The sequence below is a fragment of the Microbacterium sp. genome, assembly GCF_017305435.1.
Classification (GTDB): domain Bacteria; phylum Actinomycetota; class Actinomycetes; order Actinomycetales; family Microbacteriaceae; genus Microbacterium.
In genome coordinates, this window is the sequence record NZ_JAFKIP010000004.1 from 55,619 (window position 1) to 170,961 (window position 115,343).

103 protein-coding genes and 1 pseudogene (2 of these 104 running past the window's edge) are annotated in these 115,343 nt (G+C 69.1%); 74 read left to right on the plus strand and 30 right to left on the minus strand.

All coding sequences use genetic code 11. The features are described from left to right. Positions 1 to 374 carry the 3' portion of a peptide deformylase gene (locus J0I43_RS06415; protein WP_292860801.1) on the plus strand. 202 nt of this gene lie to the left of the window's left edge, so 374 of the gene's 576 nt are visible here — the last part of the coding sequence; its start codon lies off the left edge, out of view; its stop codon occupies positions 372 to 374. A gap of 276 nt (positions 375 to 650) precedes the next feature. On the opposite strand, the gene J0I43_RS06420 is transcribed toward J0I43_RS06415, so the two are convergent. Both J0I43_RS06420 and J0I43_RS06425 read right to left on the minus strand, forming a co-directional pair. After that, the gene (locus J0I43_RS06420; RefSeq protein WP_292861992.1) at positions 651 to 1,151 is read right to left on the minus strand and encodes a hypothetical protein; all 501 of its coding nucleotides are present in this window, start codon (positions 1,149 to 1,151) and stop codon (positions 651 to 653) included. A gap of 40 nt (positions 1,152 to 1,191) precedes the next feature. After that, positions 1,192 to 1,578, minus strand: a pseudogene (locus J0I43_RS06425) (DNA cytosine methyltransferase); the annotation flags it as partial. 222 nt (positions 1,579 to 1,800) lie between these two features. Here J0I43_RS06425 and J0I43_RS06430 point away from each other — a divergent pair. After that, positions 1,801 to 2,649 carry a hypothetical protein gene (locus J0I43_RS06430; protein ID WP_292860804.1) on the plus strand — a complete coding sequence of 283 codons (849 nt, stop codon included), beginning with the start codon at positions 1,801 to 1,803 and terminating at the stop codon, positions 2,647 to 2,649. 184 nt (positions 2,650 to 2,833) lie between these two features. On the opposite strand, the gene J0I43_RS06435 is transcribed toward J0I43_RS06430, so the two are convergent. Further along, positions 2,834 to 3,715: a hypothetical protein gene (locus J0I43_RS06435; RefSeq protein ID WP_292860807.1), complete on the minus strand. Its 882-nt coding sequence runs from the start codon at positions 3,713 to 3,715 to the stop codon at positions 2,834 to 2,836. Between the two features lie 74 nt (positions 3,716 to 3,789). Here J0I43_RS06435 and mobF point away from each other — a divergent pair, with 74 nt between their 5' ends. The 7 genes from mobF (at position 3,790) to J0I43_RS06470 (ending at position 14,414) form a co-directional block, all read left to right on the plus strand. Further along, on the plus strand, positions 3,790 to 7,338 hold the full coding sequence (gene mobF, locus J0I43_RS06440; protein ID WP_292860810.1) for a MobF family relaxase: 3,549 nt from the start codon (positions 3,790 to 3,792) through the stop codon (positions 7,336 to 7,338). Between the two features lie 155 nt (positions 7,339 to 7,493). Then, positions 7,494 to 7,844, plus strand: a complete 351-nt coding sequence (locus J0I43_RS06445) for a sulfate permease (RefSeq protein ID WP_292860812.1) — start codon at positions 7,494 to 7,496, stop codon at positions 7,842 to 7,844. Between the two features lie 32 nt (positions 7,845 to 7,876). Next, positions 7,877 to 8,299, plus strand: coding sequence for a very short patch repair endonuclease (locus J0I43_RS06450; protein ID WP_292860815.1), 423 nt, complete (start codon positions 7,877 to 7,879; stop codon positions 8,297 to 8,299). A gap of 187 nt (positions 8,300 to 8,486) precedes the next feature. After that, a complete protein-coding gene (locus J0I43_RS06455; RefSeq protein WP_292860818.1) occupies positions 8,487 to 10,316 on the plus strand; it encodes a DNA cytosine methyltransferase in 1,830 nt (609 codons plus the stop codon). Then, a complete protein-coding gene (locus J0I43_RS06460) occupies positions 10,313 to 12,559 on the plus strand; it encodes an ATP-binding protein (RefSeq protein WP_292860821.1) in 2,247 nt (748 codons plus the stop codon). Before J0I43_RS06455 ends, J0I43_RS06460 begins: the two co-directional genes overlap by 4 nt. After that, positions 12,556 to 13,653, plus strand: coding sequence for a hypothetical protein (locus J0I43_RS06465; protein WP_292860825.1), 1,098 nt, complete (start codon positions 12,556 to 12,558; stop codon positions 13,651 to 13,653). Before J0I43_RS06460 ends, J0I43_RS06465 begins: the two co-directional genes overlap by 4 nt. Positions 13,654 to 14,000: 347 nt before the next feature. Continuing rightward, positions 14,001 to 14,414, plus strand: coding sequence for a hypothetical protein (locus J0I43_RS06470; protein WP_292860828.1), 414 nt, complete (start codon positions 14,001 to 14,003; stop codon positions 14,412 to 14,414). 412 nt (positions 14,415 to 14,826) lie between these two features. Here the strand turns inward: J0I43_RS06470 and J0I43_RS06475 are convergent, their stop codons facing one another. After that, a complete protein-coding gene (locus J0I43_RS06475; RefSeq protein WP_292860831.1) occupies positions 14,827 to 15,975 on the minus strand; it encodes an ROK family transcriptional regulator in 1,149 nt (382 codons plus the stop codon). Positions 15,976 to 16,049: 74 nt separating this feature from the next. On the opposite strand from J0I43_RS06475, the gene J0I43_RS06480 reads away from it, so the two are divergent. The 5 genes from J0I43_RS06480 (at position 16,050) to J0I43_RS06500 (ending at position 22,781) form a co-directional block, all read left to right on the plus strand. Further along, the gene (locus J0I43_RS06480; RefSeq protein WP_292860834.1) at positions 16,050 to 17,327 is read left to right on the plus strand and encodes an MFS transporter; all 1,278 of its coding nucleotides are present in this window, start codon (positions 16,050 to 16,052) and stop codon (positions 17,325 to 17,327) included. Continuing rightward, entirely contained in the window at positions 17,327 to 18,793 is a 1,467-nt protein-coding gene (locus J0I43_RS06485; RefSeq protein WP_292860836.1) for a carboxylesterase family protein, read from the plus strand. The genes J0I43_RS06480 and J0I43_RS06485 overlap by 1 nt, the downstream gene beginning before the upstream one ends. Positions 18,794 to 18,915: 122 nt before the next feature. Next, entirely contained in the window at positions 18,916 to 19,614 is a 699-nt protein-coding gene (locus J0I43_RS06490) for a TetR/AcrR family transcriptional regulator C-terminal domain-containing protein (protein WP_292860840.1), read from the plus strand. Between the two features lie 101 nt (positions 19,615 to 19,715). Further along, a complete protein-coding gene (glgB, locus tag J0I43_RS06495; protein ID WP_292860843.1) occupies positions 19,716 to 21,509 on the plus strand; it encodes a 1,4-alpha-glucan branching protein GlgB in 1,794 nt (597 codons plus the stop codon). Between the two features lie 273 nt (positions 21,510 to 21,782). After that, positions 21,783 to 22,781, plus strand: coding sequence for an oxygenase MpaB family protein (locus J0I43_RS06500; RefSeq protein ID WP_292860846.1), 999 nt, complete (start codon positions 21,783 to 21,785; stop codon positions 22,779 to 22,781). A gap of 313 nt (positions 22,782 to 23,094) precedes the next feature. Here the strand turns inward: J0I43_RS06500 and J0I43_RS06505 are convergent, their stop codons facing one another. Together J0I43_RS06505 and J0I43_RS06510 are read right to left on the minus strand one after the other, a co-directional pair. Continuing rightward, complete coding sequence (locus tag J0I43_RS06505; RefSeq protein WP_292861932.1) at positions 23,095 to 23,589, minus strand: CarD family transcriptional regulator; 495 nt, start codon at positions 23,587 to 23,589, stop codon at positions 23,095 to 23,097. After that, a complete protein-coding gene (locus J0I43_RS06510) occupies positions 23,589 to 24,236 on the minus strand; it encodes a TetR/AcrR family transcriptional regulator (protein WP_292860849.1) in 648 nt (215 codons plus the stop codon). The genes J0I43_RS06505 and J0I43_RS06510 overlap by 1 nt, the downstream gene beginning before the upstream one ends. Positions 24,237 to 24,904: 668 nt before the next feature. On the opposite strand from J0I43_RS06510, the gene J0I43_RS06515 reads away from it, so the two are divergent. Next, a complete protein-coding gene (locus tag J0I43_RS06515; protein WP_292860852.1) occupies positions 24,905 to 26,281 on the plus strand; it encodes a HEAT repeat domain-containing protein in 1,377 nt (458 codons plus the stop codon). Positions 26,282 to 26,337: 56 nt separating this feature from the next. Here the strand turns inward: J0I43_RS06515 and J0I43_RS06520 are convergent, their stop codons facing one another. After that, entirely contained in the window at positions 26,338 to 26,814 is a 477-nt protein-coding gene (locus J0I43_RS06520; protein ID WP_292860855.1) for an SRPBCC domain-containing protein, read from the minus strand. A 16-nt stretch (positions 26,815 to 26,830) separates the two neighbouring features. On the opposite strand from J0I43_RS06520, the gene J0I43_RS06525 reads away from it, so the two are divergent. Then, positions 26,831 to 27,157, plus strand: coding sequence for a helix-turn-helix domain-containing protein (locus tag J0I43_RS06525; protein ID WP_292860858.1), 327 nt, complete (start codon positions 26,831 to 26,833; stop codon positions 27,155 to 27,157). A gap of 7 nt (positions 27,158 to 27,164) precedes the next feature. Here the strand turns inward: J0I43_RS06525 and J0I43_RS06530 are convergent, their stop codons facing one another. Continuing rightward, on the minus strand, positions 27,165 to 27,761 hold the full coding sequence (locus J0I43_RS06530; RefSeq protein WP_292860861.1) for a TetR/AcrR family transcriptional regulator: 597 nt from the start codon (positions 27,759 to 27,761) through the stop codon (positions 27,165 to 27,167). 86 nt (positions 27,762 to 27,847) lie between these two features. Between J0I43_RS06530 and J0I43_RS06535 the strand changes: the two genes are divergently transcribed. Both J0I43_RS06535 and J0I43_RS06540 read left to right on the plus strand, forming a co-directional pair. Further along, positions 27,848 to 28,234, plus strand: coding sequence for a DUF1304 domain-containing protein (locus tag J0I43_RS06535; RefSeq protein WP_292861935.1), 387 nt, complete (start codon positions 27,848 to 27,850; stop codon positions 28,232 to 28,234). A gap of 47 nt (positions 28,235 to 28,281) precedes the next feature. After that, positions 28,282 to 29,259 (plus strand): zinc-binding dehydrogenase, encoded by a 978-nt coding sequence (locus tag J0I43_RS06540; RefSeq protein WP_292860864.1) that lies wholly within the window; start codon positions 28,282 to 28,284, stop codon positions 29,257 to 29,259. A gap of 10 nt (positions 29,260 to 29,269) precedes the next feature. Here J0I43_RS06540 and nrdI read toward each other — a convergent pair whose 3' ends face one another. Together nrdI and J0I43_RS06550 are read right to left on the minus strand one after the other, a co-directional pair. Then, positions 29,270 to 29,713: a class Ib ribonucleoside-diphosphate reductase assembly flavoprotein NrdI gene (nrdI, locus tag J0I43_RS06545; RefSeq protein WP_292860867.1), complete on the minus strand. Its 444-nt coding sequence runs from the start codon at positions 29,711 to 29,713 to the stop codon at positions 29,270 to 29,272. A gap of 69 nt (positions 29,714 to 29,782) precedes the next feature. Then, positions 29,783 to 30,406, minus strand: coding sequence for a TetR/AcrR family transcriptional regulator (locus J0I43_RS06550; protein ID WP_292860870.1), 624 nt, complete (start codon positions 30,404 to 30,406; stop codon positions 29,783 to 29,785). A 100-nt stretch (positions 30,407 to 30,506) separates the two neighbouring features. Between J0I43_RS06550 and J0I43_RS06555 the strand changes: the two genes are divergently transcribed. Next, entirely contained in the window at positions 30,507 to 32,000 is a 1,494-nt protein-coding gene (locus J0I43_RS06555) for a cytosine permease (protein WP_292860873.1), read from the plus strand. Further along, complete coding sequence (locus J0I43_RS06560; RefSeq protein WP_292860876.1) at positions 31,997 to 33,604, plus strand: amidohydrolase; 1,608 nt, start codon at positions 31,997 to 31,999, stop codon at positions 33,602 to 33,604. Before J0I43_RS06555 ends, J0I43_RS06560 begins: the two co-directional genes overlap by 4 nt. A gap of 22 nt (positions 33,605 to 33,626) precedes the next feature. On the opposite strand, the gene J0I43_RS06565 is transcribed toward J0I43_RS06560, so the two are convergent. The 3 genes from J0I43_RS06565 to J0I43_RS06575 are packed head-to-tail and all read right to left on the minus strand — an operon-like array spanning position 33,627 to position 37,785. Beyond that, positions 33,627 to 35,009: an aminotransferase class V-fold PLP-dependent enzyme gene (locus tag J0I43_RS06565; protein ID WP_292860879.1), complete on the minus strand. Its 1,383-nt coding sequence runs from the start codon at positions 35,007 to 35,009 to the stop codon at positions 33,627 to 33,629. Then, positions 35,006 to 36,742 carry an amidase gene (locus J0I43_RS06570; RefSeq protein WP_292860881.1) on the minus strand — a complete coding sequence of 579 codons (1,737 nt, stop codon included), beginning with the start codon at positions 36,740 to 36,742 and terminating at the stop codon, positions 35,006 to 35,008. Before J0I43_RS06570 ends, J0I43_RS06565 begins: the two co-directional genes overlap by 4 nt. Next, positions 36,739 to 37,785, minus strand: coding sequence for an agmatine/peptidylarginine deiminase (locus tag J0I43_RS06575; RefSeq protein ID WP_292860884.1), 1,047 nt, complete (start codon positions 37,783 to 37,785; stop codon positions 36,739 to 36,741). Before J0I43_RS06575 ends, J0I43_RS06570 begins: the two co-directional genes overlap by 4 nt. Positions 37,786 to 37,873: 88 nt before the next feature. Between J0I43_RS06575 and J0I43_RS06580 the strand changes: the two genes are divergently transcribed. Next, the gene (locus J0I43_RS06580) at positions 37,874 to 38,500 is read left to right on the plus strand and encodes a TetR family transcriptional regulator C-terminal domain-containing protein (protein ID WP_292860887.1); all 627 of its coding nucleotides are present in this window, start codon (positions 37,874 to 37,876) and stop codon (positions 38,498 to 38,500) included. A gap of 9 nt (positions 38,501 to 38,509) precedes the next feature. On the opposite strand, the gene J0I43_RS06585 is transcribed toward J0I43_RS06580, so the two are convergent. Both J0I43_RS06585 and J0I43_RS06590 read right to left on the minus strand, forming a co-directional pair. Then, positions 38,510 to 39,859, minus strand: a complete 1,350-nt coding sequence (locus tag J0I43_RS06585; RefSeq protein ID WP_292860890.1) for an NAD(P)/FAD-dependent oxidoreductase — start codon at positions 39,857 to 39,859, stop codon at positions 38,510 to 38,512. Positions 39,860 to 39,900: 41 nt separating this feature from the next. Then, positions 39,901 to 41,139 carry an alpha/beta fold hydrolase gene (locus tag J0I43_RS06590; protein ID WP_292860893.1) on the minus strand — a complete coding sequence of 413 codons (1,239 nt, stop codon included), beginning with the start codon at positions 41,137 to 41,139 and terminating at the stop codon, positions 39,901 to 39,903. A gap of 157 nt (positions 41,140 to 41,296) precedes the next feature. On the opposite strand from J0I43_RS06590, the gene adhE reads away from it, so the two are divergent. The 6 genes from adhE (at position 41,297) to J0I43_RS06620 (ending at position 49,961) form a co-directional block, all read left to right on the plus strand. Beyond that, positions 41,297 to 44,008, plus strand: coding sequence for a bifunctional acetaldehyde-CoA/alcohol dehydrogenase (adhE, locus tag J0I43_RS06595; protein WP_292860896.1), 2,712 nt, complete (start codon positions 41,297 to 41,299; stop codon positions 44,006 to 44,008). A 128-nt stretch (positions 44,009 to 44,136) separates the two neighbouring features. After that, positions 44,137 to 45,054: a hypothetical protein gene (locus J0I43_RS06600; RefSeq protein WP_292860899.1), complete on the plus strand. Its 918-nt coding sequence runs from the start codon at positions 44,137 to 44,139 to the stop codon at positions 45,052 to 45,054. Positions 45,055 to 45,092: 38 nt separating this feature from the next. Then, entirely contained in the window at positions 45,093 to 45,389 is a 297-nt protein-coding gene (locus J0I43_RS06605; protein WP_292860902.1) for a DUF1905 domain-containing protein, read from the plus strand. Between the two features lie 180 nt (positions 45,390 to 45,569). Further along, the gene (locus J0I43_RS06610) at positions 45,570 to 46,274 is read left to right on the plus strand and encodes an A24 family peptidase (RefSeq protein WP_292860905.1); all 705 of its coding nucleotides are present in this window, start codon (positions 45,570 to 45,572) and stop codon (positions 46,272 to 46,274) included. Between the two features lie 81 nt (positions 46,275 to 46,355). Further along, complete coding sequence (locus J0I43_RS06615; protein ID WP_292860908.1) at positions 46,356 to 47,375, plus strand: YihY/virulence factor BrkB family protein; 1,020 nt, start codon at positions 46,356 to 46,358, stop codon at positions 47,373 to 47,375. Positions 47,376 to 47,450: 75 nt separating this feature from the next. Next, positions 47,451 to 49,961: a glycogen/starch/alpha-glucan phosphorylase gene (locus tag J0I43_RS06620; protein WP_292860911.1), complete on the plus strand. Its 2,511-nt coding sequence runs from the start codon at positions 47,451 to 47,453 to the stop codon at positions 49,959 to 49,961. A gap of 20 nt (positions 49,962 to 49,981) precedes the next feature. On the opposite strand, the gene J0I43_RS06625 is transcribed toward J0I43_RS06620, so the two are convergent. Both J0I43_RS06625 and J0I43_RS06630 read right to left on the minus strand, forming a co-directional pair. Then, positions 49,982 to 50,713, minus strand: coding sequence for a glutamine amidotransferase (locus J0I43_RS06625; RefSeq protein ID WP_292860914.1), 732 nt, complete (start codon positions 50,711 to 50,713; stop codon positions 49,982 to 49,984). Then, entirely contained in the window at positions 50,710 to 51,570 is an 861-nt protein-coding gene (locus J0I43_RS06630; protein WP_292861938.1) for a LysR family transcriptional regulator, read from the minus strand. Before J0I43_RS06630 ends, J0I43_RS06625 begins: the two co-directional genes overlap by 4 nt. Positions 51,571 to 51,736: 166 nt before the next feature. Between J0I43_RS06630 and J0I43_RS06635 the strand changes: the two genes are divergently transcribed. The 4 genes from J0I43_RS06635 to J0I43_RS06650 all read left to right on the plus strand — a co-directional run bounded on the left by J0I43_RS06635 (position 51,737) and on the right by J0I43_RS06650 (position 55,139). Beyond that, positions 51,737 to 52,681 (plus strand): NAD(P)-binding domain-containing protein, encoded by a 945-nt coding sequence (locus J0I43_RS06635; RefSeq protein WP_292860917.1) that lies wholly within the window; start codon positions 51,737 to 51,739, stop codon positions 52,679 to 52,681. Beyond that, on the plus strand, positions 52,678 to 54,192 hold the full coding sequence (locus J0I43_RS06640) for a CoA-acylating methylmalonate-semialdehyde dehydrogenase (protein ID WP_292860920.1): 1,515 nt from the start codon (positions 52,678 to 52,680) through the stop codon (positions 54,190 to 54,192). The genes J0I43_RS06635 and J0I43_RS06640 overlap by 4 nt, the downstream gene beginning before the upstream one ends. Positions 54,193 to 54,261: 69 nt before the next feature. Then, on the plus strand, positions 54,262 to 54,489 hold the full coding sequence (locus J0I43_RS06645; protein ID WP_292860923.1) for a response regulator: 228 nt from the start codon (positions 54,262 to 54,264) through the stop codon (positions 54,487 to 54,489). Then, complete coding sequence (locus J0I43_RS06650; RefSeq protein ID WP_292860926.1) at positions 54,486 to 55,139, plus strand: CYTH domain-containing protein; 654 nt, start codon at positions 54,486 to 54,488, stop codon at positions 55,137 to 55,139. Before J0I43_RS06645 ends, J0I43_RS06650 begins: the two co-directional genes overlap by 4 nt. An 84-nt stretch (positions 55,140 to 55,223) precedes the next feature. Here J0I43_RS06650 and lpdA read toward each other — a convergent pair whose 3' ends face one another. Further along, positions 55,224 to 56,624, minus strand: a complete 1,401-nt coding sequence (gene lpdA, locus J0I43_RS06655; protein ID WP_292860929.1) for a dihydrolipoyl dehydrogenase — start codon at positions 56,622 to 56,624, stop codon at positions 55,224 to 55,226. Between the two features lie 9 nt (positions 56,625 to 56,633). Further along, positions 56,634 to 57,200: a copper resistance CopC family protein gene (locus J0I43_RS06660; RefSeq protein ID WP_292860932.1), complete on the minus strand. Its 567-nt coding sequence runs from the start codon at positions 57,198 to 57,200 to the stop codon at positions 56,634 to 56,636. Between the two features lie 130 nt (positions 57,201 to 57,330). On the opposite strand from J0I43_RS06660, the gene J0I43_RS06665 reads away from it, so the two are divergent. Continuing rightward, positions 57,331 to 57,741, plus strand: coding sequence for a hypothetical protein (locus J0I43_RS06665; protein ID WP_292860935.1), 411 nt, complete (start codon positions 57,331 to 57,333; stop codon positions 57,739 to 57,741). Between the two features lie 31 nt (positions 57,742 to 57,772). Here the strand turns inward: J0I43_RS06665 and J0I43_RS06670 are convergent, their stop codons facing one another. Continuing rightward, positions 57,773 to 58,120: a hypothetical protein gene (locus J0I43_RS06670; RefSeq protein ID WP_292860938.1), complete on the minus strand. Its 348-nt coding sequence runs from the start codon at positions 58,118 to 58,120 to the stop codon at positions 57,773 to 57,775. 113 nt (positions 58,121 to 58,233) lie between these two features. Between J0I43_RS06670 and J0I43_RS06675 the strand changes: the two genes are divergently transcribed. The 3 genes from J0I43_RS06675 (at position 58,234) to J0I43_RS06685 (ending at position 60,068) form a co-directional block, all read left to right on the plus strand. Beyond that, positions 58,234 to 58,734, plus strand: coding sequence for an FHA domain-containing protein (locus J0I43_RS06675; RefSeq protein WP_292860941.1), 501 nt, complete (start codon positions 58,234 to 58,236; stop codon positions 58,732 to 58,734). Continuing rightward, positions 58,731 to 59,411, plus strand: a complete 681-nt coding sequence (locus J0I43_RS06680; protein WP_292860944.1) for a MerR family transcriptional regulator — start codon at positions 58,731 to 58,733, stop codon at positions 59,409 to 59,411. The genes J0I43_RS06675 and J0I43_RS06680 overlap by 4 nt, the downstream gene beginning before the upstream one ends. Positions 59,412 to 59,510: 99 nt before the next feature. Beyond that, positions 59,511 to 60,068 (plus strand): MerR family transcriptional regulator, encoded by a 558-nt coding sequence (locus J0I43_RS06685; protein WP_292860947.1) that lies wholly within the window; start codon positions 59,511 to 59,513, stop codon positions 60,066 to 60,068. Positions 60,069 to 60,265: 197 nt separating this feature from the next. Here the strand turns inward: J0I43_RS06685 and J0I43_RS06690 are convergent, their stop codons facing one another. Then, complete coding sequence (locus tag J0I43_RS06690; RefSeq protein ID WP_292860950.1) at positions 60,266 to 61,072, minus strand: ParA family protein; 807 nt, start codon at positions 61,070 to 61,072, stop codon at positions 60,266 to 60,268. Positions 61,073 to 61,165: 93 nt separating this feature from the next. Between J0I43_RS06690 and J0I43_RS06695 the strand changes: the two genes are divergently transcribed. The 3 genes from J0I43_RS06695 to J0I43_RS06705 are packed head-to-tail and all read left to right on the plus strand — an operon-like array spanning position 61,166 to position 66,456. After that, on the plus strand, positions 61,166 to 64,573 hold the full coding sequence (locus J0I43_RS06695) for a pyruvate carboxylase (RefSeq protein WP_292860953.1): 3,408 nt from the start codon (positions 61,166 to 61,168) through the stop codon (positions 64,571 to 64,573). 48 nt (positions 64,574 to 64,621) lie between these two features. Beyond that, entirely contained in the window at positions 64,622 to 65,965 is a 1,344-nt protein-coding gene (locus tag J0I43_RS06700) for a MinD/ParA family protein (protein WP_292860955.1), read from the plus strand. After that, the gene (locus tag J0I43_RS06705) at positions 65,965 to 66,456 is read left to right on the plus strand and encodes a peptide deformylase (RefSeq protein ID WP_292860957.1); all 492 of its coding nucleotides are present in this window, start codon (positions 65,965 to 65,967) and stop codon (positions 66,454 to 66,456) included. Before J0I43_RS06700 ends, J0I43_RS06705 begins: the two co-directional genes overlap by 1 nt. A gap of 18 nt (positions 66,457 to 66,474) precedes the next feature. Here J0I43_RS06705 and J0I43_RS06710 read toward each other — a convergent pair whose 3' ends face one another. Further along, positions 66,475 to 68,322 carry a long-chain fatty acid--CoA ligase gene (locus tag J0I43_RS06710; protein WP_292860960.1) on the minus strand — a complete coding sequence of 616 codons (1,848 nt, stop codon included), beginning with the start codon at positions 68,320 to 68,322 and terminating at the stop codon, positions 66,475 to 66,477. Between the two features lie 201 nt (positions 68,323 to 68,523). Here J0I43_RS06710 and J0I43_RS06715 point away from each other — a divergent pair, with 201 nt between their 5' ends. The 4 genes from J0I43_RS06715 to J0I43_RS06730 all read left to right on the plus strand — a co-directional run bounded on the left by J0I43_RS06715 (position 68,524) and on the right by J0I43_RS06730 (position 72,592). Continuing rightward, the gene (locus J0I43_RS06715; protein WP_292860963.1) at positions 68,524 to 69,474 is read left to right on the plus strand and encodes an ROK family glucokinase; all 951 of its coding nucleotides are present in this window, start codon (positions 68,524 to 68,526) and stop codon (positions 69,472 to 69,474) included. Between the two features lie 10 nt (positions 69,475 to 69,484). Further along, a complete protein-coding gene (locus J0I43_RS06720; protein WP_292860965.1) occupies positions 69,485 to 70,195 on the plus strand; it encodes a 1-acyl-sn-glycerol-3-phosphate acyltransferase in 711 nt (236 codons plus the stop codon). Between the two features lie 62 nt (positions 70,196 to 70,257). Beyond that, on the plus strand, positions 70,258 to 71,595 hold the full coding sequence (locus tag J0I43_RS06725) for a class II 3-deoxy-7-phosphoheptulonate synthase (protein WP_292860967.1): 1,338 nt from the start codon (positions 70,258 to 70,260) through the stop codon (positions 71,593 to 71,595). 79 nt (positions 71,596 to 71,674) lie between these two features. Then, positions 71,675 to 72,592: a hypothetical protein gene (locus J0I43_RS06730; protein WP_292860969.1), complete on the plus strand. Its 918-nt coding sequence runs from the start codon at positions 71,675 to 71,677 to the stop codon at positions 72,590 to 72,592. Between the two features lie 66 nt (positions 72,593 to 72,658). Here the strand turns inward: J0I43_RS06730 and pknB are convergent, their stop codons facing one another. Beyond that, complete coding sequence (gene pknB / locus J0I43_RS06735; protein WP_292860971.1) at positions 72,659 to 74,605, minus strand: Stk1 family PASTA domain-containing Ser/Thr kinase; 1,947 nt, start codon at positions 74,603 to 74,605, stop codon at positions 72,659 to 72,661. A 91-nt stretch (positions 74,606 to 74,696) separates the two neighbouring features. Further along, positions 74,697 to 75,719 carry a LysM peptidoglycan-binding domain-containing protein gene (locus tag J0I43_RS06740; protein ID WP_292860973.1) on the minus strand — a complete coding sequence of 341 codons (1,023 nt, stop codon included), beginning with the start codon at positions 75,717 to 75,719 and terminating at the stop codon, positions 74,697 to 74,699. Positions 75,720 to 75,888: 169 nt separating this feature from the next. Here J0I43_RS06740 and J0I43_RS06745 point away from each other — a divergent pair, with 169 nt between their 5' ends. Continuing rightward, positions 75,889 to 76,239: an Rv2175c family DNA-binding protein gene (locus J0I43_RS06745; protein WP_367267546.1), complete on the plus strand. Its 351-nt coding sequence runs from the start codon at positions 75,889 to 75,891 to the stop codon at positions 76,237 to 76,239. A 35-nt stretch (positions 76,240 to 76,274) separates the two neighbouring features. On the opposite strand, the gene J0I43_RS06750 is transcribed toward J0I43_RS06745, so the two are convergent. Then, entirely contained in the window at positions 76,275 to 77,360 is a 1,086-nt protein-coding gene (locus J0I43_RS06750) for a polyprenyl synthetase family protein (RefSeq protein ID WP_292861944.1), read from the minus strand. An 84-nt stretch (positions 77,361 to 77,444) separates the two neighbouring features. On the opposite strand from J0I43_RS06750, the gene J0I43_RS06755 reads away from it, so the two are divergent. From J0I43_RS06755 to J0I43_RS06800, 10 genes are all read left to right on the plus strand, one after another. Then, the gene (locus tag J0I43_RS06755) at positions 77,445 to 77,831 is read left to right on the plus strand and encodes a DUF3040 domain-containing protein (RefSeq protein ID WP_292860975.1); all 387 of its coding nucleotides are present in this window, start codon (positions 77,445 to 77,447) and stop codon (positions 77,829 to 77,831) included. Between the two features lie 170 nt (positions 77,832 to 78,001). Further along, on the plus strand, positions 78,002 to 78,433 hold the full coding sequence (gene mraZ / locus J0I43_RS06760) for a division/cell wall cluster transcriptional repressor MraZ (RefSeq protein WP_292860977.1): 432 nt from the start codon (positions 78,002 to 78,004) through the stop codon (positions 78,431 to 78,433). A gap of 97 nt (positions 78,434 to 78,530) precedes the next feature. After that, positions 78,531 to 79,490, plus strand: a complete 960-nt coding sequence (gene rsmH / locus J0I43_RS06765) for a 16S rRNA (cytosine(1402)-N(4))-methyltransferase RsmH (protein ID WP_292860979.1) — start codon at positions 78,531 to 78,533, stop codon at positions 79,488 to 79,490. After that, entirely contained in the window at positions 79,487 to 80,089 is a 603-nt protein-coding gene (locus J0I43_RS06770) for a hypothetical protein (protein ID WP_292860981.1), read from the plus strand. Before rsmH ends, J0I43_RS06770 begins: the two co-directional genes overlap by 4 nt. Positions 80,090 to 80,093: 4 nt before the next feature. Next, positions 80,094 to 81,908, plus strand: coding sequence for a penicillin-binding protein 2 (locus tag J0I43_RS06775; protein WP_292860983.1), 1,815 nt, complete (start codon positions 80,094 to 80,096; stop codon positions 81,906 to 81,908). A gap of 30 nt (positions 81,909 to 81,938) precedes the next feature. Next, positions 81,939 to 83,363 (plus strand): UDP-N-acetylmuramoyl-tripeptide--D-alanyl-D-alanine ligase, encoded by a 1,425-nt coding sequence (murF, locus tag J0I43_RS06780; RefSeq protein ID WP_292860986.1) that lies wholly within the window; start codon positions 81,939 to 81,941, stop codon positions 83,361 to 83,363. Next, complete coding sequence (mraY, locus tag J0I43_RS06785) at positions 83,360 to 84,469, plus strand: phospho-N-acetylmuramoyl-pentapeptide-transferase (RefSeq protein ID WP_292860989.1); 1,110 nt, start codon at positions 83,360 to 83,362, stop codon at positions 84,467 to 84,469. The genes murF and mraY overlap by 4 nt, the downstream gene beginning before the upstream one ends. Beyond that, complete coding sequence (murD, locus tag J0I43_RS06790) at positions 84,466 to 85,995, plus strand: UDP-N-acetylmuramoyl-L-alanine--D-glutamate ligase (protein WP_292860992.1); 1,530 nt, start codon at positions 84,466 to 84,468, stop codon at positions 85,993 to 85,995. The genes mraY and murD overlap by 4 nt, the downstream gene beginning before the upstream one ends. A gap of 62 nt (positions 85,996 to 86,057) precedes the next feature. Next, positions 86,058 to 87,317 carry a putative lipid II flippase FtsW gene (gene ftsW / locus J0I43_RS06795; RefSeq protein ID WP_292861947.1) on the plus strand — a complete coding sequence of 420 codons (1,260 nt, stop codon included), beginning with the start codon at positions 86,058 to 86,060 and terminating at the stop codon, positions 87,315 to 87,317. Between the two features lie 10 nt (positions 87,318 to 87,327). Further along, on the plus strand, positions 87,328 to 88,440 hold the full coding sequence (locus J0I43_RS06800) for a glycosyltransferase (RefSeq protein ID WP_292860995.1): 1,113 nt from the start codon (positions 87,328 to 87,330) through the stop codon (positions 88,438 to 88,440). Positions 88,441 to 88,538: 98 nt separating this feature from the next. Here J0I43_RS06800 and J0I43_RS06805 read toward each other — a convergent pair whose 3' ends face one another. Next, positions 88,539 to 88,907, minus strand: coding sequence for a GntR family transcriptional regulator (locus J0I43_RS06805; RefSeq protein ID WP_292860998.1), 369 nt, complete (start codon positions 88,905 to 88,907; stop codon positions 88,539 to 88,541). After that, positions 88,904 to 89,803, minus strand: a complete 900-nt coding sequence (locus J0I43_RS06810; protein WP_292861001.1) for a hypothetical protein — start codon at positions 89,801 to 89,803, stop codon at positions 88,904 to 88,906. Before J0I43_RS06810 ends, J0I43_RS06805 begins: the two co-directional genes overlap by 4 nt. Before the next feature lie 239 nt (positions 89,804 to 90,042). Here J0I43_RS06810 and murC point away from each other — a divergent pair, with 239 nt between their 5' ends. The 15 genes from murC to J0I43_RS06885 all read left to right on the plus strand — a co-directional run bounded on the left by murC (position 90,043) and on the right by J0I43_RS06885 (position 107,009). Next, complete coding sequence (murC, locus tag J0I43_RS06815) at positions 90,043 to 91,497, plus strand: UDP-N-acetylmuramate--L-alanine ligase (protein WP_292861003.1); 1,455 nt, start codon at positions 90,043 to 90,045, stop codon at positions 91,495 to 91,497. Between the two features lie 3 nt (positions 91,498 to 91,500). Then, positions 91,501 to 92,490 (plus strand): FtsQ-type POTRA domain-containing protein, encoded by a 990-nt coding sequence (locus tag J0I43_RS06820; protein ID WP_292861006.1) that lies wholly within the window; start codon positions 91,501 to 91,503, stop codon positions 92,488 to 92,490. 174 nt (positions 92,491 to 92,664) lie between these two features. Continuing rightward, positions 92,665 to 93,813: a cell division protein FtsZ gene (gene ftsZ, locus J0I43_RS06825; protein WP_292861009.1), complete on the plus strand. Its 1,149-nt coding sequence runs from the start codon at positions 92,665 to 92,667 to the stop codon at positions 93,811 to 93,813. Next, complete coding sequence (locus J0I43_RS06830; protein ID WP_292861012.1) at positions 93,810 to 94,544, plus strand: YggS family pyridoxal phosphate-dependent enzyme; 735 nt, start codon at positions 93,810 to 93,812, stop codon at positions 94,542 to 94,544. Before ftsZ ends, J0I43_RS06830 begins: the two co-directional genes overlap by 4 nt. A gap of 32 nt (positions 94,545 to 94,576) precedes the next feature. Continuing rightward, positions 94,577 to 95,047: a cell division protein SepF gene (locus J0I43_RS06835; RefSeq protein WP_292861015.1), complete on the plus strand. Its 471-nt coding sequence runs from the start codon at positions 94,577 to 94,579 to the stop codon at positions 95,045 to 95,047. Positions 95,048 to 95,049: 2 nt separating this feature from the next. After that, the gene (locus tag J0I43_RS06840) at positions 95,050 to 95,352 is read left to right on the plus strand and encodes a YggT family protein (RefSeq protein WP_292861018.1); all 303 of its coding nucleotides are present in this window, start codon (positions 95,050 to 95,052) and stop codon (positions 95,350 to 95,352) included. Positions 95,353 to 95,466: 114 nt separating this feature from the next. After that, complete coding sequence (locus tag J0I43_RS06845; protein WP_292861021.1) at positions 95,467 to 96,087, plus strand: DivIVA domain-containing protein; 621 nt, start codon at positions 95,467 to 95,469, stop codon at positions 96,085 to 96,087. Between the two features lie 8 nt (positions 96,088 to 96,095). Continuing rightward, positions 96,096 to 96,647: a signal peptidase II gene (gene lspA / locus J0I43_RS06850; protein ID WP_292861024.1), complete on the plus strand. Its 552-nt coding sequence runs from the start codon at positions 96,096 to 96,098 to the stop codon at positions 96,645 to 96,647. 2 nt (positions 96,648 to 96,649) lie between these two features. Further along, complete coding sequence (locus J0I43_RS06855; protein WP_292861027.1) at positions 96,650 to 97,567, plus strand: RluA family pseudouridine synthase; 918 nt, start codon at positions 96,650 to 96,652, stop codon at positions 97,565 to 97,567. A 47-nt stretch (positions 97,568 to 97,614) separates the two neighbouring features. Next, a complete protein-coding gene (locus J0I43_RS06860; RefSeq protein WP_292861030.1) occupies positions 97,615 to 99,315 on the plus strand; it encodes a long-chain-fatty-acid--CoA ligase in 1,701 nt (566 codons plus the stop codon). Positions 99,316 to 99,447: 132 nt separating this feature from the next. Further along, entirely contained in the window at positions 99,448 to 102,966 is a 3,519-nt protein-coding gene (dnaE, locus tag J0I43_RS06865) for a DNA polymerase III subunit alpha (protein ID WP_292861033.1), read from the plus strand. Between the two features lie 56 nt (positions 102,967 to 103,022). Further along, positions 103,023 to 104,132 (plus strand): hypothetical protein, encoded by a 1,110-nt coding sequence (locus tag J0I43_RS06870; RefSeq protein WP_292861036.1) that lies wholly within the window; start codon positions 103,023 to 103,025, stop codon positions 104,130 to 104,132. A 29-nt stretch (positions 104,133 to 104,161) separates the two neighbouring features. After that, positions 104,162 to 105,472, plus strand: a complete 1,311-nt coding sequence (hisD, locus tag J0I43_RS06875) for a histidinol dehydrogenase (protein ID WP_292861039.1) — start codon at positions 104,162 to 104,164, stop codon at positions 105,470 to 105,472. Then, positions 105,472 to 105,933: a transcriptional regulator NrdR gene (gene nrdR, locus J0I43_RS06880; RefSeq protein WP_292861041.1), complete on the plus strand. Its 462-nt coding sequence runs from the start codon at positions 105,472 to 105,474 to the stop codon at positions 105,931 to 105,933. The genes hisD and nrdR overlap by 1 nt, the downstream gene beginning before the upstream one ends. A gap of 50 nt (positions 105,934 to 105,983) precedes the next feature. Continuing rightward, positions 105,984 to 107,009: a quinone-dependent dihydroorotate dehydrogenase gene (locus tag J0I43_RS06885; RefSeq protein WP_292861045.1), complete on the plus strand. Its 1,026-nt coding sequence runs from the start codon at positions 105,984 to 105,986 to the stop codon at positions 107,007 to 107,009. Positions 107,010 to 107,051: 42 nt separating this feature from the next. On the opposite strand, the gene J0I43_RS06890 is transcribed toward J0I43_RS06885, so the two are convergent. Next, the gene (locus J0I43_RS06890) at positions 107,052 to 107,612 is read right to left on the minus strand and encodes a DUF3043 domain-containing protein (RefSeq protein WP_292861048.1); all 561 of its coding nucleotides are present in this window, start codon (positions 107,610 to 107,612) and stop codon (positions 107,052 to 107,054) included. Positions 107,613 to 107,673: 61 nt separating this feature from the next. Between J0I43_RS06890 and J0I43_RS06895 the strand changes: the two genes are divergently transcribed. From J0I43_RS06895 to J0I43_RS06920, 6 genes are all read left to right on the plus strand, one after another. After that, positions 107,674 to 109,080: a dipeptidase gene (locus J0I43_RS06895; RefSeq protein ID WP_292861051.1), complete on the plus strand. Its 1,407-nt coding sequence runs from the start codon at positions 107,674 to 107,676 to the stop codon at positions 109,078 to 109,080. Positions 109,081 to 109,236: 156 nt separating this feature from the next. Further along, on the plus strand, positions 109,237 to 109,605 hold the full coding sequence (gene erpA / locus J0I43_RS06900) for an iron-sulfur cluster insertion protein ErpA (RefSeq protein WP_292861054.1): 369 nt from the start codon (positions 109,237 to 109,239) through the stop codon (positions 109,603 to 109,605). A gap of 138 nt (positions 109,606 to 109,743) precedes the next feature. Beyond that, positions 109,744 to 110,643 (plus strand): cytochrome c oxidase subunit II, encoded by a 900-nt coding sequence (gene coxB, locus J0I43_RS06905; protein WP_292861057.1) that lies wholly within the window; start codon positions 109,744 to 109,746, stop codon positions 110,641 to 110,643. Then, positions 110,643 to 112,406, plus strand: coding sequence for a cytochrome c oxidase subunit I (gene ctaD, locus J0I43_RS06910; RefSeq protein ID WP_292861060.1), 1,764 nt, complete (start codon positions 110,643 to 110,645; stop codon positions 112,404 to 112,406). The genes coxB and ctaD overlap by 1 nt, the downstream gene beginning before the upstream one ends. Then, complete coding sequence (locus tag J0I43_RS06915) at positions 112,407 to 112,841, plus strand: cytochrome c oxidase subunit 4 (protein ID WP_292861063.1); 435 nt, start codon at positions 112,407 to 112,409, stop codon at positions 112,839 to 112,841. 26 nt (positions 112,842 to 112,867) lie between these two features. Further along, a complete protein-coding gene (locus J0I43_RS06920; RefSeq protein ID WP_292861066.1) occupies positions 112,868 to 113,659 on the plus strand; it encodes a serine/threonine-protein phosphatase in 792 nt (263 codons plus the stop codon). A 45-nt stretch (positions 113,660 to 113,704) separates the two neighbouring features. On the opposite strand, the gene J0I43_RS06925 is transcribed toward J0I43_RS06920, so the two are convergent. Further along, positions 113,705 to 114,118 (minus strand): rhodanese-like domain-containing protein, encoded by a 414-nt coding sequence (locus J0I43_RS06925; protein WP_292861069.1) that lies wholly within the window; start codon positions 114,116 to 114,118, stop codon positions 113,705 to 113,707. 80 nt (positions 114,119 to 114,198) lie between these two features. Beyond that, a protein-coding gene (locus J0I43_RS06930; RefSeq protein ID WP_292861072.1) for a cytochrome bc complex cytochrome b subunit crosses the window boundary here: on the minus strand, positions 114,199 to 115,343 show its 3' portion. Its footprint extends 553 nt past the window's final position; the window shows 1,145 of its 1,698 coding nt (coding positions 554–1,698); the start codon falls outside the window, past its right edge; the stop codon is at positions 114,199 to 114,201.

The window sequence follows — 115,343 nt, forward strand, 5'->3', positions numbered from 1 at the left end:
GCGTCGACCTCGCGGTCTTCGTATTCGATTGTGAGGATGCCTTCGGTCGGCGCCGTCAAGGGCTCGTCTGCAACCCCGCGATCACGCTTGCGGCAGATCCATTCGAGGAAACCGATCTGGAAGGCTGCCTCTCCTACCCCGGAGCGGCCGTTCCGCTGGCTCGGCCAGACTTTGCCATCTGCCGAGGTCAGGATCAGTTCGGCGAACCTATCACCGTGGCCGGCACCGGCACGCTGGCCCGATGTCTGCAACACGAGACGGATCATCTTGGAGGTGTCGTCATGGCCGATCACCTCACGACCGAACAACAACGCGCACTCCAGCGCGAACACAAACTCAACGCGCCCCGCTACCCGATGAGCTGGCCCGCGTAGGGGGCATCGGCGTCCGATTACCAGAACCATCGCCGTCGAGCGAGCCATACTGCCGCGCACCTCGGGCCCCATCTACTTTGCGACCCCCGCGCACTTGGCATGTTCCCCGTAGTGACGCCAACGCGGCGGCGGCATGGAGCGGTAGGACGCCATTGCCTAGAGCGGTGACCTGCTGGTTCGCGGTGAGGCCGTACTCAAGATCAGTGACCCAACAAGCAGGTAGCCCCATCAACCACTCCACGAATCTCGGAGACGGCCGCAGCCCGGTCTTGTCGCTCAGAAGCGCCGGGGCTGGTGCCGCTCGGCCAGTGATGTGCTCCCATTGGGCGATGGCGTCACCATAGCGTCCCCAGCGTTGAAGATGTCCTCGACTAGTGGCCACAGCATCTCTGAACCGTCGTTCCTGCTCAGCGAGCCATCCGGCCCGTTGAGGGCTAGGTCGATGATCTGGTGCGACAGGGCGATGGTTCCCCGGCGCGCACGCACTTGCTCCAGGGTTTCGCCTCCCCGAGTCGAGTCGGTCGCCAGCGGCGTCCGGAACAGCCTCTTGTTGTTTGGCGAGGATGAAGATGCGAAACCTGGAGTGAGGAGCGCCGACAAAGGACGCTGGTAGGCCGATCCATTGCGCGTCATACCGCAGGTCGGCCAGATCGCCGAGCACGGCGCCGGCTGCCCTGAGAGGTCGAGCTGCGGCGTCTCCCAGACCCCACGGGTCGAGTTCCACGTTGCGAAGGGTTGCAGCCTCGGCGGTTGCAGGGTCGGGGTTGCGTTGTTCATGGTCGTCTCCTTCTGTCGGTGCGCGGACGGCCGGGGATGAGAGCAACCCGCGCACGTTCTCGATGACCACGAACCGTGGTTGCAGCGCATCAATCGCGACGGCCATATGGGACCAGAGCCCAGAACGAGTGCCAGGGGCAAGGCCGGCCCGCTTGCCCACCGTCGACACGTCTTGGCAGGGGAAGCCCCCGCACAGGATGTCGATCGGCGGCGCTTGGCTCCAGTCGATCGTGGTGATGTCACCCAGGTTGGGAGCGTCGGGCCAGTGGTGGGAGAAGACGCGGGCGACGTGTTCGTTGAGTTCGGAGAACCAGACGGTCTCGGCGTCGAAGGTGTGCTCGACGGCGAGGTCGAGCCCGCCGTAACCGCTGAACAGAGACCCGGCCCGTAGGCGGTGATCGTTGTTCTCGTCGTTCGATTCGCGCATGAGGACTCCGCCAGATCGGTGATCCCCGGTCCCGTCTCTGTGACTTCTGACCGGGCTGGTCACCTGCCAGGTGCTCGCACCGCCTCCCGTAGCCGTCCCGAGGCAACTGAGGCACGGTTTGGAGCCGTCCTCCCGACCGCCCCTCAGAGGCACCACGCGTCTTGCAGGTCGAGGTGGAGCGGGTCGCGAAGGTGGGCGTGTAAACGGAGATATGGTGCGGCTATGACGAAGCGGCGACCCGGGCGGCAGCCTCCACCGCCCGAGAACAATGAGTGGCTTAGGCGTCTGGACCGTATCTCGGAAGCGGTCGATGCCTGGCGCAAGCGTGCAGAGAATCCGATGTCGCCCGAGCCTGGAAGCTCGCTCGCAGCCGACTCAGTCGACGGATTGAGTGTCGAGAACCCTGTCTGGTACTCGATGTGCATCTCCTCCGAGCACTTGGATTTCGCGATCGATGCCATGCGAGCAACAAGCACGATGTACCCGACGGCCTACATGACCGTTGCGCGGACCGCGTTCGTCGCGGCGGTGAACGCGGTGTGGGTCCTCGCACCGCCAACGCGGCAAGAACGTCGCGAGCGGGCGCTCAGGCTCCGCGCCGACGACCTTCGTGTTCAGGTCACATCCTTCCGCGATATGCAGATCCCGGAAGGCAAACCCGAGGAGGCTCGTACGGGCCTCCTGGAGCAACTGCGCGAGCGGCAAGCCAGCTTGCAGAGGGTCGCGACTGCGCTCGGCCTGCGAGAGGACGTCACGAAGATTCGGTTCCATCAGACCGGGGCGATCGACTGGGTCGCACAGCACATGCACGGCGTCGATGACGACCTCCTCATCGGTGCGACGCAGGCAATCTGGCGATCAGGCAGTGCGGCTGCCCACGCGCAATATCATTTCGGCGTCATGCGACTCGACCGAAATCAGGTCATACGCGAGGAGTCGGGCGGTTCGATCGTGCGGCTACGTGGAGACCTCGACAACGATGTCGGCCCTGCTATCGCAGCGGCGACCATGACCCTGAGCGAAGCATTCCGGCTGTATGACCTCCGGCGCGTAACGCATACCCGTAGCTGAGCGGCTCGGCCACCGAAGGCGTGGAGGGTGATCGTGTTGACCAGCAACTTGGAGCCGGCCGCGGCCGCGGGCGCAATACCTCGCGGATTGCCGCCGCAACTGGAGGCTCATTTGGCGCAACCCTCAGCCTGTGTCTGCAACCCGAACAGGTCACTGAGGAGCTACGCGAGCAACCACCTCGATGTCAACGGGGCCTTCGCAGCCAAGATGGCGCTCGCCGTGCACCGACCGCCGAAGATCGTATCCCGCGGCTGCGCCTCCCAAGTGCCTCGAAGGAATTGTCGCTGAGCGTGAGCTTCTTCGGAACAACGCCCTTGATTGCTTCGAGCTTGCTTCCGACGGCCTCGATGTCCTTGCCAATACGCACGAGCGGATCGACAGGCAACTCGATGCGCTTCTCGACATCGAGGTCGAGTACAAACGTTTCGTGGAACGGTTCTGGAGATGCCGTTCCGGTGTACTCGGCTTCGACTTCCCAGCGGCGCGGGATTCCCGACGCGTCGTCAAACAACTCAGGCACTTGACCCAGGAACCAGATGTATGTGTTGCCCGGATTGAGCGTACGAAAGCTCACGTTGCCGCTGAACGTCTCGTTGACCTCAGCGAAATGTGCGTTCATCATTCCAGGTTTGAAGAATTTCTCCAGGGAAGTGAACGGCGGGCTCACGCGCAACCGCACCTCGTGGGCCGGACTCACCCCGATGTTTCGTACGGCGATATGAAGCGTGCCCTCTGCCGGTGCACCGCGGTTCTTTCGAACGAAACGAGTGGGTTCCAGGGCGACCTGGACCCTCGGTCGGACGGCTTCGACGTTGACCTGGCGCGCCAGTTCGTTCGATGCGATCAGCGCCTTGTTCGACTGATCCACCTGACGAATCTGATACCAAGCGAACCCCAACGCAACCAGAGCTGACGCTCCGAATATGGCAGACCATTCTTCGGCGGTCGGCATGTTGGGGAACCGCCACCACGAGCCCCATATCGCGACGCTGACAGAGAACAGCCCGAACGCAACCACTACGACAGCAGCAACCGACAAGACAATGCGTGCGGCCGGGTTCTTCACCTCCCCAACTTTATCGGCGGCGACCTGCGGCCACTGTGATGCTTACGTCGGTTGTACCGCGAACACCTACGTGTATGACCGTTTCGATGCGGGTGATGAGCGCTGGCGATGGCTACAAGTACCTGCTCCGCACGGTCGCCGCTGGCGACGGTGACAGGTCACTCTCGACCCCGTTGACGAGGTATTACGCCGAGGCGGGCAGCCCGCCGGGTCGCTGGCTCGGCGCGGGGGTCGCAACGCTGGGCGGGGTGATCGTGGAAGGTGATCGGGTCTCCGAATCCCAGCTCCAGCTTCTTGTGGGGATGGGCCGGCACCCTGTCACCGGCGATCCGCTCGGCCTGGCGTATCCCGCGTACAAGACCGTGGCGGAGCGCGTCGCGGAGCGCACCGCGGCGCTCGATCCCGGCCTCGGGCCGACCTCGCGTGCCGAGGCGGTCGCGCAGATTGAAGCCGAAGAAGCGGGGCGGGGGACGAGGCGCGCCGTCGCCGGGTACGACTTCACCTTCTCAATCCCGAAGTCCGCATCAGTGCTGTGGGCAGTCGCGGACGCGGGCACGCAGGCGCTCATTGCCGAGGCGCATCATGCGGCGGTTGCGGAGGTGGTTGCGTTCATGGAACGGGAGGTTGCAGCCACCCGCACCGGCGCAACCGCACGCGGTGGAGCCGTTGCACAGGTAGATGTCCGTGGCCTGGTCGCCACGGCGTTTGACCACTACGACTCCCGGGCTGGAGATCCGCACCTGCACACTCATGTCGTCATCTCGAACAAGGTGCAGACCGTCCTGGACGGCAAGTGGCGCTCCCTCGACGGCCGGCCCATGCACGCCGCGACGGTCGCGCTCTCCGAGCTGCACGAGGCCGTGCTCGCCGACCACCTCACGAGGTCGTTCGGTGTCTCCTGGGAGTCCCGCGAGATGGGCCGGGACCGCAATCCGGCGTGGGCGGTGGCGGCCGTGCCGGAGGAGCTGGTGGCCGAGTTCTCCTCCCGATCCCGGCACATCGACGCGGAGAAGAACCGGCTCATCGCCGAGTATGTCGACAAGCACGGCCGTCAGCCTTCGACGGCAACGATCATCAAGCTCCGCGCCCAAGCCACCCTCACCACCCGCCCAGAGAAGCAGGTTCGGTCGCTGGCTGACCTGACCGCCGAATGGCGGCACCGCGCCGGCCGCATCCTCGGCATGGACGCGACCTCCTGGACGCGGGACGTGACCGCGAACGACGCACCGCTGCTGCTGCGCGCCGACGACATCCCGCTGGACGTGATCGCATCTCTCGGCCAGTCGGTCGTGGAGGTGGTGGGCGAGAAGCGGTCGACCTGGCGACGGTGGAATCTCACCGCCGAGGCGGCTCGGCAGACGATGGGCTACCGGTTCGCCTCCACCGTGGATCGGGAAGCGGTTGTCGGCCTGGTCGTAGATGCCGCCGAGGCCGCGTCGCTGCGGCTCACGCCGCCGGAGCTCGCGTCGAGCCCGGTGGCGTTCCGCCGTCCGGATGGCACTTCGGTGTTCCGGCCGAAGCACTCGACGGTGTTCTCATCCGAAGTCCTGCTGGCCGCCGAAGACCGTCTCCTCGAGCGCGCCCGCATGAGGACCGGCCCGACCGTGCCGCTGGCGACGGTGGAGCGGATCGCCGCCAGATCCGACCGGGACGGGCGAGTGCTCGGCGACGATCAAGCCGCCGCGCTCGCGTCGGTCGCCGTGTCTGGTCGCGTCGTCGATGTTCTGGTCGGCCCGGCCGGAGCAGGGAAGACCACCGCGATGTCCGCGTTGCGGCGGGCATGGGAGCACGAGCACGGCCAAGGCTCGGTGCTCGGGCTGGCGCCGTCTGCGGTCGCTGCGCAGGTCCTCGCTGACGACCTGGGGATCGCGACGGAGAACACCGCGAAGTGGTGGGAGGTCCATCAACGCACCGGCCAGTCGTTCCGCACGGGTCAGCTCGTGATCGTGGACGAAGCCTCCCTCGCCGGCACGCTGTCCCTGGACCGGATCACCGCGCTGGCGGCCGAGGCGGGAGCGAAGGTGCTGCTCGTCGGCGACTACGCGCAACTCCAGTCCGTCGACGCCGGCGGCGCGTTCTCCCTCCTGGCCCACGACCGGGACGATGCGCCCGAGTTGGTCGACATCCACAGGTTCACGAACCCGTGGGAGAAGACCGCATCACTCGGCCTGCGGTATGGACGCACCGAAGTCCTCGATATCTACCTCGACCACGACCGCATCCAGGGAGGGGAGACCGAGGCGATGATTAACGCCGCGTACGAGGCCTGGCGTGCCGACCGGCTCGCGGGGAGGGCGAGCGTGCTGGTCAGCGACTCGAACGAATCCGTCCTCGCGCTCAACCAGCGTGCCCGCACCGATCTGATCCTTCACGGCACGGTGAACGCGCTGCGCGAGGTCGAGTTGCACGACGGCACCCGCGCCGCGGCCGGGGACACGGTGATCACCCGCCGCAACGACCGCCGCCTACGTGCCGACCGGTCCTGGGTCCGCAACGGCGACAGATGGACCGTCACCGACATCCGAGACGACGGCTCTGTCACACTCCGCCGCGCCGGGCACAGATGGGGCGGGTCGGTCGTAATCCCGGCGGACTACGCGGCCGAACACCTCGACCTCGGGTACGCGGTGACCTCCTACCGGGCACAGGGCATCACCGTGGACACCTCGCACGTCCTTGTCGACCCATCCATGACGCGGGAGAACCTGTACGTCGCGCTCACTCGTGGCCGGGACGCGAACCTCGCCTACGTCGCCATCGACAAGCCTGACGACTCCCACCAGGGGCCGCACCCCGGCGACAACACTGACGCCACCGCCCGCTCCGTGCTGTTCGGGGTGCTCCAGCACGGCGGCGCCGAGCTCTCCGCCCACGAGACCATCACCGCCGAGCAGGACGCCTGGGCGAACATCGGCCAACTCGCCGCGGAGTACGAGACAATCGCCGCCGCAGCCCAACGCGACAGATGGGCGAACCTCGTTCGCGCATCCGGACTCACCGACGACGACGCGGACGTTGCGATCAGCTCGCCGGCATTCGGCGCATTGGCTGCTGAGCTGCGCCGCGCGGAGGCCAACCACCACGACATCGAGACCCTGCTACCGCGACTCGTACGAGTGCGCGGATTCTCGGATGCCGATGACATCGCCGCCGTCCTCCACCATCGCGTCACTCGCGCCACCGCCCGCCCCGCCGGGTCCGGCCGCGCCCGCAAGATGCCCCGGCTGATTGCCGGTCTCATCCCCGAAGCCACCGGCACCATGAGCGGCGAGTTCCGGCAGGCGCTCACCGAACGACGCGACCTCATCGAGACCCGCGCCGCCGCCCTCCTCGACACTGCGCTCACCGAACAGCGGGGATGGACGAAGGCGCTCGGAGCCCCGCCGAAGGACGCCAAGACCGCCGCGACCTGGCGCCGCCTGGCCCGCACGGTCGCCGCGTACCGCGACCGCTACGGCATCGCGGACCCGGCGCCACTCGGGGCGCCGGCCGAGAACGATGCACAGAAGATCGAGGCCGCCCGCGCCCGCGCCGCCCTTGATCGGGCACGCGACCTCGTGCGAGGGCCGGGGGAGGAGCCGCAGCGGCGGCACGGGCGGGAGCCGGTGCGCCGCTCTCTGTGAACGAGTGCGCTTCCCGATGTCAGGGCCGAGCCGTACAGTGGATGACGAGGCGGCCTCTATATTGGCGCTGTCGCTCCCCGCGACGGTATGACCCCCCGCAGCAGTGGGTGGTCCTTTCAGGTTCTTGTCGTCGAACTCCTGAGAGGACTATGCACATGTTCCGACTCATCTGGGCGGCCAGCGTACGCACCCACAGCATCCTCAGCTACGCGCCCACCAACCTCCTGCTCGCCGTCACCCGCACCCGCCGCGGACTGCGCTGGGGCATCCCAGCGATGCTCCTCGCAATCCCATACCTGCTCGCCGCCCACTGGTGCGTCACGACCATCGAGGCCGGTGGGCCTGGGTGGCTCAACCTTCTGGTGCTGTTGTGCGGGTGGAACTCGATCAAGCTGATCCTGAACGGACCGATCACCGCGGTCCTGCTCATCCGCACCAAGATCCGTGAGCGTGCCAGGCTTCGCCGCGCATGCCAGGCTGAACGTGTGACTCGTCTCGCCGCATAGAGAGAACAGCAGAACGGACATAACCTTGAGACATGGGCGACTCCTGGGCGTCTAGCCTCGCGGCACGCAAGACGATGCTGGGAAACCGCGGTCGCGATACCAAGCCTGAGCTCGCTGTGCGGCATCTTGTGCACGCACAAGGGCTGCGTTACCGCGTCAACGCGCGACCAGAGATCGGAATCCGACGGACCGCCGATCTGCTCTTCACTCGTATGCGCGTGGTCGTCTTCATCGACGGCTGCTTCTGGCACAAGTGTCCGACCCACTTCTCGATGCCAGTCACAAACCAGGAGTTCTGGCGCGAGAAGATCGACGGAAACGAGCAACGAGACAGACAAACGACGACCCTGCTGGAGGATCGTGAATGGCTCGTACTGCGTTTTTGGGAGCATGAGGACCCGGTGTCGGTGGCGGATCGTATCGTCAGAGAGATACGAGACCGACCCCACCGGTAGGCCCCAGACTGCCCTCCGCCCAGGCGTGGCTAACCAGTGATCCACCGTGGCGCGGTCAGTCGTGCCTCTGTTCACGCACCGGTAAGGTAGTGGGAGGTGGCGTGTCGGCTCGGCGAGTCGCGCGCCACGACGACGTTGGTCGTGTTCTCCTGGAGGTGGACGTCTAGACGGGAAGGAGCGCTGGAGCTTGGCGACATACGCAGTAAAGCTGGAGCGTTCAGTGCCGCTCGTCCTCCCGAGGCACCCGGACGCACCAGGCGACGACAGCTTCGAGGAGTGGTGTCGGCGAGAGAAGTCCTCCGGGCGTCCCCTCGCCGTTGACCTCTTCTCTGGCGCGGGAGGTCTTGGAGCGGGCGTCGAGGCTGCAGGGTGGACGGTCGTAGCTGCGGTCGATCATGATACTGCGGCACTGGAGACACACCGAGCCAACTTCCGGGGCAAAGCACTCGAAGTCGACATGGCTGAGCCATCCCAGGTGGCCGCGCTCATCGAGAACCTCCGCCCGCTTGGGATTGACCTCGTAGCCGGAGGCCCTCCATGTCAGCCTTTCAGCCGTGCTGGACGGGCGAAGATTCGCAGCCTCATCAACGACGGCGTGCGCGACGAGATCGACGCCCGGAAGGAACTGTGGCGGTCGTTCATCGATGTTGTCTTGGCACTGAAACCGCGCGCAGTTCTCATGGAGAACGTCCCCGACATGGCGATCGGCGATGACCTCGTCGTCATCAGGGCGATCGCCGACATCCTCGAAAGCGCCGGATACGTTGTCGACTATCGGCTCCTTGACGCATGGCGTCACGGAGTCCCGCAGCATCGCAAGCGCTTCATCCTCCAGGCACGCAATGATGGGGCTCTGCCGGCTTGGCCCACACCTATGGAGCACCGCCCGACCGTCCGTGATGCGATCGAGGATCTTCCTTCGCTCGACGAAACCACCGGTGCGCGCGAACTGCCCTACATGGGCCAACCATTCAGCGCGCTGGCCAAGACCCTCCATGACGACGACGCGGACATCATCTACGACCACATGACACGTCCGGTGCGGGACGATGACCGCGAGGCGTTCCAGCTCATGACCTCCTCAACCCTGTACTCGGACCTCCCTGAGCACCTGCGCCGATATCGCTCCGACACCTTCAACGACAAGTACAAGCGCCTCGACTGGGACGACCTGAGTAGGACGATCACGGCTCACATCGCCAAAGACGGCTACTGGTACATCCATCCACAGGAACACCGCACACTCACCGTCCGCGAAGCGGCACGTATCCAGACCTTTCCAGACAGCTTCCGCTTCGCAGGGACCCGCAGTGACGCATTTCGACAGATCGGCAACGCAGTCCCGCCAGCACTGGGCCGGACCGTCGCAGAGGCGATCCTGCCCCTCGCGGAGCCGCACGAGGAGCAGCCCAGACTTCCCGATCTGCGCCGGAGGCTGTCGCTGTGGGCCGTCGAGCAGAGACAGACGGCATGGTGGCTCTACCCTGGGCCGGACATGACGGCCGCTGCTGCCGCGGTCGCCGCTCTGCTTGACATGCACCGACTTCCTGCTGCAACCGCCGCGTCGCTCATGGAACCGCTCCGAGGCGTTCCGGACCTCTCCGTCGAGTCGCTCCAGCACATCGAAGTGCACACGCTCAGCAAGACCCGCAGGGACGCTGTAAGGCAGCTTCGAGGCATCGTCCGCGAGAGCCCGTCTGTGGACTGGACACCGCGCGTTGCAGCCATGCTCGGCGACGCACAGCACCGCGTGTTCTCGCTATTACGCGGTGGCAACGAACTTCTTGTCAACGAGCACGTCAGCAAAGTCGTGACCCTCCTGATGGAGCTGCCCGAAGGGCACACCGGTCTGCGGACTGACATCAAGGTTGCGCTCGCACAACTGGTCTCCGGCGGCGACGAAGCTGCATTGAGGATGTGCGCGATCCGTGCGATCACTGTCTCCGAGGCGCGCGCCCGAATCCTCGACCCCGCCACTCCACACCCAGCAGAGTCCAGGGGAGAGCGAGTCTCATGAGTGCCGATGTCCAGCAGGCCGTGAGCCATGAACCCTCGGGCAGTGGCGCGCTCCGTCCCAAGGCGCGGCTGCTCCGGACACTTGGCAGCGACCTGATCAGCAGCGACAAGGTCGCTCTGATCGAACTGGTCAAGAACTCCTACGACGCCGACGCCAGCGTTGTTCTCATTCGCTTCCACGGCCCGCTGGAGGAAGGGAAGGGTCGCATCGAGGTATGGGATGACGGCCACGGCATGGACGTCGCCACACTCCAACGCTCGTGGCTCGACATCGCGACCGACACCAAGAGACGACGCCCTCGCAGCGACAGAGGTCGACGAGTGCTCGGCGAGAAGGGCATCGGTCGACTCGCCGCGGCCCGGCTCGGGCACGAGATGATGCTCGTCACCAGGATGACCAATGCTGACGAGGTCAAACTCCTGATCGACTGGACGGACTTCGATCGCGAGGACGCGTACCTCGATCAGATCGAGGTCGCCTGGGAAGTCGGAGCACCCGACGTCTTCTCTGACTCCGGCGCAGCCATTGACACCTTCTCCGCAGCCGAAAACGAGACCTGGCACCACGGCCGCGGGACCGTAGTCCAGATTGACCGCCTTTCTCGTGCGTGGGATCGCGAGGACCTTCTTGAACTGCGCACGGCGCTGACGCGGCTAATACGGCCCCGTCCTGGCACAGTGTCAAGCCTCGCGAGTGCAGAAGATGCCGAGCCCGATTTCCAGGTGATCCTGGAACTGGTTGACGTCGAGGAGGGACTAGAAGACCTCGCTGGTCCGATCGAGCCATCGTCTGAACTCCAGACCCCTCACTACAGCCTCACCGGCTTCGTGGATGCCCAGGGGTCCGCCACGCTTCGCTACGCACAACAGGACCCTCCGCTGGAGGAGGATATCGGCGTCAAACAGTTGTGGACCGATGAGAAGCGCTCCCCACATGCAGGACCCTTCGACTTCGAGATCAATGTCTGGGACCGAGACAAGACAGCCATCCAGCGGACCCTCCAGGAGACCGGTGCCGAGAGTGCAGCGCCCAGCGCGAAGGACTTGAAGGGCTTCCGTGACACGCTTAGCGAGGTTGCCGGTGTCAGCATCTATCGAGATGGCTTTCGAGTCCTTCCATTCGGTGAAAGCGGCGATGACTGGCTCGGGCTCGACCTGCGACGCGTCCAGACGCCGACCCGTCGGGTGTCGAACAACCAGATCATCGGTCACGTCTTCATCGGTGCCGACACGAACGAAGGACTCAAGGACCAGTCGAACCGCGAGGGCATACTTGCTGGCACCGCCTACTCGGACCTCCAGACGCTGGTGAAAGCTGCTCTCGTTGAGCTTGAGACGCGACGCTATGCCGCGCGCCACCCCAAGAAGGAGCCCGGGGAGAGCAAGGGTGGCCTATTCGAGCGGTTCGACCTTGGGGAGATTCGCACCGCCTTGGCCCAGAGCTACCCTGGCGACAAGCGTCTCATCGGACTCATCGACGACAAGAACCGCGACATCCAAGAAGGAGTAACCGAGGTTCAGAACGTCTTGTCGCGATACTCCCGACTTGCCACTCTCGGGGCACTTATTGATCGAGTCCTCCACGATGGCCGAACCGTGGTGACACGACTCAAGAACATCGCGCGATTTGGTGCTCGCGACCTCGACAAGAAGAACCTCACCGACAGCGAGAAAGTCACGATCGCTGCGACAGCCATGTCGGACACGACGACCCAAGCCGATCTGCTCTCCTCTCTCTTTAAGCAGATCGAACCCTTCGGCGGCCGCAAGCGCGGACGACCCAAGGAAATCAGCACCAGCGACGTCATCGACAAGGCAATCTCAATCCTCCAGCAGGAAGCCGACGATCGCGGCGTTGACTTGGTTCGAGAGGGTGACCCAGTCGCCGTGAAACTCGATGAAGCTGAAATGTTGACAGTCCTCATCAATCTCATCCAGAACGCCATCTACTGGACCTCAACTCAGCCAAAGGGGACCGAGCGGAAGGTGATCGCAGCCGCCCGACTGAACGATGACTCCTCATTGAGCCTCGTTGTGAGCGACTCTGGACCCGGGGTGGCGGAGGGGGTCCGTGGGCACATTTTCGACCCCTACTTCTCCAGCAAGCCGGAAGGCGTGGGGCTCGGCCTGAGCATCGTAGGAAACCTCGTCGAGGACATCTACGAAGGCCAGCTCATTCTTGTTGACGAAGGTCCTCTCGACGGCGCGACTTTCGAGGCCACCTTCAGGAGGCGGGTCCAATGAAGAAGAAGGTACGCGTCCTCATCATCGAGGACAAGGCTGACCTCGCCGCAGACGCGAGGCGCGAGATTGAAGACGCTTTCGAAGAGAGCGACGAGATCGAAGTTGAAGTCTCGGTAGAGACAGATTTCGACAGGGGATTCGCACGCGTCCGTGCGCGTGAAAGCGACGTGGTCGTGTTGGATGTCCGTCGCGACGCCTCTGAGTCTGTGACAGAGGACGACACTGCTGGGCAAGCTGTCTATCGGGACATCAAGGAAGCCTGTTTCGCGCCGGTTGTGTTCTGGACGGCTCTACCCGAAAAGGTAAATCATGAGCAGATGAGTCCCTTGGTGACGGTGGTTACCAAAGAGGAGACGGTCAAGCTTCCGGCCGCTATTCAAGCAGCCGTTGCAAGCGGAGCGCTGACCACGATCAGCGATATTGAACAGCATGCCGCGGACGTACTCCGAAAGCACATGTGGACGGAACTTGCCCCGAACTGGGCGGAGTACACCGGAGACACTGACTCCGCGGGCATCACTCAAGTGCTACTCAGTAGGCTCGCTCGAATCCTTGACGAGGATCGTGACCAGACGTTCACGACTCACCCGAGCCATCGCTACGTGTATCCACCCGCATCGGACCGCCGATCACCCGGTGACGTACTTCGCGCAACGGACCAGACCTGGTGGGTAGTTCTTACGCCTGCATGTGACTTCGAGCAGGACAAGGTCGATTACGTTCTTCTCGCCAAGGCCAGCCCACTTGCGGAGCACCCGAAGTATCAGAGGTGGGCGAGCGCGAACGCTGGCAGTAATAACGAGAAGGACCGTTGGAAGAGCCTGGATCAGGATGTCCTCAGGGCGACGCACGGGAGGTTCCACTTCCTCCCTGCGTTCCGCGAGATCCCAGATTTGGTGATCGACCTAGAGAACGTGAGGGCGGTCGAGGTTGACGCGCTGGACCACTTCGCCTGGGTTGCATCACTCGTCAGTCCGTTTGCTGAGGCATTGCTGGTGCAGCATAGCCACGTCCGTGGACGCATCGGAGTGCCCGACCTCGATTCTGAACGTGTCAAGCAGCGCCTATTGGGCGGTCAGCCGGCGGCCAGCTGACTCGGCTGAGTGGACCAATCAAGTGACCAACCGCGTGCAAACCCTGCAAAACGTGACGTGCGAAGCGCGATCCTGAAACGCAAAACCCCAGGTCAGGTGGGTTATGAGCCCTACTCCTACCACCTGGGGGTCAAGGGGTCGCAGGTTCAAATCCTGTCATCCCGACCGGAGAAAGCCCTGGTGGATCAGACGATCTGCCGGGGCTTTCGCTTTGTCCGAAAGCGCCGAGGACTCCGAAGAGACTCTGGAGCGTCAGCATTAGAGCGCTCTCATCGCCGCTGTCATATGGCGTGTCGAGGGGAGATATCTGTGCCCGCGCAGGTGGCCAGCCGCTCGACAAGGTAGATATGGCTGCTGCGCTCGGCATCAGCCCTGGCGGTTCTAGTTTGCGGACGCAGGGGTTCGCGTCGAGCGCCTACGGACTGACCGGAGGTGGCTTCCAATCGGCGTTCTCGATGGCGCCACTTGAAGACGCGATGCCCTCGCCGACATCGCAGGAGGAACACGATGAAGCGCTCGTAAAGACTGCGCTCAAGCCTGAGCTTTTCACAAAGCTCTTCGAGGCATACACGGGGAAGAAGTATCCCGAGACGCAGTTCCTCGTGAGCGCACTCAAGCGCAACTTCGACGTGGCGGACGGTCAGGCCGAGGCGTGCGCGGACATCTTCACCAAGAACATGAAGTTCGTAGGTTTGCTGCGCGACACAAGGGGTGGCATTTGGCTTGTCGAGCGCCCGACGCGGGAACTGCCGGGGTGCTGAGCAGTGAGGGCTCTTCGGATCGTGAGGACGAGGCTGACGAGAAAGAGGCGGAAGAGGCAATCGAGATCCCGCGTGACGCTCTCACTCCGCCGTCTGCCGAACCGCAGCGCTCAAAGCGCCCAAATAAGCTGTTCGGTGGGTCTGCATGGTCGGCTCAGACGGCGACCGCGCAGCGGAACTCGCGCCATCCGGGCAGGTTCTGGGGGGCGGGCTGCGCCGGGCTCGAACCCGCGATGCGCACCGAGAGTGCAACGCCGCCGTCCGTCAGGTCCCGTGGTGACGACTGAGGCAGGGCAAGTCGGCACCGGCAATCCGCCGAGGCCGTCACCCTTTCGATGCCGAACTGACAATTCTCTTCGGGCAGAACGGCTCGGGAAAGACCGGGTAATCGCGGAACATACCGCGGGGTGGATCAGTCGGCTGAGGCGGCGCGTGCAATCGCAGCCGACAGTCCCAGGGTGTGGGCGCGGAGAAGCGCGCCCTCGATGACGGCGTCTGCGCCGTACGTCCCTCGCGTGACCGCGGAGGCGCGGCCACTGACGACTTCGGGAGTCAGCCACGGCGTCAGCCGTGCGCCGGTCCCCGTCAGGATGATGCGCTCCGTGCCGATGAGTGCCGCCGCGGTATCCGCCAGCGCTCCGAGTCCGACAGCTGCCCGATCAAGTCCCCGCAGCAGGTCCGGGTCGCCGTCTGCGGCGCGGACGACGATCTTCTCCACGACTCCCGCGGTGCCCTCCGCCGGTGGGCTCCAAGAGGGGGCGCCGGCCCCGGCCGCGATTGCAGCCAGCGAAGCAACCGTCTCGAGGCATCCGCGGTTGCCGCAGGGGCAGCGCACGCCGTCACGAACCACCGGGGCGTGTCCGAGGCCCGGCCACGAAGGAGGCTGCTGGAGAAGGTGTCCTCCCGCAACGATCCCGCCCCCGATCCCCGCCTCGATGAGGACGACCGCTACGTTGTCGACTTTGGGGGCGGTCTGCGCTGTCCACTCTGCGAGCGTCGCGAGCTGGCCGTCGTTCTCGACCTGCACCTCGGTGCGGAGCGCGTGCGCGAGGTCGCCGCGCAGTGTGTCGACCGGCTCGGCCTCCCACCTCATCTCCATCGAGCGCAGGCTGCCGCTGTCCTCGATGCCGGGGAAGGCGACGACGGTGCTCAGCAGTCGCTCGCCGGGGTCGCCGCCGAGAAGGGACGCCAGCCCGTCGCGGATGGTCGCGCTCACTGATGCGATCGCGCGGTCGTCGACGGCGACGGTCGCGCGCGCCACTTCCGCCCCGTTCAAGGAACGGGCGTGAATGACGATCGACGTCCCGTTGATCTGGGCGGCGGCAACGGCAGTGCGGGCATCCGCGAGCCTGAGGAGCCGTTGAGGTCGCCCTCGGCCGCCCGGTCGCAGGCTCTCCGCCTCGACGAGGCCGGTGTCGATCAGGCGTCCGAGCAGCGCGCTCACGGCGCCGGTTGCGAGCCCGGAGGCGTCGACGAGATCCGACTGGGTGATCTCTCCCGCGCCGTCGATCGCGCGGAAGACGCGGAGGAGGTTCCGCTGAGTGGCCGCCCCTGGCGTCATGGTTGCGATCCTGACCGGTCACGCATTATCTTCATAACTTGAAAGTAATCCCATCTGACAACGAGGTCGCTCACATGACTGCTTCACACACCGATCCACAGCCTGCAGCCGCTCCTGCGGGCGCCGGAACGACGCGCGTCCGCATCCGCTTCATCCTGACATTCTTCCTCGCCAACGCCGGCATGTTCGCGGTGTTCCAGGGCATGCAGCAGATCCTTGTTCCGACCAGGGTCGCGGAGATCGATCCGGAGGGGAAGATCGCCAGTCTCGGCCTGCTCGCCTCTCTCGGTGCGCTGGCGGCCGCACTGGGCAGTCCGCTCTTCGGAGCCCTGTCCGACCGCACGCGCAGCCGCTTCGGACGCCGAGCGCCCTGGATACTCCTCGCCGCGGCCCTCGTTCTCGTGCCGATGGCGTTGATGGCGAACATGACCGATCTCTTCTGGGTTGGTGCCGGATACATCGGGGTCATGCTCACGGCCAGCGCGTTCCAAGCCGCGATCACGGCGGTCATCCCCGATCGAGTGCCCGAGAACCGACGTGGCCTGGTGTCGTCGGTCATCGGCGTTGCGACGTTCGTCGGCGTCCTGTTCGGCATCAATGTCGCGACGGCCTTCCTCGGCGTGCCGATCCTTGCGTACACGCTGGTCGCCTCGCTCCTCGTCGTCGGCGCGATCCTCTTCGTGATCCTCGCACCGGACGCCCCGGCAACGCAGGCGCTGCCTCGCCCCGAGGGAAGCCTCGTCCACCGGGTCGGCCGCTTCTTCTCGGGGCTGCGCGATCACGACCTGGCATGGGCCTTCTGGGCACGCGTGACGATCATGCTCGGGTTCTGGACCGTCTCCACCTACCAGCTCTACACACTCTCCGACTACATCGGCGTCGAGAACCTCCCGGAGCAGAACCCGGCGGTGGCGGTGGCGGTCCTCGGATCGATCAATCTCGTGATCTCGCTGATCAGCACCGTGATCGCAGGGCCGCTCTCAGACAGGGCGAATCGCCGGAAGATCTTCGTCGTCATCGCGTCGGTCGGAATGGGCGTCGCGGCCATCGTCCCTCTCGTCTGGCCGACGTTCCTCGGGATGCTCGTGTACGGGGCGCTCCTGGGCTTCTTCTTCGGTATCTTCACCGCGGTCGATCAAGCGATCATGACGCTCGTCTTGCCTCGTCAGGAGGATGCCGCCCGCGATCTCGGAATGCTGAACGTCGCGACCAGCGGTCCCCAGATCGCTGGCCCCTTCGTCGCAGCCCTGCTGCTGGGCATCTTCGGTGGGTTCCCCGCGCTGTTCATCTTCTCGGCCGTCACCGCGCTCCTCTCCGCCTTCTTCATCCTCCCCATCCGAAAGGTGCGTTGATGCCCTATATCGACCTCGACACCCACGCCGGCACCATCCGCGGCTTCGACGACGGCAGGGTCCGTTCCTTCCTCGGCGTCCCGTACGGCGAAGACGCCGGGGGCGTGCACCGCTTCCACCGCCCCCGACCCGTGGAACCCTGGCAAGGCGTCCGGCCGGCCCTGTCCTTCGGCCCCTCGTGCCCGCAGTTCGATGCTCGGCTGCACTGGAGCCCCCGCGCGATCGAGTTCCATTCGCTCCTCTACCCGCGCGGCGGATGGGCGCTGGAGGGCACCGCCGCCTCCGAGGACTGCCTGCGCCTGAATGTGTGGGCGCCGTCGAATGTCGAGGGTGCCGCAGTGCTGGTCTGGCTCCATGGCGGAGGCTACATGAGCGGGAGCGGCAACGAGATGGCCTTCAACGGCGACCTCCTCGCGGCCGCGGAGGGTGTCATCGTCGTGACGGTGACGCATCGGCTCGGCATCCTCGGGTTCTTGGATCTGCGCGACCACGGGCTCGAAGACTCCGCCGACGCCGGAATGCTCGACATCATCGAAGCGCTCCGATGGGTACGTGCCAACATCGCTGCCCTCGGCGGAGATCCCGCCAAGGTCACCATCGCCGGACAGTCCGGCGGGGGAGGGAAGGTCGCAGCGCTCCGCCGGATGCCGGAGGCCCAAGACCTGTTCTCCGCGACCATCATCATGAGCGGCCCCGCCGAGCGTCCGCAGAGCGTCCAACGCGCGCGCGCGATCGCAACACGGACACTCGACGCATTGGCTGTGCCCGTCGCGCAGCTCGCGTTGCTTCCCGTCGACGACCTGATTCAGGCGCAGAGCGTTGCGCTGGCAGACGGGGCGGACCTCGGAGGAGACGTCGACTTCCCGGCGATGTCCGAGTTCGGATACGGGCCTTCCCTCGACGCCCAGCATCTTCCCGAGGGTCCCGACCTGTGCGCGGCGCCGATGATGATCGGGTGGGCCACGCACGACATGTCATCGCTGTTGCTCGATCAACCCTTCTTCTCGACCGAGCTCGACCCGCAGAGCCTCGCCTCTGTCCTCTCCCCGTCAGGCCCTTCGAACCCGGACGCTGTACCCGCGACATCCTCGCCCGCGCCTGTCGAGGAACCTGCCCACCTGGTCCTCGCCCGCGCGCTGAGCGCGCACGCGTTCGCGGCGCCCTCCCTCCGCATCGCGGACCAGGTGTCCTCGACCGCACCCGTCTGGGTGTACGAGTTCACCCAGACCACAGAGGTGATGGATGGTCTTCTCGGGGCATGCCACAGTCTCGATCTTGCCTATGTCTTCGGAACTGTCGACCGCATTCCGCTCACCGGCACGAGCGATGAGACCGGCCGGATGTCGCGGAGGATGATGCAACTGTGGGGGAGCTTCGTGCGTGAGCACACGCCTGCGGAGGCCGGGTGGTCCCCGTGGGATCCGAGCGGACGGCACGTGCATCGCATTCCGGTGGCGACGGCGTGAACGCCGCCGGACGAGGGGGTGCGGGCCGGTGATCGCCAGGGGAGCGAGTAAGCGGCGGGATGCTAAAGTCGCGAGCATCTCGCCATCACTGGTGAGAGCGGGAGTTGGAGGGGGAGAGCAGCGTGCGGATCGCGTCTTCTCCGAAGCGTGGTGCCGGCGAAAAGGCCGGGATCGACGTGCGCACCATTGTGGCCAGCGCGCGGACCCTCTCCCCGGACGCGATGACGATGCAGGCCGTCGCTCAGCTCTTGGGCGTGGACCGGTCGGCGTTGAATCACCACGTGAAGGGCCGTCCCCAGCTCCTTCAGCTCGTGGCGCAGGCAGCGTTCGCAGACGGATTCGCTGACGTGGTGTTTCGGGATGACGAGGACTGGCGTTCGGCCAGCCGGATGTATGCCTGGGCCTACGCGCAGGCGCTCGGAGCTGCCGGCCCGCTGGTTCGTCATCTGACGGATGTCGGACAGGAGACGCGATTCCTTCGCGCCACCGAGGCCCTGCTCGGCCGACTGGTTGCCGGAGGTTTCAACGATGAGGCCGCGGTACGCTTCCTCGTCGCACTCGGATACGCGGCACGAGGGTGGATGCGAGATCGGATCGAGACCACCGAAGGCCTCGAGATGCGCCGTCCCGAGCAGACGCAGACTGCGCTGGGTGCCCGAGGTCACGACGCATTTCCGCACCTCGATCGTGTCAGCCGCAACCCTTTCGATACCTACGGGGTCAGCCAGTTGAACCACGTCCTCGACCTGTTGATCAAGGGCGCCGACGCGGAGCTCGCCTCAGGCGCGGCGAGCGCAGGCGCAGACGACTCGGGCGACTGACCGCCGGCGCATGGTTGGAGGATGAGTGCCCATCGACGCTCTGAAGCAGGCGTCGACCACACCGGCACCGTGCCCGCCGGACTCGGGCAAATTGGTGCACTGTGGTCGTCGAGAGAGTTAGCCGACCGTGGCGGCGCGCAGAGCATGCCGCCGCGCGACTGTGGAACGTCTTCGGCGCGCACCTCGACGACCCTGGCGAAGGAGTTCGGTTTCGCGTCTGGGCACCGAACGCGCGGGCGGTGCGAGTATTGGGCGGCTTCAACGATTGGACGGGCCGTGATGCGTCTCTGACGCAGATGGAGGACACGGGAGTCTGGGAGGGTGTCGTCGCCTCGGCGCGTGCGGGTGATCTGTATCGATTCGACATCCAGTCCGCCGGTGGCAGGTGGCAGCAGAAGTCAGATCCCTTCGCCCGAGAATCGGAGCGGCCGCCTTCGACCTCGTCCATCGTGGCCGGGTCGACCTCATTTCGATGGACGGATGACCATTGGCGCGCTGAGCAACGAGCGAAGGCACATCGGAACAGGCCGATCAGCATCTACGAGATGCATGTGGGCTCATGGCGCCAGGGTCTCGGATATCAAGACCTCATCGAACAGCTCATTCCCTACCTCGCGGCGCACGGGTTCACCCACGTGGAGTTCCTCCCGCTCGCCGAGCACCCCTTTGGCCCATCGTGGGGCTATCAGGTCACGGGCTACTTCGCGCCGACCAGTCGGTACGGAAAGCCCGACGATCTTCGATCTCTCATCGATGCCCTTCATGCCGCGCAGATCGGCGTGATCATGGATTGGGTGCCAGGGCACTTCCCGCGGGACGCGTTCGCGCTCGCGAGCTTCGACGGTTCGCCTGTGTTCGAGCACCCGGACCCGCAGCGCGGCGCGATGCCGGAGTGGGGCACCCTGGTCTTCGACTACGGGAGCCCTTGGGTGCGCGACTTCCTCGTCTCGAACGCGCTCTATTGGGTCGAGGAGTTCCACGTGGACGGCATACGTGTGGACGCGGTCGCTTCCATGCTGTTCCGTGACTTCGGCCGAGAGCCGGGGAAGTGGCAGAACAACGCGCTGGGCGACCGACGTCACCTCGAAGGCATCGCCTTCTTGGCGGAGTTGACGGAGGCCGTGCATCTGGATCACCCCGAGGTCCTCCTGATCGCGGAGGACTCGAGTTCCTACTGGGGGGTCACTCGTCCGCTCGGAGAAGGCGGCCTGGGGTTCGACCTGAAATGGAACATGGGCTGGATGAACGACTCCCTTCGTGCGCTGGCTGCAACGGCGCAGGGGCGAGCATCCGGGAGCGATCTCGACCGAGTGCTGAACTCCCCGAGCGAGGAGAGGGATGTGCTCGCGCTCAGTCACGACGAGGTGACGCACGGCAAGGGCTCTCTGCTCGGGCGCGCCGGTGGGGATACTCCCGACGGGCATCGGTTGCTGCGCGCCTACCTCGCCTATGTGTGGGCGCATCCGGGAAAGAAACTGCTCTTCATGGGACAGGAGTACGGCCAATCCGACGAGTGGAGTGAGGCGAGGTCCTTGGACTGGCCACTCTCGGAAGGCGCCCACGCTGACACGGCGCGATTCGTCCGAGAGCTCAATGCGGCCTACGTCAGCATCCCCGCGATGTGGGCTGACGACCCCGCGACCGTACTGCACGCGCGCAACGCGGACGGCGCGCCGCTCGTTTTCGCCCGTCACGACGGAGAGATCGTCGTGGTCGCCGCGGTCAACCTGACCGGGGACCCGGTCCGGTGGGAGATCCCTGCGCGATGGGGTCGGCTCCGGGTGCGCGTGCGTTCCGATGCGCCAGCGGCCGGGCCCGGCGATGAGGTCGCAGGCCTCCTTCACGTGCCACCCGCAACGACGATCTGGCTCACCGGCACGTCGTTCTCGTTGTGATGCCCGGGCCGACGCCACGCGGACGTCCGGACGTGCGCGGGTGGTCGCCGGTGTGGCTCGGCGACGCGTCGATTCACTTTCTGTGGATGTCGCGGACGTCTGCTACATTTACGATATTCACGCTCGTGAATTAATGACGAGGAGGTCATGATGACATCTAGCGCTCCCGCTCGCGCACGAATCACCCCCGAGCAGAAGATCACTCGCGAGAATCTGATGGGCAGCGAACGCCGTTGGCGGCGATTCGGCGCGCCCGTGCCCGCAGGCGGAAGCTTGCGTGAGGGCACACCCGACTACGGCATCTTCGGGCCGGGCAGCGTGATGTGGGAGCTGATCCTCCACCCGTCGACGATCTTCTTCCATCACGCCGCGCAGCAGCTGTCGCAGGATGTGTACAAGCCGATCAAGGCGGGCATTCGTGATGGTGAGCCGATCGTGCGCAAGGCGGCCAAGGGCGAGTTCACCATTTTCGACGCTTTCGAGCGGCTGCAGCGCGGCGCCGCCATGCACCTCCCGATGTGGCTGGGCGACACGGAGACGGCGGAGCGCATGGCCGGGCATCTGCACAAGATCCACTCGCACGTCACGGGCGAGATCATCGACAGTGGGACGCCGGAGCTTGGCGGATACCTCGCCAGCTCTCCTCGGGAGTCGATGTGGGCGGGGATCACTGAGCTCCATCCCATGCTGCGCGCCTATGAGTCGTTCGCGTTTCAGGGGATGTTCGGCTCGCCGAAGCGTCTGCCAGATGACGTGCGCGACCAGTTCGTGCGGGAGATGGCGGCCTACCTCCGGCTGCACGGTGCGCCGGAGGAGGAGATTCCTTCGACGATGGAGGAGCTCGCAGCGCTGTATGAGACGTACGACGAGTACTTCGGCCACACTCCCACCATCTCGATCCGTCCGGAGGACGGCCAGAACTACGAGACGCTGCTGCGAGAGTCGTCGAAGAAGAACATCAACAGCTCGCACTTCAAGATCCTCGCCATCTTCGGGCTCATCAACGGGCTGCTCGGTAAGCCGGTGCTGGGAGCGCTTCCGAGCAAGACCCGCCGGGGGCATGGACTGAGCGAGAGAGCGGACCGCGGCGCGCTCCGTGCGCGCGTGCTCATCCGCCCGGTCGCATGGATTCTTCAGCGGGGACCCATCGAGCGGTACTTCATGCGCCTGCTGTGGGGTGAAGACGGCGTGATGCTGATCACGTCTGCGCGTGAATTGCACGAGAAGACGCTCGATGAGCGCCGTCGACGGGGCGAGCCCCGGTTCGGATGATCACGCGCTCCCTTGGGGCCAGTCTGCATCAGCACGTGAGACAGAGAAGTCGACGAGCATGCAGGAAATAGAAGGCAGACCGGGCACCGGTCTCGGCCAAGGTGGCTTCGCGAGCGCGCGGAGGACGTCGCCTGCGACGGGCCCGATGGTCGACGTGGACGAGGGAGGAGTGCTGCTCTCATGAGCGAGATGGCGATCGGCCAGCTGCGTATGGAAGAAGCGGTCGCGCGGCGCGGGCTGCGTTCGCCAGCGGGCGCTCTGGGCAGATCTCCGCTTCATCGAGTCACCTTCATCGAGGTGGGGGAGTCGATGACTAAGCAGCGACCTCTTCGCTGAGCGTCGTGTCGACGACAGCGGCTGCGCGTTCCGGCGTGCAGGCGAGAGTGAGCGCAAGCTCCGACTCGAGGATGATCCTCGCCTTCTGGAGCATCCTCTTCTCACCGGCAGACACTCCGCCCGTTGCGTCCCGTCGCCACAGGTCGCGGACGACCTCCGAGATCCGATAGATATCGCCACCGGCCATCTTCTCCTGGTTGGCCTTGAACCGGCGAGACCAGTTGCTGAACTCTTCCACAAGAGGCTCCCGCAGGACCGCGAGGACGCGGTTGAACTCGTCGCCATCGATGACGTTGCGTACGCCGACGTATTCGAACTTGGACAGCGGGAGCTGGATGGTCAGCTCCGTCGTGTGCACCCGCATCGTCGCATACAACTCATCGGTTCCTCGGACGCTGCGCGGGCGGAGATCAGTCACGGTCACAGCGCCATGATGCGGGTAGACGAGCGTGTCGCCGATGGTGACGTTCATCATGGAGTTTCCTTCTGTACTTCATGTGGAGCGGCAGGCGGAGTCGCCAACCAGCGGGGAGTGAGGGCGACGAGTTGATCGACGATCTCATCGTCACTGAGGTCGATCGTCCCAAGGAGCCACGCGACAAGCACCGACGCGACGCCTCCCGCGGTATGGATCGCGGTGACACGAGGATTCACCGATGCGTCGTTCCGGGTGCCTGCCACCGCGCTTTCGAACACCTCGATCGCGTACGACGCAACGAATCTCTCGTATGCGGCTCGCATTGCGTCGATGGCCAAAGCCGATCGATACATCTCGAAGTGTGCGACGAGGTGGCCGACGAGAAGCTCGTATCCACCGCGGGCAATCGCCTCTCGCGACGAGGGTTCGGAACCGGTGGTGATGGTCGTGCGGATCTCGGACAGGTTCTGCGCGAGGAAGGCCGAGGCGAAGTCGTCGAGATCTGTGAAATGCGTGTAGAAGGCGCTTCGGCTCACGCCTGCTGCCTCCACCAGTGTGCGAACGGTGAAGGGCTTCCGGCTCGATGTGGCCAGGTCGGCGGCCGCGCTGAAAAGGCGCGCCATCATTCGCCTCGTTCGTGGATCCATCTCCGTCGCCGCGCGACCCATGCGGGGTTCGAACATCACGCTGGTGGGTCTCATTGCCTCAACACTAACAGAACTTATGGACACATGTCCGCGAAGTGTCGTCGACGCAGTGCCGAGTCGTCGACTCAGGGCCGCGAAGGAGGTGCTCCTTCTGGCGGTGACTCCGATGAATATGTCAGTTCGACGAAGTGAGACACTCGACGTGATCCCGCCAGAGAGACTCCTCTCAGAGGCCGACCACCCCGACGGCAATCGCTACCGACGGGCAGCTCGCCCACCAGGCAACATCGCCGATGTCGAGATAGCTGCAGCCGTCCGGCACGGCATCACCCCCCAGGCAACTCGCGAACGGGCCTGTCGGAAAACGTGACGAGTAGAGTGCATTCCTGAAACGCAAAATCCCTGGTCAAGAGGTCTAACATGGATCATCATGATGCCCGGGGTCAAGCGGTCGCAAGTTAGAATCCTGTCATCCCGACCGGAACGCCCCGGTAGAGCTGAGGATCTGCCGTCGGGCGCGTGGAGCCACCTGGCCGCCTTCGAGGTGAGGTGGAATCGGTGGAACGTCGCCCGCACCCTCACGAGCGTGTGCGCTGTCGCATGCGTCGCGGGTGCGGGTTAGCGACACCGATTCGACGAGAGCGGCGGGCATCGGGGGCTCACTTCGCACTTCGTTTGACCTTCGCACCGTGACAGGGTTTTGCTGAGTGCAGGAGGTGGTCATGATGACCCAGACAGAGAAGAAGTCCGGTGCGGATGCCAAACTCCGGGAGGCGCTCGCAGCCGACGCCTCGTCCGCCCGGCTGCAGGCAGCACTCTCCGCAGGAACCCATCCCGATCCCGCGTTCATTGAGGTGCTCGTTGCGCGCTGCGCGATCGAACCGGACTTCTACGTGCGCGACATGCTTACGTGGGCGCTGATTCGTCATGATCGCGCAGAGGTCACTCGCCGGGTGCTCACGGAACTGGCATCCAACGTCCCGCAGGCGCGGAGCCAGGCGTTGCACACACTGTCGAAGATCGCCGACCCCGACACGTGGCCGGCGATCACCGCAGAACTGCTGCACGACGAGAATGACGACGTCGCCCGCACGGCCTGGCGAGCGGCCGCCGGCCTGGTGCCGGAAGGCCAGGAGGTGCCGCTCGCGGAGATCCTGGCCACGCAGTTCGGGCGCGGTGATCGCGACGTGCAGTTGAGTCTCAGTCGCGCGTTCGCAGACATCGGACCCGCCGCGGCACCGGTCGTCGAGCGTGCGAAGGCCCACGGCGAGGACGCAGCCCGACTGCACGCGATCGCGACCGAGCGGATCATGGCCGACCCCGAGGAAGGCTTCGACGCCGCCATCGCCGAGGCGCGAAAGGCTGTCGCGCTCCTGGCCGCGCCGCGTGTGGACGACCTGGTCCGCGTCCGCTCGAGCGAACCCACCGACTGGCGCGACGTGCTCCGCACGATCGCCCTGATGCGCGGCTTCGACGCGGACGACGCCTCTGAGCGCCAACGTCTCGCCCTCTCGCTCGGAACCAGCGAGCAGCGAGACATCCGCTCGATCGTGGATGCCGCATTGACCGAGACCGACCCCAACGCGGCCGGTGCCCTGGACTGGTCGATCGCACGCATCGGACACTCCGCCCTCCCGCTGATCATCGGCGCACTGGAATCACCCGAAGACCATCTTCGGCACCGCGCGGCAGAGATCCTCAGTCGCATGCGGACGCCCGAGGCATCCCACGCTCTCGCGGAGTGCATCCGCCACCCGGACGTCGTCGTCCGCGGACACGCCGCACTCGCCCGCGGACAACGGGGGGAAGCGGACGCGATCCCGGCCCTGTTCGAACTCGTCGCGGCGGGCCATCGCGATGTCGAAGCGTCGGACATGCTCGCGGCCCTCGCTGCGCAGCCGAGCAACGAAGACGGCATCCTACGGCTCATCGGTGCCGCGTTCTCGGCCAGCGGCGCTGCGGAGCGCCTGCGCCTCACCGCGACACTCGCCGACATCCCTTCGCCCGCGGCCGACGCAGTCCTGGCAGAGCTGACCGCCGATCACGATCATCGGGTCGCGCTCACCGCAACATCGATTCTCCGCTCACGCACGCGCTGACGGCGCGCAGATGATCCCCCTGGCCGCGCTCGGCGGCTCAGGGGGATCGTGAGTCTCTACTTGTAGAAGCCCTCGCGGAGGTTGATGCCGTGCTCGACCCACGCCTTGAGGGCGGCGAGCATGCCGGTCCAGCCTTCGCAGTTGCCGAACGCGTGTGCGGCGCCTTCGTCGGTCACGAGCCAGGAGGACTCGGTGATCGTCACGAGGGTCCGGGTGTCGCCGTCGATCGGGTCGAACGAGAACGTCACCCTCGTCGCGCCCTTCTCGCCGGTGGTGGCGACGCCGTCCCACTCGATGACGATTCTTCGAGGAGGATTCGCCTCCACGACGGTGACGGGAAGGATGCCGGGGAAGTCGTGGAACTCCCACGTCACGTCGGCTCCGGAAACGAGGCGCCCGTGCGCGCCGCCGGTCGTGAAGTAGCTCGAGAGCCGGGCGGGATCCGCCACGGCCTCGTAGACCTCCGCGCGCGGACGTGAGACGCGCCCGGAGACGGTGAAGGACAGCGTGTCGAGCGGCGATGCATCAGTCATGTTGTATTTTTATCACATGTCAATCCGGGCTGACCAGATCACCGACGACGATCGCGTGTTCATGGCGCTGGCGTCGCCCGTGCGTCGCCGTCTGCTCGACGCCCTCAAGCAGTCGACGCACACCACGGGGTCGCTGTGCGCGCTGCTGCCGGAGCTCGACCGGACGACGGTGCTGCAGCATCTGCGCGTACTGGAGAGGGCAGAGCTCCTCACCGGCCGCAAAGTCGGTCGCGAACGGCACTTGTCTCTCGCGCCGCTGCCGATCAAACGCATCCACGATCGCTGGATCAGCGATTACGCGCGTGCCGCGGTCGACCTGCTCGAAGACCTCGGCCGCGCGTAGCCGGTTCTCAGTTCGCGTGGGATGCCGCTTCGGCCGCCAATCCGATCGCGTCGTCGAGGTAGGACAGTGCCGCATCGGGGTCGACGCGCACGACCGTCATCGCGGCGATGACGTACGCCGTGCAGGCGCTGGCGGTGCGCTGAGAGGCCGCCGCGTCGAGATCGGGATGCGCGGCGGCCATACCCTTCGCTATCGCCGACGAGAGCTCGAGACGGTACGCACGCACGACCGCGCGCGCCGTCTCGTCGTCGGCGACCGACGTCGTCGCGGTGTTCAGCAGGAGGCATCCGTTCGAGGCCAGCGGCAGTGCGGGGTCGGCCATCGCTGCGCGCAGGCCGGTCAGGTAATCGACGAGCGCTCCGGGCGCGACATTATCCGTCTGCAGTGGCGCTAAGCGCGGGCGCACCACCTCGGTGAGGTAGGCGTCCACAGCGGCGTCGAACAGCCCGCGCTTGCTGCCGAAGCTGTGGTAAATGCTCGAGCGGCTGAGACCCGTCGCCTCCTCGAGCTCGGGCACGGCGGTCGCCTCGAACCCCCGGTCCCAGAACACGCCGAGGGCGGCGCGCGCGGCATCCGTCTCGTCGAAGCTGCGTGTGCGGCCCATGTCTGCCTCCGGTTTGCGTAATGACCGTTCCAGTATATATTGGAACGGTCGGTTCACTAACCGGCATCCCCGACCGAGGAGCCCTCATGATCATCGCCGGACTCGTCTTCGCCGCGCTCGCCGCGCTGCTGCACGTCTACATCTTCTGGATGGAGTCGCTCGCGTGGGACGGCCCCCAGGCCCGCAAGACCTTCGGCGTCCCCGACACGGAGCGCGAGGCGACGCGCGGCTTCGCGTTCAATCAGGGGTTCTACAACCTCTTCCTCGCGATCGCGGCGATCCTGGGCATCGTCGTAACGATCGCCGGTGCCTCGGCCGTCGGCCTGACGCTCGTGCTCACCGGAACGGGTTCGATGCTCGCCGCCGCGCTGGTGCTCCTCCTCTCGTCGCCCGACAAGCGGCGCGCCGCGGTGACGCAGGGCTTCCTGCCGCTCCTCGCCGTCGTCGCGATCGTCATCGGCCTGCTCGTCTGAGCGGGCCCCGCTCTCCCTCCATCAGAGACACCAGAAAGTAGACACGCATGCGCGCGCTCGTCCACGACACCTTCGGCGACCCCGCCGACGTCCTCCGCGTCGCGGAGGTCGACACCCCCGAGCCCGGACCGGGCCAGGTGCGGGTCCGCACCCTCCTCGCTCCGATCCACAACCACGACCTGTGGACGATTCGCGGCACGTACGGCTACAAGCCCGAGCTGCCGGCACGCTCCGGCACGGAGGCGCTCGGCGTCGTGGATGCCGTCGGCGAAGGCGTCACGACGTTGCAGCCCGGCCAGCGCGTCGTCACGGGCGGAACCTTCGGCGTGTGGGCCGAGTACTTCGTCGCTCCTGCCGCCGCGCTCATCCCCGTGCCGGACGGCATCGCCGACGAGGCCGCCGCTCAGCTCGTGTCGATGCCCTTCAGCGCCCTCAGCCTCCTCGAGTACCTCGATGTCGAGCCGGGGCAGTGGATCGCGCAGAACACCGCGAACGGCGCGGTCGGCCGCCTCGTCGCGCAGCTGGCCGCGGCGCGTGGCATCCATGTCCTCGGTCTCGTTCGGCGCGCCGACGGCGTCGACGAGCTCGCTGCGGCGGGCATCACCGGCGTCGTCGCGACCGATCAGGACGGCTGGCGTGAGCGTGCGCTCGAGATCACCGGTGGTGCGCCGATCGTCGCGGGCGTCGACTCGGTCGGAGGGTCATCGAGCGGCGACGTCCTCTCGCTCCTCGCCGAGAACGGCACGCTCGTCGTCTTCGGCGCGATGGCATCGCCGACGATGGAGCTGCCCTCCGGGGCCGTCATCTTCGGTCAGCTCACCGTCAAGGGCTTCTGGGGCAGTAAGGTCAGCGCCGCGATGGACCCCGCCCGGCGGGCGGCGCTGATCGGCGAGATCATCACGCGCGTCGCCGAGGGGTCACTGTCGCTCCCGGTGGCCGCTGTCCACGCGTTCGACGATGCGGCCGTCGCGGCGCGCGAGAACTTCGCACCGGGCCGCGTCGGCAAGCTGCTGTTGCGCCCCTGAGTCCACGAGTTCACCCTGACGTCGAGCGCCCGCGGGACAGCGCGGCATCCAGCTCGTCGAGGATCCGCGCGCATGTTTCGACGTCCTCGGGCGTGCCCGACAGCTCGAATTCGAAGAGCACCGGACGGCCGGATGCCGCGGCGAGCTCGCGCGCGGCGGCCTGGTAGTACGCGCCGAAGTTGCGGTTGCCCGAGCCGATGATCCCGACGAGCCGGCGCCGGTTCGCGGGGGAGCGCAGGAACGCCTTCACGGGAGCCGGGAGTGTCACTTCGTCGGCGTTGCCGGCCTTGTACGAGGGGGTGAGGAGCACCCAGGGCGTCTCCAGCTCGCGGCGGCGCACCGCGGCATCCGCCAGATTGTGCGTTTCCCGCCCCGTCGCAGCGGAGAGGTGCTCGGCGAAGCGCCCCGTCAGGTTCGACACCGACGAATAGTAGTAGACGGGAACGGATGCCACGGCTCCAGTCTGCGCGGCACGCCGCGGCCGCGCTTCCGCCCGCCCCGGGTCAATTCGCCGTCTCCGCGCTCAGCCGAGCGATCCGCGCTCCAGTCCCAATGTCCACTCCGTGACGTCGGCGACGAAGCGCGCGTGGACCGGGTCGTCGAGTGCGCCCGCGCTGTTGGCATACGAACCGCTGCCGTCGACGGCGAGCAGGATGCGGGTGCACGCGGCCTCCGCGTCGACGTCGGCGAAGACGCCCGCGTCGATGCCCGCCTGCACGATGCCGATGAGGGCCGTCCGGTCGAGACGGTCCTGCTCGTCGAGGGCCGCACCGAGCGTGGGGGAGAAGCGGGAGAGATGCCGCGCATTCAGCCACATGCGCGCCAGGGGCGCCGACGCGCCGCTGCGCAGATGGTCCACGAAATGGCGCAGGCGCGCGAGGGGCGTGCCGTCGGCGGGGAAGAAGTGGTCGCGTTCGCGCACGGCCGCCTGGACGAACGCTTCGATGACCAGGTCCTCTGCGGCGGGGAAGTAGTGGGTGATCAGCCCGGGCCGCACGCCGAGTCGCTCGGCGACCGACCGCAACGTGATGCGCTCGAGCCCCTCGTCGATCGCGATCGCGGCGGCGGCGTCGAGGATCTCGGCGCGGCGCTCTTCGGGGCGTTTGCGCACCCGTGGAACGGCTTCGGAAGAAATGCTTGACGTCACGCCCGCCATGTTATTGAATGTGTGACCAATAGTCCATTGGTCATGCGACCAATACGAATGACCGTCGCCGAGCACCGTGGCTCGGTCCGAGAGGAAGCCCATGTCAGGCACACCCGCGCAGGATGCCGCATTCGTCGACACCGCGTCCCGCCCCGAGACTCGGGGGATCGAGCTCATCTCCGACGCCGAGCGGCATGGTCGCGCCCGCGACCTGTTCCTCATCTGGGCGGCGCCGAGCGTCAGCATCCTGAACTTCACGATCGGCGCGACCATGATCCTGCTGGGCCTCGAGCTGTGGCAGGCGATCGCGGTGATCCTGGTGGCATCCCTCCTCTGGGTCTTCCCCGGTCTGATCGCCGCCAGCGGACCCGCCGCCGGCACGAGCGGCTCGGTCGTGACGCGAGCGATGTACGGCATCATCGGTAACCGGCTGTTCGTCGCGTTCGTCGGCTGGTTCATCGGCGCCGTGTTCCTCTCGCTCACCTGGCTCGCGTCGTCGTTCATGGGCGCGGATCTGCTGGGCCGGTTGGGGCTGACCGACCCCGTGTGGGCGCCGATCGGGGTGACCCTCGTCGTCTCGGCCGTCACGATCCTCGTCGCGATCTTCGGGCACGGCCTGATCCTCCGGGCGTACCCGGCCATGTCGGCGGTGCTGTTCGTCATCTTCGTGCTCGTCGCCGCGTTCGTCCTGCCGACGGCGGACTGGAGCTACCGCGCACCCGAGCCCCTCAGCGGCCTCGCGCTGCTCTCCGCCCTGTCGATCGGCTTCACGATCCTCGCCTCGACGCCGCTGTCGTTCATCAACAGCCCCGACATCGCGCGCTACCTGCCGCGTTCGATCAAGCCGGCGCACATCGCGTGGGCGACGGGTCTCGGCGGTGCCATCCCGTCCATCGTGTTCACGTCGGTGGGTGCGCTGCTCGCGACGGGCGTGAAGAGCGGGTTCGACGCCGGCATCGACGCGATCCTGTTCGACCTCCTCCCGGTGTGGCTCGGCCCCGTTCTCGTGCTGGGCGTCGTCGTCAACACGATCGCGCTCAACGCGATGACGGCGTACACCTCGTCGATGGCTCTGCAGGCGATCGGGCTGCCGCTGCGCCGCATCCCCGCCGCGATCATCGTCGGCGTCGTGGGCACGGCACTGACGATCTACCTCGTGCTCACCTCGAGCCTGCTGGCGGCGGCGAACCTCATGCTGCAGTTCCTCGTCGTGGTGTCGGGGCCGGCGATGGCCATCTACGTCGTCGATGCCCTCTGGCGGCGCTACCGCTACGACGGCGAGGACCTCTTCGATGAGCGCGCGGGCGGCCGGTTCTGGTACACCGGCGGATGGAGCGTCCCCGGCGTCGGCGCGCTGCTGATCGGCGCGTTCGTCACACTCATGTGCCTGTCGACGGACATCTGGGTCGGTCCCGTCGCCGCCGCCCTCGGGGGTGTCGACGTGTCGGTCCCGGCGGGCATGCTGGTCGCCAGCGTCGGCTACGCCGTGCTCCTGCGCACGCCGCTCGGAGCCGGTGGACGCCCCGATGCCCGAGACGCCAGGGACGGCGCCGTCGTCGGCGCCTCCGCCCTCGACGAAAGGAGCCGCGCATGACCCGCGCGTACGTCAACGGCCGCATCTTCACCGCCGAGACCGACCCGGCGCGCGCGTGGGCGACCGCGTTCACCGTGGAGGGGGACGGGTTCGGGTTCGTCGGTGCGGATGCCGATGTCCCCGCCGCCGCGGAGACGATCGAACTCGGTGGCCGGCTCGTGCTGCCGGGCGTGACCGACGCGCACACCCACCTGCTGCACATGGGCGCCGCGCTCGGGCAGGTGCCGTTGACGGACGCGCGTTCGCTCGACGAGATCCAGGCGCGACTGGCCGCGGCCCGCGCCGCCGACCCGGAGGCGCCGACACTCCGCGGCCGCGGCTGGCTGTTCGACTCGATCCCCGGCGGCCGCCCCACCGCGGCGATGATCGACGCCGTCGTCGCGGACGTCCCCGTGTATCTCGACGCGAACGACCTGCACTCGACGTGGGTGAACTCGGCGGCCCTGGCCGAGCTCGGCATCACGCGAGACACGCCCGACCCCATTGGCGGGTCGATCGGCCGCGACGCGCACGGTGAGCCGAACGGCATGCTGTGGGAGACCGCGGCCGTGCAGTACGCATGGGCGCAGCGCGACGCCGCCGCGACCGACGCCGATCGCGACGCCGACGTCGAGCGCGCGATCGAGACATACCTGGCCGCGGGGGTGACGGCCGTCGTCGACATGGCCTTCGACGAGTACGGGCTCGCCGCCCTCGAGCGCGCTGCCGCGCGGCGCGGGGGAGCGCTGCCGCTGCGCGTCGCGGCGCACTGGCTCATCACGAACACGGGCGACGACACGCAGAACCTCGCGCAGGTGCAGCGGGCGGTCGACCTCGCCGCGGCGCCGTCGAGCCCGTGGCTGCGCGTCGTGGGCATCAAGCTGATCCTCGACGGCGTCATCGACGCGTGCACGGCGGCGATGCGGCATCCCTACGCGGACGGTTCGAACGCCGAGCCGATCTGGTCGCCGGCGCAGCTGCAGCCGGTCGTCGATGCGGCGGATGCCGCGGGGCTGCAGATCGCGCAGCACGCGATCGGCGACCTCGCGAGTCAGATCGCGCTCGACGCGCTGGAACAGGCCGTCGCCGCCAACGGCGAGATCCCGCGCCGACACCGGATCGAGCACCTCGAGTACGCCGCCCCCGGCACCGCCGAGCGGATGGCGCGACTCGGGGTGACGGCATCCATGCAGCCCGTCCACGCGGACCCGGCCATCTTCGCCAACTGGGCCGAGATGCTCGGCGACGCACGCGTCGAGCGCGCGTTCCCCTGGCCGGAGTACGAGGATGCCGGCGCGCTGCTCGCGTTCTCGACCGACGCGCCCACGGCGCCGCACGACGCGCTCGCCAATATGTACGTCGCGACCACGCGGGCGTCGGCGCTCGACCCCGTCGTGCCGGCGACGCACCCGCAGTACGCGCTGCCGCTCGAGCGCGCGCTCGGGCACGCGACGCGCGATGCCGCGGCATCCGTCGGCGACGGAGGCTGGCGCGGACGGATCGCGCCCGGCTGCGCGGCCGACTTCGCCGTCGTCGACACCGACGTGTTCGAGGCCGCACCGACGGCGCTGCTGAGCGCCCGTATCGTCGAGACGGTCGTCGCGGGCGTCCGCCGGCACGGGTGAGCGCCGCGACGATCCGCGCGTCTCAGCGCATGGTCCCGAGGATCCCGACGAGATCGTCGTAGGTCGTGCGCGGGTTGAGGATCGCGAAGCGGGCGTTCGTGCGGCCGGCGTGGCTCGAGGGCGTCACGAACGCGTGCTGCTCGTCGAGCAGCCGCGCCGACCACCGGTCGTAGTCGGCCTTGTGCCACCCGACGCGCTCGAACACGACGACGCCGAGCTGCGGGCGCCGCACGAGCGCGAACTCGTCGCGGCGCTCGATCTCGTCCGCGATGCGCTCGGCCAGCTCGACGGCGCCCGCGATGGCGTCGCGGTAGACGGCGGCCCCGTACGTCGCGAGCGAGAACCACAGAGGCAGCCCACGCGGGCGGCGCGTGAGGTGCGCCGCGAAGTCCGACGGGCTCCAGTCGCTCGTCTCGGTGAGCGTGTCGAGGTACTCGGCATGCTGCGTGTGCGCGCGGCGGCCGAGGTCGGGGTCGCGGTAGATCAGGGCGCACGCGTCGAACGGGGCGAACAGCCACTTGTGCGGGTCGACGACGAGCGAGTCGGCGCGTTCGACGCCCGCGAAGCGGTGCCGCGATGCGGGCGACAGCATCGCGGCCAGGCCGTAGGCGCCGTCGACGTGCAGCCATGCACCGGTGCCCGCCACGGCGTCGGCGATGCTCGCGATGTCGTCGACGATGCCGAAGTTGGTCGAGCCGGCGGTCGCGACCACGGCGAACACGCTGTCACCGTGCTCGTCGAGGGCTGCCCGCACCGCATCGCCGCGGAGGGTGCCGTCCTCCCCGACCGGCACGCCGACGACCTCCACGTCCATGACCCGTGCCGCCGACGCGATCGACGAGTGCGCTTCGACGCTGCACACGACCCGCCAGCGGTCGGGCCGGCTCGTGCCCGCGGCATCCAGCCGGTCTCGTGCCGCCTCGCGGGCCGCGACGAGCGCGGAGAGGTTCCCGAGGGTCCCGCCCTGCACGAACACCCCGCCGGCGCCGGCCGGCAGCCCGAACTCGGCAGCGAGCCAGCGCAGCACCTCGTTCTCGGCGTGCACGGCGCCCGCGCCCTCGAGCCAGGATCCGCCGTACAGCGCGCTCGCCGAGACGACGAGGTCGAACGCAGCCGCGGCCTTCGTCGGCGCGCTCGGGATGAACGAGAGGTAGCGGGGGTCGTCGGTCGTGATGCAGGCGGGCGCGAGGACGTGCTCGAAGATGCCGAGCGCCTTGGTGGCGCCGATGCCGTGCTCGTCGATCGTGCGCCCCGCGAGGCGGCTGAGCTCGGCCGGTGGCAGCGGCTTGTCGAGCGGCGTGTCCTCGGACAGCAGCCGCGCGCGCGAATAGCTGAGGACCAGGTCCACGATCGCGCGGGTCTCGTCGGTGACCTCGTGCATACTCGTCTCGTTCGGGCCGGTCATCGTGCACTCTCCTCGGTCGTGGTCTCGGCGTTCGCGTCGATCAGTGCCGGCGTTCGCGGCGGGGCCTCGCGGCGCGGGGAGAGCGCCTCGAACGCGGCGCCGAGGGCGAGGAGCGCCGGGTCGTCGTAGGCGCGCCCCGCGAACGTGAGGCCCACGGGCATCCCGATGTCGGCCATCGTCCCGAGCGGCACCGTCACGGTCGGGATGCCGAGGTGGCGGATCGCGAGGTTGCCGTTCGCGACCCACACCCCGTTGCGCCACCCGCGCTCTGCCGATCCTTCGTCGACATCCATGTCCGCCTCGCCGACGTCGGCGACCGCGGGGAAGACGACGGCGTCGAGCCCCATGTCGTCCATCCACGTCTCGAGGTCGATGCGGCGGGTCTCCTCGAGGCCGCGGAGCCCCTCGGGGAGCTCGGGCATCGACCGCCACGGATCGGCATCGGGGTGCGTGCGCACCCACTCGGGGTAGTCGGCGATGTCGTCCTCGAAGCCGGTGTATCGGTCGGGCAGCGCGCCCTCGGGCTGCGGGAAGATGCGCGCGCCGTCGACGCCGGTGAGCGTGCGGAACGCGGGGTCTCCGTTCGCGGCGAGGAAGTCCTCCCAGGCCCACGCCGACAGGTCGACGATCTCGCGCCGCAGGTACTCCGGTGAGACGAGACCGCGGGTCGCGATCGTGGGTGCGTCCGGCCGGTCGCCCTCATAGCGGGAGACGACCGGGAAGTCGGCCTCGATGACCTCCGCTCCGGCCGCCTCGAGCTCGGCGCGCGCCCGCTCCCACAGCGCGACGATGCTCGCCCGTGTACGGATGCGTCGCCCGGTCGGGCCGCCGATCCCGACGCCGTCCGGGGCATCGTCGGCGTTGACGTACATGCGGGGGATGCCGAGGCGCGTGCCGCGCACGCTCGCGCCGCCCGCCAGCGCCGGGTACGACGCGGGCCGGTCGAGGGCGGCATCCGGAAGCGCGATCCAGGGCTGCGCGCGCCAGAAGTCGCCGCGAGTCTCGGGGTCCGCCGCGACCACGACGTCGAGGACTTCCAGGAGGTCCGCCATGGTCCGCGTGTGCGGTACGACGACGTCCATCGTGGGCACGAGGGGCCAGTTTCCGCGCGTCGAGATCACCCCGCGCGAGGGGGTGTAGGCGCAGAGCGCGTTGTTCGAGGCCGGGCCCCGACCGCTCGACCACGTCTCCTCGCCGAGGCCGAAGGCCGCGAAGCTCGCCGCGGTGGCCGTGCCCGATCCGTTGGACGAGCCCGACCCGAACGGGGCCGTGAGGTGGTCCGCGCTGTACGGGCTCTCGGCGCGGCCGTAGACGCCGCGCTGCATGCCGCCGTTGGCCATCGGCGGCATGTTCGTGAGGCCCAGGCAGATCGCCCCGCCGGCACGCAGGCGCTCGATCGTGAACGCGTCGCGCTGCGCGACGAGGTCGGCGAACGCGGGGGAGCCCGCCGCCGCCGTGAGCCCGCGGACGAGGTAGGAGTCCTTCGCCGTGTACGGGATGCCGTCGAGCGGGCCGAGCACGCGACCGGCGGCGCGGCGCTCGTCGGAGGCGGCAGCCTCGGCGAGCGCGTCGGGATTGCGCACGACGACGGCGTTGAGGGCGGTCGCCGTGCCGGGGCCGTCGTACGCGTCGATGCGCGCGAGATATGCCCGCACGAGGTCGGCGGCGGTCGCGCGGCCGGTCTCCAGTGCGTCGCGGAGGTCGGCGATCGTCGCCTCGACGACGTCGATCACCGTGCACCTCCCGCGGGGGCGAGACGGGGCTGCTGCTGCGTGATGCAGTGGATGCCGCCGCCGCGCGCGAAGATCGGGCGCGCGTCGACTGTCACGACCTCGCGCCCAGGGTATGCGCCGGCGAGGATATCGGCGGCCTCGGCATCCGCCGCCGGCTCGCCGAAGCCGCACGCGATGACGGCGTCGTTCGTGACGAGGTGGTTGACGTAGCTCCAGTCGACGAAGCCGTCGTCGTCGCGGAGCGTCGCCGGAGCGGGCAGGTCGATGACCTCGAGGCGCCGGCCGGCGGCATCCGTCTGCGTGGCGAGCAGTGCGCGGAGCTCCCGCGTGACCGCATGGTCGGGGTGGCCGGGGTCGCGCTGATCGTGCAGCAGCAGGCGCCCGGGCGCAGCGAGGGTCGCGACGATGTCGACGTGTCCGCTCGTGCCGAACTCGTCGTAGTCGCGGGTGAGGCCGCGCGGCAGCCAGATCGCCGTCGTCGCGCCGAGCGTGCGGGCCATCTCGGCTTCGACGCGGGCGCGGTCGGCGAAGGGGTTCCGGCGCGGATCGAGCTGCACGGTCTCGGTGAGGAGCACAGTGCCCTCGCCGTCGACGTGGATGCCACCGCCTTCGTTCACGAGGAGCGACGGCACGATCTCGGCTCCGACGGCATCGGCGATGAGCCGCGCGTGCGCGGCGGAGCGCTGCCACTGCGCCCACTCGGGCGCGCCCCAGCCGTTGAAGATCCAGTCGACGGCGCCGAGGCGACCCGTCTCGTCGTCGATGACGAAGGTGGGGCCGTGGTCGCGCATCCAGTACTCGTCGACCGGCGCCTCGACGATCTCGATCTCACCGGGGAGCATCCGCGTCGCTCGGGCGGTCTCGCTCGGGTCGACGAGCATCGTCACCGGGGTGTGCGCGGCGACGGCGGCGGCGACGGCCGTCCAGGCCGCGTAGCCCTCCTCGCGCAGCGCGTCGGTGTCGCCGAGGGTCGCGCCTTCGACGGGGAACGCCATCCAGATGCGCTCGTGGGGAGTGGTCTCGGCGGGCATGCGCCAGGTCATGGGGATCTCCTGTGCCGCTGTGGCGGGTCGTCCGGAATCTGCGGTACCGTATTGATCAAGCGATCAACAACTGGGAGCGTAGCGAGCCATGAGCGAGACGTCAACTGCCCGCCGTGTGCGGAAGACCCCCGACCAGAGGCGGTCGGAACTCGCCGCGGCGGCGCGCGAGATCGCGCTCGAGCAGGGGTTGGATGCCGTGACCCTCCGCGCTGTCGCGAGCCGCGTGGGCGTCGCGCCCGGGCTCGTCGCGCACTACACCGACGGCATGGAGACGCTCGTCGCCGACGCCTTCGGCGCCCTCGTGAGCGCGGAGCTCGCTGAGGTCGCCGCCCTGATCGCCGCCGTCGACGATGCGGCGGGGCGCATCGACCTCCTGCTGGACACGCTCCTCGACGGCTCGCGCACCGACGTCACGCTCGTCTGGGTGCAGGCGTGGGGCCTCGGCGCCCGCGCCGAGACTCTTGCCGCGCGGGTGCGGGCCGAGATGGACGACTGGCAGCGGATGCTCGCCGCCGAGGTCGAACGCGGGATGGATGCCGGGGTGTTCGCGCGCGGCGACGCCGACGCGATCGCGTGGCACCTGCTCGCGATCATCGACGGGCTCAATGCGCACTCGCTCGTCCGGTGGGACGGCCAGCCCGACCGCCGCGGGCTCGTGCGGCGCGCCGTTGCGGGGCTACTGGGCATCGCGCCCGAACGGCTGCGCGTTCGGTAGCCGCGTGCGCTAACCCTGCCAGGCGCGTTCGATCGGCACCGCGTGGCCGAGGACGTTCTCCGCGGCACGGTGGCCCGAGCACAGGGCGGCGGTGACGGTCGCGGGGTCGTCCGTCCAGGTGGCCTCGCCGGCGAGATGCAGCACACCGCCGATCGGCGTCGCGAGCGCGTCGTGATCGGACGTGTCCGACCCGAGTGTCATGTAGGCGTAGGAACCGTGCCCGGCGAACGGGTCGTTCTGCCAGTCGGTGCGGACGACGGCGACCGGTTCGGGGATGTCGTCGCCGTACAGGCGGCGCAGCTGCACCATGACGGAGGCTGTGACCTCGGCATCCGACCACTCCCGGGTCTCCTGCGCGGCGGGCCCCGCGGCGAAGGTCAGGAGCGTCGGTGTGCCGCCGAGACCGCTGAGGTCGTACCAGGAGTGCCACTGGCGGCCCTCGGCGCCCTGCTGTCGCACCGCGTAGACGCCCTCGTCCCAGAAGCGCTCGTCGAAGCGCAGGAACACCTTCTCGAACGCGTTCATCCGCAGTCGCGACAGCGGCCCGGCGACGTCGGGCGGCAGCGGCGGCGAGATCTCAAACCCGCTCGACTGCAGCACACCGACCGGCACGGTGACGACGGCGGCATCCGCCGTCAGGGTACCGTCGGGAGTCGTCACCGACACGCCGCCTCCCCAGGACACGCGCGAGACGACGGCGCCCAGCCGCACGTCGAGCCCCGCTCCGCTCCCGTCGGCGAGTCCCGTCGCGAGAGCGTCGTAGCCCTCGGGGAACACGACCTCGTCCCCGTCGACCTGGTCGTCATCGAGACCGTGCGCGGCGAGTTCCTCGATCCACGCGCCGTACTGCTCTTCACTCCGGTGCTCGAGGTATTCGCGCACGCGCTGGGCGCGCTCGCCGTCCCAGGCCTGAGCCCGGGCGACCTCGGCGAGTGCGACCTCGGTGACGTCGCGGTAGGACGCGTCGCGGGCGGATGCCGCGATCGCGTGCCGCAGTGCGGCATCCACCGCGTGGATGTCGGCGACGTAGCGCGCCGCCTCCGCGTCGGTCAGGCGGATGCCGGCGGGGGAGAAGTGCGCGATCGGGCGGCTGTCGGGCTGGTAGCCGCCCACCGTGAACTCGACCATCGGCATGCCGAACGCGGTCGCCGCGGCGTGCACCGGACTGTCGGTGATGCCGTGGATCCACGAGGCACCGCGGTCGGTCACGTGCCCGTCCGAGCGGTCGCTCCAGACACGCCCCCCGATGCGGCCCCGCGCTTCGAGCACGACGACCCGCTGTCCAGCGCTCTGCAGGAGCCGGGCGGCGGTGAGCCCCGCGATCCCCGCGCCCACGACGATCGTGTCGACATCGGTCATGTGATCCTCCAGTTGTCGGAAGCTCTCGGAAGTGGTCACCGTCAGACGCGGTGCGCGTCGAGGAAGGCGAGGAGGGCGGGCAGCGCCGCGTAGGCGATCGTGCCGTGGTCGGCCCCGCGGATCTCATGGAACTCGACATCCATCCCGTGGGCGCGCTCCGTCGCGACGAACTGCGCGGTCGCCGAGGGGACGACGAGGGCGTCGTCGAGGCCCTGCGCGACGAACAGTGGTGCCGCGAAGGCCGACGCGCCCGCGGAGTTCTCCGCGAGGAGGCTCCGCCACGGCTCGACGCTCGCCGGGTCGGCGGTCACGAAGTGCCCGAGCAGCGGATCTCCGATCTCGTGCAGACGGGAGATGTTCGAGAGCAGGCACAGCTCGTTCATCTCCGGCAGTAGCTTCTGCGCCTGGGCGGTCAGGATTCCGCTCAGCTCCGCGCCGCGATCGGCGTAGACGCCCGCATACGCCGCGAAGGTGTACGACCCGATCGTGATGCCGGAGATGTCGCTGATGTGGTCGCTCAGGAGCGTCGTCAGGTCGGCGGCGGGCGCCGCGACCGCGACGGCCTCGATCTGCAGCTCGGGTGCGTACTGCGGTGCGCGCTCGGCAGCGAACAGCACGGCCTGGCCGCCTTGCGAGTGCCCCCACAGCACGACGCGATCCGACGCGTGCGCGGCCGCCAGATGCTGCGCGGCGCGCACCGCATCGAGGACGGCGTTCCCGCCCGTCGTGCCGACGAGGTAGGAGTCGGGGCTCGCGGGTCCGTCGGTGCCCATCCCGACGTAGTCGGTCGCGGCGATCGTGTAGCCGCGGGCGAGCAGGAGGCGCATCCCTTCGATGAGCGCGTACGGGTCGAAGCCGCGCGACGGGGCGCAATCGGCCGCCGTGCCGGTCGTCGGATGCCCCCACGACAGCACCGTTCGTCCCCCGGCGGGCGCGGGGCCGAGCGGGCTGACGACGATTCCCGTGGACACGACGGCGTCGCCGTGCACATCGGTCGTGCGGTACATGACGCGCCATGCACGGGCGTCGAAGGGCACGCCGACGAGTTCTTCGCTGCGGATGATCGTGCCGGGCTCCCCGGCGACGGCATCGGCGGGCACGGTGTAGAAGGCGGCGAGGCCGGCCCGTTCGACGGCGTCGCCCACGAGCCGGGCTTCGCCGACCGCGACGAAGCCCGCCGCGACGGTCAGCGCGGCGGCGAGCACGCCCATCCAGACACGCCGTCGATGTGCGCGGCGACGCTGCCGTCGGGCGGTCTCGTCGGGGGCGGCGGTGCGCATGCCGGGAGCCTATCGCGGCGGCATCCTCCCTGCCCTCATTGCGGATGTTGTGTGGTCAGACCACATGTGTCATACTGAGACCAAGACAGGCCCGAGACGGCTCGGACCCGGAAAGCGATGACGCGGACGCCGTGTCCGCGCCGGGTAGGAGAACCCCATGTCCACCTCGATCGATGCTCTGGTCGAAGGCGCACAAGAAGCGCTCGCAGAGTACGCGTCATTCACCCAGGAGCAGGTCGACCACATCGTCCGCAAGGCGTCGGTCGCCGCCCTCCACCACCACGGCGACCTCGCCACGATGGCCGTCGAAGAGACCGGCCGCGGCCTCTTCGAGGACAAGGCCGTGAAGAACATGTTCGCGTGCGAACACGTGACGCACTCGATCATCAAGCAGAAGACGGTCGGGGTCATCTCGTACGACGAGATCACCGGCATCACCGAGATCGCCGATCCCGTGGGCGTCATCTGCGGGCTCACACCGGTGACCAACCCGACCTCGACCGCGATCTTCAAGTCGCTCATCGCACTGAAGACCCGCAACCCCATCGTCTTCGGATTCCACCCGTCCGCGCAGAAGTGCTCCGTCGCCGCGGCGAAGATCGTGCGTGATGCGGCGGTCGCCGCGGGCGCTCCCGCGAACTGCATCCAGTGGATCGAGGAGCCCTCGATGGAGGCATCCGGCGCCCTCATGAACCACCCGGGCGTCGCGCTCATCCTCGCGACCGGCGGCAACGCGATGGTGCGCGCGGCCTACTCCTGCGGCAAGCCCGCTCTCGGGGTCGGCGCGGGTAACGTGCCCGCCTTCATCGAGCGCACCGCCAATGTGGGGCGCGCCGTCAACGACATCGTCCTGTCGAAGTCGTTCGACATGGGCATGGTGTGCGCGAGTGAGCAGGCCGTCATCCTCGACGAGCCGATCGCCGCCGAGGCGCTCAGCGAGTTCGCCCGCCTGCACGCGTACACCGTCACGCCCGACGAGAAGCGCATGCTCGAGGAGTTCATCTTCGGTGTCAGCGCGAACAGCGAGAACTGCGCCGGCGCGAAGCTCAACCCCGCCGTCGTGGGCCAGAGCCCCCAGTGGATCGCCGAGCACGCGGGCTTCACCGTGCCGGAGGACACGTCGATCATCCTCGCCGATGTCACCGGCGTCGGCCCGCACGAGCCGCTGACGCGCGAGAAGCTCGCCCCGGTCCTCGCGGTCCTGCGCGCCGCGACTCCCGCCGAGGGCATCGACCTCGCGCGCCAGATGGTCGACTTCGACGGCCTCGGCCACTCCGGTGCCATCCACTCGAACGATCAGCAGGTCATCGCCGATTTCGCGGAGGCCGTCAAGGCCGTCCGGATCATCGAGAACAGCCCCTCGGCGCTCGGTGGCATCGGCGACATCTACAACGCCTTCATGCCGAGCCTCACACTCGGCTGCGGCTCCTACGGGCACAACTCGGTCTCCAACAACGTCTCGGCGGTGAACCTCTTGAACGTGAAGCGTGTCGGTCGGCGGAACAACAATCTGCAGTGGTTCAAGATCCCGGCGAAGACCTACTTCGAGCCGAACGCGATCAAGTACCTCGTCGACATGAAGGGGATCGAGCGCGTCACGATCGTCACCGACGGCGGCATGACCCGCATGGGCTTCGTCGACAAGGTGATCGACGTGCTGAACCGCCGTCCCGGTCGCGTGCACCTGCAGATCATCGACACCGTCCAGCCCGAGCCGAAGCTCTCGAGCGTCAAGGCCGGCGCCGAGCAGATGCGCCAGTTCCAGCCCGACACGATCATCGCGCTCGGCGGCGGATCGCCGATGGATGCCGCGAAGGTCATGTGGCTGCTGTACGAGCACCCGGAGGTGGAGTTCTCGGACATGCGCGAGAAGTTCTTCGACGTGCGCAAGCGCGCGTTCAAGTTCCCGGAGCTCGGCGCGCTCGCGAAGCTCGTGTGCATCCCGACCACGTCGGGCACCGGCTCCGAGATGACCCCGTTCGCCGTGATCACCGACGACGAGACGGGCATGAAGTACCCGCTGGCCGACTACGCGCTGACCCCGTCGGTCGCGATCATCGACCCCGTCCTGACCGCCGCACTGCCCAAGTTCCTCGTCGCCGACGCCGGCTTCGATGCGCTGACGCACGCCACCGAGGCATTCGTCTCGGTGTACGCCAACGACTACACGGACGGGCTCGCCCTGCACGCGATCAAGCTGGTGTTCGAGAACATCGAGCGGAGCGCTAACGCGCAGCCGAACTCGACGGATGCCGCCGACATCAAGGCCCGCGAGAAGATGCACAACGCGGCATCCATCTCGGGCATGGCGTTCGGCAACGCGTTCCTCGGGATCGTGCACGCGATGGCGCACGTCACCGGCGCGACCTATCACCTGGTGCACGGACGCACGAACGCGATCTACCTGCCGCACGTGATCCGCTACAACGGCCAGGTGCCGACCAAGCTCACGAGCTGGCCGAAGTACGAGCGCTACGTGGCTCCCGAGCGGTTCCAGGAGATCGCGAAGCACCTGGGCCTGCCGGCGTCGACTCCCGAAGAGGGCGTCGAGAGCTACGCCCGCGCGGTCGAGGAGCTGCGTGACAGGGTCGGCATCGAGCGCTCGTTCCGCGAGCAGGGCGTCGACGAGACCGCGTTCATCGCGGGCCTGCACGACCTCGCGATGGCCGCGTACGGCGACCAGTGCGCCCCGGCCAACCCGCGCATGCCGATGATCGCCGACATGGAGACCCTCATGGAGGCGGCGTACTACGGCACATCGTTCGACGAGGTGCGCGCGGCCCGCAGGGGCGCGCATGCCGAGAGCGACGTCGTCACCGGCACGGTGAAGACCGCCAAGGCCGCGCGCCGCGCGAAGACCACCGCCTGAGCCCGACGGTTCGGCGGAGGTACCCGAAGGGGGCCGGGGGAGCATACCCGGCCCCCTTCGCCGCGACCCGGTCGGGTGCGACCCCGCACCGACTTGTCGGCTCGGCCCCGATCGCCGACCATGGAACCGTGCCCGCCCGCACCCGCCATCCCCGAGCGCCGTGGATCATCACGGCGCTCGCCGTCGTGGGCGGGGCGGCCCTTTCCGTCGGCGCAGCGGTGGCACCGGCGCACGAGGCGGAGCCGAGCGGCGGCCGGCGCGGCGTGAGCGATGTCGCGGCATCCGCCCCGTCGACTGCGGCGAACCCCGCCCCGCTCGCCGTGAGCGACACGGGCCCGGCGGCGAACGCGGTGGCGTACGACGTCGCAGCGCTCCCGCAGATCGACGTCTGGACCGTGAACCCGGCGCTCCCCGTCGACGACGATCCGTTCGGACCGCTCACCGGCGAGCTCGCCCGGCCGCTCACGATCGCGCCGGTCTTCGCCGACCCCACGGGCGCGCCGATTGGGTATCTTCCGCGGGACGCCGCGTACGGCGGTACCGTCGTCCCGGTCGTCGTGCACGACACGCACTGGGTGAAGGTCCTGCTCTCGGGCCGTCAGGGACGGCCGCCGGAGGGCAGCGCCGCTCAGGCGGCCGGCTGGCTGCGAGCCGCAGACGTGGAGTTCTCCCTCGCGACGTCGTACGTCGAGGTGCATCTCGCCGCGCACACGATCGACATCGTCAGCGCGAACGGGTACGAGCGTGTCGCGAACGACTTCGCGTGGGGGAAGGACAGCACGCCGACGCCCATCGGACGCACCTTCATCATGCTGACGCGCGTCGTGCCCGAGTTCGCCTACACGCAGGGGCATCCCCTCGTCTACCTCGGTGTGCAGTCGCCGACGCTCGCCGGATTCGACGGGGGAGAGGTGGCGGTGACCGCCTTTCACTATTATCACGAGAGGTCGGGGCCGAACTCCTTCGGCTGCATCTACCTCGACGGCGCGGCGACCGACCGGCTCGCCCAGCTGCCCGCCGGAACCCCCGTGCTGATCAGCCCGTAGCGGCGCGGTCCCGGGCCGAGCGACGCTAGGTTGTCCCTGTGCGCGTCGAGTTCGAGGGGACGGTGTTCCGCTGGGAAGCGCGTGTCGAGGACTGGTTCTTCGTCGCGCTGCCGGGCGACCTGAGCGCGCAGATCGGGGAGATCCCGCGAATGCGGCGTGATTTCGGCGCCGTCAGAGTGCAAGCTCGGATCGGCGGCTCGTCGTGGACGACGTCGATCTTCCCTGACTCCGCCGCCGGCGCGTACATCCTGCCGCTCAAACGCGCCGTGCGGGATGCCGAGGGTCTTGCGCTCGATAGAACCGTCTCGGTGCGGCTCGAGATCGCCGACGGCTGATCTGCGGTCGTCGGGCCTGCGGTCGTCGGGCCTGTGGTCGTCGGGCTGTGTCGTCGCGCCTGTGGGTGCCCGGCCTGCGAACCGCGTGCCTGTGGACAGTTCCGGCGCGGGATGCCGCAGCGCACTACCGTGGGGTCGCCGCGACCCGCCTCGCGGACCACCGTCCGGAAAGGAGCGCTCGTGCCGTCGCCCCTGTTGATGCTGTCGTTCGCCGCTGTGACCGCCGTCGGCGCCGTCCTCGGCTGGCGGCTGGCCGGCGTGCGTGCCCGGTTCGCCGGTGTGGCGACGAACGCTCCCGTCGACGGGCTGCCGTTCGCGGCGGCGACGGCAGCCGCATTCCTCGGCGTCGTCGCCTTCGTCGCGACGCGTCCGCCGGCTCCGGCGAGCGCGGGCGGCGCGATCGTCCCCACGGTGATCGTGGCCGTGGCCTATCTGTACTTCGCGGCGATCAGCCTGCTCCTCGGTGAGATCGACGCCGCGACGCACCGCCTCCCGAACGCCATCGTTCTGCCGGCGTATCCCGTTCTCGGTGCCCTGTTCGCGTCCGCGTGCCTCGCGGGAGGGTCGTGGTCGGCCTTCGGGCGCGCGGCGGCGGGTGGAGGCCTCCTGTTCGGCTTCTTCTGGCTGGTTCGTGCGGTCGGGCGCGGGACCCTGGGCGGCGGAGACGTCAAGCTCGCCGGCGTGATCGGGATGGTGCTGGGGTTCGCCGGTTGGCCGGCGCTCGCCGTCGGAACCCTCGCGGCGTTCGTCTTCGGCGGGGTCGCGGCGGCGGTGCTGCTGCTGCGCGGGAAGGCGACGCGGCACACCGCCGTCGCCTTCGGGCCGTTCCTCCTCGCGGGCGCATGGGCGGGTCTGCTCGCCACCGGCGCCGCAGCGCTCGGCTGACGCCGGGGCGCCCCGTCAGCGTTGCTGCCGCCGCTGTCAAGACCCCGTGCCAGACACGGCGCCGCACATATCCTGGGCGACATGGACGTCACGCGCATCATCGCCCGGGCCCTCTCGCTGACCCCCGTGCGCGCGTTCCTGCGCTACAGCGAGAGACGCGGCGCGATGCTCGCCGACAGCGTCACCTACCGGGCACTGTTCTCGATCTTCGCGGCCGTCCTCCTCGGCTTCTCGATCGCCGCGCTCTGGCTCGCCGGCAACCAGGAGGCCTGGGCCGCGCTCGTCCGCGCGGTCGACGCCGCTGTTCCGGGCCTCGTCGGGTCGGGCGGACTGATCAACCCGGACGACATCCAGGCACCCGCCGGGCTGTCGATCGCGGGGGCGATCGCCGCGATCGGTCTCGTCGGCGCGGCGATCGGAGCGATCGGGTCGCTGCGCTCGGCCATCCGCGTCGTGTGCGATCGGACGACCGACGACGTCCCGTTCTGGCTCGTGATGCTCCGCAATCTCGCGCTCGCCGTCGGCGCCGGGGGAGCGCTGCTGGCCTCGGCCGCCGCGACGATGCTCGGCACCGCCGGACTCGGGATCGTCGCCGGGTGGTTCGGCGCGAACGAGCACGACCCGGCGATCGCGTGGGGCGGGCGCCTGCTCGCGATCGCCGTGACCTTCGCGCTGGATGCCGTCGCGATCGCCGTGCTGTTCCGCGTACTCTCAGGCATCCGGGCGCCGGCGCGGGCGCTGTGGAGCGGCGCGCTGCTCGGCGCCGTCGGTCTCACCGTGCTGCAGCAGTTGTCGGGGCTGTTCGTCGGCGGAGCGAAGTCGAATCCTCTCCTGGCATCCTTCGCCGCCCTCATCGCGCTCCTGCTGTGGATCAATCTGTCCGCGCAGGTGATCCTCATCTCGACCGCGTACGTCTACACCCTCGTGCGCGAGGGGGAGGACCGCGTACGCGAGCGCTTCGGCGCGTCGACGTTCGTGCAGCGCCGCGTCCAGCAGGCCGAGGATGCCGTCGCACGGGCCGCCGCCGACCTCGCCGCCGCGCGCACCGCACTCGCGCAGGAGCGGGCGTCGGCGCGGGAATCCCAGGCGACGCCGTCGTGACACTCGTGTAAATTCTCTCGTTCTCCCGGCTGGGATGGCTCTTCGCGGCCCGGCGCAGTGTGTACGTTCTTCTACGTGACCGCTTCTGACTTCACGCACGAATCCGCGCACCCGCTCGGCGCGACGCATCCGCTCGCCCTCGCTCCCGTCACGGGGCCTGCGAGCTCGGTCGACGGCTTCGTGCGCCAATTCCTGCGCAACCTCAACTACGAGCGCGGGGTCGCGCTGTCGGCATCCACGTCGAACGACCGTTACTTCGCGTTCGCGATGACGGTGCGCGACTACCTCATGGCGCGGTGGCTGGAGGACCAGAAGCGGCAGCGCGAGGCGCAGGCGAAGGGCGTCGCGTATCTCTCGGCGGAGTACCTGCTCGGCCGCCAGCTGGACAACAACCTCCTCGCGACGGGTCTGTCCGACATCGGGGCCGAGGCGATGGCCGCGTGCGGCATCGACATCGACGACCTCCGCGCGCACGAAGTCGAGCCGGGCCTCGGCAACGGGGGCCTCGGCCGCCTCGCCGCGTGCTTCATCGACTCGCTCGCGACCCTCGGCGTCCCGAACACCGGCTACGGCATCCGGTACGAGTACGGCATCTTCCGCCAGACCTTCGAGGGCGGTCAGCAGGTCGAGCAGCCGGACTCGTGGCTCGAGCTCGGCTCGCCGTGGGAGTTCCCGCACCCCGAGGCGGCCCGCACGATCTCCTTCGGCGGCCACACCGAGACCTACGACGACGAGGGCACGGAACGCACGCGCTGGGTGCCGGGCTGGAACGTCCTCGCAGTGCCGTACAACTACATGGTCCCCGGGTATCTGAACGGCCGCGTCAACACGCTGCGGCTGTGGAGCGCGAAGGCGACGAACTCGTTCGACCTGCGCGTCTTCAACTCCGGCGACTACGAGGAGGCGGTGCGCGCGCAGACGTTCGCCGAGAACATCTCCAAGGTGCTCTACCCCGAGGACTCCACCCCCCAGGGCAAGGAGCTGCGCCTGCAGCAGCAGTACTTCTTCGTCGCGGCATCCATCGGCGACTTCCTCGCGTCGCTGCCGGAGGACTTCGATCTGCACAAGCTGCCCGATCGCATCATCTTCCAGCTCAACGACACCCACCCCGTCATCGGCGTGCCGGAGCTCATGCGCGTCCTCGTCGACGAGCAGCGGCTGGAGTGGGCGGATGCCTGGGCCATCACCCAGCAGTGCTTCGCGTACACGTGCCACACCCTCCTGCCCGAGGCGCTCGAAGTGTGGTCGGTCGACCTCCTGGGGCGCCTGCTGCCGCGGCACCTCGAGATCATCTACCGCATCAACGAGGAGTTCCTCGCCGAGGTGCGGGAGCGCTTCGGCGACGACGAGATGCGCATCCGCAACATGTCGATCATCAGCGAGTTCCCCGACCGCTCCGTGCGCATGGCGTACCTCGCGACCGTCGCCGGTGCCAAGGTCAACGGCGTCGCGGAGCTGCACTCCCAGCTCCTGCGCGAGAAGGTCCTGCCCGACTTCAACGCGTTCTACCCGGGCAAGTTCACGAACGTCACGAACGGCGTCACGCCGCGACGGTTCGTGCGCCTTGCCAACCCGGGCCTCTCCGCTCTCATCACCGAGGCGATCGGCACCGGCTGGGTCACCGACCTGGAGCGCCTGCGCGAGCTCGAGACCTACGCCGAGGACCCGCAGTTCCGGAGCGCGTTCGCGGCCGTGAAGGCGGAGAACAAGCGTCGCCTCGGCGACGCGCTGCGCGCGCGCGACGGCGTCGAGATCAGCGACGGCCACATGCTCGACGTCATGGTCAAGCGCCTCCACGAGTACAAGCGGCAGATGTTGAAGCTCCTGCACATCGTCACGGAGTACGAGTCCATCGCCTCGGGTCGCGTCGCGGCATCCGACATCGTGCCGCGTACGTTCGTCTTCGGCGCGAAGGCCGCACCGGGCTACGTCATGGCCAAGCGCATCATCCACCTCATCAACGCGGTCGGAGAGGTCGTCAACGCCGACGCGCGCGTCGAGGGGCGGCTGAAGGTGCTCTTCCCGCCGAACTACAACGTCACGCTCGCGGAGCGCCTGATCCCGGCGGCCGACCTGTCGGAGCAGATCTCGCTCGCCGGGAAGGAAGCCTCCGGAACCGGCAACATGAAGTTCGCGCTCAACGGCGCGCTCACCATCGGCACCGACGACGGCGCCAACGTCGAGATCCGCGAGCTCGTCGGAGACGACAACTTCTTCCTCTTCGGGCAGAGCGAACCCGAGGTGGAGGCCCTGTGGGCCCGCGGCTACAAGCCGGCGGAGTTCTACCAGGCCGACGACAACCTGCGCCGCGCGATGGACCTCATCGCGTCGGGGGCGTTCTCGGGCGGCGACAAGACCGTGTTCGAGCCGATCGTGTCGAACCTGCTCTACGACGACCGGTTCATGGTGCTCGCCGACTACTCCTCGTACATCGAGGCGCAGGCGCGGGTGGACGCGGCGTACGCGGATCAGGACGCCTGGACGCGCTCCGCGATCCTCAACGTCGCCCGCTGCGGATTCTTCTCCTCGGACCGGTCGATGCGCGACTACATCGAACGCATCTGGCACACCCCGCCCGTCATCTGACGCGGGGTCGATGAGGCACCTCAGCGGGCGTAGCGCTCGGCGAACGCCCGGAGGATGCCCCCCGTGTGCGTCACCGGCAGGCGTCGCACGGCGGCGAGGGTGAGGTCGAGTTCGCCGGCGGCGAAGTACCCGTAGTCCGCGTACGCGCGGATCCGGGTGGAGATGCCCTCGACGTCGCACTCCGGGTGGAACTGCGTCGCGTAGACGTTCCTGCCGACGCGGAACATCTGCACGGGGCACGCCGTCCCGCGGACGAGCAGCGTCGCAGACGACGGCAGCACGGTAATGGCCTCCTTGTGGCCGACGAACGCCGCGAACGTGTCGGGGAGCCCGGCGAGGAGGGGATCGGCGGCGCCGGCGGCGGTTCGGGTCACCTCGACGACGCTGATCGGCTCTCGATGCGTGCCGTCGATGAGGGCGCCCTCGTGCGCACCGACCGTGCCGATGCCGTAGCACGCGCCGAAGAAGGGGAAGTCCCGCGCGATGACCTCATCGAGCAGCACCGAGATCTCCTGCTCGACACGGTGCTGCACGGCGGACTTGCGCTCGGGCGGGTCCGAGGCGTTGAACGGCCCGCCGCCGACGAAGATCCCCGACCAGTCGTCCAGGTCGATGTCGCCCAGCGGCTCGGCCTCCAGGCGCCGGCGAACGAGCTGGGCCTCGGACAACCCCGTGTAACGCAGGAAGAGCGCGTACTCCTCGTCGGCGGGCAGGTCCTCGGCTCGCGTGGCGAGCAGCAGGAACGGCTTCATGCGGATGCCTCCTGCACGCTCTGGATGTACGCGGTCATCGCCTCGAGGGTCGCCGCGACCGCGGGGTTGCGCGGCCCCTCGTCGCGCGCGACGGCCCAGTAGGCGAGCGGGTGCGCGTAGGCGCGCTCGAGCACGCGTTCGAGGCGGGCATCGCGGTCGCCGAGGAAGTCCGGAAGCAGACCGATCCCCGCGCCGGCGGCGGTCGCCTCGACGTGCGCGAAGACGCTCGTCGAGCGCAGCGAGGGCGGGGAGTCGGGAAGTTCCTGCAGGGCGCGGTCGAGCTCGTCGACCTGCAGCGAGCTCTCCACGTAGTAGACGAGGGGATGCCCCGACAGCTCGGCCATGCTCGCGGGCGTGCCGTGCGCGGCGAGGTAGGCGGGCGACGCGTAGAGCCGCAGCGCGTACGCGCACACGGGCGTCGCGTAAGCGCGCAGCACCTGGGGCCGGCCCACGACGATCTCGAGGTCGACGCCGGAGCGGTTCTGCCGCACCCGCTGTGTCGCCGACAGCAGTTCGATCGCCAGGGTGGGGTGCGCACGCCGCAGGAGGGTCATCGCGGGAGCGAGGAAGGCGGCGGTGAAGGCATCCGGCGCCGAGACGCGGACCATGCCGTGGACGGCGTCGGCCCCCTCGCCCTCGACGAGCTCGCGCAGCGACCCCTCGATCCGCTCCGCGATACCGACCGCCCGGCGCCCGAGCGTCGTCACCTCCCACCCGCCAGTCGTCCGCACGAGCACGCGCCCGCCCATCGCCGCCTCCAATGCGGCGATGCGGCGAGACACCGTGGAGTGGTTGACGCCCAGCACCTCCGCGGCGGCGGTGTAGCGGCCCAGCCGTGCGACCGCGAGGAACGTCATGAGCGCATCGAGCGGCGGTTCGGGAGAGCTCGGATGCATGCGAAGAGTGTGCACCAGTGCACAGCGTCGGTGCAAGTTTGCCTCCGCCCTGTGCATTGATAGGCATGGATGCCCGTGCGTACAGTGGCCACGAACCGCACCTTCGACGACGCAGGGAGCCTTGAGCATGTCGACCATCGCCTTCATCGGACTCGGCCGGATGGGAGCGCCCATGGCGGCCCATCTCGTCTCCGCCGGACACACCGTCCGCGGTGTCGAGATCAACCCGGTCACGGCGACCGCGGCGGAAGCCCGCGGCATCCACGTCGTCGGGACCGTCGCCGAAGCGCTCAAGGGCGCCGACGCCTGCGTCACCTCGCTGCCCAAGCCCGAGCACGTCCGTGCCGCGTACGGGGGAGCGGACGGCATCCTCGCGCACGCGGAGGTCACGACGCTCCTCATGGACACGTCCACGGTCGACGTCGACACCTCGCGCTGGTGCCACACCCAGGCGGACGAGCGGGGGCTCACCTTCGTCGACGCTCCGATCTCGGGCGGGACGGCGGGGGCCGAGGCGGGGACGCTGACGTTCATGCTCGGCGGCCGCGAGGACGACATCGAGCGGGCGCGTGCGTTCGTCGCCCCGATGGCGCGGAACGTCATCGCGTGCGGTGACGCCGGAGCCGGCATCGCCGCGAAGCTCGTCAACAACATGATGCTCTTCATCGGCGTCATGGCGATGTCCGAGGGGTCGCAGCTCGCCGAGCAGCTCGGCCTCGACGCGAAGACGTTCTGGGAGGTCGCGCGCGTCTCGTCGGGGGACTCCTGGCCCGTCCGCACCTGGTATCCCGTGCCGGGCGTGCTCGAATCCGCCGCGGCGAACGACAACTTCGACGCCACGTTCTCCGTCGACCTCGCGCGCAAGGACTGCGGCCTCGCGGTGCAGGCCGGAGACACCACGGGCGTCCATCTTCCCGCCGCACGCCTCGCCCTCTCTCAGCTCGACGACCTCGTCGCCGAAGGACTCGGCGGCAAGGACTGCACGCTCGTCGCGAAGCTCGCCTCGCCCGATGGCACGCTCCGCGGCTACGACCCGTCTCTCGACCGCACTTTCGAAGGAACCCGCTCATGAGCACCACGATCGACACACCCGCGACCACGCGGATCGCGATCCCGCACGTCATCGGCGGCGCCCGAATCGAGGCCGACGGACGCACCGGGGCCGTCTTCAACCCCGCGACGGGCGCGCAGACCGGCGAGGTCGCCCTGGCGTCCGCTGCGCTCGTCCACGACGCCGCACGCATCGCCCAGGACGCACAGCGCGCGTGGCGCGAAGTGGGGCTCGGCAAGCGCCAGCAGATCATGTTCCGTCTGCGCGAGATCATCTCGAGCCGTGCCGAGGAGCTCGCCCGCATCATCACCGCCGAACACGGCAAGACCGTGCCGGACGCCCTCGGCGAGGTGACGCGCGGGCTCGAGAACGTCGAGTTCTGCACGAGCCTCATGCACCACCTGAAGGGCGAGTACTCCGAGCAGGTCGCCGCGGGCGTCGACGTGCACCAGGTGCGTCAGCCGGTCGGGGTCGTCGCGTGCATCACCCCGTTCAACTTCCCGGCGATGGTCCCGCTGTGGATGGTGACGACGGCGATCGCCGCCGGCAACGCCGTCATCCTGAAGCCGAGCGAACGCGACCCCTCGGCGGCGAACTGGATCGCCGGCGCGTTCGCCGAGGCGGGGCTGCCCGCCGGCATCCTGAACGTCGTGCACGGCGACAAGGAGGCCGTCGACGCGATCCTCGACGACCCCGTCATCCGCGCCGTGTCCTTCGTGGGCTCGACGCCGATCGCGAGGCACATCTACGCGCGCGCCGCCGAGAACGGCAAGCGTGTGCAGGCGCTGGGAGGCGCGAAGAACCACATGATCGTGATGCCCGACGCCGACCTCGACGCGGCGGCGGATGCCGCGATCTCGGCCGGCTATGGATCGGCGGGCGAACGCTGCATGGCGGTCTCCGTCGTCGTCGCCGTCGGCGAGGTCGCCGACGAGCTGATCGCGAAGATCGCCGAGCGGATGCCGCGGGTCACGGTCGGCGACGGCACCGCGCCCGGCGTCGAGATGGGCCCGCTCATCACGCGCGAGGCGCTCGATCGGGTCACCGGCTTCATCGCGGGCGCCGACGCCGAGGGCGCCCGCGTCGTCGTCGACGGTCGCGAGCTCGACGTGCCGACGGGCGGGTTCTTCATCGGACCCTCGCTCGTGGACCACGTGACCCCGGGCATGCGCGTGTACGACGAGGAGATCTTCGGTCCCGTGCTGTCGGTCGTCCGCGCCCCGTCGTACGACGAGGCGGTCGCCCTCATCAACGGCAACCGCTACGCGAACGGCACTGCTGTGTTCACCCGCGACGGGAAGACCGCGCGTCAGTTCGAGTTCGACATCGAAGTCGGCATGGTCGGCGTCAACGTGCCGATCCCGGTGCCGATCGGGGCGTTCTCGTTCGGCGGCTGGAAGGACTCGCTCTTCGGCGACACGCACATGTACGGGCCGGAGGCGTTCACCTTCTACACGCGCCGTAAGGTCGTCACGACGCGCTGGCCCGACGCGAGCGGGAGCCAGATCAGCCTCGGCTTCCCCACGCACTGACGCGGCGATGCACCCGGCCGGATGAACCGGCCGGGCTAGGCTGGAGACGTTCAGCACAGGAGGTTCGACATGGCACTCGCACGACTTCACGGCGGTCCGCTCGACGGACAGGTCCTTCCCCTCGACGACGCGACGCAGGATTCGCTGATCCTGCCGTACAGCGAGACGCAGGTCGTCTACGAGCGCGCCGGCTCGCCGGAGCACACCGGCGAGGGCGACGGTCCCACCTCGAGCGACTTCCACTTCGTCGAGGCCGAGGATGACATCAACCCGGACGTCGACGGCCGCGACGAGTGACTCCGGCATCGGCGCCGGATGAGCCGACCCGGTCGCTCGAGATCGAGCTGACCTTCGACGTCGACGCGGAGACGCACGTGCCCTCGTGGGCGGGTCTGGACGGCGTCGCGTTCGTCGATCCGCCCGAACGACGCGAGCTCGACGCGCAGTACTTCGACGTCGACGGGCTGACGCTCGGCCGCGCGGGCTATGCCGTGCGGCGTCGCACCGGCGGGCCGGACGAAGGCTGGCACATCAAGGGTCCGAAGGATGCCGACGGCGCGCGCCTCGAGCAGCACTGGCCCCTCGGTGACGCAGGCACGCCGCCCGACGAGCTGGTCCGTGCCGTGACGCCCATCGCGCCCACGGCGGGGGAGCCGGGAGCGCTCCGGCGGATCGCCCGGATCCGCAACGACCGCCATGCCGCCCTGCTGCGGGATGCCGCGGGCTCCGTCATCGCAGAATTCGTCGACGACCACGTCACGGCCCTCGATGAGCTCCGTGGAGTCGAGACCCGGTGGCGCGAGTGGGAGTTCGAGCTCGGCCCCGCGGCGCCGTCCGGGCGGGCCGACCGCGCCGCGCTGCTCGCCGCCGCCGCGGAGATCGCGTATCGCGCCGGCGCGCGGCCCGCAGTATCCGACTCGAAGCTCGCGCGCACCCTCGGGGTCTGACCGGCCGCACTCATACCACGAACCACGTACGACGAACGCCGCCCCCGGCTTCGATGGGGCGGCGTTCGTCGTGTGCGTGCCAGATTACAGATTGATCATGTGTCCCGCGAGACCGTGGAAGGCTTCCTGGAGGGCCTCCGACAGCGTCGGGTGGGTGTGGACGTTCCGCGCCAGCTCGAGCGCCGTGAGGTCCCACTTCTGCGCGAGGGTGAGCTCGGGCAGCAGCTCCGACACGTCGGGGCCGATGAGGTGGCCGCCGACGAGCTCGAGGTGCTCGGCATCCGCGATGAGCTTCACGAAGCCGACCGGCTCGCCCAGACCGTGCGCCTTGCCGTTGGCCATGAAGGGGAACGTCGCCACCTTGTACTCGCGGCCGGTCTCCTTGTACTGCGCCTCGGTGTAGCCGAAAGACGCGACCTGCGGCGAGCAGAACGTCGCGCGCGGCATCATGCGGTAGTCGCCGAGCGCCATGGTCTCGGCGCCGCCGATCGTCTCAGCCGCGACGACGCCCTGCGCCTCCGCGACGTGGGCGAGCTGGAGCTTGGCCGTGACGTCACCGATCGCGTAGATGCCGTCGACGTTCGTGCGCATGAAGTCGTCGATCTCGATCGCGCCGCGGTCGGTGAGCTTCACACCCGTGTTCTCGAGGCCGAAGCCCTCGACGCGCGGGGCGAAGCCGATCGACATGAGGACCTTGTCGGCCTCGATCCGGCCGGCCGCGCCCGTCTTGTTGTCGGTGTAGCTGACGGTGACCTTGTCGCCCGAGTCGACGACCGACTCGACCTTGGTCGCGACGAGGATGTCGACACCGAGGTTCTTGTACTGCTTCGCGATCTCCTTGGAGACGTCCGCGTCCTCGTTGGGGAGGGCGCGGTCGAGGAACTCGATGATCGTCACCTTGACGCCGTAGTTCGTGAGGACGTAGGCGAACTCCATGCCGATCGCACCGGCCCCGACGATGACGATCGAGCCCGGCAGGTCGCGGGTGAGGATCTGCTCCTCGTACGTGACGACGTTCTCGCTCAGCGAGACGCCGGGAAGCAGGCGCACGGTGGAGCCGGTCGCGATGATGACGTTGTCGAACGTGACCTCTTCGGTGGTGCCGTCGGTCTTCGTCACCGTGATCGCCTTGGGGCCGGTGAACGACCCGCGGCCCTCGTACTCGGTGACCTTGTTCTTCTTCATCAGGTAGTGGATGCCCTTGACGCGCCCGTCGGCGACGACGCGCGAGCGATCGAAGGCGGCGCCGAAGTCGGCGGTGAACTCACCCGAGATGCCGAAGAAGTCGGCCTTGTGCTTCAGGGTGTGCACGACCTCGGCGTTCTTCAGGAGCGCCTTGGAGGGGATGCAGCCGACGTTGAGGCAGACACCGCCCCAGTACTTCTCTTCGATGATCGCGACGGACTGACCGAGCTGCGCGGCGCGGACCGCTGCGACATAGCCGCCGGGGCCGGCGCCGAGGACGACGACGTTGTAATGAGGCATGTCTTCAGCCTAGTGCTCGCTGCGGCGCCGCTTCGCGGCCGAGAGGGCGACGAAGGTGCCGATCAGTGCGATGAGGACCACGACCCCGACCACGATCCACACCGCCGGTGACGCGTCCTGCGCGTCGGCGTCATCCGCCGAGGCGCTGGGCGAGGGTGCGCTGGCGGTCGGCGCCACGGCGGAGCCGTCGCCGACGGTGAACGTGAACTGGTCGGAGACGGGATGCCCGTCACTCGAGACGACGCGCCAGATGACCGTGATCGTGCCGGTCGCCGAGCCGCTCAGCTCCTGCGTCAGCCGCGTACCGTCGAGCACGGGATCTGCGGAGGTGAGGTCGGTGCCCGCGGCATCCGTCACGACGACGTCGGTCGCGCCGGGCTCATCCATCAGCACGCCGCTGAAGGTCATCGTGATCTTCGTCGGAAGGGCGTCGACGTGCGCGCCCGCGGCCGGGTCGGAGCCGATCAGTTCGTCGTGCGCCCAGGCCGGGGCCCCCGCGAGGACGATCCCGACGGCGGCGAGGAGCCCGATCAGCAGGGCGAAGGGTCGGTGTCTCGTGTGAACTTCATGTGACATCACGTCGTCGAGCCTACGTGAGCCTGTCGCCACGGGGCCGGGCGCAGTACCGTGGCCCTACATACACAGGCGGGACATCGGCGGAGCCGATTCCGCGTGGCCCGCCCCGACGAGGGAGAGGTGCGCCGCGATGGACGCGATGATGATGAACGCGATGTCCGAGGACATGATGTCGATGGAGGGGATGCCCGCCATGGACATGGCTGCCATGACGAGTGCAGCGCAGGCCTGCATGGATACCTGTGCCGCCTGTGAGCAGGCCTGCACCGTCTGCTCGACACAGATGATGGACTGCGCGCCGTCGTGCATGAACTGCGCCGACATGGCGGGCACGATGATGCGCGCCATGCTGCGCATGCAGGGCATGACGCCGGCATCCATGATGTCGATGCTCGACGCCTGCATGGCGATGTGTCAGACGTGCATGGACATGTGCATGATGCACGCCGACTCGAGCCCCGTGTGCAAGATGTGCGCCGACGCATGCCGCGCCTGCATGGACGCGTGCATGGCGGTGAAGGACGCGATGGCCGCGGCCTGAGAGGGCCGCCTCAGAGGACGAGTGCGCCGCCTCAGAGTGCGAGTGCGTTGAAGAGGCGGCGTCCCACCGCGAGCGTGTGATAGCGCTCGTGGTACGCGACGGGTGCACCTGCCGTGACGGTGTCGGCCGCGCCGGAGCCGTTCCACAGGCTGAGCACACGTCCGTCCAGCGTGTGCAGGACGAGGGTGCCGTCCGCGGCATCCACCGTCGTCACGATCGCGTCGAGCCACTCGCCCGGCGTCGTCGAGACCAGCCGCGCCTGGATGAGGTGGACGGCGTGACCGGGGGCGAACGAGGAGCAGGCCTGGCCGCGCGCGCACATGCAGATCGCGTCCTGACGCACCGAGGCGGGCGTGAGGCGGTTCTGCGGCGTGGACACGGAGATCTCCTTCTGATCGAGGTGGGTCCAGGCTAGATCGAGCGTCGCCGGCTCCGCCCGACGGGCGACACACGATGCAACAAACCAGTAGGGTGAAGAGGGAGGAGGACACCGTGGACAACAGCGAACGCGACGCACCCGGCGCCGGAGACATCCGTCGAGACGCCGACGATGCCGGTCGTCACGCCGTCGACTCGACGCAGACATTCGGCCACGACTCCGATCTGTCCTTCATCCCATTCGGCAGCGACTTGACCGAGGCAGAGCTCGAGGCGATCGGCGCGCTGCCGTCCCGAGCTGCCCTGCTGCTCGTGCGCTCGGGCCCGACGGCCGGCGCACGGTATCTCCTCGACAGCGACGTGACGACCGTCGGCCGTCACCCCGAGGCCGACATCTTCTTCGACGACGTCACCGTCTCCCGTCGGCACGCAGAGATCACCCGTACGGGCGGGTTCTTCGAGCTCGTCGATCAGCGTTCCCTCAACGGCACCTACGTCAACGGCGAGCGCGTCGACCGCGCCGTGCTCGATGACGGCGCCGAGGTCCGCATCGGCAAGTTCCGGCTGAACTTCTTCGTCTCGCCGATCGATCGCTCCGCGGTGGCCGGCGCGTGAGCCCCGCTGCGGCACCCCGAGGACGCGCCGCGTCCTCGGGTCATCTCAGCATCGGTCAGGTGCTGGCTCGCCTCACGCCGGAGTTCCCGCACCTGAGCGCGAGCAAGCTGCGTTATTTCGAAGAACAGGGTCTCGTCACGCCCCTGCGCACCGATGCCGGCTACCGCAAGTTCTCGCCGTCGGATGTCGCGCGCGTCCGCACCGCGCTCACGCTGCAGCGCGATCACGACTTCAAGCTAGCCCGCATCCGCGAGTACCTCGATGCGCACGACGGCGAGATCGACGTCGCCCTCCCGCCGTCGATCCTCGAGGCACCGCGCCGCTACCGTCGCGAAGAGCTCCTCGCGAGCGCTAACGCGGCGGCTGCGCTCCTGGATGCGGCGATCAGCGCGGGGCTCATCGCGCCCGCAGACACCTATGACGAGCGGACCCTCGGGCTTCTGCGAGCGCTCGTCGCTCTCGACGGCCACGGCATCCAGCCTCGCCACGTGCGCGGGACGCGTCAGGCCGTGGAACGCGAGATCGCTCTGGTCGGCAGCGCCCTCGCGCCGCTGCTGCGCCGGACGGATGCCGCCTCCCGCGCACGTGCCAACGAGCTCGCGCCGGAACTGCTGCGGCGGATCGACGAGGCGCGTGCGGCGTTCCTCGGGGCGGCGCTCGATCGCCTCACTCCGTGAGGGTCGCGACACGCCGACCCTGCGCGGGCGGATGTCGTTGCCGGTGGGGGAGTCGTCCTCTACCGTGGAGGGACAACATCGGTTCGGCTGGAGGCGAAGATGACCGCGCATGACGCGCCCACGGGTTCCCCCGCCGGACAGCCGTTCCAGACAGAACTGCTGTTCACCGACGGCCTTCCGCAGATGGACGACGAGGTCGGCTATCGCGGCGCGGTCGCCGCGCGCGCGGCCGGCATCACCTACCGCCAGCTGGACTACTGGGCGCGCACGGAGCTCGTCGAGCCCACCGTCCGCGGGGCCAGCGGCTCGGGATCGCAGCGGTTGTACGGCTTCCGCGACATCCTCGTCCTGAAGCTCGTCAAGCGTCTGCTCGACACCGGCATCTCGCTTCCCCAGATCCGCACCGCCGTCGCGCAGCTGCGCGCCGCCGGCATCCGCGACCTCGCCGGGACGACCCTCATGAGCGACGGCGCCTCGGTGTACCTGTGCACGTCGAACGACGAGGTCATCGACCTCGTCAACCGCGGCCAGGGCGTCTTCGGCATCGCCGTCGGCAAGGTGCTGCACGAGGTCGAGTCCACGCTCGTGGACTTCGAACCGCAGGCGCCGGACCCGGTCGACGAGCTCGCCGCGCGCCGCGCGGTCCGCTCCGCCTGATCCGCTCCGCCTGATCCGCTCGGGCGGGAGTTCTTTCGCGCGGGGCTTCTTCCGCGCGGGGCTTCTTCCCGACCATGTCCCGAAAGTGGTCGCTTTCGGCGCGCTGAACCGACCGTAAGTGGGACGCGGTCCACCCCAAGTGGGACGAGGGCCGCCATCAGCGGGACGAGGGACGAGGCGCGGGAGGGGGGAGAGCGTCAGGCGCGCTGTTCGCCCGCGGAGATGCGGCCGGTGCGCATGACGCGGTCCAGGAGCGCGTCGAAGTCTCCCGCGAGCTCCTGAGCGGAGTCTCCCGGCCAGATGTGCAGCGGCTTCGCGGCGCCCTGCGCCTGCTGCAGCGACGTGCGCTCGGGCAGCTGGGGCGACAGGACGAGCGGGCCGAACATGTCGCGCAGCTCCTTGATGCGGAACTGGTGCTCGATCGACTGGGGTCGCACGCGGTTCACGACGATGCCGAGCGGCTGCAGGCGGGGCGAGAGCCCGCGACGGATCTCCTCGATCGCGCGGAGCGCGCGGTCGGCCGCGGCGACGGAGAACAGGCCCGGCTCGGTGACGACGACGACGCGGTCGGATGCCGCCCACGCCGTGCGCGTCAACGCGTTGAGCGACGGGGCGCAGTCGATGAGGACGAGGTCGTAGTCGGCCTCGATGGTCGCGAGGGCTTCCTCGAGCTTCCACACATCGCGCACGCTCGGGTGCGGTCCGTCGAAGTTGATCGCGGACGGGCTGCCGATCATGACGTCGATCGTGCCCGCATGCACCTTCGCCCAGCCGCTCGAGGTGATCGCCTGACGGACGACCTTCTCCTTCGGATTGGCGAGGACATCGGCGACGTTCAGACGCCCGGCGACCTGGATGTCCATGCCCGTCGACACGTCGGACTGGGGGTCGAGGTCGACGACGAGGGTCCGCACACCCCGGGCGAACGCCGCGGAGGCGAGACCCAGAGTCACGGTCGTCTTGCCGACACCCCCTTTGAGCGAGGAGACGGAGAGCACGTGCACAAGGCTCTACGTTACCGTCCCCTAGGCTGTGAGGACACTCAGGCATACCGTCGTGTGATGTCGCGCGGCGGACTCTCCCTTCAAGAGGTGAGCATGTTCCGAAAGATCCTCGTCGCGAACCGCGGTGAAATCGCCATCCGCGCCTTCCGTGCCGCATACGAACTGGGCGCGCGGACCGTCGCGGTGTTCCCCTGGGAGGATCGGGGCTCGCTCCACCGCCAGAAGGCGGATGAGTCCTACGAGATCGGCGAGCAGGGGCATCCGGTGCGCGCCTACCTCGACGTCGAGGAGATCATCCGGGTGGCGGTCGCCTCCGGTGCCGACGCGATCTACCCCGGCTACGGGTTCCTCTCCGAGAACCCGGAGCTCGCGGCACGCGCGGCCGAGAACGGCATCACCTTCATCGGGCCGCCCGCCCGCGCGCTCGAGATGGCGGGCAACAAGGTCACCGCGAAGGAGCACGCGATCGCCGCGGGCGTGCCGGTGCTGCGCTCCACCGAGGCATCCGACGACGTCGACGCGCTCGTCGCGCAGGCGGACGAGATCGGCTTCCCCATCTTCGTCAAGGCCGTCGCCGGCGGCGGTGGCCGCGGGATGCGCCGCGTCGAGACCCCCGGCGAGCTGCCCCCGGCGATCGCCGAGGCCTCGCGCGAGGCGGCAGCGGCCTTCGGAGACGGGCGCGTGTTCCTCGAGCAGGCCGTCATCCGTCCGCGCCACATCGAGGTGCAGATCCTGGCGGATGCGACCGGTGAGACCGTGCACCTGTTCGAGCGCGACTGCTCCGTGCAGCGGCGTCACCAGAAGGTCATCGAGATCGCGCCGGCGCCGAACCTCGATCCCACGATCCGCGACGCGCTCCACGCGCACGCGGTCGCGTTCGCGCGGTCGATCGGCTACGTCAACGCGGGCACGGTCGAGTTCCTCCTCGAGACGGCGGGACCCCGCACCGGCGAGGTCGTCTTCATCGAGATGAACCCGCGCATCCAGGTCGAGCACACCGTGACCGAAGAGGTGACCGACGTCGACCTCGTGCAGTCGCAGATGCGCATCGCGGCGGGGGAGACGCTCGACGACCTGGGGCTGCACCAGGAGGACATCCACCTGCGCGGAGCGGCGCTCCAGACCCGCATCACGACCGAGGACCCGTCGCAGGGATTCCGGCCCGACACGGGGCGGATCACGACCTACCGCTCGCCCGGCGGCGCCGGCATCCGCCTCGACGGCGGCACGACGGCCGCGGGTTCGCAGATCAGCCCGCACTTCGACTCGATGCTCGCGAAGCTCACGTGCCGCGGCCGCGACTTCCCCGCCGCCGTCGCCCGCGCCCGCCGGGCGCTCGCGGAGTTCCGCATCCGCGGCGTCTCGACGAACATCCCCTTCCTACGTGCCGTCCTGGACGACCCCGCGTTCGTCTCCGGCGACCTGTCGACGTCGTTCATCGACGAGCGTCCGCAGCTGCTCACCCAGAACCCGTCCCGCGACCGTGCGACGAAGCTGCTGAACTGGCTCGCGGACGTGACCGTGAACCGCCCGTACGGCGAGAAGCCGCTGTCGGTCTCGCCCGGCAGCAAGCTGCCCGAGATCGATCTGCACGCACCGGTGCCGCGCGGCAATCGCGACGCCCTGCGGGAACTCGGCCCCGCAGGCTTCGCGCAGGCACTCCGCGCCCAGACCGCCCTCGCCGTCACCGAGACGACCTACCGCGACGCGCATCAGTCGCTCCTCGCGACGCGTGTGCGCACGCGTGACCTCGTGCGCGTCGGCCCGCACGTCGCGCGCATGACCCCGCAGCTGCTGTCCGTCGAGGCGTGGGGCGGGGCGACCTACGACGTGGCGTTGCGCTTCCTCGCGGAGGACCCCTGGGAGCGGCTCGAGGCCTTGCGCGACGCGATGCCCAACATCCCGATCCAGATGCTGCTGCGGGGCCGGAACACGGTCGGCTACACCCCTCGCCCGACCGCCGTCACCGACGCCTTCGTGAAGGAGGCGGCAGCGACCGGAGTCGACATCTTCCGCGTCTTCGACGCCCTCAACGACGTCGACCAGATGCTGCCCGCGATCAGTGCCGTCCTCGAGACGGGCACGGCCGTCGCGGAGGTCGCGGTCTGCTACACCGCCGACCTGCTCGACCCCGCCGAGACGCTCTACACACTCGACTACTACCTGCGGCTGGCCGACCGCATCGCGGCATCCGGTGCGCACATCCTCGCGATCAAGGACATGGCGGGCCTGCTGCGCCCCGCCGCGGCGGCGAAGCTCGTCGCAGCCCTGCGCGAGCGCTTCGACCTGCCCGTGCACGTGCACACGCACGACACGGCCGGCGGTCAGCTCGCGACGCTCCTCGCAGCGAGCGCCGCCGGCGCCGACGCCGTGGATGCCGCAGCCGCCCCGCTCGCGGGGACGACGAGTCAGCCCTCGCTCTCCGCGCTCGTCGCCGCGCTCGCGCACACCGAACGCGACACCGGGCTCTCGCTGCAGGCCGTGAGCGACCTCGAGCCGTACTGGGAGGCGGTGCGCCACCTCTACCGCCCGTTCGAGTCGGGGCTGCCGAGCCCGACCGGCCGCGTCTACCACCACGAGATCCCCGGCGGGCAGCTCTCGAACCTGCGTCAGCAGGCCATCGCCCTCGGCATGGCCGACGACTTCGAGCGCATCGAGGACATGTACGCCGCCGCCGACCGGCTGCTCGGGCGTCTGCCGAAGGTCACGCCGTCGTCCAAGGTCGTCGGCGATCTCGCCCTCGCGCTCGTCGCGGCGAACGCCGACCCGGCCGACTTCGAGCAGAATCCGCAGAACTACGACATCCCCGACTCCGTCGTGGGCTTCATGGCGGGCGAGCTGGGAGACCTGCCCGGCGGATGGCCGGAGCCCTTTCGCACGAAGGTGCTCGCCGGCCGCGACGTCCGAGTCGAGATCCCGCCGCTGAAGGCAGAAGAAGAGGAGGGCCTCGCCGGGGATGCCGTCACGCGTCGTCGGACGCTCAACCGGCTGCTGTTCCCGGGGCCCGCGAAAGACTTCGAAGCGACCCGTGCCGCCTACGGCGACCTGTCGGCCCTCGGCACGCCGGACTACTTCTATGGCCTCAAGCCCGGCGAGGAGCACGTCGCCGAGATCGACCCCGGCGTGCAGCTGTACGTCGGTCTCGAGGCCATCGGCGAGCCGGATGCCGCGGGCATGCGCACGGTCATGACGACCCTCAACGGGCAGCTGCGGCCCGTCTGGGTGCGCGATCGGTCGATCGCGGTCGACAAGGTCGCGGCCGAGAAGGCGGACACGTCCAAGCCCGGTCAGATCGCGGCGCCGTTCGCCGGCGTCATCACGATCAAGGTCGCCGCTGGCGACCGCGTCGCGGCCGGTCAGGCAGTGGCATCCATCGAGGCGATGAAGATGGAGGCCGCCATCACCTCTCCGATCGAGGGCGTCGTCGAGCGTGTCGCGATCGCGACGAGTTCCCCGGTGGAGGCGGGCGACCTTTTGGTCGTCGTCCGGCCCGCCGACTAGCCTGGACCGGGGCGCACGGCGCCCGCAAGCGATCTGGGAGTGTGCAGCGTGGCCAATGAAGCAGGCGACAACGGGGCCGAAGAGGTCGACAACGGGGTCCTACCCGAGGCCGGCGCCGACACGACGGGCATCGGCATCGTGGAGGGCGGCACCGCTCAGGTCGACGTCGCCCTGCCGGTCGTGGCATCCGATGACGATGATCTCGTCGAGGATGACGAGGTCGTCCTGGACGAGGTGAACGTCTCCGAGAGCCGCACGCTCGCCGCGCCCCTTGCGCGCCCGCTGCCCGTCGGCGCCGATCGGAGCGCCGCCGCCGATGCCCGCCCCGCGGCGGCGGTCTCGACCCTCTCGACGCCCGACTCGGAGGCGGACCATCACGAGCGTGTCCGCCCCCGCACGTCCGAGATCACGCTCCAGTCCCGCCGACTCGGCGACTTCGAGGCCGATCGGGAGAGCTCCGACCTGCTGACGCCCGACCGCCTGCTCGACCCGGCGCACGTGGTGCGCTCCGAGCCGGAAGGAACTTGGCGGCACCTCGTGTACACGCTCTCCGGGCGTCGTCTCAACCTCGGCGACAGCCGGCGTGCCCGCGAGCGCAAGGCTCTCGATCAGCGGATCGCGGCGCCCCTCTCGGGCGGCGCGCGGTTCGTGCCGGTGCTCTCGCGCAAGGGCGGCGTGGGCAAGACGACCGTCACGACCCTCCTCGGCATGGCCCTCGCCGACGCCCGTGAAGACCGCATCATCGCCGTCGATGCCAACCCCGACCGCGGGACGCTTGCGGAGCGCATCGGGCGCACGAGCGGCAAGACCGTGCGCGACCTCGTCCGCGTCCAGGCCGACGTGCACGGATTCAACGACGTCTCGCAGATCGTGGGCCGCGACCACACGCGGCTCGACGTCATCGCCTCCGACGCAGATCCGCACATCTCCGAGGCCTTCAACGACGACGACTACCGTGATGTCGCCGAGATCGCCGCGCACTTCTACTCGGTCGTACTCACCGACACCGGCACCGGAATCGTGCATTCGGTGATGGATGCCACGCTCGAGCGCGCCGATGCGCTCGTCATCGTCGCGGGGCTCTCGATCGATGAGGCGCGCCTCGCCTCCGAGACGCTCACGTGGCTCGAGTCCAACGGCTACGAGGACCGCGTCCGCGGCGCGGTCGTCGTCCTCAACACGGCCCGACCGGGCGCGCCCCTCGTCCGCGCCGACGAGCTGGAGTCCCACTTCCGCAGCCGTGTGCGCCAGGTCGTCCGGATGCCGTACGACCCGCACATCGCCTCCGGCAGTGCGATCTCGTTCCGCGACCTGCAGCCCGAGACCCGGGACGCCGCGCGCCGGCTCGCGGCGATCGTGGTCGAGGGTCTGCGCGCGCAGGCTGCCGCCTGATGGCCGTCCGCACGATCCGCCTCTTCGGCGACCCCGTCCTGCGCGCCGTCAGCGCGCCGATCGAGACCATCGACGACGGCATCCGCGGTCTCGTGCAGGACCTCCTCGACACGGTCGAGCTGCCGGGGCGCGCCGGTGTCGCGGCGCCGCAGATCGGCGTCGGCCTGCGCGCCTTCAGCTACAACATCGACGGCGACATCGGCTATGTGCTGAATCCCGTCCTCGCCGAGGTGCGCGGCGAGCCCGAACCGGTGGGCGAGGGATGTCTGTCGGTGCCGGGCCTCTGGCACGATGCGCTCCGCCATCCCTGGGCGCGCGTCACGGGCATCGATCTGGACGGCGAAGAGGTCGTCCTGGAGGGGGAGGGCCTGCTGGCGCAGGCCCTCCAGCACGAGACGGATCACCTCGACGGACTGCTCTACCTCTCACGCCTTGCTCCGGAGGACCGCAAGCAGGCCATGCGCGAGGTGCGCGAGAGCTCCTGGTTTTGAGTCGGACGGAGTACCGGGTCAGCCGAGCGACACGTTGGTCGTCGTGACCGGCACCGTGTAGATCTCCTCGATGGCGTCCGCGAAGTCGTCGAGGATCACGTTGCGCTTGATCGAGAGCTTCGGCGTGAGATGGCCGCTCGCCTCGGTCCACTCCGTGTCGAGGATCGTGAACTTGCGGATCGACTCCGCGCGCGAGACGCCCTTGTTGGCGATGTCGATCGCCCGCTGGACCTCGGCCCGGACGGCGGGGTTCTTCGCGGCATCCGCCAGCGACATGTCGGCGGGCAGCCCGTTGTTTCCGAGCCAGGTCGGGAGCATCTCGGGATCGAGCGTGATGAGCGCGGAGATGAACGGCTTCTGGTCGCCCACGACGACCACCTGGCCGACGATCGGGTTCGCGCGGATCGGGTCCTCGAGGGCGGCCGGGGCGACGTTCTTGCCGCCGGCCGTGACGATGATCTCCTTCTTGCGCCCCGTGATCGTGAGGAAGCCCTCGTCGTCGAAGGAACCGAGGTCGCCGGTCTTGAACCAGTCGCCGTCGAACGCGGCGGCCGTCGCCTCCGCGTTCTGCCAGTACTCCTTGAAGACGTTGATGCCGCGGACCTCGACCTCGCCGTCCTCGGCGAGGCGCACGCCCACGCCGGGGAGCACGGGCCCGACGGTGCCGATCTTCGATTTCTTGGCGAGATTGACGGTCGCCGGCGCGGTCGTCTCGGTCAGGCCGTAGCCCTCGAGGATCGTCACGCCGAGGCTGTGGAAGAAGTGGCCGAGACGCGGGCCGAGGGGCGCCGAGCCCGACACGGCGTAGGTCACGCGACCACCCATCGCGGCGCGGAGCTTGCCGTAGACGAGCTTGTCGAACAGCGCGAACTTGATCTTCGTGCCGAGGGGCACCTTCTTGCCCTCCTGCAGGAGGGTCGAGTGCTCAATCGCGGTGTGCGCGGCGGCCCGGAAGATCTTGCCCTTGCCGCCCGCCTCAGCCTTCTGCTCGGCGGAGTTGTAGACCTTCTCGAACACGCGCGGCACGGCGAGCAGGAACGTCGGCTGGAACGATCCGAGCGCGGGGAGCAACTGCTTCGTGTCCGGCTGGTGCCCGGTCTTGACGCCCGCGTGGACGTCCAGGATCGAGATGAAGCGCGCGAACACGTGCGCGGTCGTGATGAACAGCAGCGTCGAGGCGCCGGGCGTGGTGACGACCTCTTCGAGCGCCTTCGCGGAATTGCGCGCGAGTTCGACGAAGTTGCTGTGCGTGAGCACGCAGCCCTTCGGGCGCCCCGTCGACCCCGAGGTGTAGATGAGCGTCGCGATGTCGGAGCCCACGGCGAGGCCGCGGCGGCGTTCGATCTCTTCGTCGGGGACATCCGCGCCGCCGGCGCGGAGGGTGTCGAGGGCGCCGGATGCCATGGTCCACACCTCGCGCACGAGGGGGAGGTCGGCGCGCACCTCTTCGACGCGCGCGGTGTGCTCCGCGCTCTCGGTCAGGACGGCGACGGCGCCGGAATCGGAGAGGATCCAGCTGACCTGCGACGCGGAGCTCGTCTCGTAGACGGGCACCATGACGGCGCCGGCGAAGAAGAGGGCGAAGTCGACGAGCGTCCACTCATACGTCGTCCGAGCGAGGAATCCGACCTTGTCGCCGGGCTCGATACCCGCGGCGACGAAGCCCTTCGCCAGCGCGATTACCTCGCGCTGGAACTCTGCGGCGGTGATGTCGCGCCATCCCGCGCCCTCGCCCGAACCCTCGGGCACGGCGAACAGTGCGAGCGACGGCGTCGCTTTCACGCGCTCGATCAGGAGGTCGGCGATGTTGGCATCGGGATCGGCGGGGACGATCGCGGGGACTTCGAACTGGGCGGCGGCGCTCATGGTGCGGCAACTCCTTCGGTACCGAGGGGCGTCGAATGACGGCTGGGATCCAGTCTAACTCTTCGTGATACTCAGTCTCGCGAGGCGCCAGTCGTCCCGGCGTTGGTCCGGCGCATGCGCCCCGTGGGACTGTGTTGTCCACACTAGACTCTCCGGTGCTGTGACGCCGATCGGCGTTGCGGGGAAATCGGAGGACTCGTCGTGCTCAACGTCGGCATCGATATCGGCGGAACGAAGATCGCGGGCGGTGTCGTCGCGGAAGACGGACGCATCATCGAACGCGCCCGCGTCGTGACGCCGACGGACACCGCCGACCTCGCGCAGGCCGTCGCGGACATGGTCGAGGACCTGGCATCCCGTCACGACGTGCACAGCGTCGGCGTCGCCGCCGCGGGATACATCGACCGCACGCGCTCGATCATGATGCACGCCCCCAACATCGACTGGCAGAACGTGCCGCTGCGCGCCCAGTTCGAGGAGCGCATCGGGCGGCCCGTGACGCTCGAGAACGACGCCAACGCGGCGGGCTGGGGCGAGTTCCGCTTCGGTGCCGGGCGCGGCACGTCCGACATGGTGATGGTGACGCTCGGCACGGGTGTCGGCGGCGCCGTCATCACCGACGGGACGCTCGTGATCGGCGCGAACGGCAGCGCGGCCGAGCTCGGCCACATCCGATTCGTCCGCGGCGGGCGCCCGTGCGGCTGCGGGCAGAACGGATGCCTCGAGCAGTATGCGTCCGGCAGGGCGCTGCAGCGCGAACTCGCCGACATCGCCGACGCCGGAGGGATCGGCGACCGGCTCGCCGCGCACCGCGGCGCCGATGGCCTCGTGCACGGCCCGCAGCTCGCTCTGCTGCTGAGCGAGGGTGACGAGGGCGCGCTCGAGGCTGTGCGCCGTGTCGCGACGGCGCTCGGGGAGGCGTGCGGCGGGTTCCAGGCGGTCCTCGATCCCGAGTTGTTCGTGATCGGCGGTGGAGTGGCCGACCTCGGCGAGGTGTTGCTCGAGCCCACCCGCGTCGCGTACGAGTCCGCCCTCCCTGGGTTCGGTGACCACCCGACGGCGCGATTCGTCATCGCGACTCTCGGCAACGACGCGGGGCTCGTGGGCGTCGCCGACCTGGCGGGACTGCGCTCGGGCGTCCGGGCCGAGTGAGGAAACCGCGATGTTCTACTGGTTCATGAAGTACATCGTGATCGGACCGATCGTCAAGGCGATCTTCCGGCCGTGGATCGTGGGCCGCACCCACGTCCCGGCGAACGGCGCGGCGATCCTCGCATCGAACCACCTCTCGGTGAGCGACTCGATCTTCCTGCCGCTCATGATCGACCGGCCGATGAGCTTCCTGGCCAAGAGCGACTACTTCACGGGCAAGGGCATCAAAGGCTGGGCGACCCGCGTGTTCATGAAGGCGACCGGGCAGATCCCGATCGATCGCACGGGCGGCAAGGCCTCGGAGGACTCGCTCAACACGGGTCTGCAGGTGCTGGGGCGCGGCGATCTCCTCGGCATCTATCCGGAGGGCACGCGCAGCCCCGACGGCAAGCTCTATCGCGGCCGGACGGGGCTGGCCCGCATGGCACTCGAAGCGCGCGTCCCCGTCGTCCCCGTCGTCATGGTCGACACGGGCGAGATCATGCCGATCGGTCGTTCGATCCCGCGGATCGGTCGCGTCGGCATGGTGATCGGTGAACCGCTCGACTTCTCCCGCTTCCACGGCATGGAGTCCGACCGGTACGTCCTGCGATCGGTGACCGACGAGATCATGGTCGCTCTGCAGCGTCTCGGTGAGCAGGAGTACGACGACGTGTACGCGTCGACCGTGAAGGACCGGGCGAACGCTCCGGCCGTGGGCTCGTCGCCCGCCGCCGGATGACGCGCACTTCCGACCCCGTCACGCGAGCATCCGCCGCTGCGCCACGCCACTAGACTGGCCGGATGCCCACTCCGCACGCCGACCTGGATCACTGGCGCACGCTTCCCATCAAGCAGCAGCCGCTCTGGCCCGACGCCGACGCCGTCGCCGCCGTGTCGACCGAGATCGCGAGCCTTCCGCCCCTCGTCTTCGCGGGCGAGGTCGACAACCTGCGCGACCGCCTCGCGAAGGCCGCCGCGGGCCAGGCCTTCCTGCTCCAGGGCGGCGACTGCGCGGAGACCTTCGCCGGCGCCACCGCTGAGCAGATCCGCAACCGCATCAAGACCGTGCTGCAGATGGCCGTCGTGCTGACCTACGGGGCATCCATGCCCGTCGTCAAGATGGGGCGTATGGCCGGGCAGTTCGCGAAGCCCCGGTCGAGCGACACGGAGACGCGTGGCGACGTGACCCTTCCCGCCTACCGCGGCGACATCGTCAACGGCTTCGACTTCACCGAGGGGTCGCGCACGGCCGACCCGCAGCGGTTGCTGAAGGGCTACCACACGGCGGCATCCACCATCAACCTCATCCGTGCGTTCACGCAGGGCGGCTTCGCGGACCTGCGCGAGGTGCACTCGTGGAACAAGGGCTTCGCGCAGAACCCGGCGAACCAGCAGTACGAGCGGCTCGCGACCGATATCGATCGCGCGATCAAGTTCATGGAGGCCGCCGGCGCCGACTTCGACGAGCTCAAGCGCGTCGAGTTCTACACGGGCCACGAGGGCCTGCTGATGGACTACGAGCGGCCGATGACCCGCATCGATTCGCGCACGCACACTCCGTACAACACGGCCGCGCACTTCCTGTGGATCGGTGAGCGCACGCGCGAGCTCGACGGCGCGCACGTCGACTACTTCTCGAAGATCCGTAACCCCATCGGGGTGAAGCTCGGCCCGTCGACCGACCCGTCGGTGGCGCTCGCGCTCATCGACAAGCTCGACCCCGAGCGCGAGCCCGGCCGTCTCACGTTCATCACGCGGATGGGTGCGGGCAAGATCCGCGACGCGCTGCCGCCGCTGCTGGAGGCCGTGAAGGATGCCGGGGCGGCCCCGCTCTGGGTCACCGACCCCATGCACGGCAACGGCATCACGACGCCCACGGGATACAAGACACGCCGTTTCGACGACGTCGTCGACGAGGTGCGCGGGTTCTTCGAGGCGCATCGCGCCGTGGGAACCCACCCCGGCGGCATCCACGTCGAGCTCACGGGAGACGACGTCACGGAGTGCCTGGGCGGCTCGGAGCAGATCGACGAGGCGACCCTCGCGACCCGCTACGAGAGCCTGTGCGACCCGCGCCTGAACCACATGCAGTCGCTCGAGCTCGCCTTCCTCGTGGCCGAGGAGCTCGAGAAGCGCTGACGCGGGCGCCGCGCGCACCCCTGCCCGCGATCACGAGAACGCACGACAGCACCTCTCCCGAACTCTGAAAGGTGCTGTCGTGCGTTCTCGCGCGCCGCGCTGTGGAGAGTTCGCCCGCGCGGCGGGCGTCGGACGGGGGCGGCTTCGCGGGCGTGACCTCGGCCACCCGCATCACGGCGTCTATGTCGCCGCGGCATTCGATGACCTGGTCGATCGCTGCGCGGCGCTGAGCGTCGCGCTCGGTCCGCAGCACTGGTTCAGTCACCTCACGTCCGCCCGGCTGTGGGGCATTCCGCTTCCACGCCGGCACGCACCGATCGAGCCGTTGCACGTCCTCACGGTCGGAGGGCGGGTGCCGGTGCGTCATCACCACGTCGTCGGGCGCGTGACCTCGGACGACCCCGAGCGCGGCATGCACGCCGGGCTCCGGATGATCGGCCCGGTCGTGACGTGGTGTCATCTCGCGACGCGGGGAGCCGTCACCGCCGGGAGTCTTCTCGACCGTGATGCCCTCGTGATCGCGGCCGACGTCCTCACGACGAAGCGGCGCCTCGCGACGGGGCGAACGCTCCCGCCGCTCGCTGCGGCGGCAGACCTCGTCCACGCCGTCGAGGCGCACACCGGCCGCGGCACGCGTCTGCTGCGCGAGGCGCTCGCGCTCGTGCGGCCCGGAGCGGAGTCGCCTCGGGAGACCCTGCTGCGGCTCCGCATCGTCGAGGCGGGGCTTCCCGAACCAACGGTGCAGCTTCCTGTGGCGACGACTGCCGGCATCCTGTACGGCGACCTCGGATATGAGCGGCAGCGCATCGTGCTCGAGTATCAGGGCGACGAGCACCGCACCTCGCGGTGGCGATGGCTCAGCGATCTGACGCGTGTCCAGCTGCTTCAGGATGCCGGGTACGACGTCATCCTCGTCGGTGCGGACGATCTCGTGCCCGACCCGATCGCGCTCCTCGCGCGTATCGGCCGCGCGCTCGCGCGCGAGAACGCGCGATAGCACCGTTCGGGCGGTTCCGCGGGTGCTGTCGTGCGTTCTCGGCGCGGGCCGGGGGCGCCGCGCGGGTCAGCCCGTGACGGTGAGCTGCAGCGTGACCGCGGTGCCCTTCTCGCGTTCGGAGTTCGCCTTCGGGTCCTGCGCGGAGACCTTCGTGAGCGCGTCCGGCCAGGCATCCCACAGAAGCGAGTAGCTCGCCTCGAAACCGGCGTCCTCGAGGGTCTCCTTCGCCTGGTCGCGGGTCATGCCGACGACGTTCGGCACGGGGAAGAGCTCGGGCCCCTTCGACACGACGAGCGTCACGGTGTCGCCGGGCCGGAAGTGCCCGCCGCCTTCGCGGTCGGCGATGCGGATGACATCGCCCTTGTCGACCTCCGAGCTGAACTCCTCGGTCGTGACGGCGGACAGGTCGACGGCGCGCAGCTTCGATGTCGCGGCATCCACCGTCGCCCCGGAGACGTCGGGTACGGGACCGATCGATACGTCGAACGCGACCGTCGATCCTTCGAGGGCGGTGCAGCCGTTCGTGCAGTCGATCGCGTCTCCGCCGCCGGGGGGCGTGATCCAGACGCCGATGACGGCGTCCGGGGCGGCGTCGGTGAAGTACCGCGAGGGGTCTCCGGATGCCGTGATGTACAGGGACTCGAGGCTCTGCCGCGCGCCATCCACGTTCTGCCCCGCGAGGGCGCCGATCTCGTGCGACGCCGGGCCGAGCGAGATGATCACCGTGACCTGCGCATCCTTCTCGACGCGGGTTCCGCTCGCGGGGTCGGTGCCGATCGCCTGCCCGGCGGGGATCTCGCGACTGAAGTCCTGTCCGGGGACGGCGACAAGTCCGAACCCCGAGAGGGTGGCCGAGGCGTCCTCGATGCTCTGCCCCGTCACGTCGGGCACCGCGATGAGCGATCCCGGGCCCGATCCGAACCACCAGCCCGCCCCGCCCGCGAGGGCCGTGAGAAGCAGGACGAGAGCGAGGAGCCAGCCGCCCTTGGTCGCGTTCCGGCGCGCGCGGCGCCGGAGCCTCGTCGCGTTGTCGGTGTCGTCGGTCACGGTCGGGGCGGTGAAGCTGCCCGGAAGCACCTTCGTCACCTCGCCCGAGTCGATGCCGTCATCGATCACGGCGACGCGCGTCGCGGCCGCGGCGTGCGCGCGCACGACGTGCGGGAAGACGCCGAGCTCCTTCTCGATCTCGCGCAGCCGGTCGAGCATCACGCGCGCGTCCGTCGGGCGCTCGTCGGGCTGGCGCTCTGTCGCCCAGAGCACGAGCTCATCGAGCTGCTCGGGGATGCCGGGGTTCTTGGCGCTCGGCCGCGGCACCGAATCGGTGGCGTGCTGGTAGGCGATCTGCATGGGCTGCTCGCCCTTGTACGGCTGCTCTCCGACGAGCATCTCGTAGAGCATGATGCCGAGCGCGTAGATGTCGCTGCGGGCATCGGCGGTGCCACGCGTCACCAGCTCGGGCGCGAGGTACGCGATCGTGCCGAGCAGCATCTGCCCGGTCGCCGTGTTGGCGCTCGTCGCGCGCGCCAGACCGAAGTCGCCGATCTTGATCCGGCCGTCCTCGGCGAGCAGCACGTTCTCGGGCTTCACGTCACGGTGGACGATCCCGGCGCGGTGCGCCGCGGCGAGGCCCGACAGCACGGCATCCATGATCGTGATCGTCTGCGGGATCGACAGGCGCCGCTGCTCGCGCAGGAGGTCGCGCAGCGTGATGCCGGGCAGGTACTCCATGACGAGATACGCCATCTCGCCGTCCTGCCCCTGATCGAAGACGTTGACGACGTGCGGGTCGGCGAGTCGGGCGGCGGCCCGCGCCTCCTGGATGAACCGGCCCTGGAAGACCTGATCGTCGGAGAGGTGCCCGTGCATGACCTTCAGCGCGACCCGGCGCTCGAGGCGCAGATCGGTCGCGACGTACACCGTGGCCATCCCGCCGCGGGCGATGCGAGCGCGTACGCGGTACCGACCGTCGACCAGACGGCCGATCAGCGGGTCGGTCTGCTGGCTCGTGCTCACCCTGCGATTCTAGGGAGCGGATGCTGAAAGCCCGGGGAGCGGCTCACCCCGGAGGAGGCTCCGGACCCGTCGCCGCGCGACTCAGATCGACTCACCCCAGGGCCGCGAGCCATGCATAGGCCTGCTGCTCCCACGCCGCGTAGCGGTCGGGATGGGCTGAGACCTGCACCGCCTGCGCGGCATCGGCATACGGCAGCGATTCCCACCCCGGGACGTCGAGCAGGCCGCGCGTCGCGTCGCCGCCGGGGTCATCCGGTCCGCCGTAGAACGCCGCGGCCGCGCGCGCCGGATCGAGGATCTCGTCCGACGTGCCCCATCCCGTACTGGGGCGCTGCTGGAACAGGCCCAGCGAATCGCGATCGCCCCAATCGAGGTTGCGGATCCAGGATTCGACCATGGCCGTTCCGAGCGCGATCGCGATGCCGCGATCCGGCACGCCGCGCTCCCTCCCGACCCGGATGATGATGCGCGCGTTCGCGATCTGATCGTCGTCGAGCCCGGCGACGGATGGCGCGTCCGCCGCAGGCACGGACGCGGTCGCCGGTGCGGACGCCGGTGCGGGCGATTCGGCCGGTCCGGGCAGGGCGAGGCTCTGGCCGGGGTAGATGATGGCGCCCGGCGGAAGCGCATTGGCCGCGAGCAGCGCATCGAGTGAGACCCCGGCGTCCGCCGCGATCGCCCAGAGCGTGTCGCCGGCGACGACGACGCGGGATGCCGCGGCCGCGGGCGTGTCCGTCGCGGCGGGCGCCGAGGCGTCGGCGGCCGGGCCTACGGTCGCCGCGGCGCCGGACAGTGTCAGCTCGTCGCCGGGGTGGATGATGCTCGACCAGTCGAGGCCGTTCCGCGCGAGGACGTCGCCGGTCGCCAGTTCGAACCGCTCCGCGATGCCGCTCACGGTGTCGCCGGCGACGACGACGTAGGTGTCCGGCGCGGCGAGGGCCGCGCGGAGGAACGCGTGGGGCGGGGGAGTGACGGCACGGAGCAACACGGGGGCGGCATCGGCGCGCGCCCCGGCGGTCGGCGCGGGTGCGCCCGAGAGCGCGAGAGACACCGATCCGAGCACGGCGGTCGTGGCGGTGAGCGCCGACGGGGTCGGCAGGAGCAGTGATCGCAAGAACTTCCCCCTTCTTCGACCCGGCCACCGTGACACGGATGTGTACGGGTGTCAATGAGTGTGATCAGTGTGGTCTGTGTGGCAGATGAGATCCGGATGCTCCATCGCGATGCGATTCTGCGGTGCACGCTCGCCCCTGAGGGCGCCGACGACCTGCGATAGTGAGAGGGTGACCGATGCCGTATCCCCCTCCGTCTCCACCGACTGGCTGACCATGCCCGACCTCGTCGAGGTGCTGGGTGTGCCGCTCGGACGGGTCCGTCGGCTGATCGACGACCGCGCCCTCGTCGGGAGCAAGCGAACGGGCGTTTTCGCCGTCCCCGCGCTCTTCGTCGTCGACGGAGCGCCGCTGTCGTCCCTGCGGGGCACGGTGATCGTGCTGCAGGATGCCGGCTTCAGCGACGACGAGCTCATCGACTGGCTGCTCAGCGAGGAGGAGTCCATCGGGCTCGCACCGATCGAGGCCCTCCGCCGCGGGCGCAAGAGCGAAGTGCGCCGCGTCGCGCAGACGCTCGCCTGAGCGTCGCGACGTCGGGCGTTCGGCGCGAGGACGTCTCAGGACGCGCGCGCCGTCGCGTCGCGCGCCAGCGCGCGCAGCGCCTCGACGGGGCCTGCCGCCAGGGGAGTATCGCGCAGCGCGCGGTCGGCCTCGTCCGCGTAGGCGTCGATCAGGCCTTCCACGCGTGTGAGCGCGCCGGAGGCGGCGATCGTCTCCTGCGCGGCGGCGACCTGCGCGGCATCCAGTGTCGGATCGCCGATGAGCGCGTCGAACGTGCGCCGCTCCGCTGGGCCCAGCGCTTCGCGCGTGTACGCCACGAGCACCGTCCGCTTGCCCTCGCGCAGATCGTCGCCGGAGGGCTTTCCCGTGACGGCGCTGTCGCCGAAGACGCCGAGCACGTCGTCGCGCAGCTGGAACGCGAGTCCGAGCGGATGCCCGAACGCCGACAGGGCCGCCGACTGCGCGGCATCCGCGCCGGCGAGCGCACCGCCCAGGAGCAGCGGGTGCTGGATCGAGTACCGCGCAGACTTGAGGGATGCCACGCGCAGCGCGCGCTCGGCGTGCTCCGCGTCGGGAGCGGTGACGAAGGCCGCCTCCTCCGCGATGTCGAGGAACTGCCCGACCGTCACCTCCCTGCGCATGAGACCGTAGACATCCCGCGCGCCCGCGGCGTGCGGGGCGTCGCGGAGGCCGTCCTCGAGGAGGTCGTCGCTCCACGCGACGAGCAGGTCGCCGAGGAGGATCGCGGCGGACCGGCCGAACGCCTCGGCCGATCCGGCCCACCCGGAGGCGGTGTGCTCCGCCTCGAGCGCGCGATGCGCGGCGGGACGTCCGCGACGGGTGTCGGAGTTGTCGATGATGTCGTCGTGCACGAGCGCGGCGGCGTGGAAGATCTCGAGCGCCGCGGCCGCCGCCAGGACATCGCCGGAGGGTGTCTTCGGAGCGTCGCCGTGGTCGGCGACTGCCTGCCAGCCGGTGACGCAGAAGCGGGCGCGCAGCCGCTTTCCCCCCGACAGCGTCGATGCGGCGTTCTCGACGAACACCGTCGCCTCGGGGCCGAATCCGCTCCATTCGCGGGCCCGGGTGTCGAGGAAGCTTGCCAGTCGCTGGGAAACTGCCTCGATCGGCGCCGGGGAGGGGATCACGGGCCTAGCCTAGTTCTCGAGCGCACGACTAGAATCGTGTGCACCGAATCGCCAGCACGACCCGGCCTCAAGGAGGCACGCATGCCGCTGTCAGAACAGGAGCAGCGCCTGCTCGATGAGATGGAACGCCATCTCATGAACAAGGACGCGGATGTCGTCGCGCCCCGCGATGGACAGACGCTGAGCTACCGCAACATCGTGTACGGCACCATCCTCGTCCTCGTGGGCCTCGGCGGACTCGTCTTCGGCGTCTCGAGCAGCCTGATCGTGGTCGGCGTCATCGCCTTCGTCGTGATGGTTGCGGGCGTCGTCCTCGCCGTCACGCCCGCGCGCGGCGCCGCGTCTGCGCGGGGCACCGTGCCCGGCGATTCCTCCACTCCCGCGGCCGCCAAGAAGCCGACGGGCTCGTCCTCATCGTTCATGGATCGCATGAACGACCGCTGGGACCGCCGCCAAGGCGACCACTGACGCGTATGTGACCGGGCTCGTCCCGGCACGACAGAGAGCACCGACCTCCGGGTCGGTGCTTTTTTGCGTTCGGGGGAGGGAAACCGCGTCCGAACCATAGTGAAGTGGAGGGAAGTGGAGTAAAGTGGTGCACACCTGAGGCGGGCCGGAGCGAAGGGGGGTGGTCGCGGATGCTTCTGGGCACCTACACCCCCAAGCTCGACGACAAAGGCCGCGTCATCCTCCCCGCCAAGTTCCGGACCGATCTCGGCGACGGCGTCGTCGTCACCCGTGGCCAGGAACGGTGCCTCTACGTGTTCAGCACGAAGGAGTTCGAGCGGGTCTACGAGAAGATCCGCGAAGCGCCGCTCACCAACAAGCAGGCCCGCGACTTCCAGCGCATGTTCCTCTCCGGTGCGAGCGACGAGAAGCCCGACAGCCAGAGCCGCATCACGATCCCGCCGCACCTGCGCACCTACGCCAACCTCGGCCGCGAGCTCGTCGTCACTGGTGTCGGTGCGCACGCCGAGATCTGGGACGCCGAGGCGTGGAACACCTACGCCGAAGGCAACGAAGACAGCTACTCGGACATGGAGCAGGAGGTGATTCCGGGCCTCTTCTGACCCGTGGTTCCGACTCCCAGCCGCACGCCCTGACACACTTCCCCGGTGCCAGGTCAGGCGGATGGGGATCGGAGCTCCGGATCCCGCCCCGCACATCATGAGCACGTCGGACATCCACACTCCCGTCCTCCTCGAGCGCTGCATCGAGCTGCTCGCGCCGGCCCTCACCCGGCCCGGTGCGGTCGTCATCGACGCCACGGAAGGCATGGGCGGCCACTCGGAGGGCCTGCTGGAGCGCTTCGACGGCCTCCGCCTCATCGGCCTCGACCGCGACACCGACGCGTTGCGTCTCGCGGGGGAGCGTCTGGCGCGGTTCGGCGACCGCGTGACGCTCGTCCACGCCGTGTACGACGACATCGCGGATGCCGCGGCATCCGCCGGAGCGCCGCGCGTGGACGGCATCCTCTTCGACCTCGGCGTCTCGTCATTGCAGCTCGACGAGGCGGATCGCGGCTTCGCCTACGCGCAGGACGCCCCGCTCGACATGCGCATGGACCAGACGCAGGGCATCACCGCCGCGGAGGTCGTCGCGACGTACGGCGAGGGCGATCTGCGACGGATCTTCGAGCGTTACGGCGAGGAGAAGCTCGCCGGCCGCTATGCGCGCGCCATCATCGCGGCACGCGGTGCGGCCCCGATCCTCCGGTCGGGACAGCTCGTCGACATCCTCGTCGCCGCGACACCTGTCGCCGTGCAGCGCGAGGGTCGCGGTCACCCCGCCAAGCGCGTCTTCCAGGCGCTGCGCATCGAGGTCAATGCCGAGCTGTCGGTCCTCGAGCGCGCCCTCCCGGCCGCGCTGGGGCTTCTGCGCGTCGGCGGACGGATCGCCGTCATGAGCTACCAGTCTCTCGAGGATCGGCTCGTCAAGCGTGAGTTCGCCGAGGCGGCGGCATCCACCGCGCCCGCGGGCCTGCCGGTCGAGCTGCCCGAGCACGCGCCGCGGTTCCGCCTCCTCACGAAGGGCGCCGAGCTCGCCTCCGACGAGGAGCGCGCCCGCAACCCCCGTGCCACCCCCGTGCGTCTGCGCGCGGCCGAGAGAATCGCGGAGGCCGTATGAGCATCGCCGCAGCCCCCGCGCGTCCCGCGCCCCGCACAGCGCCCGATCTCGCGCCGGGGCGCGAACCGGAACGTCGCCTGCGGGCGCTCGAGCGTCCGCTCCCGCGGCGCCGCCCGCGCCTGCTGTACGGCGTCATCGCCGTCGCGGGCGCCGTGCTCATCGCGGCAGCGCAGATGGGGCTGTCGATCCTCACGACGCAGAGCTCCTACGAGTTGTCCGCGCTCTCGAGCCGGCAGCAGGGCCTCGACTACCAGAAGCAGATGCTCACCGATTCGCTCGCGGGCCTCAGTTCGCCGCAGTACCTCGCGGCGAACGCGGCCGCCCTCGGCATGGTGACAGGCCAGGCGCCGACCTACCTCCGACTGAGCGACAGCACGATCGTCGGCACCGACGCGGGGTCCAACGGGGCCAGTTCGGTGAACGCCCTCACGCAGGCCGCGGTCTCGAACGCCCTCGTGGCGGGCGTCCCGCTCGTCAACGACCCCGCCGCGACCCTCCATTCGGGCGCGAGCGTCGCCGATCAGGCGATCGCCGCGGGCGCCGAATCCTCGACACCCCCCGCGATCGCCGACGGTCTGCCGACACCCGCCACACACTGATCTCATGACGACTCGCGCAACCCGCAGCCCGCGTCGGCGCACCGTCGTCGCCCTGGCCGTCGTTCTCGGCATCCTCGCCGCCTTCGTCGTGCGGCTGGTCGACATCCAGGTCGTCAACGCGAACGACCACATCTCCGAGGCGGAGAGCCTCGCGACGGGGAAATCGCAGACGCTGTACGGCGCGCGCGGCCAGATCGTCGACGCGGACGGCACGGTGCTCGCGACGAGCACGACGCTGTACGACGTGCAGATCGACCCCGCTCTGGCCGTTCAGGGGATCGACAAGGAGGATGCCGACGGCAACCCGATCGAGGGGCCGGACGGCAAGAACGAGAAGACGCCGTGGCCCGAGCTCGCGGCGCGCATCGCCGCCGTCACGGGTCAGACCGCCGATGACGTGCAGGGGATCGTCTCCGACGCCCTCGCGAAGGACGCGTCCTCCCAGTACGCGACGATCAAGCGCTATGTCTCGACGGAGGAGTACCGCGCCCTCGCCGATCTGAAGCTCCCATTCCTGTACTACGACGAGCATCCGTCGCGCGTGTACCCCGACGGCGCGGTGGCCGGCAACATCCTCGGCTTCGTCGGATCCGACGGCACGCCGCTGGAGGGCCTCGAGGACCTGCAGCAGTCATGCCTTCAGCCCACCGACGGGAAGATCACCTATCAGCGCGGGACGTCGGGGGTCATCATCCCCGGCACCGAGAAGGAGACGCCCGCCGTCGACGGCGGCACGCTGAAGCTCACGATCGACGGCGATCTGCAGTGGTACATGCAGCAGCTCATCGCCGAGGAGACCGCGCACTACCAGGCCGACTGGGGCGGGATCATCGTGATGGAGGCGAAGACGGGCAAGATCCGGGCCATCGCCGAGACGCCCACCGTCGACCCCAACGACCCGGGGGCCTCCGCGGCCGATGACCGCGGGTCTCGCCTCCTGCGGGTCTCGTACGAGCCCGGTTCGACATTCAAGCCGGTCACGGCTGCCACGGCGATCGAGCAGGCCGGCCTCACGCCGACGTCCGCCGTCGAGACGCCCGACCGCATCCAGTTCCCGAACGGCGCCGTGATCAACGACTCGGAGAGCCACCCCACCGAGAACCTGACTCTCACGGGCGGCCTCGTGGAATCCTCGAACGTCGCGATGTCGCAGTTCGGCACGACGGTCGCCCCCGAGGTGCGTCAGCAGTACCTCGAGCGTTTCGGTGTCGGCGGCGGCGATGCGCTGAACTGGTCGGGCTCGCCGGATGCCGGGTTCAGCGCCGACGCCGCGAACTGGGACAACCAGACGTACTACACGACGACGTTCGGTCAGGCCTTCACCGTGACCCCGACACAGGTGGTGAGCGTCTTCCAGACGATCGCGAACGGCGGCGTGCGGCTGCCGGCGCGCCTCGTCGAGTCGTGCACGGAGGCGGACGGCACGGTCGTGACCCCGGACGAACCCGACCCCGTGCAGGTGATCAAGCCCGAGACGGCGTCGGAGGTCTCGCAGATGCTCGAGAACGTCTACGCGCAGGGGACGCTCGCGGCCGACATCAACATCCCCGGCTACCGGCTCGGCGTGAAGACGGGCACGGCGCAGGTGCCGGACGGCAACGGCGGCTACAAGGACGGGCTCTACATGACCTCGCTCGTCGGTTTCGCGCCCGCGGAGGATCCGCAGTACGTTGTTCTGACGCTCTTCGACGAGCCCAAGACCAACACGATGTCGTCGGCGAACCGCTCCGTCTTCAAGAAAGCCATGATGCAGGTGCTGACGCACTACCGGATCATGCCGTCGAACGAAGCGACGCCCCTGCTCCCCGTCACCCAGTGACGCGCCCCGCCGCGTGAGGAACCTGCACACATGATCCGGATGACCCTCGCAGAACTCGCAGACGCCGTCAGCGGCATCCTCGAGCCTGCCGGCGGCGACACGGCGGAGACGACGGTCGCCGGCACGGTCGACACCGATTCGCGCGAGATCGGACCGGGCGACATCTTCGTCGCGAAGCCGGGTGAGGTCACCGATGGGCACCTGTTCGTCGGTGCCGCGGCCGAGGCCGGCGCGGCGCTCGCGCTCACCGAGCGCCGCATCGACGCCGCGATCTCGCAGATCGTCGTCCCGGACGTCGTGCAGGCCCTTGCGGACCTCGCCCGCACCGTCGTCGCACGCGTCCGCGCTGCAGGGGATCTGCGCATCGTCGGCATCACCGGCTCGAACGGCAAGACCACCACCAAGAACTTCGTGCAGCGGATCCTGCAGGACGAGGGCGAGACGGTCGCGCCCCGCAACTCCTTCAACAACGACGTCGGCGCGCCGCTGACGATGCTGCGGGTGACCGCGTCGACGCGCTTCCTCGTGAGCGAGTTCGGCGCCGACGAGGGCGGCATGATCGCCCGGCTCGCCGGCCTCGTCACCCCCGACATCGGCGCCGTCCTGATGGTGGGTCTCGCCCACGCGGGCGGCTTCGGCGGGATCGAGGCGACGCAGCGCGCCAAGACCGAACTGGTCCAGGCGATCCGCCCCGGCGGGCTCGCGGTCCTGAATGCCGACGACGCGCGCGTCGCGGCGATGGCCGAGGTCGCGGCATCCCGGGGCGTCGCGGTCCGCTGGTTCGGCCGGGGACCGGCGGCCGATGTCCGCGCCGAGGACGTCGACGTCACCGCCGCCGGTACGACATCGACGATCGTCGTGCGTGACGACGACGGCGAACGGCGGATGCCGCTGCGCCTCAGAGTCCTCGGCGAGCACCACGTCATGAACGCGCTGGCCGCCATCGCGATCACGCGCGAGCTGGGCGTCGACCCGGCCGACGCGATCGCACGCCTCGAGACCGTCGAGATCGCCGAACGCTGGCGGATGCAGCCGCTCGGCTCGGATCGGGTGCGCATCATCAACGACGCCTACAACGCGAGCCCCGACTCGATGGCGGCGGCGCTGCGCACCCTCGCGCAGATCACCGGACCCGGGCAGCGCAAGGTCGCCGTCCTCGGTGCGATGAGCGAACTGGGGGATGCCGCGGGGGAGGAGCACGACCGCGTCGGACTCCTCGCCGTGCGCCTGCGCATCGAGCGGATCGTGGTCGTCGGCCGCGAGGCGCGGCGGATGTTCATCTCGACGATCGGCGAAGGCTCGTGGGACGGCGAGGCCGTCTTCTTCGAGACCGCCGACGAGGCGTACGACTACCTCCTCACGGAGCTCCGCGACGGCGATCGGGTGCTCGTGAAATCGTCGAACGCCGCCGGTCTTCGCCACCTGGGCGATCGTCTGGGAGAATCGTTCTCGTGAGATCCCTGCTCTCGGCCGCCACGATCTCGCTGGCTTTCACCCTCTTCCTCACGCCGCTGTTCATCCGGCTGTTCGAGAAGCTCGGTTGGGGCCAGGTGATCCGCACGCCCGAGGACGCGCACAATCCCTCGCACCACGCCAAGCGCGGGACGCCCACGATGGGCGGGGTGATCTTCATCCTCGGCTCGATCGTCGGCTACCTCGTCGGCACCCTGACGGGGGGATCGCCGCCGTCGATCTCGGGACTGCTCGTCATCTGGATGATGGTCGGTCTCGGCGCCATCGGCTTCATCGACGACTACATGAAGGTGCGCCAGCAGCGCAGTCTCGGCCTCTCCGGCTGGCGCAAGATCGTCGGTCAGGTGATCGTCGCGGTGCCGTTCGGCATCCTCGCGTTGAATTTCCCGAACAGCGTCGGGCAGACCCCGGCATCCCCCTATATCTCCTTCTTCCGCGACATCCCGATGCTGTCGTTCCTCGCCCTCGGCACCGTCATCGGATGGATCGCCTACCTCGTCTGGGTCTCCTTCCTGTCCGTCGCGTGGTCGAACGCGACGAACCTCACCGACGGTCTCGACGGCCTCGCGACGGGCGCCGGCATCTTCACGGTGTCGGCCTACAGTCTCGTGACGTTCTGGCAGTTCCAGCAGCGCTGCACATCGGATGCCCTCGTCACGGCGTATCAGGCGGCGTGCTACGACACGGCCGACCCGATGGACCTCACGATCATCGCGGCGTCCTTCGTCGGCGCGCTCGTCGGGTTCCTCTGGTGGAACGCGCCGAAGGCGAAGATCTTCATGGGCGACGTCGGCTCGATGGCGATCGGCGGCGTCATCGTCGCGATGGCCGTGCTCTCGCGCACGGAGATCCTCTCCATCATCATCGCCGGCATCTTCATCATCGGGCCGGGGTCGGTGATCCTGCAGCGCTGGTACTTCAAGGCCACCGGCGGCAAGCGCCTGTTCCTCATGAGCCCGTTCCACCATCACCTCGAGATGCGGGGCTGGCCCGAGATCACGATCGTCGTGCGGATGTGGATCATCGCCGGCATCCTCGCGGTCATGGGCGTGGGGCTCTTCTACGTCGAGTGGCTGGCGGCGCAGTGACGGACGACGCATCCTCGGCCCCGGCGCGCGACCTCGACGCGCTGCGCAGCTGGCACGCCGATTGGCGGGGGCTGCGCGTCGCCGTGCTGGGACTCTCCGTGACGGGATTCTCCGCCGCGGACACCCTCGCCGAGCTCGGCGCCGAGGTGCTCGTGGTGACGGAGTCCGCGAGCGAGGAGTACGCACGTCTCGTTCCCGTCATCGGCGCCCGGTTGTGGGAGGGACCCCTTTCCTCGGCCCCTCAGGAACTGGTCGACTTCGCACCCGAGGTCGTCATCGCTTCTCCCGGGTTCGCGCCGCACCATCCGGTCATCGAATGGGTGCGTGCGCAGGGCATCGCGCTCTGGGGCGACATCGAGCTCGCCTGGCGCGTGCGCGACAAGGTGGTGCGGGCGGACGGGACACCCGCCGAGTGGGTCCTCATCACCGGCACGAACGGCAAGACGACGACGACGCAGCTGACGGCCGCGATGCTCGTCGCGGGCGGCCTGCGCGCGGCACCGGTCGGCAACATCGGCGTGCCCGTCCTCGATGCGGTGCGCGATCCTGCCGGCTTCGACGCGCTCGTCGTCGAACTCTCCAGCCACCAGCTCTGGTACCTGTCGCTCGCCGAGGGCCCGGGCGCTCTGTCTCCGCACGCGAGCGTGTGCCTCAATCTCGCGGACGACCACCTCGAGTGGCATGGCTCCGCCCGCGCCTACCGCGATGCGAAGGCCGTCGTCTATCGGAATACCCGGGTGGCGTGCGTCTACAACAAGGCGGATGCCGCGACGCGCGAGATGGTCGAAGAGGCCGAGGTGGTCGAGGGATGCCGCGCCATCGGATTCGACCTCGGCGTTCCCGGCCCGAGCGACATGGGCGTCGTCGACGGCATCCTCGTCGATCGCGCCTTCCTCGAGGACCGCCGAACGAGCGCGCTCGAGCTGACGACGGTCGCCGACCTCGCCGCGCGGGGTCTCGCCGCGCCGCACATCGTCGCGAACATCCTCGCCGCCGCCGCTCTCGCACGTTCCCTGGAGGTGGCGCCGGAGGCCGTCGCGCGCGCCCTCGCCGGGTTCCGACTCGATCCCCACCGCATCGAGATCGTCGCCGTCGCTGCGGGCGTCACGTGGATCGATGACTCGAAAGCCACCAATCCGCACGCCGCGGCATCCTCTCTCGCCGCCTTTCCGGGGGCGGTATGGATCGTCGGAGGTCAGTTGAAGGGCGTCGACATCGCCGACCTCGTCGCCGCGCGCGGGGGAGCCGTCAAGGCGGCGATCGTGATCGGCGTCGAGCGCACCGGGATCGTGGAGGCGTTCGGGCGACACGCGCCCGCCATTCCGCTGTTCGAGGTCGACCACGCTCAGACTGAAGACGTCATGGCAGAGGTCGTCGCGCTGGCGGCGGAGATCGCCCGTGACGGAGACGTGGTCCTCCTCGCTCCGGCCGCGGCATCCTTCGATCAGTTCGCCTCCTACGCCGACCGCGGCACGCGCTTCGCGCGGGCCGTGCAGGAGAGGTTCGGCGGAGACGCCGAGGAGTGACGACGACGGGGGTGCCGGTGGCCACGACCACGACCGGGCGCACCCGACCGAACACGCGACCAATCGTCGTGCCGTCGGCAGAGCCCGCACGAGCCGGCTTCGCCGCGCGCGTTTCACTCGGGCGCGTCTCAGCGGCGGTTCCGGCGGAATTCCTCCTCATCGCGTCGACCGCGTTGATCCTCACCGGCTTTGGTCTCGTGATGGTGCTCTCGGCCACGATGGCCGACTCGCTCGCGGCCGGCGAGGGGCCGTTCGAGACCGTGCTCAAGCAGGCGGCGTTCGCGATCATCGGCATCCCGCTGATGTTCGTCGCCTCCCGTCTTCCGGTGGCCTTCTGGAAGAAGGTCGCGTGGCCGGGCCTCATCCTCGCGACGGCTTTCCAACTGCTCGTGTTCATCCCGGGTCTCGGTGTCGCCAACGACGGCAACCAGAACTGGATCCAGGTCGGCGGCTTCCAAGCGCAGCCCTCGGAATTCTTGAAGCTCAGCCTCGCGCTGTGGCTCGGCTACGTGCTCTACCGCAAGCAGTCGCTGCTGACGTCGTGGAAGCACGTCTTCATCCCCGTGGTCCCCGTCGGCGGCCTCGTCATCGGGCTCGTCGCGGTCGGCAGCCACGACCTCGGCACGGGCCTCGTCCTCATGGCGATCCTGCTCGGATGCCTCTTCTTCTCCGGCGTGCGGCTGCGCCTGTTCGTCGTGCCGCTCGCCCTCGTCGTCTTCGCTGCCGTGTACTTCGCCGTCACGAGCCCGAACCGCATGGCGCGCATCATGAGCAGCCTCGTGAACTTCGATTCGACCTCCTGCTACAACGCGGCGACCGGCGACTGCTATCAGGCCGTGCACGGGGTGTGGGGTCTCGCGAGCGGCGGGATCTTCGGCCTCGGCCTCGGCAACTCGCGCGAGAAGTACGGCTGGCTCCCGGCGAAGGCGAACGACTACATCTTCGCGATCCTGGGCGAGGAGCTCGGGCTCGTCGGCTGCATCGTGGTCCTCGTGCTGTTCACGCTGTTCGCCATCGGCGCGTTCCACGTCATCCGCAAGACCCACGATCCGTTCATCCGGATCGTCTCGGGCGGCATCACCGTGTGGATCGTCGGCCAGGCGATCGTCAACATGGGCGTCGTGCTCCGGATCTTCCCCGTGCTGGGCGTCCCCCTGCCGTTCATGTCGCAGGGCGGCACGTCGCTCCTGTCGGTGCTGATCGCGTGCGGCGTCCTCCTGTCCTTCGCGCGGACGCTGCCTGCGCGCAGCTTGGCTCCCGTCGGCGGCACGGCTGGGCGCGGGGCGTCCGCTCCGCGCGGGGGCGCGCCCGTCGCGCGGTAATCTCGATCGGGTGAGCGCAGCGCATCCGAGCCCGGTCTTCCTTCTGGGCGGTGGGGGGACCGCCGGCCACGTGAACCCGCTGCTCGCCGTCGCCGACGGCCTGCGCGAGCGGGACGGCGAGGCATCCATCCTCGTCCTCGGCACGCGCGAGGGGCTTGAGTCGCGGCTCGTGCCCGAGCGCGGCTACGAACTGCTGATCGTCGACAAGGTGCCCTTTCCGCGGCGACCGAACGGCGCCGCGCTCCGCTTCCCGGTGGCGTGGCGGCGCGCGATCGCGCAGGTGCGCGCGCACATCCGGGAGCACGGCGTGGATGTCGTCGTCGGTTTCGGCGGCTACGCATCTGCGCCCGCGTATATCGCGGCGCGTCGCGAGGGAGTGCCCGTCGTCGTGCACGAGGCCAACGCTCGGCCGGGCCTCGCGAACGTCCTGGGCGCGCGCGGCGCGGCCGCCGTCGGGGTGACCTTCCCCGGTACGCCACTGCGGGGCAGCGAGGTGGTCGGGATGCCGCTGCGCCGCGAGCTGCTCGCTCTCGACCGCGTCGCCCAGCGCGGTGAGGCGGCCTCGTTCTTCGGGCTCGATCCCGATCGTCCGGTACTCCTCGTGTTCGGCGGGTCGCTCGGCGCCGTGCGGCTCAATGAGGCGTTCGCGGGCGCGTGGAGGGACGTCGTCGACGCGGGGTGGCAGATCCTCCACGCTGTCGGCGGACGCAACGGCGTGCCCGCGTCCGGGCATCCTTCCTACGTCGCGGTGCCTTATCTCGATCGGATGGACCTTGCGCTCGCCCTCGCCGACCTCGTCGTCTCGCGTGCCGGGGCGGCGACAGTGAGCGAGCTGACGGCCCTCGGCATCCCTGCCGTGTACGTGCCGTACGCGGTCGGCAACGGCGAGCAGGCCCGCAACGCGGCATCCGCCGTCGCGGCAGGTGCTGCACGGCTCATCCCCGACGCGCAGTTCACGGCGGATCGCGTGCGGCGCGACATCGTGCCGCTACTCGAGGATGCCGAGGCGCAGGAGGCGATGCGTGCGGCGGCCGCGCGCATCGCGCCCGCCGCGCGCGCCGGCACCGAGAACGTCATCGCCCAGATCGACCGGGCGCTCGGCTCGGCGCGCCCCGGCCGCTGATACGCGCCGCTCGTAGTCCGCAGAATGGCGCGTACTCCGCACCGAACAGCGCATGCTCGTGCGGAGCACGTGGTGATCTGCGGAGTTCGTGCGCGACGTCAGCCGGCGGTCGGTTCGTGCCGCAGCGCTGCGGCGACGAGCGCGAGCGCCTCATCGGCGCTGATCCGCAAGGATCGGACCTGCTCCGCGAACGTGGCTGCCGCGCGTTGCGCCTGCCGACTCGCGGCATTCCCCTGCGGGGAGACGAAAGATCCGTTGCGTCCCCGCGTCTCGATGAAGCCGCCCGTCTCCAACTCCCGATAAGCGCGGGCCACGGTGCCCGGCGCGACGCCAAGATCGTCGGCGAGACGGCGAACGGTGGGAAGGCGTGCGCCCGCCACGAGTTCTCCCGAGGAGATGTCGTCGACGAGCCGACTCCGGAGCTGCTCGAACGTCGGGACCGCGGATGCCGGGTCGAGGACGATCATGTCGTGCTCCCCGCCGCGACGCGGATGCCGTTCGGGAACAGGGGGCGGGGAAGCGGCACGCCGTTGGTGGGATAGATCCGGCTGAGGACGAGCATCGCCAGGTTGATGAACACCGGTCCCCATCCCAGGGCGCGATCGGAGGAGGTCGACAGGGCCAAGCCGATCAAGAAGAGTGCGACAACGCCGAGGGTCGTGCTGGACTGTCGCACCGCGCTCAGCGTCGACGCTCGGAACTCGTCATCCCATGCGAGCTCGAGCGGCGTCGTCGCGGGCTGAGGCCGGCTGAGGATCGCACGGTCGAGTGCAGGGATGGCCGCGGATGATCCGAGGGCGACGACGGCCACGATCACGGCGGCCACGGCAAACTCCGGGCGTGGGACGCCGGCTCGCGCCCAGACCAGGACCAGAACGCACCCCGCGATGAGGCCCGCTCCGGCGACCACCCATGCCAGGACGCGCGGAATGGTGGGTAGGTAGTCGGCCGGCGTGGTGACGTGTGAGCGCGCGATGCGGGGGGCACCGGTCGAAGGTGTGAAGAGGCTGTGGCGCACCGCGGCGCCCGTGCCGGCGAGCATCACCGACACCCCCACGACCGGCAGAACCACGGCAAGAGGAAAGAGCACGCTTGTCCCGAGCGGCGTCGCGATCAGCACGCCTGCGAGACCAATGCCGACCAGACCGCCGACGGCGTCCGCGATCGTGCCTCGCCGGACGCGCGCGCGAAGGTGATCAGCACTCGCCACGGGGATCGGAAGTCCCGAACGCTCCGAGAACTTCAGCAGCCCTCGTTCACCCGCGCGAGGTCTCGCCGCAACGACGAGCACGACGACGAAGGCGATCGAGACGATCATCATGATGATCGTGCTGATGGTTCGCATGTCCAGGGAATCCGACATCCCCTCTTTGTACGCCGTTCGTATCAATGTGTCACCAATACAATCACTGCCGCCGCGGACGCCCTCGAGCCCGCCGCCGCGACATTGCCAACAGAAGGTGGCGCGAACGCCGGACTCGTCGCGGTTGACCCCGATACCTGCGCCACCGATGTCGTGGCAGACGCCCGATGTCGCGGTGGATGCCGCCGCAGCGCGCCGCGGACGCCCTCCCGCGCCCACCGACCTAGACTTGACGGGCCATGATTCGCCCCGATCTCACCCTCCCCATCCCCGACGACATCACCGCCGCGCACTTCATCGGCGTGGGCGGCTCGGGCATGTCCGGGCTCGCCGGGATGTTCCTCGATCGCGACATCCGTGTGTCCGGCTCCGACCGCGCTGACAGCGCCGCCCTGCGCGCGTTGGCCGCGCGCGGCGCCGACGTCCGCGTCGGTCACGATGCTGCGAATCTGCCGGACGACGTCGACACCGTGATCCACACGGGGGCGATCTGGCCGGAGAACCCCGAGTTCCTGCTCGCGAAGGAGCGGGGTCTCCACGTCATCCATCGCTCGCAGGCGCTGCACTGGCTGATCGGCGGACGCCGCCTCGTCAGCGTCGCCGGGGCGCACGGCAAGACGACCTCGACGGGCATGATCGTGACGGCGCTGCGGGCGCTCGCGGCCGATCCGACCTTCGTCAGCGGGGGAGTGATCGCCGACCTCGGTGTCTCCAGCGGCACCGGATCCGATGACCTGGTCGTCATCGAGGCCGACGAGTCCGACGGCACCTTCCTGCTGTACGACACGTCGGTCGCCCTGATCACGAACGTCGACCCCGACCACCTCGACCACTGGGGCACGCGCGACGCCTTCTACGATGCCTTCGTGGCGTTCGGGAACGAGGCGCGTGAAGCGGTCGTGATCAGCGCCGACGATCCCGGTGCGCGGCGCGTCGCGGCATCCCTCACGCACCCGCGGGTCGTGACCTTCGGCGAGGATGCCGCGGCCGACGTGCGCGTCACCGACATCGTGACCGAGGGTCCGGTCTCCTTCACGCTCACCCACGCCGGCGTCACTGTCTCGGGCCGTCTCGCCGTGCCCGGTGCGCACAACGCGATCAACGCGGCGGGCGCCGTCGCCGTGCTCCTCGGCCTCGGCTACGACCTCGAGGGCGCGTTGCGCGCCGTCGAGGGCTTCGCGGGCACCGTGCGCCGGTTCGAGCTGCACGGCGTCCAGCGCGGCGTGAGCGTCTATGACGACTACGCGCACCATCCGACCGAGGTCGCAGCCGCTCTCGCCGCGGCGCGCACCGTCGTCGGCGACGGGCGCATCATCGCGATCCAGCAGCCGCACACCTACTCGCGCACGCAGGAGATGTACCGCGAGTTCGCCGAGGTCCTCGAACGGCACGCGGACCACACCGTGATGCTCGACGTCTACGGGGCGCGCGAAGATCCGGTCCCCGGCGTCACGGGGGAGCTCGTGAGCGGCGCCTTCGCCGACCCGTCGCACGTGCACTTCGTCGCGGACTGGCAGGCGGCGGCCGACTACACGGCCTCGGTCGCGCGCCCGGGCGACTACGTCATCACGCTCGGCTGCGGCAACGTGTACCAGATCATCCCGCAGGTGCTCGCCGCGCTCGAGGCGACGGATGCCACGGGGGAAAGCGCCTCGGAGACCGCCCCCGGAATCGCCGCCGGAACCGGGGCGTGACGAGTGCGGCGCCCGACTCCGCTGCCGCAGGCGCCCACGCCACGCGAAGCCGTCGAGGCGGACGCTCCGCCGCCCGCCGCTGACCCGATCCTGTTCCCGAACCCCGTCGCGCGCCCTGGGGCGTCGACGCGGCTCGCCGATCAGCCGGCGCCGCCCGAGGGCGACGCGCCTCGCGAAGCGGAAGAGCCGAGCCGGGTTCGCGCCGGGTCCGACGATGCGGCATCCGAATCCATCGGTGTGCGCGACGTGTGGGCCGCCGCCCGCGCGCGCCGCAAGGCGCTGCGCGCCGAGGTGCGCCGCTTCACCGCCCGGCAGCGACGGCGGCGTGCGATCTGGATCACCGTCGTGGCCGCGCTCGTCGTGCTCGTGCTCGGGACGCTCGGCGCGGCGTACAGCCCGCTGTTCGCCGTCCAGAAGGTGACGGTCGCCGGTACGCAGACCCTGGACGCCGGCGCCGTCGAGCAGGCGCTCTCCGGCCAGATCGGCACGCCCCTCGCGCGCGTCGACTCCTCCGCGGTGAAGGCCGCGCTCGTGCAGTTCCCCCTCGTCGAGTCCTACACGCTCGAGGCGCGGCCTCCGCACGAGCTCGTCGTGCGCATCGTCGAGCGCACGCCGATCGGCTCGGTCGAGTCGGCGGCGGGTTTCACGCTCGTGGATGCCGCGGGCGTCGCGCTCTCCACGACGCCCGATCCGCCCGCGGGCCACCCCGTCATCACGGTGACGGGGGGAATCGGGTCGCCGGCGTTCGCCGCGATCGGCACCGTGTTCCGCACCCTCCCGGCTGACATCCGGGCGCAGGTGACGGCGATGTCGGCGACGACGCCCAACGACGTCACCCTCACCCTCGGCGGTACCGGGACGTCCGTTGTCTGGGGCAACGCCGACGATTCGAGCAAGAAGGCTCAAGTCCTCGCGGCGATGATGAGCGCGCGACCGCCGGGCAGCGTCTCCGTCTACGACGTGTCCTCGCCGGGCGCCGTCGTCGTGCGCTGAGCTCCGTCCCGCCGGCCGACACGGGTTTGTCCGCGACACGCCCAGCCGTTCGCGGCGGGCGATCGTGATGCCGCATACCTTCAATCAAGGAATTGCATACTCGGCAATTCTTTAAACCTCAACTTGAGGTTCAAGGTTTAGACGTTTCGGGTTCGGGACACGATGGAGGCCGGCATGAGCCAGAACCAGAACTACCTCGCAGTGATCAAGGTCGTTGGCGTGGGTGGTGGCGGCGTGAACGCCGTCAACCGGATGATCGAGCTCGGCCTTCGCGGCGTCGAGTTCATCGCCGTCAACACCGATGCGCAGGCGCTCCTCATGAGCGACGCCGATGTCAAGCTCGACGTCGGCCGCGAGCTGACGCGCGGTCTCGGCGCGGGTGCAGACCCCGAGGTCGGACGCCGCGCCGCGGAGGATCACGCAGAAGAGATCGAGGAGGCCCTCGCGGGCGCCGACATGGTCTTCGTCACGGCCGGCGAGGGCGGCGGCACCGGCACGGGCGGCGCGCCCGTGGTCGCGCGCATCGCGAAGTCGATCGGCGCCCTGACCATCGGTGTCGTGACGCGCCCGTTCTCCTTCGAGGGCCGTCGCCGGCAGAGTCAGGCCGACGCGGGCGTCAACAAGCTCAAGGAAGAGGTCGACACCCTCATCGTCGTCCCGAACGACCGCCTCCTCGAGATCAGCGACCGCGGCATCTCGATGATCGAGGCGTTCGCGACCGCCGACCAGGTGCTCCTCGCCGGTGTCCAGGGCATCACCGACCTCATCACGACGCCGGGTCTCATCAACCTCGACTTCGCCGACGTGAAGTCGGTCATGCAGGGGGCGGGATCGGCCCTCATGGGCATCGGCTCCGCGCGCGGAGCCGATCGTGCGATCAAGGCCGCCGAGCTGGCGGTCGAGTCGCCCCTCCTCGAGGCGTCGATCGAAGGCGCTCACGGCGTGCTGCTGTCGATCCAGGGCGGATCGAACCTCGGCATCTTCGAGATCAACGATGCTGCGCAGCTCGTGAAGGAGGCCGCGCACCCCGAGGCCAACATCATCTTCGGAACCGTCATCGACGACACCCTCGGCGACGAGGTGCGGGTCACGGTCATCGCGGCCGGCTTCGACGGCGGTGAGCCGCAGGCGCGCATCGAGCCCATGACGGCGCAGCGCCCCGTGACCACGCCGGTCGTGCCCGCGGTTCCGGCCGAGGAGGCCGCGCGCGAGGTCGTCGCCGCGGAGGAGCGCGAGTCGGTTGCGGTGTCCGCGGCGTCGGCCGACCCGTACGACTCGGTGTACGGCTCCGACGACCTGGACATCCCCGACTTCCTGAAGTGACGGACGCCCCGGGAGCGAGCGCGCTGGGCGCACGGCTCGCCGACATCGACGAGCGCATCGCGGATGCCGCGAGGTCGGTGGGCCGTGCTCCTTCGGAGATCACGCGGATCGTCGTGACGAAGTTCCACCCGGCATCCCTCGTCGAGCGCCTGCACGCGTTGGGCGTGCGGGACGTCGGCGAGAACCGGCAGCAGGACCTCACCGCGAAACGGGCCGAGCTCCCGCCGCTCGACGGGCTGCGCTGGCACTTCATCGGCCAGCTCCAGACGAAGAAGGCGCGGGCGGTGCGCGCCGCCGCCGACGTCGTGCACTCGGTCGATCGTGATCGTGTCGCCGACGCTCTGCACGCGGCCGGCCAGGACGGGGCGCCCCTCGACATCCCGCCCCTCGACGTCCCACCTCTCGACATCCTCGTGCAGATCAACCTCACCGACGATCCCGCCCGCGGGGGAGCGGCGCCGGCGGATGCCGCCCACCTCGCCGAGCACATCGCGGAGCGGTGCCCGTCCCTGCGCGTGCGCGGCGTGATGGCGGTCGCGCCCCTCGCGGAGGCGCCGGCGGCCGCCTTCGCGCGGTTGCACGACGCGAGCGCCGCGGTGCGCCGGGTAGTGCCGGATGCCGGGTGGATCTCGGCCGGCATGTCGGGAGACTACGTCGAAGCGATCACCGCGGGCGCGACACACCTGCGGATCGGCACGGCAATCACGGGCCCGCGGCCCATGCACGGATAGCCTTCAGAACAGACGAGCAAACGGAGGATGCGATGTCGAACCCGCTCAAGAAGACCATGGTGTACCTGGGCCTCGCCGACGAGGAAGAGGTCTACGACGAGCCTGTCGCCGAGACCCCGGCCCGCCGCGAGCGCGCGGTCGAGCGGTCCGTCGAGAAGGCCGCTCCCGTGACGCCCCTGCACCGTCCCGCCGTCGTGCGTCAGCCGACCGCGCCGGGCGCCGTGAGCGAGATCCTCACCGTCCACCCGAAGCAGTACCGTGACGCGCAGCTCATCGCGGAGAACTTCCGTGACGGCATCCCCGTCATCATCAACCTGTCCCAGATGAGCGACGCCGACGCGCGTCGTCTCATCGACTTCGCGAGCGGATTGTCGCTGGGCCTCTACGGTCGCATCGAGCGGGTCACCAGCAAGGTGTTCCTGCTCTCGCCCGAGAACGTCGCGATCTCGGGCGACGGCACGCTGGCGCCGGCCGATCCCGAATCGGCGCCTTTCACCCAGTAATCGTGGAGTTCGTGCAGCTGGCGGCATCCGTCGTCAACGGCCTTCTCTTCGTCTACCTCCTCGTCCTGCTCGCGCGGGTGATCCTCGAGTACATCCCCCTCTTCAATCGCGAGTGGCGACCCAAGGGTTTCGGGCTCGTGTTCGCCGAGATCGTCTACACGCTCACCGATCCTCCGCTCCGCTTCTTCCGCAGGCTCATCCCTCCGCTGCGGATGGGGCCGGTCGCCCTGGACCTGGGATTTCCCCTCACGATGATCATCGTGCTCGTCCTCATGTCGATCACCGGAGCCATCGCTCGCGTGTAACACCCTCCTCGCACGTCACAGATGTGCGGACTATGCTGTTCCAGACACGGCCCGCCCGGGGGGCGCGCCGCAACCTGTCGGCCCTCGTCGTCAGCACCGAAAGAGGAAACAACAATGGCTCTGACTCCCGAAGACGTCGTCACGAAGCAGTTCCAGCACGTGCGCTTCAAGGAGGGTTTCGACCCGGACGAGGTCGATGACTTCCTCGACGAGATCGTCGTCGAGTGGCGCAAGACCATCGCCGAGAACGAGGAGCTGAAGGCGCGCGTCGCCGAGCTCGAGTCCGGCGCATCGTCAGCACCGGCGGCCACTGCTGCCGAGCCGGAGCCCGTCGTCGAGGTCGCCGCAGCCGAGACCGTCGTCGAAGACGTACCGGCGCCCGTCGTCGCGCCGGCCGCGGCCGCCGCAACCGGTGGCGCCGCCGCATCGGCCGGCATCATCGAGCTCGCTCAGCGCCTGCACGATGAGCACGTCGCCGAGGGTCAGGCGCAGCGTGACAAGCTCATCTCCGACGCGCAGGCGCAGGCAGCCTCGATCCTCGCCGACGCCGAGGCGAAGGGCCGCGACGAGATCGCCCGCCTCGACGCCGAGCGCGCGACCCTCGAGACCCGCATCAGCGAGCTGCGCCAGTTCGAGCGCGACTACCGCTCGCAGCTCCGCGGCTTCATCGAGGAGAAGCTCCGCGACCTCGACGTCACGGGCGCGACCTCCGGCTCGTCCGTCTCGGCGTCCTGAGCGGGCCGGTGGCGGATCGGAAGCGACTGCGTCCTCCGACGGCCGGCATCCTCATCGCGATCCTCGCGGTGACGGTGCTGGCCGTCGACCAGTTCACGAAGCATCTCGCGCTGCAGAACCTCCCGTATCAAGAGACGGTCCCCGTCTGGGGGGATGTGCTGCAGCTGTATCTCACCCGCAACTCCGGTGCGGCGTTCTCGCTCGGCGAGGGCGTGACGTGGGTCTTCACGATCGTGCTCGCCGCTGCGGCGGTGTTCATCGTGGTCCTGGCGGTGCGCGGCATCCGCTCGCGACTGTGGACCCTCGTCTTGGGACTTCTCCTCGGCGGCATCGCGGGGAACCTCACCGACCGTCTCGTGCGTGAGCCCGGATTCGCCGTCGGCCACGTGATCGACTTCATCTACACGCCGTGGATGATGCCCGCGATCTACAACGTCGCCGACATCTTCATCGTGACGACGATGATCTCCGTCGCGCTGCTGGTCCTCGTCGGCGTCCGTTTCGATGGCACGCGGGTGAAGGATGCCGAGAAGGCGGACGCTCCCGTCGCGGAGGCCTGATCGTGCCGGTACGCAGCATGCCCGTTCCGGGTGGTCTGGACGGCGTCCGCGTGGATGCCGCCCTGGCGAAGCTCCTCGGATTCTCGCGGACCTTCGCGGCGGAGATCGCCGAGGCGGGCGGCGTGCGGATGAGCGGGCGCACCCTCGGCAAGAGCGACAAGCTCAGTTCCGACGCGTGGCTCGAGGTCGAATGGGAGGACCGGCGGGAGCCGGAGATCGTCCCGATCGCCGTCCCCGACCTCGGCATCGTGTACGACGATGACGACATCGTCGTGGTCGACAAGCCCGCGGGCGTCGCGGCCCACCCCTCGGTGGGCTGGGAGGGGCCGACGGTCCTCGGCGCCCTCGCGGCGGCGGGCTACCGGATCGCGACGACCGGAGCCGCGGAGCGCCAGGGGGTCGTGCATCGGCTCGACGTGGGCACGAGCGGGCTCATGGTGGTCGCGAAGAGCGAGCGCGCCTACACCGCACTCAAGCGCGCGTTCAAGGAGCGCGAGGTCGACAAGATCTACCACGCCGTCGTCCAGGGGCATCCCGACCCGCTCGCGGGCACGATCGACGCTCCGATCGGGCGGCATCCCTCGCACTCGTGGAAGTTCGCCGTCACGCCCGACGGCAAGGACTCGATCACGCACTACGAGACGATCGAGGCGTTCCCCGCGGCGTCGCTTCTCGAGATCCATCTGGAGACGGGCCGCACGCACCAGATCCGGGTGCACATGGCGGCCCACCGGCATCCCTGCGTGGGTGACCCGCTCTACGGCGGCGACCCGACCCTCTCGGCACGGCTGGGTCTCACGCGGCAGTGGCTGCATGCGCACGAGCTGTCGTTCACGCACCCCGTGACGACGGAGTGGGTGACGTTCACGAGCGATTACCCCGCCGACCTCGCGCACGCGCTCGAGGTGCTCCGCGGCTGACGCACCGCCATGCTCGCGCCGCAGTGACGCCGTCCTACGCTGGACGGGTGAACCCACTCGCCTCCCGCCCCTGGCTGTCCTCTTACGCGGAGGGGGTTCCCGCCGACATCGAGCCGGTCACGCAGACCCTCGTCGACATGCTCGGCGATGCCGTCGGGCGGTACCCGAAACGGCCCGCGCTCGAGTTCTTCGGTGCGGTGACGACCTACGCGGAGGTGGGCGATCAGGTCGCACGCGCGGCGGGGGCACTGCGCCGGCTGGGCGTCGGAGCCGGCGATCGGGTGGCGCTCGTCCTGCCCAACTGCCCGCAGCACGTCATCGCGTTCTACGCCGCGCAGCGAGTGGGCGCGATCGTCGTGGAGCACAATCCCCGGTACACGGCTCCGGAGTTGCGGCACCTCTTCGAGGTCCACCATGCCCGCGTCGCGATCGTGTGGGACGCGGTGGCCGACACGATCGCCGAGCTCCCTTCGGACATCCGCCCGGCGCGCGTCGTCGCCGTGCGCATGACGGATGCGATGCCGTGGCGGATGCGCGCGATGCTGCGGCTCCCGGTCCGCAAGGCCCGCGAGTCCCGCGCGGCGCTCACCTCCCGCCCCACCGCGAAGGGCGTGACGCCCTGGGCATCGATCGTCTCCGGTCGGCGCATCTCGCGACGCACGGCGGCTCCCGGGCTCGACGACATCGCCGTGCTGCAGTTCACGAGCGGGACGACGGGACGCCCGAAGGCGGCGATCCTGACACATCGGAACCTCCGGTCGAATGCCGCGCAGTCGGTCGCGTGGGTCCCGGACCTGCGGGCCGGCGAGGAGGTCTTCTACGCCGTCCTGCCGCTCTTCCACGCGTACGGCCTGACGCTGTGCCTCACGACGGCGTTCTCCGTCGGTGCGCGGATCGTGCTCTTCCCGACGTTCGATGTCGGTCTGACGCTGGATGCCATCCGGCGCACGCCGCCCACGTTCCTGCCGGCGGTGCCGCCGATCTACGACGCCCTCGCCCGCGCCACCTCCCGTGCGGGGCTCGACCTCACGAGCCTCCGCAACGCGATCTCCGGTGCGATGGCGCTTCCCGAGGCGACCGTGCTGCGCTGGGAGACGGCGACCGGAGGCATCCTCGTCGAGGGATACGGGATGACCGAGTCCTCGCCCATCAGCATCGGGAACCCGATGGGCCCGCTGCGTCGCACCGGGACGGTGGGCGTGCCCTTCCCGAGCACCGACGTCCGCATCGTCGATCCGGACGACCCCGCCGTGGACCGGGACATCGGCGAACCGGGCGAGCTGCTCGTGCGCGGCCCCCAGGTGTTCGCGGGGTACTGGCAGCAGCCAGACGAGACCGCGCGGGCGCTCCTGGACGGTCAGTGGCTGCGCACGGGCGACATCGTGACGGCGGACGCCGACGGCTTCCTCACCGTCGTCGATCGCATCAAGGACCTCATCATCACGGGCGGCTTCAACATCAGCCCGAGCGAGGTGGAGAACGCCCTGCTGCTGGACCCCGACATCGTGGATGCCGCCGTCGTCGGCATCCCCCGCGCGGACGGTGGCGAGGCCGTCACGGCGGCCGTCGTCATGCGCGAGGGCACGCCGTTCGACGCGGACGCGATCCGCGAGCACGCACGGCGACATCTGACGGCGTACAAGGTCCCGCGGGCCGTCGTCCGCTTCGATGCGCTGCCGCGATCGCTCGTGGGCAAGGTCATCCGCCGGGAGGTGCGTGACGAGCTGATCCGCCGACGAGCCGCGTGAGCGCTCAGCGGCCGCTCGCAGTGGGCGTCGGCCCTTCGCACGGGTGTGACCTTCAAGCGGAGGGTGAGGCGAGCTCGGCGGACGAGGGCGAGTGAGTTCCGGGGATGTCGGAGGTCTTCGTAGACTCGACGAGTGGCATCCGACTCCTTCGTCCATCTGCACGTGCACAGCGAGTACTCGATGCTCGACGGCGCCGCCAAGATCGGCGCGATGACGCAGGCCGCGGCCGAGTACGGGATGCCGGCGATCGCCGTGACCGACCACGGGAACACCTTCGCGGCGTTCGAGTTCTACAACGCGGCGAAGGCGGCGGGCATCAAGCCGATCATCGGGCTGGAGGCCTACGTCACCCCCGGAACGCACCGCAGCGACAAGTCCCGCGTGCAGTGGGGCTCGCCGGAGCAGAAGGGCGATGACGTCTCGGGGTCGGGCGCCTACACCCACATGACGATGTGGAGTCAGACGACGCAGGGCATGCACAACCTGTTCCGGCTGAGCTCGCGCTCGAGCATGGAGGGGTACTACTTCAAGCCCCGCATGGACCGTGAGCTGCTGCAGACCTACGGCAAGGGGCTCATCGCGACGACGGGCTGTCCGTCGGGCGAGGTGCAGACGCGCCTGCGGCTCGGGCAGTACGACGCGGCGCGTGCGGCGGCGGCGGAGTTCCAGGACATCTTCGGCAAGGAGAACTACTTCGCCGAGATCATGGACCACGGGCTCTCGATCGAGCGCCGCGTCATGACCGATCTCCTGAAGATCGCGAAGGACCTCGACATCCCGCTCGTCGCGACCAACGACTCCCACTACACGCATCAGCACGAGGCCGACGCGCACGCGGCACTGCTGTGCGTGCAGTCCGGGTCGACTCTCGACGACCCGAACCGCTTCAAGTTCGACGGCGACGGCTATTACGTCAAGACCGCCGCCGAGATGCGGCAGCTCTTCCGCGACCATCCCGAGGCGTGCGACAACACGCTGCTCATCGCGGAGCGCTGCGAGGTCGAGTTCGACACCGCGGCGAACTACATGCCGCGTTTCCCCGTGCCCCCCGGCGAGACGGAGGACAGCTGGCTCATCAAAGAGGTCGAGAACGGTCTGCACTACCGCTATCCGGCCGGGATCCCCGACAAGGTCCGGAAGCAGGCCGAGTACGAGACCGGCATCATCCTGCAGATGGGCTTCCCGGGCTACTTCCTCGTGGTCGCCGACTTCATCAACTGGGCCAAGGACAACGGCATCCGCGTCGGCCCGGGTCGCGGCTCGGGCGCCGGGTCCATGGTCGCGTACGCGATGAAGATCACCGACCTCGATCCCCTCGAGCACGGCCTCATCTTCGAGCGATTCCTCAACCCCGACCGCGTCTCGATGCCCGACTTCGACGTCGACTTCGACGACCGTCGCCGTGGAGAGGTGATCGAGTACGTCACCGAGAAGTACGGCTCCGAGCGCGTCGCGCAGATCGTCACGTACGGCACCATCAAGTCCAAGCAGGCGCTGAAGGATGCCGGGCGGGTGCTCGGGTTCCCGTTCAGCATGGGGGAGCGGCTCACGAAGGCCATGCCGCCCGCCGTCATGGGCAAGGACATGGAGCTCGGCGGCATGTTCGACCCCGAGCACAAGCGGTACAAAGAGGCGAGCGAGTTCCGTGCCCTCATCGAGAGCGACCCTGACGCGAAGACCGTCTTCGACCGCGCCCTCGGCCTCGAAGGGCTGAAGCGTCAGTGGGGCGTGCACGCCGCCGGCGTCATCATGTCGAGCGAGCCCCTTCTCGACATCATCCCGATCATGCGGCGCGAGCAGGACGGCCAGATCGTCACGCAGTTCGACTATCCGTCGTGCGAGACCCTCGGGCTCATCAAGATGGACTTCCTGGGGCTGCGGAACCTCACGATCATCTCCGACGCCCTCGACAACATCCGGATGAACCGGGGCCAGGAGCTCGATCTCGAGCACCTCGAGCTCGACGATCGCGCGGCGTACGATCTCCTGACGCGCGGCGACACGCTCGGAGTCTTCCAGCTCGACGGCGGCCCCATGCGGTCGCTCCTGCGCCTCATGAAGCCGGACAACTTCGAGGACATCTCGGCCGTCATCGCGCTGTACCGCCCGGGGCCCATGGGGGCGAACTCGCACACGAACTACGCGCTGCGCAAGAACGGTCTGCAGCCGATCACGCCCATCCATCCCGAGCTCGAGGAGCCGCTGCGGGAGATCCTCGACACGACCTACGGCCTGATCATCTATCAGGAGCAGGTCATGGCGATCGCGCAGAAGGTCGCCGGCTTCTCGCTCGGACAGGCCGACATCCTCCGCCGCGCGATGGGCAAGAAGAAGAAGTCCGAGCTCGACAAGCAGTACGAGGGCTTCTCCGGCGGCATGACCGAGCGGGGCTTCGGCGAGGGCGCGGTCCAGGCCCTCTGGGACATCCTGCTGCCGTTCTCGGACTACGCCTTCAACAAGGCGCACTCCGCCGCATACGGCCTCGTGTCCTATTGGACGGCGTACTTGAAGGCCCACTACCCGGCCGAGTACATGGCCGCTCTCCTCACGAGCGTCGGCGACTCGAAGGACAAGATGGCGGTCTACCTCAACGAGTGCCGCCGCATGGGCATCAGGGTGCTGCCGCCCGACGTGAGCGAGTCGATCCGGTACTTCGCGGCCGTCGGCGAAGACATCCGCTTCGGCCTCGGCGCCGTTCGCAACGTCGGAGCCAACGTCGTCGACGGGATCGTCGCGGCGCGCGCCGAGGGTCCCTACACGGCGTTCCACGACTTCCTCACCCGCGTGCCGCCGCACGTCGCGAACAAGCGCACGATCGAGTCGCTCATCAAGGCCGGGGCGTTCGACTCGCTCGGGTCGACGCGCCGCGCCCTCATGGAGATCCACGAGGATGCCACGGAGCAGGCGGTGCTCGACAAGCGCCGCGAGGCGAACGGCGAGGTCGGCTTCGACTTCGACAGCCTGTGGGGCGACGACGAGCCGCAGCAGGTGCAGAAGGTTCCCGAGCGCCCCGAGTGGACGAAGAAGGACAAGCTCGCCTTCGAGCGCGAGATGCTCGGTCTCTACGTCTCCGACCATCCGCTCGCCGGTCTCGAGATCCCGCTCGCCAAGCACGCGTCGACGTCGATCCATGACCTGCTCGCCGACGAAGACGTCTCCGACGGCGACATCGTCACTGTCGCCGGTCTCGTCACGAGCGTGCAGCATCGCGTCGCCAAGCAGAGCGGTAACCCGTACGGCATGATCACGGTCGAGGACTTCGACGGCGAAGTGACCGTCATGTTCATGGGCAAGACGTACACCGAGTTCTCCTCCATGCTCATCGCCGACTCGATCCTCGTCGTTCGCGGTCGCGTCTCACGGCGAGACGACGGACTGAACCTGCACGGGCAGTCCGCGTTCTCCCCGGATCTGGGCACGGTGGATGCCTCCGGATCGCTTGTGCTGCTCATGCCCGAGCACCGGGCGACCGAGGCGACCGTCGGCGAGCTCGCAGAGGTGTTCCGCCGGCACCCGGGGGAGACCGAGGTGACGCTGAAGCTCCATCGCGGCGGCACGGCGAAGGTCTTCGAGGTTCCGGCGCGCGTCGGCATATCGGTGGATCTCTACGGCGAGCTGAAGGGGCTTCTCGGGCCGCAATGTCTCGGGTGAGTCCGAAGCGCTGCGGGTAGGATCGCTGGCGACACCCCGTCGTGGAAGGACCGATCGTGACCGACGAGAAGAACACGTTCCCGCCCGCCGACTCCGTCGAGGACGTACCGGAAGCCGCCGACGCGGTGACCGACGTTTCGCACGAGACGGGGGCCGAGACCTCGCCCCGCGACCCGCAGACAGCCGTCTCCCCGGACGCCGATGCGGCGGCATCCGCCGACCCGGATGTGACGTTCGAATCCGTCGCCGACGCCTTCGCCGCCGTCACCGACGGGCCGGATGCCGTCGACGAGAGTGCCGCACCGCAGTACGGCGTCGGGCCGTTCTCAGTGCGCGAAGTGGCCCTCGGCGGCGTCTGGCTGGTGGCGTTCATCGTGTCGTTCTTCCCGATTTACGGCACGATCGGCGCCGGGATCTCGGTGTGGAACGGCGGAATCGACTGGGTGCTGACGATCGGCGCCTCGACGGTCGCGGTGTTCCTGATCGCGCTGCGACGACTGTCGCCGCAGGGCATCCGGCGGGTCGGCTCGCTCGGCATCGATCAGTTCGCGTCGGTGACCTTCACGGTGTCGACGATCATCTGGCTCGGCATCCTGTGGAGCTCGTTCGTGAACTTCTTCGGCAGCCGTATCTTCGTCGCGACGTGGGTCGTCTGGGTCGAGTTCATCCTGATGCTCGCGGGCGTCCTGCTGACGGTGTTCGCGCCGCTCTTCCCGACGATCGGCGAGGACTTCCGCCACCGCACCGAGGTCACCGCGCACCGCTTCGCGAGCCCCGCTCGTCCCGTCGTCGCGCGTCCGCACCCGCCGCGCCCGCAGCAGCCCGCGCCCGCAGCGGCCTCCGCACCGGTCGCGACCGACGAGACGGTCGCTGCCGGCGACCCCGCCTTCGTCGAGGCGGCGCCCGCGGGGGTCGACACGGCGAACGAGACGACAGTCATCGAGACGGCCGCCGAGCCCGCTGCCGCATCCCCGGCGTCGCAGGCGTTCTGGGCGCTGGCCCCCGAGGAGCGCGTCGTCGTCGACGAGGGCGGCACGGCGCTATTCACGATCGGTCCCACCGCCTGGGCCCTCGTGATCGAAGACCGGGGCGATCACTACGTGGTGCGCCACGAGGACGGCCGCATCGGCTACCTCACCGACGTCTCCGGCGTCACGCGCGGCTGATCGCTGAGCCCTCGCGCTAGCCTGGACGGATGCTTCGCACGATCGACCTGCGCGGTCGAGACCTCTCCACCGCCACCCTCCTCGCCGCCGTGCCGCGCGCACAAGCGGCGCGCGCGGAGGCGCTCAGCGCCGCCGCCGACATCGTCGCCGATGTGCGGGGGCGAGGCGAAGTCGCGCTGCGCGAGCAGGCGGCGCGATTCGACGGCGTCCGCGACCACGAGATCCGGGTGCCCGCCGCGCACTTCGACGACGCTCTGGAGCGCCTCGACCCGGGCGTCCGTGCGGCTCTCGACGAGGCGATCCGGCGCGTGCGCATCGCCTCCGCCGCGCAGGTGCCGGCGTCGCAGATCACGGAGCTCGGGCCGGGCGCGCGGGTCGAGCAGCGCTGGCAGCCGGTGCGTCGCGCGGGCGTGTACGTCCCCGGCGGCAAGGCGGTGTACCCCTCGAGCGTCGTGATGAACGTCGTGCCTGCGCAGGTGGCGGGCGTCGGCGAGGTCGCGCTGGCCTCGCCGCCGCAGGCGGAGTTCGGCGGTCGCGTGCACCCCGACATCCTGGCCGCCGCGAAGCTCCTGGGGATCACCGAGGTGTACGCCATGGGAGGGGCGGGCGCCGTCGCCGCCTACGCGTACGGGGTCGCGACTCTCGGCCTCGAGCCGGTCGATGTCGTCACGGGGCCCGGAAACAACTTCGTCGCGGCCGCCAAGCGCGCCGTCGGCGGCGTCGTCGGCACCGACTCGGAGGCCGGGGCGACCGAGATCCTGATCGTCGCCGACGAGCACGCCGACGCGACGCTCGCCGCGGTGGACCTGATCAGTCAGGCCGAGCACGACGAGCAGGCCTCCGCCGTGCTCGTCACGTGGTCGGAGCCGTTCGGGGCGGCTGTCCGCGCCGTCGTCGAAGAGCGTGTGGATGCCACCCGCAACGGCATCCGCGCGCGCACCGCTCTGGAGGGACCGCAGTCCGCCATCGTCCTCGTCGACGATCGCGCCGCCGCGACGGCATTCAGCAACGCCTACGCCCCCGAGCATCTCGAACTGCACCTCGAGGACCCGCGGCCGGAGGACTTCGTCAACGCGGGCGCGGTCTTCGTCGGAGCGCACTCGCCGGTGAGCCTCGGCGACTACCTCGCCGGCAGCAACCACGTGCTCCCGACGGGCGGTCAGGCCCGCTACGCATCGGGTCTGTCCGCCTCGACATTCCTCCGCCCGCAGCAGGTCATCAGCTATGACCGCGAAGCGCTGCGCACCGTCGAACGCGACATCGTCGCGCTCGCGGATGCCGAGGCGCTCCCCGCGCACGGCGAGGCCGTGACCGCGCGCTTCGCCGGGAGGGAGGGCTGATGCACTGCCCGTTCTGCCGTCACGCCGACTCGCGCGTCATCGACTCGCGGACGAGCGATGACGGTCTCAGCATCCGCCGCCGGCGTCAGTGCCCGCAGTGCGGCGGCCGCTTCTCGACGATCGAGACCGCGAGCCTCAACGTCATCAAGCGCTCCGGCGTCATCGAGCCGTTCAGCCGCGAGAAGGTCATGTCGGGCGTTCGCAAGGCCTGCCAGGGTCGTCCCGTCACCGAGGCCGACCTCGCCGTCCTCGCGCAGGCGGTCGAAGAGGCGGTGCGGCAGACCGGCTCATCACAGATCGACACCAACGAGATCGGGCTCGCGATCCTCGGCCCGCTGCGCGACCTCGACGAGGTGGCGTATCTGCGCTTCGCGAGCGTGTACCAGGCGTTCGATTCGCTCGAGGACTTCGAGGCATCCATCGCGCAGCTGCGCGCCGATCACCGCGCCGACGCCGAATAGTTCCGGCGCGCGGAAGGGCCGGCAGCCCGACGCGCCCTAGGCTGGTGGCGATGTATCCCTTCCTCTTCCGGACGTTCTTCGCGCGCATGGACCCCGAGCGGGCCCATCACCTGGTCGTCCCTGTGATCCGAGCGTTCGGCGCGTGGCCGCTCGCGCCCGTCGTGCGCGCACTGACGCGCCCCGACCCGGCCCTGCGCACGCACGCGCTGGGGCTGGAGTTCGATTCGCCGTTCGGGGTCGCGGCGGGCTTCGACAAGAACGCGGTCATGACCGAGGGTCTGCACGCGCTCGGATTCGGCCATGTCGAGATCGGCACCGTCACCGCGATCGCCCAGGAGGGGAACCCGAGGCCGCGCCTCTATCGCCTCATCGAGGACCGTGCCCTGATCAACCGCATGGGCTTCAACAACGCCGGCGCCGAGCGTGCGGCCGCGCGGCTGGGGCGGTCGCGCCGCCGACGTCGACGCGCCGTGCTCGGGGCGAACATCGGCAAGAGTCGCGTCGTCGACGTCGAGCAGGCGACGGCCGACTACGTCGCGAGCACGCGCCTCGTCGCGCCCGTCGCGGACTATCTCGTCGTCAACGTCTCCTCGCCCAACACGCCGGGTCTGCGGGGCCTGCAGGCCGTCGAGACCCTGCGGCCGCTCCTCGAAGCGGTGCGGGATGCCGCGGCATCCACCCCGCTGCTCGTGAAGATCGCGCCCGATCTCCCCGATGACGAGATCGAGGCGATCGCCCGACTCGCGGTCGACGTCGGGCTCGCCGGCATCGTGGCGACCAACACGACGATCGCGCGCGCGCCGCTGGCGACACCCGCCGACGTCGTCGAGGCGATGGGGGCCGGTGGACTGTCCGGCGCGCCGCTGCGAGAGCGGGCCGTCGCGGTGCTGCGCACCGTTCGCGCGGTCGTTCCGGCGGAGTTCTGCGTCATCTCGGCCGGGGGAGTGGAAACCGCGGACGATGTGCGGGAACGCCTCGCCGCGGGGGCCGACCTCGTGCAGGGCTACACCGCGTTCATCTACCGAGGCCCGTTGTGGGCTCGGCAGATCAACCGCGCGCTCGCCCGCACGCGCTGACCGGGTGCGCCGCACGGCCGTGAGCCGCGCGGGCGGGTGGACTCAGGCGGGGTACTGTCCGCGCTTCACCTGCGGCTTCGGTAGACGCATGAAGCGCATCTGCACGGTGCGCATGGCGGCGTACCAGCGCAGACCCTTCTCGGTGCGGTCTCCGAACTTCGCCCGGGCGAGCCTCTTCACGCGCGCACCCGTGATGATCATGTCGCCGACGACGAAGAGGATGAACACCCACAGGGCGACGAAGGAGTAGTAGACGATCGCCGTGTTCTGCACGAGCGACACGAGGATCACCACGAGCATGAGCGGCATGAGCAGCTCGCCCGCGTGCCATCCCGCGTCGACGAAGTCGCGGACGAACTTGCGCTGCGGGCCGCGGTCGCGCACCGGGAGGTACTTCTCCTCGCCGTTGGCCATGCCGACCCGGGCCTTCTCGCGCTGTGCGGCGAGGTCGGCCTTCGCACGGGCGCGGGCCTCCTTGGTGTCGGGGACGAGGGGACGCTTGCGCGCGGCCTCCTGCTCGGCACGCGTCGGCGTCGGCCGATTCTTCCCGGCCCCGGCGTCGGCGTCGGGAGCGGTGTCGGGTGCGGGCGGGGTCTTGGCCACGGGAGAGTCCTCGGGTGTCGGGGCAGGAGCGGCGCGATGGGCGCCCCATAAGATTACCCGCATGACCCCCTCGACCACCCCGGACCGCGACCGTACCGACACCGTGCGGAGCGCCGCCCTTGCGGCGGTGCCCGCCGCCCTCGCCGATCTCGGCGCCCTCGTGCGCATCCCGTCGATCGCGTTCCCGGGATTCGATCGCGCCGAGGTCGAGCGCAGCGCGGCCGCCGTCAAGGGGCTCCTCGACGATCTGGGCATCTTCGAGCGCGTCGAGATCCGCACCGCCGTGATCCCCGAGACCGGCGTGGAGGGCATGCCCGCCGTCATCGCGACACGTCCCGCGCGCGCCGGGCGTCCGACGATCCTGCTCTACGCGCACCACGACGTGCAGCCCGTCGGCGACGAGTCGCTCTGGGAGTCGGCGCCGTTCGAGCCCACCGTGCGCGGTGGGCGCCTCTACGGCCGCGGGGCCGCCGACGACAAGGCCGGCGTCACGGCGCACGTGGGAGCGCTGCGCGCCCTCGTCGACGCTCTCGGCGCCGACTTCGATCTCGGCGTCAACCTGTTCATCGAGGGGGAGGAGGAGGCCGGATCGGCGTCCTTCGCCGCCTTCCTGAGCGAGAACGCCGACGCGCTGCGTGCCGATGTCATCGTCGTCGCCGACTCGGGCAACTGGGATGCCACGACGCCGGCACTGACCGTGTCGCTCCGCGGCAACGCGCGCTTCACACTGAAGGTCAAGACCCTCGAGCACGCGTCGCACTCGGGCATGTTCGGCGGTGCCGTCCCCGACGCCATGCTGGCGACCATCAAGCTCCTCGCGACGCTGTGGGACGACGACGGGGTCGTCGCGGTCGCGGGCGTCACGGCGCGGGATGCCGAGACCCCCGACTACACGGAGGCGACACTGCGCGACGAGGCGGGGCTTCCGGCCGGTGTGAGCCCGATCGGTCACGACTCGATCCTCAGTCGCATCTGGAACAAGCCGTCCATCACCGTGACGGGAATCGACGCCCCGAGCGTGAAGAACGCCTCCAACACGCTGACGCCCGAGGTGTCGGTCGTGATCAGCATGCGGGTCGCTCCCGGGCAGGACGCGCGTGCCGCGTACCGGGCGATCGAGGAGCATCTGCGGGCGCACGCGCCGTTCGGCGCCGAGGTCTCCTTCAGCGACATCGAGTGCGGGAACGGCTTTCTGGTCGACACGTCGGGTTCGGCGGTCGCCGCGGCGCGGGCGGCGCTCGAGGCGGGCTACGGCGCGACCCCCGTGGGCATCGGTGTCGGCGGGTCGATCCCCTTCATCGCGGACCTCGTCCGTGAGTTCCCGCAGGCGCAGATCCTCGTCACCGGCGTGGAGGACCCGCATGCGCGCGCGCACAGCCCGAACGAGTCGCTGCACCTCGACACGTTCCGCCACGCGCTCGTGTCCGAGGCGCTCCTGCTCGAGAGCCTCGACCGATCGCTGCGCTGATCGGCGCCCCGCTGCGCTGATTCGAGCTCGCCCGTGCTGATCGCGCCTTTCGGTGCCGACACCGGCGGGGGCGCGTAGAATCGTGGCATCCCGCCGGCCTCGCCGGCCCCACCGATCCGACACCACGGGTCGGACCGACGTCACCGGGAGAGTGCCATGACCGACACCGCCACCACGACCGCGACCACAGCCGAGAAGGCGCACGGAGTCGGCCTCACCGATGCCGCCGCGGCGAAGGTGAAGAGCCTGCTCGACCAGGAGGGTCGTGACGACCTGCGGCTGCGCGTCGCCGTGCAGCCGGGCGGATGCTCGGGCCTCATCTACCAGCTGTACTTCGACGAGCGGTTCCTCGACGGCGACCAGGCCGTCGACTTCGACGGCGTCGAGGTGATCGTCGACGACATGTCCGTGCCCTACCTCGACGGCGCCACGATCGACTTCAAGGACACGATCTCGGAGCAGGGTTTCACGATCGACAACCCGAACGCGGCCGGCAGCTGCGCCTGCGGCGACAGCTTCCACTGACCCGACTTCTTCAGGCGCCGGTCGGGCCGGAAAAACCCCTCCGATAGTGGCTGACATCCTGGGCGGATGGCCTGAATCGGGTGGGAGGTTGCCCTAGACTGAACGGTGTTCGACCTTCATGACCCCGAAAGGTGCACCGTGCGAGTCACACGCCGCCTCCGCTGGGCCGTCATCCCGCTCGGAATCGCCACGGCGATCACTCTGGCCGGTTGCACGACCAGCCAGCTGAACGGCTTCCTGCCGGGCTTCACCGACGACGGTACCCAGGCCACCAACCACACCGAGATGATCTCGGGCCTGTGGGTGAACTCCTGGATCGTGCTGCTCGTCGTCGGCATCATCACGTGGGCGCTGATGGGGTGGGCCGCCATCGCCTATCGTCGCCGCAAGGGTCAGACGGGACTGCCGGTGCAGCTCCGCTACAACATGCCGATCGAGATCTTCTACACGGTCGTGCCCCTCATCCTCGTGATCGGGTTCTTCGCCTTCACGGCGCGCGACCAGGCGATCATCGAGACGCAGTACGACGAGCCGGATGCCTGCATCACGGCGATCGGCAAGCAGTGGGCCTGGGACTTCCAGTACGCCGAGCAGGAGTGCGACGACGCGGATGTCGCCGTCTGGAGCATGGGCGTGCAGGCGCAGACCGACGCGCAGGGCAACATCACGAGCGAGCTGCCGACCCTGTACCTGCCGGTCGACAAGAAGGTGAAGATCAAGCTCACCTCGCGCGATGTCATCCACTCGTTCTGGATCATCGACTTCCTGTACAAGAAGGACATGTACATCGGCAAGGACAACTACATGTCCTTCATCCCCACCCGCGTCGGAGAGTACGACGGGAAGTGCGCCGAGCTCTGCGGCCAGTACCACTCGATGATGCTCTTCAAGGTGAAGGTCGTCGACCAGGCCGACTACGACGCGTACCTCGACACGCTGCGCGAGGCCGGCCAGACCGGTGACATCAACGAGGCCTACAACCGCCTGCAGAACCTGCCGGGCACGGGCGCGACCCCTGAAGCTGAGGGAGACCACTGATGGCGACGACGCTTCCGCTCGAGGGCCAGGCCCCGCAGCGACCCACGACCCTGCCCCCGCGGCAGGCGGCGCTCATGAGCTCCACCCGGGTCGAGCAGAAGGGCAACATCCTCGTCCGGTGGATCACTTCCACCGACCACAAGACGATCGGGTACATGTACCTCATCGCCTCGGTGCTGTTCTTCCTGCTCGGCGGCGTGATGGCCCTCATCATCCGTGCCGAGCTGTTCGAGCCGGGCATGCAGATCATCCCGACGAAGGATCAGTACAACCAGCTGTTCACGATGCACGGCACGATCATGCTGCTGATGTTCGCGACACCGCTGTTCGCCGGCTTCGCGAACGCGATCCTGCCGCTCCAGATCGGCGCTCCCGACGTCGCGTTCCCGCGACTGAACGCGTTCGCGCTGTGGCTGTTCATCTTCGGCTCGCTCATCGCGGTCGCCGGCTTCCTGACCCCTCAGGGCGCCGCGGCATTCGGGTGGTTCGCCTACCAGCCGTTGGCCGGCGCCTCGTTCTCGCCCGGCGCGGGCGGCAACCTGTGGATGCTCGGCCTCGGTATGAGCGGCTTCGGCACGATCCTCGGCGCCGTCAACTTCATCACGACGATCATCACGATGCGTGCGCCCGGCATGACCATGTGGCGCATGCCGATCTTCTCGTGGAACACCCTCGTCACGAGCATCCTGATCCTCATGGCGTTCCCGGTGCTGGCCGCAGCGATCCTCGCCGCCGGCGCGGATCGCGTCCTGGGCGCACACATCTACGACCCGGCGAACGGCGGTGTGCTCCTCTGGCAGCACCTGTTCTGGTTCTTCGGGCACCCCGAGGTGTACATCATCGCGCTGCCGTTCTTCGGCATCGTGTCCGAGATCTTCCCGGTGTTCAGCCGCAAGCCGATCTTCGGATACAAGACGCTCGTGTACGCGACGATCGCCATCGCGGCCCTGTCGGTCTCGGTGTGGGCGCACCACATGTACGTCACCGGCGCGGTGCTGCTCCCGTTCTTCGCGCTCATGACGATGCTCATCGCCGTCCCGACGGGTGTGAAGATCTTCAACTGGATCGGCACGATGTGGCGAGGATCGATCACGTTCGAGACTCCGATGGTGTTCTCGCTCGGCTTCCTCGTGTCCTTCGTCTTCGGAGGTCTCACGGGCGTCATCCTCGCCTCGCCGCCGCTCGACTTCCACCTGTCCGACTCGTACTTCGTCGTCGCGCACTTCCACTACGTCGTGTTCGGCACGGTCGTGTTCGCCATGTTCGCGGGCTTCTACTTCTGGTGGCCCAAGTGGACCGGGCGCATGCTCAACGAACGCCTCGGCATGGTCCACTTCTGGCTGCTGTTCATCGGCTTCCACATGACGTTCCTCATCCAGCACTGGCTGGGCGTCGAGGGCATGGTCCGCCGCTACGCGGACTACTCGGCGGCCGACGGATTCACGTGGCAGAACCAGGTCTCGACGATCGGTGCGATGATCCTCGGCGCCTCGATGATCCCGTTCTTCCTGAACGTGTGGATCACGGCTCGTACGGCACCGAAGGTGACCGTCAACGACCCGTGGGGCTACGGCGGCTCGCTGGAGTGGGCGACGAGCTGCCCGCCGCCGCGTCACAACTTCACGTCGATCCCGCGCATCCGCAGCGAGCGTCCGGCGTTCGACCTGAACCACCCCGAAGCGGCCGTCCCGGTCGGCGTGGGCCCGGCGAAGGACGCCCCTGACGCCCCGGTCGTCGACATCGCCGATGGAGAGGTCAAGTAAGTGAAGACCAACGTCAACCTCTGGTGGATTCTCTCGGGCTTCTTCTTCCTGTGCTTCGCCCTGTACACGGGGTGGAACATCATCGAGCACTCCGATCGTCCGTGGTATCACGCGATCGAGTGGGTCGGCACCGTCGCGCTGCTGTTCACGGTCTTCATGGGTGCCATGATCGCGTTCTACGTCGACCGTGTGCATCGCGCGCAGGGCGGCGAGCTGCCCGAGGACACGCTCACGGCCGACATCGATGACGGCGACCCGGAGATCGGTGAGTTCAGCCCGTGGTCGTGGTGGCCGCTCGTGCTCGCGTTCTCGGCGGCCCTGTTCATCCTCGGTCTCGCGGTCGGTACGTTCCTGCTCCCCATCGGAGCGGGCGTGTTCGTCGTCGCCATCGTCGGCTGGGTGTACGAGTACTACCGCGGATACTTCGCGCGCTGAGCCGGGAGCTCATCACGGCTGTGTCAGTGTCGCTGCGCGCCGGTGTCGCCAGTGAGACCGGCGCGTACCGTGACGTGAACCAGGATGCCGCGTTCGCGGCCGCGTGGGGCGCGGGCGTCGCCGACGGAGTCGGCGGCGGCCCGGCCGGCGACCTTGCCTCCGCGGCCCTCTTACATCGGCTGGTCGCCGGCGGGCAGCGCGTCCCCAACGCGGAAGCGCTCGCTGTCCGTGTGCGAGGCGCCAACTGGGATCTCGGTGCGCACGTGCGCCGAGACCCGTCGCTGGCCGGGATGGCGACCACCCTCACGACAGTGTGGCTGGCGCTCGACGGCTCGCTGCTCCTCGCGCATACGGGCGATTCGCGGGCCTACCGCCTTCGTGTGGGCCACCTCACGCGGCAGACGCGTGACGATTCCTACGTTCAGGCGCTCATCGAGCGGGGCCTCGTGCGCCCGGAGGACGCGATGACGCACCCGCAGCGCAACATCATCACGGCCTCGCTGCGCGGGGGCGAACGCGACCTCGTCCACGTGGCCGCGTCCGTACCGACGGTCGGCGACAGGTGGATGATCTGCAGCGACGGCGTCAGCGACTACCTGCCCGACGACGCGATCGCCGAGGTCGTCGCGGGAATTGCGGAGCCGCAGACGGTCGCCGAGTATGTGGTGGCACTCGCGCTGCAGGCAGGGTCGCGGGACAACGTCACCGCCGTCATCGCCGACGTCGTCGACGCGGCGCCGGCGATGCCCATCGGCTCGGTGACGTTCGCTGGAGCTGCCTCTGCGCGATTCACCGAGGACCTCACGCTCGCCGGATGAGAGCCGCCTGGATCGGCCAGGATCACTCGGGGACCGAGCCGATGTTCAGCGCACGTGCATGACGAGCGGGTCGAAGCGGCGGGGGAGCGGGCCGGATGCCGCTTCCACCGGAAGCCCCTCGCGCGCCCAGTACTCGAAGCCGCCGATCATCTCGCGCACCGTGAAGCCCGCTCGGGCGAACTCCACCGCTCCCTTGGCGCCGGCGTTGCACCCCGGGCTCCAGCAGTACACGACGACCGGCACAGCGGCATCCAGCTCCTGAGGAGCGCGGACGGCGATGTCGCGGTACGGCATGTGGACCGCGCCCTGAGCGTGGCCCTGGTTCCAGGCATCCTCGCTGCGGACATCGACGAGGACGAACCCGTCGCCGGCCTTCTGTGCGGCGTAGACGTCGGAGGGGTCCGTCTCGTGCGCGAGCTTCGCGGAGAAGTAGGCGAGGGCGGTCTCGGTGCTGGTCATGGCTCGACGCTACGTGTACGACGAAGCGGCGGGGGTCGACCTCTCGGTCAACTCCCGCCGCTTTTCGGACAGACGTCGCGTCAGTGCGCCTTGCCGTCCTCGATCTCCGTCTGCTCCGCGTGCTCGTCGTGTGCGAGCTCGTGGTGCGCGTGGGCCTCTGCCGCCTCGATCTCGGTCTGCGTCACGGGCACGAGCCGATCCTCGAAGAACCAGCGCGACAGCGACGCGCGGAAGTTCTCGTGCCACGGGATACGTCCCTTGTCGTCGGGTCGCACCACGAGCGGGGCGTTCGTCTCGAAGTCGACCAGCTTGACGCGCTCGTAGGCGTCGACGGGCTGGTGGACCTCGATGAACTCACCGCCGGGAAGTCGCACGATGCGGCCGGACTCGTAGCCGTGCAGGGCGATCTCGCGGTCCTTCTTCTGCAGCGCGATCGCGATGCGCTTGGCGATGAAGTATCCGACGATCGGCCCCAGGATCAGCAGCGCCTGCAGCGCGTGGATGACGCCTTCCATCGTGAGGTGGAAGTGGGTGGCGATGATGTCCGAGGATGCCGCAGCCCACAGCACCGCGTAGAAGACGACTCCGGCGACGCCGATCGCCGTGCGGGTGGGCGCGTGGCGCGGACGCTGGGCGATGTGGTGCTCGCGCTTGTCGCCCGTGATCCATGCCTCGATGAACGGGTAGATCAGCACCAGCACGATGAAGATGCCGATGACGCCGAGCGGGATGAGGATGTTGAACGACCAGGTGCGGTCCCACAGCACGAACTCGAGATGCGGCGGCACGAGGCGCAGCGCGCCGTCGGCGAAGCCGATGTACCAGTCGGGCTGGGTGCCCGCCGACACGGGGGACGGGTCGTAGGGTCCGTAGTTCCAGATCGGGTTGATCGTGAAGAGCGAGGCGATCAGCACGATGACGCCGAACGTGATGAAGAAGAAGCCGCCCATCTTCGACATGTACACCGGCATCATCGGGAAGCCGACGACGTTGCTGTTCGTGCGGCCGGGGCCGGCGAACTGCGTGTGCTTGTTGACGATCATCAGCATGAGGTGCAGCACGAGCAGCGCGACGAGGATCGCCGGCAGCAGCAGGATGTGCAGCGTGTAGAGGCGTCCGACGATCTGCGTGCCGGGGAACTCGCCGCCGAAGAGGAGGAACGAGGTCCACGTGCCGATGAGCGGGATGCCCTTGATCATGCCGTCGATGATGCGAAGACCGTTGC

Excerpts from the sequence above, each read along its gene's own strand:
- J0I43_RS06430 (WP_292860804.1), top strand. The coding sequence starts at position 1,801 with ATGACGAAGCGGCGACCCGGGCGGCAGCCTCCACCGCCCGAGAACAAT.
- J0I43_RS06585 (WP_292860890.1), bottom strand. The coding sequence starts at position 39,859 with ATGACCGATGTCGACACGATCGTCGTGGGCGCGGGGATCGCGGGGCTC.
- J0I43_RS06645 (WP_292860923.1), top strand. The coding sequence starts at position 54,262 with ATGGCACTCGCACGACTTCACGGCGGTCCGCTCGACGGACAGGTCCTT.
- nrdR (WP_292861041.1), top strand. The coding sequence starts at position 105,472 with ATGCACTGCCCGTTCTGCCGTCACGCCGACTCGCGCGTCATCGACTCG.
- lpdA (WP_292860929.1), bottom strand. The coding sequence starts at position 56,624 with ATGCCTCATTACAACGTCGTCGTCCTCGGCGCCGGCCCCGGCGGCTAT.
- erpA (WP_292861054.1), top strand. The coding sequence starts at position 109,237 with ATGACCGACACCGCCACCACGACCGCGACCACAGCCGAGAAGGCGCAC.
- J0I43_RS06580 (WP_292860887.1), top strand. The coding sequence starts at position 37,874 with ATGAGCGAGACGTCAACTGCCCGCCGTGTGCGGAAGACCCCCGACCAG.
- J0I43_RS06480 (WP_292860834.1), top strand. The coding sequence starts at position 16,050 with ATGACTGCTTCACACACCGATCCACAGCCTGCAGCCGCTCCTGCGGGC.
- rsmH (WP_292860979.1), top strand. The coding sequence starts at position 78,531 with ATGAGCACGTCGGACATCCACACTCCCGTCCTCCTCGAGCGCTGCATC.
- J0I43_RS06520 (WP_292860855.1), bottom strand. The coding sequence starts at position 26,814 with ATGACTGATGCATCGCCGCTCGACACGCTGTCCTTCACCGTCTCCGGG.
- J0I43_RS06510 (WP_292860849.1), bottom strand. The coding sequence starts at position 24,236 with ATGAGACCCACCAGCGTGATGTTCGAACCCCGCATGGGTCGCGCGGCG.
- J0I43_RS06560 (WP_292860876.1), top strand. The coding sequence starts at position 31,997 with ATGACCCGCGCGTACGTCAACGGCCGCATCTTCACCGCCGAGACCGAC.
- J0I43_RS06470 (WP_292860828.1), top strand. The coding sequence starts at position 14,001 with ATGGCTGCTGCGCTCGGCATCAGCCCTGGCGGTTCTAGTTTGCGGACG.
- J0I43_RS06505 (WP_292861932.1), bottom strand. The coding sequence starts at position 23,589 with ATGAACGTCACCATCGGCGACACGCTCGTCTACCCGCATCATGGCGCT.
- J0I43_RS06475 (WP_292860831.1), bottom strand. The coding sequence starts at position 15,975 with ATGACGCCAGGGGCGGCCACTCAGCGGAACCTCCTCCGCGTCTTCCGC.
- J0I43_RS06565 (WP_292860879.1), bottom strand. The coding sequence starts at position 35,009 with ATGACCGGCCCGAACGAGACGAGTATGCACGAGGTCACCGACGAGACC.
- J0I43_RS06705 (WP_292860957.1), top strand. The coding sequence starts at position 65,965 with ATGGCCGTCCGCACGATCCGCCTCTTCGGCGACCCCGTCCTGCGCGCC.
- J0I43_RS06635 (WP_292860917.1), top strand. The coding sequence starts at position 51,737 with ATGTCGACCATCGCCTTCATCGGACTCGGCCGGATGGGAGCGCCCATG.
- J0I43_RS06805 (WP_292860998.1), bottom strand. The coding sequence starts at position 88,907 with ATGATCGTCCTCGACCCGGCATCCGCGGTCCCGACGTTCGAGCAGCTC.
- murF (WP_292860986.1), top strand. The coding sequence starts at position 81,939 with ATGATCCGGATGACCCTCGCAGAACTCGCAGACGCCGTCAGCGGCATC.
- J0I43_RS06755 (WP_292860975.1), top strand. The coding sequence starts at position 77,445 with ATGCCGCTGTCAGAACAGGAGCAGCGCCTGCTCGATGAGATGGAACGC.
- J0I43_RS06695 (WP_292860953.1), top strand. The coding sequence starts at position 61,166 with ATGTTCCGAAAGATCCTCGTCGCGAACCGCGGTGAAATCGCCATCCGC.
- J0I43_RS06525 (WP_292860858.1), top strand. The coding sequence starts at position 26,831 with ATGTCAATCCGGGCTGACCAGATCACCGACGACGATCGCGTGTTCATG.
- J0I43_RS06590 (WP_292860893.1), bottom strand. The coding sequence starts at position 41,139 with ATGCGCACCGCCGCCCCCGACGAGACCGCCCGACGGCAGCGTCGCCGC.
- hisD (WP_292861039.1), top strand. The coding sequence starts at position 104,162 with ATGCTTCGCACGATCGACCTGCGCGGTCGAGACCTCTCCACCGCCACC.
- adhE (WP_292860896.1), top strand. The coding sequence starts at position 41,297 with ATGTCCACCTCGATCGATGCTCTGGTCGAAGGCGCACAAGAAGCGCTC.
- J0I43_RS06810 (WP_292861001.1), bottom strand. The coding sequence starts at position 89,803 with ATGTCGGATTCCCTGGACATGCGAACCATCAGCACGATCATCATGATG.
- J0I43_RS06885 (WP_292861045.1), top strand. The coding sequence starts at position 105,984 with ATGTATCCCTTCCTCTTCCGGACGTTCTTCGCGCGCATGGACCCCGAG.
- J0I43_RS06775 (WP_292860983.1), top strand. The coding sequence starts at position 80,094 with ATGACGACTCGCGCAACCCGCAGCCCGCGTCGGCGCACCGTCGTCGCC.
- J0I43_RS06485 (WP_292860836.1), top strand. The coding sequence starts at position 17,327 with ATGCCCTATATCGACCTCGACACCCACGCCGGCACCATCCGCGGCTTC.
- J0I43_RS06555 (WP_292860873.1), top strand. The coding sequence starts at position 30,507 with ATGTCAGGCACACCCGCGCAGGATGCCGCATTCGTCGACACCGCGTCC.
- J0I43_RS06420 (WP_292861992.1), bottom strand. The coding sequence starts at position 1,151 with ATGAACAACGCAACCCCGACCCTGCAACCGCCGAGGCTGCAACCCTTC.
- J0I43_RS06710 (WP_292860960.1), bottom strand. The coding sequence starts at position 68,322 with ATGAGCGCCGCCGCCCAGTTCGAAGTCCCCGCGATCGTCCCCGCCGAT.
- J0I43_RS06465 (WP_292860825.1), top strand. The coding sequence starts at position 12,556 with ATGAAGAAGAAGGTACGCGTCCTCATCATCGAGGACAAGGCTGACCTC.
- ftsZ (WP_292861009.1), top strand. The coding sequence starts at position 92,665 with ATGAGCCAGAACCAGAACTACCTCGCAGTGATCAAGGTCGTTGGCGTG.
- J0I43_RS06540 (WP_292860864.1), top strand. The coding sequence starts at position 28,282 with ATGCGCGCGCTCGTCCACGACACCTTCGGCGACCCCGCCGACGTCCTC.
- J0I43_RS06725 (WP_292860967.1), top strand. The coding sequence starts at position 70,258 with ATGCCCACTCCGCACGCCGACCTGGATCACTGGCGCACGCTTCCCATC.
- J0I43_RS06685 (WP_292860947.1), top strand. The coding sequence starts at position 59,511 with ATGACCGCGCATGACGCGCCCACGGGTTCCCCCGCCGGACAGCCGTTC.
- J0I43_RS06575 (WP_292860884.1), bottom strand. The coding sequence starts at position 37,785 with ATGACCTGGCGCATGCCCGCCGAGACCACTCCCCACGAGCGCATCTGG.
- J0I43_RS06630 (WP_292861938.1), bottom strand. The coding sequence starts at position 51,570 with ATGACGTTCCTCGCGGTCGCACGGCTGGGCCGCTACACCGCCGCCGCG.
- J0I43_RS06515 (WP_292860852.1), top strand. The coding sequence starts at position 24,905 with ATGATGACCCAGACAGAGAAGAAGTCCGGTGCGGATGCCAAACTCCGG.
- J0I43_RS06925 (WP_292861069.1), bottom strand. The coding sequence starts at position 114,118 with ATGACCAGCACCGAGACCGCCCTCGCCTACTTCTCCGCGAAGCTCGCG.
- J0I43_RS06720 (WP_292860965.1), top strand. The coding sequence starts at position 69,485 with ATGTTCTACTGGTTCATGAAGTACATCGTGATCGGACCGATCGTCAAG.
- J0I43_RS06625 (WP_292860914.1), bottom strand. The coding sequence starts at position 50,713 with ATGAAGCCGTTCCTGCTGCTCGCCACGCGAGCCGAGGACCTGCCCGCC.
- J0I43_RS06530 (WP_292860861.1), bottom strand. The coding sequence starts at position 27,761 with ATGGGCCGCACACGCAGCTTCGACGAGACGGATGCCGCGCGCGCCGCC.
- J0I43_RS06770 (WP_292860981.1), top strand. The coding sequence starts at position 79,487 with ATGAGCATCGCCGCAGCCCCCGCGCGTCCCGCGCCCCGCACAGCGCCC.
- murC (WP_292861003.1), top strand. The coding sequence starts at position 90,043 with ATGATTCGCCCCGATCTCACCCTCCCCATCCCCGACGACATCACCGCC.
- ctaD (WP_292861060.1), top strand. The coding sequence starts at position 110,643 with ATGGCGACGACGCTTCCGCTCGAGGGCCAGGCCCCGCAGCGACCCACG.
- mobF (WP_292860810.1), top strand. The coding sequence starts at position 3,790 with ATGACCGTTTCGATGCGGGTGATGAGCGCTGGCGATGGCTACAAGTAC.
- J0I43_RS06460 (WP_292860821.1), top strand. The coding sequence starts at position 10,313 with ATGAGTGCCGATGTCCAGCAGGCCGTGAGCCATGAACCCTCGGGCAGT.
- J0I43_RS06660 (WP_292860932.1), bottom strand. The coding sequence starts at position 57,200 with ATGTCACATGAAGTTCACACGAGACACCGACCCTTCGCCCTGCTGATC.
- J0I43_RS06535 (WP_292861935.1), top strand. The coding sequence starts at position 27,848 with ATGATCATCGCCGGACTCGTCTTCGCCGCGCTCGCCGCGCTGCTGCAC.
- mraZ (WP_292860977.1), top strand. The coding sequence starts at position 78,002 with ATGCTTCTGGGCACCTACACCCCCAAGCTCGACGACAAAGGCCGCGTC.
- J0I43_RS06640 (WP_292860920.1), top strand. The coding sequence starts at position 52,678 with ATGAGCACCACGATCGACACACCCGCGACCACGCGGATCGCGATCCCG.
- J0I43_RS06615 (WP_292860908.1), top strand. The coding sequence starts at position 46,356 with ATGGACGTCACGCGCATCATCGCCCGGGCCCTCTCGCTGACCCCCGTG.
- J0I43_RS06835 (WP_292861015.1), top strand. The coding sequence starts at position 94,577 with ATGTCGAACCCGCTCAAGAAGACCATGGTGTACCTGGGCCTCGCCGAC.
- J0I43_RS06445 (WP_292860812.1), top strand. The coding sequence starts at position 7,494 with ATGTTCCGACTCATCTGGGCGGCCAGCGTACGCACCCACAGCATCCTC.
- J0I43_RS06450 (WP_292860815.1), top strand. The coding sequence starts at position 7,877 with ATGGGCGACTCCTGGGCGTCTAGCCTCGCGGCACGCAAGACGATGCTG.
- J0I43_RS06665 (WP_292860935.1), top strand. The coding sequence starts at position 57,331 with ATGGACGCGATGATGATGAACGCGATGTCCGAGGACATGATGTCGATG.
- J0I43_RS06845 (WP_292861021.1), top strand. The coding sequence starts at position 95,467 with ATGGCTCTGACTCCCGAAGACGTCGTCACGAAGCAGTTCCAGCACGTG.
- J0I43_RS06895 (WP_292861051.1), top strand. The coding sequence starts at position 107,674 with ATGACCCCCTCGACCACCCCGGACCGCGACCGTACCGACACCGTGCGG.